The organism is Methylobacterium sp. CM6257, from assembly GCF_054611515.1.
Genome location: NZ_CM137735.1, coordinates 7,194,950 through 7,306,752, shown reverse-complemented (window position 1 = coordinate 7,306,752; position 111,803 = coordinate 7,194,950). Strand labels below are relative to the sequence as shown.

Sequence of the window (111,803 nt, the reverse complement as noted above, 5' to 3'; positions counted from 1 at the left end):
GCCACACGCCGCAGGGGGACGGACGTCCGGAGGTGCGCCGCTTCCGCACCAACCTCGACACCGCCGCCGTTTACGGCGGTGCTCTGACCGCGGGCGTCTTCTCCGACGCGCGTGGGCCCGCGCTGGAGTTCCTGCAGGTTCGGGCAGTGCGTTAGGCCGCGCGCCGCGCCGGGACGAGGGCGCACAGGAGACCGAGGAGCCACCCGCCCATCAGGGCAAAGCCGCCGGTGGGCGCGGCCATCGGGAAGAGCGGGTGCTGAAGCCACGTGCGCACCGAGAGGTCGCCGCAGAACAGCACCAGCCCGAGGACCAGCAGGCCCGAAGCAGCACGGGCGAGACCGAGCCGGGCGAGACCTGCGGCCCCGAAGCCGACCAGAGCCAGGATGGCGGGGGCGTGGAACAGCAGGAACTGCGCCGCCGTCTTCAGCGCGTCCGCCCCGGGGATGTGCGCGGCGGCGGCGCTGAGCGCGACGCCGAGCAGCCCGGCGAGGCAGGCGAGCGCCACGAGCGCGCGATCGACGCCCGAGAACCTCACGCGCCCCGCTCCACGAGGAGCTTGGCGATCGCCGCGCGCAGGTCCGGCACACCGGAATCGTCCCGGCTCGACGTGAGGATCACCTGCGGGTAGGCGGCCGGGCGCTTGGCGAGCCCCGCCTCAATTCCGGCGATGCGGCCCGCGACCTCGCTCTTCTTCAGGGAATCGCCCTTGGTCAGGACCACTTGGTAGCTCACCGCGGCCTTGTCGAGCCCGTCGAGCACGTCGGTGTCGATCGACTTGAAGCCGTGCCGGGCGTCGATCAGCATGAACACCCGGGCGAGATTGGTGCGACCCTTCAGGTAGGAATGGATCAGCCGGGTCCAGGCCTCGACCTTGGCCTTCTCCACGGCGGCGTAGCCGTAGCCCGGCATATCGACCAGCGACAGGCGCTCCCCGATCCGGAAGAAGTTCAGCTGCTGCGTCCGGCCCGGCGTGTGCGAGGTCCGCGCGAGGGTGTTGCGGCCGGTGAGCGCGTTGATCAGGCTCGACTTGCCGACATTTGACCGGCCCGCGAAAGCGATCTCGACGCCCTCCATGGGCGGCAGGCGGTCGAGCGTCTGGGCAGCCGCGTAGAAATCGGCGGCGCCGGCAAAAAGGAGGCGGCCGGCCTCCAGGAGGCCGGCCGCATCGTCGTTGGTCTCGGTCACGAAAGCTTGCCCGTCAGCTCTTGGTGGCCGCCGCCTTGGTGCCGGCGCCGCGCCGGAACGTGCTGCGGAGATTGTCCCACAATTCCACCTTCACGCCGTTACGCCGCATGATGATGTACTGCTGGATCACCGACAGGGTGTTGTTCCAGGCCCAGTAGATCACGAGGCCGGCGGGAAACGAGCCCAGCATGAAGGTGAACACGATCGGCATGAAGGTGAAGATCTGCGCCTGGACCGGGTCCGGCGGCGCGGGGTTCATCTTCATCTGCACGAACATCGTGATGCCCATGATGAGCGGCCAGACACCGAGGTGCACGAAGTCGGGCGCCGGGAAGGGCAGCAGGCCGAACAGGTTCACGATGCTCGTCGGATCCGGAGCCGCGAGGTCGTGGATCCAGCCGAAGAACGGCGCGTGGCGCATCTCGATGGTGATGAACAGCACCTTGTAGAGCGCGAAGAAGACCGGGATCTGGATCAGCACCGGCCAGCAGCCGGCGACCGGGTTGATCTTCTCCTTCTTGTACAGCTCCATCGTCGCCTGCTGCGCCTTCAGGCGGTCGTCCTTGTAGCGCTCGCGGATGGCGGCCATCTCGGGCTGCACGGCCTTCATCTTGGCCATGGACACGTAGGACCGGTTCGCGATCGGCAGGAACAGCAGCTTCAAGCAGAAGGTCACCACCAAGATCGAGACGCCGAAATTGCCGAACAGGTGGTAGAAGAAGTCCAGCGCCCGGAACATCGGCTTGGTGATGAAGAAGAACCAGCCCCAGTCGATCATCAGATCGAAGTGCTTGATGCCCAGGTCCTTCTCGTAGTTGTTGATCAGGTTGACTTCCTTGGCGCCGGCGAAGAGCCGCTGCGTCGCGGTGGCCGAGGCGCCCGCCGCGAGGTTCACGGCGTCGCCGCGCACGCTCGCCTGATAGACGTTGGTGGTGCCGTCGGTGCGGTCGGTGAAGGCGCCGGTATAGGGCGTATCCTGGTCGGGGATCGCGGCCGCCGCCCAGTACTTGTCGGTGATGCCCACGAAGCCGCCGGTCACGCCGCTCCAGGCCTTGCCCTTCGTGTTGGCACCGCCGTAGGCGCCTTCCTTGGCGAGCTTGTCGTAGGTGAATTCCTGCAGACCGTCGTTGCCGAGGTAGCCGATCATGCCCTCGTGCAGGACGTAGTAGCCCTGGGTGTGCGGCTTACCCCAGCGGGAGACGAGGCTGTACGGGTAGAGCGTCACGGCAGCCGAGCCCTTGTTCTCGACCTCGTCGCGGACCGTGAACATGAACTTGTCGTCGACCGCGATGATCCGCTTGAAGACGAGGCCAGCGCCGTTGTCCCAGGTCAGGGTCACGGGCATGCCCGGCGAGAGCGTCTTGCCGTCGCTGGTCCAGAGGGTATCGTTGCCGGGCAGCGGTCCGGCATTGGCGCCGACCCAGCCGAACTCGGCATAGTACGGCGTCTCGCTCCCGCTGGGCGAGAACAGCACGATCTCCGGGCTCCTGGGGTCTACGGTCTCGTGGTAATTCTTGAGCGACACGTCGTCGACGCGGCCGCCCTTCAGGGCGATCGAACCGGTAAGCGCCGGGGTCTCGATGCGGATCCGCGGCGAGCGGGCGAGCGCCGCCTCGCGGGAGACCGGGCTGCCCTGCCCCGCAGGCAGCGTGCCGGGCGCGGGGGCGGCCGGTCCGCCTTCCTTTGGCGACGGCGAGGGCACGCCGTCCGGGGTCACGCCCGGCGGTTGCTGTTGCTGCTGTGCGGCCTTGTTCTGCGCCTCGATCAGCCGCTGCTGCTCCACGCGCGGGCCGGCCACGAAGTACTGCCAGCCGAGCAGCACCAGCAGCGACAGGCCGATGGCCACGAACATGTTCGTCTTGTCATTGCCCATCAGGGACACCGCCGCACGCGTTCGGAGTGGCATCAGGACCGGCGCCGGCCTCGAAGGACCTGCGCGCGCCTGTGATTCGGGGATCTCTGTCGCACCCCTGCGACGGGCCGATGTCGGCTTCGCCGGACGGCGCGGGCTGCGCGGAGGCTCGGCCCGCTTCGTGCTGGAGAGATGTTGTCTGAGATGTGGTCTTGGACCGCCGGCCGCCAGACCGGCCGGAGGACCGATCGCCGCGGGGGCTACCGGGCGGCCGCGGCGCGGCCGGACGTGTCACCGCGGGGATCGCGCGGCGCAGATCCTCCGCCAAAGTCTCGAAGGCGGCATCCAGCGCCGGACGACGGGCGATCAGCACGATGTCGGCCGGCAGACCCGCGAGCGCGTCCGGAAGGTCGGACGCGACCAGACCGATAGCGGCGCGCAGGCGGCGCCGGATGCGGTTGCGTTCCGTAGCGTGGCCGACGCGCTTGGTGACGGTGAAACCGAGCCGCAGGCCGGGGACGCCATTCGGGTCCCGCAGGCGACCCTGCGCGGTCATGCGGTCGGTGTGGAAGCGGCGTCCCTCGGCCGCCGCAAGGAAATCGGGGCGCCTCTTGAGCCGCTCGATCGTCGCCATCGATGGTTCGATCCCGGCCAATCCCATGCCCAGCGACGCGGCGGCCTCTGGCGCCGCGCCGGCGAGGGTTCGTCCGGCCTTAGGCCGACAGACGCTTGCGGCCGTGGGCGCGACGACGCGCGATCACCTTGCGGCCACCCGCGGTGGCCATGCGCGCACGGAACCCGTGGCGGCGCTTACGGACGAGCTTGCTCGGCTGGTAGGTTCTCTTCATGGCTCAGAGCCTTCAAAGGTCGAGGCGCGCTCGCGGGCAGCTGATGCTGCACCCGACCTCCACGCGTCCTGGTTGTCTGCAAACACGAAGGGCGCCCATGCGGGGCGCCACGTCGCGAGTGGCGGGCTTATGGCGGATGGGTCCCGCGAAGTCAACGTTTGGCGGGTCTCAATGGCCCTCGAACTGCATGAGTGTGCGCACCTCGACACCCATGTCGCGCAGGCGCTGCGCCCCGCCGATCTCGGGCAGGTCGATGACGAAGCAGGCGGCCACGATCTCGGCGCCGATCTTCTGGAGCAGGTTCACAGCCGCGCTCGCGGTACCGCCCGTGGCGATCAGGTCGTCGACCAGCAGCACCTTGTCGCCGGGCTTCACGGCATCGACGTGAATTTCAATCTCGTCGGTGCCGTACTCGAGGGCGTAGGCCATCGAGACCGTCTTGTGGGGCAGCTTGCCCTTCTTGCGAATCGGCACGAAGCCGCAGGACAGCTGGTGGGCGATGGCACCGCCCAGGATGAAGCCCCGGGCTTCGATGCCGGCCACTTGGTGGATCTGCCCGCCGGCGTAAGGATGCACCAGCGCGTCCACCGCCCGCCGGAAGGCGCGCGGGTCGCTGAGCAACGTGGTGATGTCGCGGAAGATGATGCCGGGCTTCGGGTAGTCGGGAATCGAGCGGACCGATTCCTTCAGCGCGACGTGGCGGCGGGCTTCCATGCGTACGGCCTTCCGTGGGGGACGCGGGCTTAAAGCAGAAGCTCGGCGTCCTGACCAGTTTCCGGCGGCTCAGGCCGCCTGCACCTTCCTGAGGATGGCGACGAGTTCCCGGTGCAACTCCTCGTTGCCGCAGGCCACCGAACGCGGCGACAGCGGCTCGGCCGCGCCGTCCGCCGAGGTGACAAAGCCGCCCGCCTCGCGCACCAGAATCACGCCGGCGGCGAAATCGTAGGTCTGGAGGTCGCGCTCCCAGTAGGCGTCGAGGCGCCCGCAGGCGACATAGGCCATGTCGAGAGCCGCCGAGCCCATCCGGCGGGTGCCGCCGGCAACCGCCATGACGGCGCCGATCTCGCGCAGCAGGCGCGGATGGCTGCCACGGCCGAGATAGGGCGTGCCGTAACCCACCAGCGCGTCAGCCATGTCCTGGCGGCCGGAGACGCGCAGGCGCCGGTTGTTGAGGTAGGCGCCCTTGCCACGCTCGGCGACGAACAGCTCGTCCTTGATCGGGTCGAAGACCACGCCGGCCACGATCTGGCCCTCGCGCTCGAGTCCGACCGAGACCGCAAAATGCGGCACGCCGTGCAGGAAGTTCGAGGTGCCGTCGAGGGGATCGATGTGCCAGGTGTGGCTCTTGTCGGTACCCTCGATGATCCCGTTCTCCTCCAGCACGAGGCTGTAGCCCGGCCGCGCCTTCATCAGGGCGTCGCGCAGCACCTCCTCGGCCTTGCGGTCGGCGGCCGAGACGAAGTCGCCGGGACCTTTCCGCGAGACCTGGAGATTTTCGACCTCGCCGAAGTCGCGGCGCAGGCCACGGGCTGCCTTGCGCACGGCATCGACCATGACGGTCATGAGCGGGGAGGAAATCATGGTCGAACTTTTCGCGGGTGAGGATTGGCGCCGTCGTTACAGGCGGGCGCCGAAAAAGACGAGATGGACGCGGGACATGGGAGCGGTGTGGGGGCTTGCGACGATGCGCCCGGTTCCGAACCGTCCTGTCCCTCACCCCAACCCTCTCCCGGCCGGGAGAGGGGCCGGTCGCGGCCTATCGAGAGCGCTGCGGCATAAACCTGCGAACCCGCGGCGGGAGAGGCGCCGAAACCTTACTCCGCCGCCTCGACGAACACTGTTCCGGCCCGCGGCAGGTCGAGAGTCTCCCAGGTCTCCGAAAGAGCCGTGGCGAGGCGCGCGATGTGCTCGGCATCGTGGAAGGGCGAGGGCGTGATCCGCAGCCGCTCGGTGCCGCGCGGCACGGTCGGGTAGTTGATCGGCTGGATGTAGATGCCGTGCCGCTCCAGCAGGTGGTCGGCCGCCGCCTTGCACAGCTCGGCATCGCCGACCATCACCGGGACGATGTGGGTCTCGGTCTCGAGCACGGGCAGGCCCGCCTCTGTCAGCGCAGCCTTGGTGGCCGCCGCCTGGCGCTGGTGCGCCTCGCGCTCGGCACTCGAGCGCTTGAGGTAGCGTACCGAGGCCCGGGCGGCGGCCGCCACCGCGGGCGGCAGGGCGGTGGTGAAGATGAAACCCGGGGCGAAGCTGCGCACCGCGTCGCAGATCGCCGCCGAAGCGGTGATGTAGCCGCCGACGCAGCCGAAGCCCTTCGCCAGCGTCCCCTCGATCACGTCCACCCGATCCATCACGCCGTCACGCTCGGCGATGCCGCCGCCGCGCGGGCCGTACAGACCCACGGCGTGAACCTCGTCCAGGTAGGTCATCGCCCCGTAGGCATCGGCGAGGTCGCAGATCTTGCCGATCGGCGCGACATCGCCGTCCATCGAATAGACCGACTCGAAGACGATCAGCTTCGGGCGGTCGCCGGCCGCGCGCAGCAGCTCCTCCAGATGCTGGAGGTCGTTGTGGCGGAAGACCTTCTTCTCGCAGCCCGAGTGGCGCACCCCCTCGATCATCGAGTTGTGGTTGAACGCGTCGGACAGGATCAGGCAGTTCGGGATCAGCTTGGCGATCGTCGAGATGCCGGCCTGGTTCGAGACGTAGCCCGAGGTGAAGACGAGGCCGGCTTCCTTGCCGTGCAGGTCGGCCAGTTCGCGCTCGAGATCCACGAGGGGCGAGTTGTTGCCGGCGATATTGCGGGTGCCGCCGGCCCCGACGCCGCAGCGGGCGGCCGTCTCGGTCATGGCGGCCACCACCTCCTTGTGCTGGCCCATGCCGAGGTAGTCGTTGGAGCACCAGACCGTGATCTCGGCGGTCTTGCCGTCCGGCTTACGCCACTTGGCCGTGGGAAAACGCCCGGAAATGCGCTCGATATCGGCAAAGACGCGGTAGCGCCGCTCGTCGTGCAGCTGATCCAGGGCGCCCTGGAAATAGCGGTCGTAGCCAGAGCCGGCGCGCGTCGATCCCGCGGGGGCGAGCATCGTGCTTGGCATCCGGGTGACGGTCATCGAGCGTCCTTCGCGTGTTCGGCCGCGCGGGGGGCACCAAGGGTGGCGCCGGGATCCCGCGATCGAGGTCCGGCCTCGGTCCAGTCCTTCGCGTGAGGGCCGCAAGATACGCGCGGATCTGGAACGGGTTCAAGGTAAGGTTCCAGCATCGCAGCGTTGCATCCGTTGAGAGGGCGCCGCAAAGCCGTTAACCTCGGCCCGATCTCAGCCCGCCGAAAACCGATCCCGATCCTTGCGCGCGCCCTCCCCGTCCATCCGAACAGGCGTCTCGGCCGTCGCCGGCTCGGCCTTGATCCTGCGGCGGCGATGGGTCGCGCGATGACGGATGCGAAGGACGGGCGGGCTGAGCGGCTGAAGGCGGCGCTGCGCGAAAATCTCCGGCGCCGCAAGGCTCAGGGGCGCGGGCGCGCCGAGCCGAAGCCACCGCAGAGCGACGGGGAGCCCGGAAAATCCGAGGCCGATCAAAGCGGTCCTGATTCCGACAAAACCGGTCTATAGGGCACGGCTAAGCCTGGACGCCTCGGCGTCCGCGACCAATTCGGCCGGCCGCGCGCCTTTGAGGCGCGCCGCCTGAGGACAAACGATGGACCGCATCCACATCACCGGCGGCGCGCCACTCAACGGCGTGATCCCAATCTCGGGCGCCAAGAACGCGGCGCTGCCGCTGATGATCGCGAGCCTGCTCACCGGCGAGACGCTGGAGCTCATCAACGTGCCGCGACTGGCCGATATCGCCGCACTGACGCGGATCCTGGGCAATCACGGGGTCGACCACATGGTGGTCGGCAAGCGCCCCGGGCAGACCGCCGAGACCGGGCAGACCATCCGCCTCACGGCCTCCAACGTCATCGACACCACCGCACCCTACGAGCTGGTCTCGACCATGCGGGCGAGCTTCTGGGTGATCGCCCCGCTGCTGGCCCGGTTCGGCGAGGCCAAGGTCTCGCTGCCCGGCGGCTGCGCCATCGGCACCCGGCCGGTCGACCTGCTCATCGTGGCCCTGGAGAAGCTCGGAGCCGAGATCGAGATCGATGCCGGCTACGTGGTCGCCAAGACGAAGAAGGGTCTGCGCGGGGCCGAGATCGCCTTCCCCAAGGTGACGGTGGGCGGCACGCACGTGGCGCTGATGGCGGCCGCGCTCGCCTACGGGACAACCGTGATCGAGAACGCCGCCCGCGAGCCCGAGGTGGTCGACCTCGCCGAATGCCTGAACAAGATGGGCGCCAGGATCCGTGGTGCGGGCACGCCCCGAATCGAGATCGAAGGGGTGGCCCGGTTGAACGGGACCCGCCACGAGGTGCTGCCCGACCGGATCGAGACCGGTACCTACGCCATGGCGGTGGCGATGACCGGCGGGGACGTGATCCTCAAGGACACCCGGGCCGAGCTGCTGCACTCGGCGCTCGATGTCCTGTCGACCACCGGCGCCGAGATCAGCCAGGTCGAAGGGGGAATCCGCGTGCGCCGCAACGGTGCCGGCATCGCGGCCGTCGACGTGACCACGGACCCGTTCCCGGGCTTCCCCACCGACCTGCAGGCGCAGTTCATGGCCCTGATGACCCTGGCCAAGGGTCAGTCGCACATCCGCGAGACCATCTTCGAGAACCGGTTCATGCACGTCCAGGAGCTCGCGCGCCTCGGGGCGAAGATCCGACTCGAGGGCGACCTCGCCATCGTCGAGGGCGTGGAGCGGCTGAAGGGCGCACCCGTGATGGCCACGGATCTGCGCGCCTCCGTGTCCCTGGTCATCGCGGGGCTCGCCGCCGAGGGCGAGACACAGATCAACCGGGTCTACCACCTCGACCGCGGCTTCGAGGCGCTCGAAGCGAAGCTCGGCCGCTGCGGCGCGCAGATCGAGCGCATCCGGGCGTAACGGGCCATGCGCCGCCCGGGGCCGCCGGCCTCGGGCGCGCTCAGTCGCCGATCTGCCCGCGCTTGTAGCCGAGACCCGGCATCTCGCAGCCGCAGGGGGCGTTGGGCGGCCCCGGAGGCGTCAGACACGTGCCGCGGGCCGTGATACAGACGCTGTCGCTCCGCCAGGGCCGCTCGTACCGGTCGCGGTCCGAATAGCGAGGCCGGTCGTCATCGTCGTCCGGCGGGGGACGCCGGGGCCGGTCGTCATCGTAATCGTAGCGATCCGGACCGGGCCGGCCGAGGATGTAGACATCCGCATTCGGCCCGACCTGCGCCCCCGCGGGTCCGGCGGCCGCCATGCCCAGCGTCAGCGCGGCCAGCACCGCGCGGGTGATGCCCTTCCCCATCCGGATCCTGCCCCGACTCGCCGTGCCGACGATCCTACCCGACGGTGCTGGCGCGAGCCTGGACAACGGTCGGGATCGCGCGCGGCGCCCGACCGTTGCCCGAACGGGGCCATGCCGCTACCTACGCCCTGCCGCGGGCCCGCTGCCCTCTCAATCGGCTCGCGCAAGAGTTTCCCGGGGATCCCTTCATGGAGCTGCTCAGGCTCGCTGCCCTCGACGCCGAGGATCTGACCGTGATCTCCGCGCATCTTCAGGACGCGATCCTGCGGCCGGAGGATCTGACCTATATCCCCGGCGAGGACCGTTTCCTGATGGCCGTGCGGCGCTTCGACTGGACGCCCGGTGCACCACCCCGGCGGCGGCTCGCAGGCGTGCATGTCGAGCGCGTCCTCGGCGTGAAGACGCGCGGGCTCAAGCCGGGCGACACCATGCCCATGAGCCTGCTCGCCCTCACCTTCGAGCCGACCGACGCGCCCTCGGGACATATCGATCTCGTCTTCTCCGGCGGCGCGGCGGTTCGGCTGGAGGTCGAGTGCATCGAGGTCCGGATGAAGGATCTCGGCCCGGTCTGGGAAGCGGCCGCCCGCCCCGGGCACGACATCGACACGACCGACACGGCCCCCGGCACGGCGGCCTGACGAGAGACAGAGGCTTCCGATGGTCCGGCTCGACAGCAGCGACCCGAACTTTGACGCCGATTTCGCGCGCCTGCTCACGGTGAAGCGCGAGATCGCCGAGGATGTGGACGACGCGGTCCGCGGCATCATCGCCGACGTGGTGGCCCGGGGCGATGATGCCCTGGTCGAGTTCACGCGCCGGTTCGACCGGCTCGATGCGGGGTTTTCGGCCGAGAACCTCCGGGTCACCGACGCGGAGATCGCGGCGGCGGTCGAGGCCTGCCCGCCCGAGTCCCTGGAGGCGCTGCGCCTCGCCGCGGAGCGAATCGAGAGCTTCCACCGGGCCCAGCGGCCGACGGACCACCGCGCCACCGACGCGCTGGGCGTGACCGCCGGCTGGCGCTGGACGGCGCTGGAATCGGTGGGTCTGTACGTTCCTGGCGGGACGGCCAGCTATCCCTCCTCGGTGCTGATGAATGCCCTGCCAGCCCGGGTCGCCGGAGTGCCGCGCCTGGTTATGGTTGTGCCGACGCCCGACGGCCAGATGAACCCGCTGGTTCTGGCCGCCGCACAGCTTGCCGGCGTGCACGAGGTCTACCGGGTCGGGGGCGCCCAGGCCGTGGCGGCTCTGGCCTACGGCACCGCGACCATCGCGCCCGTGGCCAAGATCGTCGGGCCCGGCAACGCCTGGGTGGCGGCGGCCAAGCGCCGGGTCTTCGGGCAGGTCGGCATCGACATGATTGCCGGCCCATCCGAGGTGCTGATCCTGGCAGACGGCCACGCCAATCCCGACTGGATCGCCGCCGACCTCCTGGCCCAGGCCGAGCACGACGTAGCCGCGCAGGCGATCCTGATCACCGACAGCGCCGAGCTCGCGGGCGCGGTGGCGGGCGCGGTGGAGCGTGCCCTCACCACCCTGCCCCGCCGGGAGATCGCGCAGGCGAGCTGGCGCGATTACGGTGCCGTCATCCGGGTGCGCGACTTCGACGAGGCGGTGCCGCTCGTCGACCGCCTCGCCCCCGAGCATCTGGAGATCGAGACGCAGGACGCGGAGGCGCTCGCCGCTAAGGTCCGCAATGCCGGGGCGATCTTCCTCGGTTCGCACACACCGGAGGCGATCGGCGACTACGTGGGCGGCCCTAACCACGTCCTGCCCACCGCCCGCTCGGCCCGGTTCTCTTCGGGGCTCGGAGTGCTCGACTTCATGAAGCGGACCACGATCCTGGCCTGCACCCCGGAGAGCTTGCGGGCGCTCGGCCCGGCGGCGATAAACCTTGGCCGGTCGGAGGGCCTTGAGGGGCATGCCCGCTCCGTCGCGATCCGGCTGAACCTGTGAGGTTTTGGGGATGGCGGAGAAGCAGCGCGGGCCGAACCGTCTCGCGAAGGTGAGCCTGGACGAAGCGTCCATCGCCCGGGGCAATCCGGATCAGGAGCACGAGCGGGCCATCGCGCTGTTCGACATCCTGGAGGACAATTCCTTCGCCATCCCCGGGCGGGAGGGCCCCTACGCGCTGACACTGGGCCTCGTCGAGAACAAGCTGTCCTTCGCGATCAGCACGGTGGACGGCGAGCCGGTGATGACGCACCTCCTGTCGCTGACACCCTTCCGGCGGGTGATCCGCGACTACGAGATGATCTGCGAGAGCTACTACAACGCGATCCGCACGGCCTCCCCGTCCCAGATCGAGGCGATCGACATGGGCCGGCGCGGCCTGCACAACGAGGCGTCCGAGACCTTGAAGCAGCGCCTCGACGGCAAGGTCGACCTCGACCACGACACGGCGCGCCGCCTGTTCACCCTGATCTTCGCCCTGCACTGGAAGGGCTAGGGCGCCTTCCGCCCCGACCGGCGATGGCTGTGCCCCCTCCCGAGACCACCCCGAAGAAGCGGCGGGTGCAATCCGTCCTGTTCATGTGCAACTACAACGCCGTGCGCTCGGTAGCGGCCGAGGCGATCGCGCGCGCCTATTTCGGCAAGTCGACCTACGTCCAGTCCGCCGGCGTGCGCTCCGGCGAGCCCACCGACCCCTTCATGATCGCGGCGCTCGACGAGATCGGTATCGACGCGAGCCGGCACCGCCCCCGGACCATCGAGGAGTTGGAGGACTGGGAGGGCCTGAACTTCGATCTGATCATCACCCTTGCGCCGGAGGCGCACCACCGCGCCCTCGCCCTGACGGACACGCTCGCGGCCGACGTGGAATACTGGCCGACCCCGGACCCGACGCTGCTGCAGGACGCCTCCCGCGAGCAGCGTCTCGATGCCTATCGTGATGTCCGCGACGGGCTGACCCGACGGATCAAGGCGCGGCTGAAGACGTAACGGCCGCCGCCCTGACGCCTCCCCGCCGTGAAAGGCGATCCACAAGCTCGCGGAAGCACCGGACGATCCGAACGACGTCAGGCCGTTGATCGCGCACTGAGGGATCGACGGGACCGAGGACCTCACCTTCGGCGCACCCGAGCAGAGGATCCCGAATGTCCGGAGTCGCTGCGCCCGCAGCGTCCAGCGTGCGACAAGCCGCGAGCGGCTCACCACAGGGCCTGATTGGAGACCGGCGCGGTGGACCGGATCGGGGATGCGCGCCACCGATCGAGCCTGTCGGGCTATCCGCGGTTGCCGACCAGCCAGGCCCGGATGCGGCCGGCAAGCAGCGGCCGGGCGCGGGCCACGTCCTCGTCGTCGAGGAGCGGGGAGCCGGCCAGGGCGGCGAGATAGGCCTCCTCGGGGCCCTGGCACGCCTGGAAGGCGGCGTCAGCGGCCAGATCCTGCTCGGTCAGCGCCGCCTGGATCCGGAAGTTTCGGCTGAGGCAGTCGCGCCAGATATCATGCCGCACCTCGGCATCACTCGCGGCGTTCACCGGACAGGAGGCACCGGCGAACAGAACCACCGCGAGGAACAGGAGCGGCAACACGTGGCGGACTGGCGGCATGGATCAGACACTCCGTCCCGCGACAGAGTGAAGCCGATAAGGTTAGCATCCAGTTAAGGGCCGACCGGATCTGCGACCGTCAGCGTGACACGGGGTGCCCGATTGCGGCGCTCAGCGGTTTGCGGTTGTGACCGGGGAGGTGACGCCGCCCAGCGAGACCCAGGCGACCGCGTCCTGGCTCTCGCGCTTGATGAACACGTAGCCGGTCTTGTGCCAGGGCAGGATCGCGCTGGTCTTGTTGTCGAGGACCAGATCGCCCCGGTCGGTGAGCAGGGTCAGCACCGCGTGGCCCTCGCCCTTCTCGTCGATCACCACGGTCATGCGCATCGCCCGCCGCGGCAGGCCCGCCTCGGCCAGCAGGTGGCGCTTGAGCAGCTGGAAGTCCTCGCAATCGCCGATGCCGTCCTCGGCCAGGTCCCAGCGATCGGCCACGTGCAGGTGATCCTGGTCGGTCATCGGCTCGACCGCCTTGTTCACCCGCCGGTTCACCGACACGATCGCCGCCCAGGTGGCCGGCGTCAGGCTGATCCGCGCCGGCTCGGACCGGTCCAGCGCGCATTCGGCCGCGTAGCTCTGGCAGAACGTCACCCAGGCGGCGATCGGGCGGGCATCGCCCTGCACCTTCGCGCCCGCCTCGGTCGGAAGGCTCGCCAGCGTCTGAGCCTGCGCGGTGGGACCGGAGAAGCTCAGGACCGCCAGGGCAAAGCCGAAAGCCGCGCGGGAGAGCCGACGCGATGCAGAGCCGGAAACCAGTCCCTGCACCATGGAAACCGCGAACCGCATCGCCGTGACCCAACCGTTAAGCTCTCGTTAACGAAAGCTCTCACGCCGGCGGGCCGGCGGCAATCCGCCGATTAACAAAAGGTTAATGCTGTGCGCAACGCGGATAAAGGACATCCGCTGCCCCGTCCTGCCCGGGCTGCTCATGGCTGCTCGCGGCTGCGCGAAAACGTGAATGATCGCCGACGCATTCGCAGCAGGAGAGCCCCGTTATCCTCGTGCCGCGCCACGGGGAACATGCCTGTGGGCGGCGGGAGGAACGCTCATGTGGTGCGCGGCAACCAGGCTCGCCGGGATCGCCCTGGCCGGACTCGCAGCAGGACTCTTCGGAACGGGCTCGGTATCCGCCGCGCCTCCCAACCCTCAGCCATCCGGGCCGTCATCCCCGGTCGATCTGAAGAGCGACGGCCCGACGCAGCCGGCCAAGGTCCAGGACGGCCAGTACACCGACAAGAACGGCGATCCGACCTACCACGTGACGGATGGCGGCAAGAAAGTCGACTGGTACACGATGTCCGGCTACCTGCGGTACAATGCCAACTGCATCGTCTGCCACGGTCCGGACGGGATGGGTTCGACCTACGCGCCCTCGCTGGTCGACGCCTTGAAGGGCATGGACTACGCGCAGTTCGCCGGCATCGTGGTCGGCGGCAAGAAGGACGTGAACGCCTCGCAGGAGCTGGTCATGCCGGCCTTCGGGGATAACCGGAACGTCATGTGCTACATGCCGGACATCTACACCTATCTGCGCGCCCGCTCGGACGGCGCGCTGGGCCGCAACCGTCCACCGGAGCATGAGCCCAAACCCGCAGCCTTCGAGAAGGCCGAGGACGCCTGCATGAAGTGAAGCCCGAGCGCCCGGACGCACGGACCCGAGCGGCGGGCCGCCCCGTTGCACCGCTCGGTTGCGCACGACATACTCGCCCCAAGACACTGAAGAGTGGGCAGCAAGCCCACCGGGGCGCCGCCCAGGGGGTGAGACGTGGCTCAGGGAACGGGGGTTCGACGCCATCTGTGCGGTATCTGGACGGCCTGGACGGAGGCGGACACGGCCGCCGACGCGGCCGCAGACGTGGCCCGGGCCGTGGGTGAATCCGCCCTGTCACAGATCGTTGTGTTCTTCTCCGTGGATTACGATGCCGAGATCCTGGCTCGCGAGCTGGGGACCCGGTTCCCCGGCGTGCCGGTGGCCGGCTGCTCGATGTCGGGCGGCATCGCTCCGGCCGGCGGACTCGACCGCGGCCTCGTGGCCATCGCGTTTCCGGCCGAGCGGTTTCGCATCGTCTCGACGGTGCTCGATGCCATCGACCATCTCGACGTGGAGCGGACCGCCTCCGCGGTGCGGGCACTGCGCCGGACTCTCGATCCTCTGGAGCGGTGCCGGGAGGGCGATGCGGCCGCCGCTGGGCGACGCTTCGCGCTATCGCTGATCGACGGACTCACGAACGCCGAAGAGACCGTGGTCTCGGCTATCGCCTGGGCGCTCGACGGGATCCCGATCGTCGGCGGCTCGGCCGGTGACGACCTGCGCTTCCGGGACGCGGTGCTGCTCCATGGCGGCCGGATTCACCGCAAGGCGGCGGTTCTCATCCTCGTCGAGACCGAGTTTTCGGTGGAGATCTTCAAGAGCGACAATTTCGAACCGACGCAGACCAAGTTCGTGGTCACCGCCTCGGACGGCGAGCGGCGCAAAGTGCACGAGTTGAACGCCGAGCCGGCGGCGCGGGAATACGCGATGGCGATCGGCCTCGACCCGGAGGGGCTTTCGCCGATGAGCTTCGCCGCCTACCCGCTCGCCGTGAAGGTCGGGGGCGAGTATTTCTGCCGGTCGATCCGGCGCATGAACGAGGACGGATCGCTCAGCTTCTTCTGCGCGGTCGACGAGGGCGTGGTGCTGACGCTGGCCGAACCGCGCGACATCGTCACCTCGACCCGGGCAGAGCTATCCCGCCTCGACGCGGTGCTCGGCGGCGTCGACCTGATCATCGGCTTCGAATGCGTGCTGCGCCGCCTCGATGCCGAGAGCCGGCAGGTGCGCCACGGCATCGCCGATCTCTACCGCCGCTACAACGTCGTCGGTTTCGAGACCTTCGGCGAGCAGTACCGGGCGATGCACCTGAACCAGACCTTCACGGGCATCGCCATCGGGAAGCGCTTGGCAAACGGGGAGCCGGGCGACGGAGCCGCCCCGGTGGCGTCGTGACCATGCATCCGAACGGGCTCGAGACCGACGCGTCCTTGCGCCGACGGATCGAGAAGCTGGAGCGCATCAACGCCGCGCTGATGTCCCATGTCGAGCGCACCATGGACCAGCGGGGCAGCGCCTATTCGCTGTTTCAAACCGCGATCATGCTGGAGGGCCGGGTCCGCACCCGCACAGAGGAGCTGACCGGGCTGATGCATCGCCTGGAGCGCTCCAACGAGGCGCTGGCGGCGGCGAAAGAAGAGGCGGAGACCGCCAACCGCTCCAAGACCCGCTTTCTGGCGGCGGCGGGCCACGACCTGCTGCAGCCCGTCAATGCCGCCCGCCTGTCGATCTCGGCCCTGGCCGACCTCGACGTGCCGCCGGAGGCCCGCACCATCGCGGGCCAAGTGGAGCGGGGCCTGCAGACCATCGAGGATCTGATCAAGACGCTGCTGGACATCTCCAAGCTCGATGCCGGCATCGTCCGGCCGCAGCTCCAGCCGGTGTTCCTGCCCGATCTGCTGGCGGAGCTGGCGGCGAGCTTCAAACCGTTCGCGGAGCGCAAGGGTCTCAGGCTCTCGGTGCGCTGCCCCGATCTGACCGTCACCAGCGACGTGGTGCTCCTGCAGCGCATCCTCCAGAACCTCGTCTCGAACGCGGTCCGGTACACCAGCAGGGGCGGCCTCGTCCTCGGCGCGCGGCGGCGGGCCGGCGGCGTGCGGGTGGAGGTGGTGGATACGGGCTGCGGCATCGCCGCGGAGGAACGCGACCTCGTCTTCGATGAGTTCTTCCGCGGGGGCACGCGAACCGCCATCGGGGAGGAGCCGGGCCTCGGTCTCGGCCTGTCGATCGTCCGGCGCATGGCCCAGGCGCTGGACCACTCGCTGACCCTCACTTCGCGGCCCGGCCACGGCACACGGGTCACGCTGGCTCTGCCCATGAGCGCCGTCCCGGCCGCCACAGCGCCGCCCGCCCCGGTGGCGACCCGGCTCTCGGGGGCGCATGTGCTGGTCGTCGAGAACGACGCCTCGACGGCCGATGCCCTGGCGCGCCTCCTCCAGAACTGGGACGCCCGGGTCTCGACCTTCCGGGATTTCACCGACGTGCGGGCGGCCGTGGAGGCCGGCGCCGCGCCTCCGGACATCTTGGTGCTCGACTACCATCTGGACGACGGCGCCTGCGGTCTCGACGTGGCCGCCTATTTCCAGGCGGGACGGGCCGAGCCGCTCCCGGTCATCGTCACGACCGCCGACCATACCGCCGCGGTCGAGGAGCGGGTGACGGCGGCCGGCGCCGAACTCTTGCGCAAGCCGATCAAGCCGGCGCAGCTCCGCTCGCTGCTCACCTACATGCTGGCTTGAGCGGCGTATCGCGCTGAAGAAGTCCGGGGAGCCGTCTCCCTGGCGCAATCATCGCGCCGCGACGCGAACGAAGCTGCCCGCGCCGTGACATAGGACACACCGCTCCCCTCGACGGCCCGCCTCGGCTGCGCGACAGGACATGGCATCCCCGGCGCGTCCGGCGCCCGGATTTCCCAAGCCATCGACGTCACGGCCCTCCGGGACGCCGCAGGAGCGCGCGAGCATGGCGCAGGTTCCGCCCGGTACAGGCGCCGTCGCGCAGGGTAGCCCGCATGACGGCCTGCCGCCGCGCGAGCGCGTGCTCGCCATGGCGGCGATCGGCCTCGCCATGACCATGGCGGTCTTGGACGGCGCGATCGTCAACGTGGCGCTGCCGGTGATGGCCAAGGACCTCGCGGTGAAGCCGGCCGACGCGATCTTCGTGGTGAACGCCTATCAGGTGGCCGTGACCGCGAGTCTCCTGCCCTTCGCGGCGCTCGGCGACATCTTCGGCTTCCGGAAGGTCTACCTGCCCGGACTGGCGATTTTCGTCGCCGCCTCCCTCGCCTGCGCGGTGGCGCCGAACCTGCCGCTGCTGATCGCGGCGCGCATCGTCCAGGGTCTCGGCGGCGCCGCGATCATGAGCGTCAACATCGGCTTCGTGCGCTTCATCTACCCGCACCGGATGATCGGCCAGGGGGTGGCGAACGTCGCGCTGGTGGTGGCCGTGGCCTCGGCCGCCGGCCCGACGGTCGCGGCCGCGATCCTCTCGGTGGCGACGTGGCCCTGGCTGTTCCTGGTCAACATCCCGGTGGGCCTGCTGGCGCTGGCGGTGGCGTCCCGCACCCTGCCGGCGACACCGGCGAGCGGCCGGCCCTTCGATCTCGTGAGCGCCGTGCTCAACGCCCTGACCTTCGGGCTGCTGATCATCGGCATCGACGGGCTCGGGGATCCCGAGGGCCAGCGGGTTGCCGCTGCCGAACTCTTCGGTGCCCTTGTGATCGGCGCGGTGTTCGTGCGGCGCCAGATCCGGCTTGCCGTCCCCCTCCTCCCCGTCGACCTGCTGCGGATCCCGGCCTTCGCCCTGTCGATGGCGACCTCCGTCGCGTCGTTCTGCGCCCAGATGGTGTCGTATGTGGCGCTGCCCTTCTACTTCCAGGACGTGCTGCACCTCTCCAGCACGCAGACCGGGTTCCTGCTCACCCCCTGGCCGATCGCCGTGGCGGCGGTGGCGCCGGTCTCGGGGCGCCTGGCCGACCGCTACCCGCCCGGCATCCTGGGTGGAATCGGGCTCGCGATGATGGCCACCGGCCTCGTCTGCGTGAGCCTCCTGCCCGCCGCGCCCACGACCCTCGACATCGTCTGGCGCCTCACCCTGTGCGGCCTCGGCTTCGGCCTGTTCCAGTCGCCCAACAACAAGGTGATCGTCACCTCGGCACCGCGCGAGCGGGCCGGCGGGGCGAGCGGGATGCAATCGACGGCCCGGCTCACCGGTCAGTCGCTCGGTGCGGCCCTCGTGGCGGTGATTTTCGGCCTGACGCACGGGCTCGGGCCCGAGCGGGCCGTGATCCTGTCGCTCACCTGCGCAGTGGCGCTGTCCGGCATCGGCGGCTGTGCCAGCGTCCTGCGGCGGTCCCGGAGCGGCTAGACGGCCGCGGCATGCCACCGGCCGGGCAGGCACGCGTTGACGCCACGTTTCGGACGCTGCGTTTCACGCGCTGGAGAGCCCCATGGACCTCAATCTCACCGGCCGGAAGGCCCTCGTCACCGGCTCGACCGCCGGCATCGGCTACGCCATCGCCAGGGAACTCTGCGACCTCGGCGCCGAGGTCGGCATCAACGGCCGCACCTCCGAGCGGGTCGAGGCGGCGCTGACCAAGCTGCAGGGCGAGGCGCCATCCGGCCGCGCCTTCGGGGCGGTGGGCGACGTCGCCACCGCGGAAGGCGTCTCCGCCTTGGTGCGCGCCCTGCCGGCGGTAGACATCTTGGTCAACAACACCGGGATTTTTGAGCCGAAGCCGTTCTTCGACATTCCCGACGCTGACTGGCAGCGCTTCTTCGACGTCAACGTGATGAGCGGCGTGCGCCTGTCACGCGCCTACGCGCCCGGCATGGCGGAGCGCGGCTGGGGCCGGGTGATTTTCATCTCCAGCGAGTCCGGCATCAACACGCCGACCGAGATGGTCCATTACGGGATGACCAAGACCGCACAGCTCGCGATCTCCCGTGGCCTCGCTCAGACGGTGGCCGGCAGCGGCGTCACCGTGAACAGCGTGCTACCCGGCCCGACGCTCTCGGAGGGTGTGGCGGAGTTCATGAAACAGATGGCCAGGGGCCAAGCCGATGCGGATCTCGACGCCATGGGCCGCAGGTTCGTGGCAGAGCACCGCCCCTCCTCCCTCATCAAGCGGCTGGCGCATGTGGAGGAAGTAGCCAATCTCGTCGCCTACCTGTGCAGCCCGGCAGCGAGCGCCACGACGGGCGCCGCGCTGCGGGTGGATGGCGGCGTCCTGCAGGGCCTCGCCTAGGCAGACTCCGCCGAGGCGATCGCGAGGATCGCGCCGGGAGGAGCCCTGAGCAACCTAGAGCCTCCGGTCCGATCGAGGGGCCGGGTGCGGCTCTAGGTGGCGATCAGGCCTTCAGATGCGCCGCGAGATGCTTGTTCATCTCGAACATCGAGCACTTGTCCTTGCCGAAGACCTTCTTGAGCTTGTCGTCGGCCACGATCTCGCGCTTGTTCTCGGGGTTCTGAAGATTGTTCTTCTTGATATAATCCCAAACCTTGCTGACCACCTCACCGCGCGGCAGCGGGCTGGTGCCGACGATCGCGCCGAGCTCGGCGGACGGCTTCAACGGCTGCTGCAGGGCATTCGGCTTCGTGCCGGCCGACTTAGTGGCGGCGGGCTTCGCTGCCTTGGCGGGCGCGGCCTTGGTGGCCTTCGGCTCCGCCGCCTTGGTGGTCTTGGCCGCCTTCGGCGCAGCCTTCTCGGTCTTTGTGGCCATAAACTTCCTCCGGTTCTCGGGCCGCAGGCCGGGGCACGAGCGCCCCACGGCCGAGCCAGCATACCAGCAACTAAGCGGTGTCGCCGCCGTTCCAAGGGGAAATCGCCTTCGCAGCCCCCTCATCCACAAGGCAGGCGCGGGAATCCACACCGGAAGCGGCCAATCGGCACCGTCGGCAAGTTCATTCGCCGGAAACGGGCACGCGAAACCTGCTCTTAACAATCTTGCGCGTGATGTACAGCCATGTTCGCCCCGGTCCTCACACTCGCACTGCTGCTCGCCACCGGACTGGTCATTGGCCTGGGCGTCGGCATCCGTGCCGAACTCGCCACGCCCGGACTGGAGCCGGGCCGCGGCCTGATCTGAGAACGCCGGGATTGCCGCGCCCCTGCGGCTGGTGGATCAGCCGCCCGGCATGACAGCCTCGATCACACTCACAGCCCTGGAAAACACCGCCCACGTGGTCCAGGTGGCGCTCAGCCCCGTCTTCCTTCTGTCCGGCATCGCGACCCTGTTGAACGTCTTCGGCGCCCGGCTCGCCCGGGTGGCGGACCAGGCCGACCGCGTCTCGGGCATGCTCGCCGGCGCCGGGGATGCGGAGCGTCTTCTCCTCGGCAGGCGCCTCGACCGCCTGCACCGGCGCTCGCTCGCCCTCGACGCGGCCGTTTTCCTGGCTGCGCTCGGCGGCGTCGCGACCTGCGGCTCGGTTCTGACGCTGTTCGTCGGGGCGCTGCGCGACAGCACGGTGGCGACTCTGCTGTTCGGCCTGTTCGGCGCGGCGATCCTGTGCACGCTGTGCGCCCTCGTCGCCTTCGGCTTCGAGATGCTTCTGGCCAGCCGCTCCGTCCGCGACCGGATCAACCAGAGGCGGGCCAGTGCCGGTCTACCGGCCGATCTCTGAGGCCCCACCGCGCTCCCGGGTGGCGCACAGCGCGCGGAACCCGCCTCCGCCGGCACGCTTAGTCAGCAGGAACAACGGGATGCGGGCCCAGCCCCGTCCTCCGACCGGGAGAGACCATGCCGACGGATTTGCCCAACGAACGCGCCGTGAGAAAACCCGGAAGCCTGGAACTCGACCCCACGGGCGAGGGCATCGCCATCGACGAGACGAGCCGCCTGATCGCCTCCAACAAGGTCGAGGGCACAGCCGTGTACGACCGCACCGGGCGGCATCTCGGAATGGTCCACAATTTCATGGTGGATAAGGTCAGCGGCCAAGTGGCCTACGCGGTGCTGGCCTTCGGCGGCTTCCTGGGGCTCGGCGAGAGTCATCATCCGCTGCCCTGGAGGGCGCTGACCTACAGCACGGAACTCGGGGGCTACGTGGTCGATATCGACCCCGGCGTCCTCGCGGGTGCCCCGAGCCACGGGCCGGGCGAAGACGGCTTCGCGGACCCGACCTATCGCGGGCGGATCGAGGAGTATTACGGCGTGCGTGCGCCGACCGCGTGAGTCAGCGTCGCACCGCGGCCGCGTGAAAGGGGCGGCCGCAGCGCGGTGGTCGGCCGGTCAGAACTTTCCGCCGAGACCGACGCTGCCGCCCGGCGACAGCATCGGCGCCATCGATCCGCTCGAACTGCCGCCGCCGACTGCGGCGTTGCCGCCGTCGAGATCCTCGCGCCGGATCCGGCGCTCACCGCTGTCTGCGGTCCGGGTCGAGCCCCCGGCGCTCTTGGGAATCGCGAGCTGCCTCGTGGGTGTGGTCTGAAGCGGCTGCCCGTCCGCGTCGACCGCCGCATTGCGCGGCTCGCGGTTGGGCAGGGAGCCGCGAAGCGAGGGCGGCAGCCCGACTTCCGTCGCCGGCATCACGCCACCCCCACCTCCGAGCGCCTGGCAGCCGGCCATCAGGCCGGCCAGGACGGCGCCGAGCGCGAGGCCGCGCGCAGCGGCGCATCTCGACGAGGTGGAAGTCGACATCGTGTGGTCCTCGCAAGGGGCTGCGGTGCTGCCCGCAACTCGCATCGGCTTATGAGCCGCTGTCTACGCTGGGGATGCGGCGAAAACCAGACAGTGACCGCGCAGAGACTGCGCGCGCCAGCACGAGAATGCCGGCCCAAACCTTGCGGCCGGTCCGGGAGGGTCCATAACTTCGCCCAGGTCCTGCGAGACGAAGCACCCGCAGGCGGGGTCCTGCCGGCGGCGGACCCGGAACCGGCCGACACGGTCGCGGTCGCGCCGGCGTGCCGGAGCGGCCCGGCCCTTCCTCAGAGGACGAAGCGTGTTCAGAATCCACCGGATGATCGCGGCCGTGACGCTCGCCCTTTGGGCGTCGGGAACCGCGGCGCAGGCCCAGACCAGCGGGAGCGAGAGTGCGCCCGGCCAGGCCGCGCCGCAGGCTCCCGCGGCGACGCCGGCCCCGAATCCGCCTGCCTCTCCGCCTCCCGCCGGGCCAGCGCCCTCGCCCGCACCGCAGGCGCAGCAGCAGCAGCAGCAGCAGCAGCAGGGTACCCCGGCTACCGTCCTCGACACCCAGGATTACGAGAGCCTGCTCGGCCGCAGCGTGCGCAGCGCCGGCGGCGACGAACTGGGACGCGTCATCGACATCATCATCGACAAGGAAGGACATCCGCGCGCCGCGATCATCGATTTCGGCGGCTTCCTCGGCGTCGGGACCCGCAAGATCGCCGTGGACTGGCGCGCCCTGCGCTTCAGCCCCGACGGCAACAAGGAGCGCAAGCTCTCCGTCGCGCTGACCCGCAACCAGGTTCGCGTGTCGCCCGAGTACAAGGCCGGCGAGCCGATCGTCGTTCTCGGCCCCGCGAGCCCGGCTGCTCCCGCGTCCGAGGGCGACCAGGCCGCCACGCCGCCCGCGCCGGCATCCACCGCGCCGGCCAATCCGACGACCGCGCCCGCCGCACCGCAGCCGGCCCCCGCGGCTCCGGCACCGGCTTCGACGGCGCCGGCCTCGTCCGCGCCCACCGCGCCCGCCACCCCTCCGGAGAAGGCGCCGGATAAATGACGGTGGCCCGATTGAAGGTAAGACCCGCCGCCTCCCCCCGCGAGCGCGAAGTGTCCCGGCATGATCTCCGATCCCGCCCCGTACGTCTGAAGGATCAGGCGGCCGAGCTTCCAAGCGAGCCAGCGCATGGGGTTGGATCCGTGACTGCCGGCAGCGCGATCTCCGCAGCGAGCCGCCACGGCCTGGACGCCTTCGCGTTCTTCGTCGCCAACCTGCAGACGGGCTTCGGGCCGTTCCTGGCCGTCTACTTCTCGCAGGCCAAGTGGACCCAGTCCGATATCGGCTTCGCGCTCACCGTGGGCAGCCTCGTCGCCCTGCTCGGGCAGGTGCCGGGCGGTGCCTTCGTCGACGTCGTGCGCTCGAAGCGCTTCGCCGCCGCCGTCGCGGTGATCGGCATCGCGGGTAGCGCCTTCGCTCTGGCCGTATGGCCGAGCTTCCTGGTTGTGCTTCTGGCCATGGCGGCCCATTCGGCGGCGAGCTGCGTGCTGACGCCGGCGATCGCGGCGATCAGCATCGGCCTGGTCGGGCGCGTCCATGCGGGAGAGCGTCTCGGCCGCAATGCGAGCTTCGCGGCTCTGGGCAACGCCCTCGGCGCTGCCGGCATGGGGGCGATCGGCTATTACCTGTCGAACGGCGCCGTGTTCTACCTCACGGCGGCGCTCGGGATTCCCACGATCATCGCGCTGTCACGCATCCGCGCCCGGGACATCGATTCCAGCGTCTTCCAGGAACCGTCCGCCTCCCAGGCGCAGCGACCCTCCGGGCAGGATGGGATCCTCCGCGCACTGCTCACCAACCGCGGGCTCCTGTGTTTCTCGGCCTGCATGGTGCTGTTCTTCCTCGCCAACGCCGCGATGCTGCCGCTCCTGGGCAGCGTGCTGACCCTGCGGGCGAGCGAGACCGCGACGGCCCTCGTCGCCGCCTGCATCATGATCCCGCAGGCGGTCCTGGCGATCAGCGCCCCGGCCGTCGGCCGCGCGGCCGAGCGCTTTGGCCGCTACCCAGTGCTGCTCCTCGGCTTCGGCGCGCTGCCGGTCCGCGGCCTGCTCCTCGCCTACACGACCAACCCCTACGGCCTCGTCGCCATCCAGGTCCTCGACGGGATCTCGGCGTCGGTCCTCGGCGTGATGGTGCCGCTCGTCGTCTCGGATCTCACCCGCGGGACGGGGCGCTTCAACCTCGCGCTCGGCGCGGTGGGGACCGCCATGGGCATCGGCGCCGCCCTCTCCACTTCGCTCGCCGGGATCATGGCCGATCATCTGGGCAGCCACAGCGCCTTCCTGGGCCTCGCCTGCATGGGTTTCGCGGCCTTCATGCTGGTGGCGCTGATCATGCCCGAGACGCGCCAACCGGACGAAGAGAGCTGACGCGCGCGGCATCAGATTCGCTTGCGTATGTCGGCGCCGCTCAAGCGGCGTTCAGGTTTGACGGATAAAAGCGCTGGGAAGGCGCGGGCCGGTGCAACAATGGCAACGCTCTCGCGTTGCCGCTGCGGGTCAGTTTGCGCCCGCGCTGCACTCCGCCTTAACCCGCAAGCCCAAGCCGCGCGAATACGGAATGGTCACCGCGATGGAAGAGCTGCACCGATACGCCGACAGGCCCTTCGCCTTCGTCGGACGGTATCTCCGCCGCCGCTGGCTGCCGCACCTGGTCATCTTGATCTCCGTGCTCGGCGCCGTCGGCTTCTCGGTCTCCACCGATTACGCCCTCAAGGGCGTGGTGGACGCGCTGACGAAGGGGCCGGGCCCGGGTAACACCGTGGTCTGGAGCGCGCTCGCCGTGCTCATCGGCTTCATCGCCGCCGACAACATGCTCTGGCGCGTGGCGGCGCTGACCGGCGCCTTCACCTTCGTGGGCATCACCGGTGATATCCGGCGGGACCTGTTCCGGCACATGACCGGCCATTCCCCGACCTTCTTCTCCGACCGCCAGCCGGGCACTCTGGCCTCGCGGATCACGGCGACCTCGAACGCGATCTTCACGGTCGAGAACATGTTCGTGTTCAACGTGATGCCGCCCACGGTCGCGGCCTTCGGGTCGATCGCCTACATCGCCACCGTCAACCTCACCATGGCGGGGATCCTGGCCGGCGTGTTCGCCGCGGTCGTGGTGCTGATGTTCAAGATGGCCTCGGCCGGCAAGCCGCTGCACCACGACTTCGCCGCCAAGGCGGCCTCCGTGGACGGCGAGATGGTCGACCTCGTGGGCAACATGTCCCTCGTGCGCGCCTTCTCGGCGTTCAAGCGTGAGGGCCAGCGCTTCGAGGGCACCATCGCCACCGAGATGCGGGCGCGCCGCTCGTCGCTGCTCTACCTCGAGAAGCTGCGTATCGTGCACGCCATCCTCACCGTGCTCGCGGTGTTCGGCCTGCTCTACTGGGCGATCCAGATGTGGGAGGCGGGTCAGGCGACGAACGGCCAGGTCGTCCTGGTCTGCACGCTCGGCATCCGCATCCTCGCCGCCACCCGCGACCTCGCGGTGGCGCTGGTCGACGCGACCCAGCACACCGCCCGCCTCTCCGAGGCGCTGCACACCCTGCTCCAGCCCCACGACCTCGTGGACCATCCGGAGGCCAAGCCGCTCACCGGCCAGGGCGCCAAGATCGAGTTCGAGCACGTCGCCTTCAGCTACCCGGACGGGCGCGCCGTCTTCACGGATTTCGACCTCGTCATCGAGCCCGGCCAGCGCGTCGGCCTCGTGGGCAAGTCGGGCGGCGGCAAGTCGACCCTGTTCTCGCTGATCCAGCGCTTCTACGACGTGCAGAGCGGCGCGATCCGCATCAACGGCCAGAATATCGATCGGGTGACGCAGGAATCGCTGCGCGAGGCCATCACGGTGGTCCCGCAGGACGTGTCGATGTTCCACCGGTCCCTGCGCGAGAACATCCGCTACGGCCGCCCCGAAGCCACCGACGAGGAGGTCTGGCAGGCCGCCGAGGCGGCCCACTGCACCGACTTCATCAAGGCCCTGCCGGAAGGCTTCGACACGATCGTGGGCGACCGCGGCGTGAAGCTGTCGGGCGGCCAGCGCCAGCGCATCGCCATCGCCCGGGCCATCCTGAAGAACTCGCCGATCCTGCTGCTCGACGAGGCCACCTCGGCGCTGGACGCCGAATCCGAGCAGGCGATCCGCCACGCGCTCGCCAACCTGATGAAGGGTCGGACCGTGATCGCGATCGCGCACCGTCTCTCGACGCTCCAGGATTTCGATCGGATCGTCGTGCTGGAGGGCGGCCGCATCGCCCAGGACGGCTCACCCGACAAGCTGACCCATCTCGACGGCTTCTTCCGGGAGCTGATGAAGAAGGAATCCATGGCGATGGCGCTCGCCGCCGCCTGACACGATCCACCGCTCACAATTCATCGGCCGGGCCCGCACGGGTCCGGCCGTTTCTGTTTCCGGCCTCGGTCGCGGCTGCTTGACGATTCCGCGCGACGGGGGCACCCCGGACCTGAACTTGCATCGCCCGAGACGTCGCGAACCGACCCGGTTCCGCCGCAGCCGACGGACCTGGACGCCCGAGCCTGACCGTGCCCGACCTTGCCCTCGTCATCCGGGACATCTCCGAGGAGATGGCCCAGCGCACCGACCGAGGCGCTGTGGCGGACTACATCCCCGAACTCGCCCGCGTGGACCCGAACCAGTTCGGCATGGCGGTGATCGACGCCGACGGACGCGTCGTCACGGGCGGCGACAGCGAGACACCGTTCTCCATCCAGAGCGTGTCGAAGGTCTTCACCCTCACCCTGGCGCTCGGCATGGTCGGCGACCGGCTGTGGAAGCGGGTCGGCCGCGAGCCCTCCGGCAACCCGTTCAACTCCATCGTCCAGCTGGAGCGGGAGCGCGGAGTGCCGCGCAACCCGTTCATCAATGCGGGGGCGATCGCCGTGACCGACGTGATCCTCTCGGGTCACGAGCCGCGCGAGGCTCTGGGCGAGATCCTGCGTTTCATGCAGTTCCTGGCGCAGGACTCGACCATCGCGATCGACGAGCGGGTGGCGGCCTCGGAGAAGCGCACGGGCTTCCGCAACACCGCGCTCGCCAACTACATGAAGTCCTTCGGCGTCATCGACAATCCGGTGGACTACACGCTCGGCGTCTACTTCCACCACTGCGCCATCGCGATGAACTGCCGCCAGCTCGCGATGGCGGGGCGGTTCCTGGCCCATAACGGCCTCAATCCGTCGACCGGCCACACGGTGGTCTCGGCGGAGCGGGCGCGCCGCATCAACGCGATCATGCTGACCTGCGGCCACTACGACGGGTCGGGAGAGTTCGCCTACCGGGTCGGCCTGCCGGGCAAGAGCGGCGTCGGCGGCAGCATCCTGGCGGTGGCGCCCGGCAAGGCCTCGATCGCGGTCTGGTCGCCAGGTCTCGACGCGGCAGGCAATTCCCACCTCGGCCGCATCGCCCTGGAACGCCTGACGCAGCGCATGGGCTGGTCGGTCTTCGGGGCGTGAACGGCCCCCCTTGCGCACCGGCCGCTTCCGCGGCACTGCGCCGCCAGGGCGCGGCGGCGCTGCGATAGGACCCAGCATCATGGCGACGAGTACGGCGGTCCGGGCTGCCGATGAGGTCCTGGATTCCGGCGCCATCCTGGCCCGCCTCGACCGCCTGCCCGCCACGCGCACGATCTGGCGCCTCGTCGCGCTGCTCGGCCTCGGGTTCTTCTTCGAGCTCTACGACCTCCTGTTCACCGGCTACGTGGCGCCGGGCCTCGTCAAAGCCGGGATCCTCACGCCGACGACGCCGGGTCTGTTCGGCGCGAGCGGTGTCGCGAGCTTCGTGGCCGCCCTCTTCACCGGCCTGTTCGTCGGCACCCTGCTCTGCGGCTGGCTCGCCGATCGCTTCGGCCGCCGGTCGATCTTCACGTGGTCGCTCCTGTCCTACACCGCGGCAAACGTGGTGATGGCCTGCCAGACCGACGCCTTCGGGCTCAATCTCTGGCGGCTCATCGCCGGAATCGGGCTCGGGCTCGAGATGGTGACGATCGGCAGCTACCTCTCGGAACTGGTGCCGAAGGCGTTCCGCGGCCGCGCCTTCGCCCTGTGCCAGGGGATCGGCTTCACCGCCGTCCCGGTGGTGGCGTTCCTGTCCTACATGCTGATCCCGGTCGCCCCCTTCGGAATCGATGGCTGGCGCTGGGTCGTGCTGATCGGCGCCTCGGCGGCGATCCTGGTCTGGTGGATGCGCGCAGGTCTGCCGGAGAGCCCGCGCTGGCTCGTGGAGCACGGGCGTCTCGCGGAGGCGGAGACTGTCCTGCGGCGGCTCGAAACGCGGGTCGCGGCCGAGCATGGTCGTCCGCTGCCCCCGCCCGCCGCACCGGATCTGGTGCAACCGCGCGGCGCCTTCCGCGATCTGTGGGTCCCGCCCTACCGGCGCCGGGCGCTGATGATGGCGGGGTTCAACGTGTTCCAGACGGTGGGCTTCTACGGCTTCGCCAACTGGGTGCCGACCCTGCTGGTGGCTCAGGGCATCACGGTGACGTCGAGCCTCGCCTATACGGCGCTGATCGCGCTGGCCGCCCCGGTCGGACCGCTGGTCGGCCTCGCCATCGCCGACCGGTTCGAGCGCAAGCACGTCATCGTGGCCGCCGCGCTCGTCTATATCGCCTGCGGGTTGGCCTTCGCGCAGACGCGGGATGTCCCCCTCATCGTGGCGCTCGGGATCGGCCTGACGCTCGCCTCCAACGTGATGTCCTACAGCTTCCACGCCTATCAGGCCGAGCTGTTCCCTACGGGCATCCGCGCCCGGGCGGTGGGCTTCGTCTATTCTTGGAGCCGCTTCTCGGCGATCTTCACGGGATTCGTCATCGCCTTTGTCCTGCGCGAGACCGGGACGCCGGGCGTCTTCCTGTTCATCTCGGCGGCGATGCTGGCGGCGGGCCTGCTCGTCGGGCTCCTCGGCCCCCGCACCCGCGATGTCGCCCTGGAGACGATCGCAGGGTGAGGATCCTGATACGTTCCAGCGCTGATCCCCTCAGCGAGAGCATCGTCTCAAGCCGTCCCTATCGGCACAGTGCTGGCTTGCGCGCGAAGCGTGCTGGCACGCTCGATCTCACCCCGCCCGGCCTGACCCTGCCGGCGTCCGAACTGTTCGCCGATCTTCCACCCGCCGCTGCCGACGAAGCTTGATCCGATTCGAGGCGGATGCCACAGCGGCGCGGACTCGAATCAGGACGCCCGGATGACCGCACCCCTCGATCTCCTCGTGCTCGGCAACGCCATCGTCGACGTGATCGCCCGCACCGACGACGCCTTCCTGTCCGCGCAGGGCGTCACCAAGGGGGCAATGCAGCTGATCGACGAGGCACGGGCCGAAGCGCTGTTCCAGGCGATGGGACCGGCCACGATCGTCTCGGGTGGCTCGGGCGCCAACACAGCGGTCGGGGCGGCGCTGCTCGGGGCCAAGACCGGCTTCATCGGCAAGGTTCGGGACGACGAACTCGGTGGCCTGTTCAGCCACGACCTCAAGGCGACCGGTGTCGGCTTCGCCGTCCCGGCAGCGGCCGACGGGCCGGCCACGGCCCGCTGCTTCGTGCTGGTGACGCCGGACGGCGAGCGGACGATGAACACCTACCTGGGTGCCTGCCAGGGATTGTCGCCCGAGGACGTCGACAAGGCTCGCGTCAGTTCCGCCCGGGTCGTCTACCTCGAAGGCTATCTCTGGGATCCGCCGGCCGCCAAGGACGCGTTCCGGAAGGCCGCCCAGATCGCCCACCAGTCCGGCAATGCCGTGGCGCTGACCCTATCGGACGCGTTCTGCGTCGGCCGCTACCGGGACGAGTTCCTGGGCTTGGTGCGCGACGGCAGCATCGACATCCTGTTCGCCAATATCGGTGAGCTCCAGAGCCTCTACCAGACCGACGACCCCGAGGCCGCCGTGGCCGCGCTGCGCGACGAGCGCAATGCCCGCGGCCGGCATCTGCTCGGCCTCGTCACCCGCTCGGCGGATGGCGCCCTGGTGGTTCAGGGCGGCGAGGTGCGCGCCGTCGACGCGAGCCCGGTTCACGAGGTTGTGGACACGACCGGAGCCGGCGACCTGTTCGCGGCCGGCTTCCTGGCCGGACACGCCCGCGGCCTGGACCACGTCACCAGCGCCCGCCTCGGCGCGCTCGCGGCCGCCGAGGTGATCCAGCACATCGGCGCCCGGCCCCAGGCCGATCTGGTCGGCTTGGCGAAGGCGCGCGGGCTGCTCTGAGCCGGCGCGCCGGGCGCGCGGTCGAGGGTGCGTCCGCGCCGATCCCGCGCGCTCAGGCCGCGCGGACGGTCGCGAGGAAGCGCGTCACCTCGTCCCTGAGATGCCCGGACCGGAGCGACAGCTCCGAGGCTGCCGTGAGAACCTGATCGGCCGCCGCTCCGGTCCCCTTCGCCGCGTCGGCGACGCCCGTGATGGTGCTGGTCACGTCAGCCGCCCCCTGGGCGGCCTGGGAGACGTTGCGGACGATCTCCTGTGTCGCGGCGCCCTGCTGCTCCACGGCGCTGGCGATCCGCGTCGCCACCGCGCGGAGTTCCTGGACCCGACCGCCGATGCGCCCGATCGCCGAGACGGCGTCGCCGGTGGAAGCCTGGATCCGGGCGACGTGGCCGCCGATCTCGTCGGTCGCCCGCGCGGTCTGACCGGCCAGCTCCTTCACCTCTGCGGCCACGACGGCGAAGCCGCGGCCCGCCGCGCCGGCACGCGCCGCCTCGATCGTGGCGTTCAGCGCCAGGAGGTTCGTCTGCTCGGCGATGGTCGAGATCAGGGTCACGACATGACCGATCTGGACCGCCGCCCCGTTCAGATCCTGAACCAAGTGAGCGGTCTCTTCCGCGTCCGCGACCGCCGACTGGGTCAGCGCCGTTGAACCCGAGACCTGGCGGCTAATCTCCTGAACGGAGGCGCCGAGCTGCTCGGCCGCCGCCGCCGCGACGTTGACGTTGCTGGCGGCGAGTTCGGCCGCGCTCGCCACCCGGCTGGAGCGATCGGCGGTGTCGGCGGCCGCCCCATTCATGGCCGAGGCCGTGTCCTGCAGCGCGGCGGCGGCGGTCGAGACCGTGCCGATGATGCCGCCGACCGTCCCCTCGAAGGCGTCGGCGATCTGGTGCATGCCGCTCCGCCGCTGCGCCTCGGTCGTGGCGCGGGCCTGTGCGGCTTCGTGCTCGAGCGTGCGCGCCCGGATCAGGCCATCCTTGAAGACCTGGAGGGACGCCGCCATGACGCCGATCTCGTCCTTTCGCTCGGAGCCGCCGACGGCCACGTCGAGGTCGTTGGCCGCGAGCCGGCCCATGATTTCAGCGAAGGACCGGATCGGGCGTGCGACCCGGTGCCAGACCCACCAGACCGCCGCGCCGGTCATGACCAATCCGATGACCGAGAGCACGATGGTAACGGACCACGCCATCCGGAACGCGTCCTCGGAGCGCTGGACCGAGATGTTCGTGCCCTTGGCGGTCACCTGGGCCAGATCCGCCAGGGCCTCGAAGGCGGCCACCAGTGGCGGGCGGGCCGGCGCAATGGCGTCGCGGGCCGCGTTCCGGTCGCCGCGTCTGAGCGGGGCGAGGATCGCCTCCTGCGCGACGCGATAGACCTTCCACCGGCTCTCGAACGCGTCCCAGAGCGCGCGCTCCCGGGGCGTCATCGCGCGCGCCCGATAGCTCTGGAAGGCCTCGGGGATGGTCCGATCCATCTCGACGAACTCGGCATCGAGGTCCCGGTTCTCGCCGTCGTCGGTGGCGACCACCTTGCGGATCGTCGTCGTGTGGTACCGCAGTATCAGGAATTGAATCGCGTGGAGATCGCCGTCCTTGCGCACCCAGACGTCGCGAGTCTCCACGGCGGCGGCGTTGATGGCCTGTATCTGAATCAAGCCGACGGTCGAGCTTGCCAGAAAAAGCAAAAAACCGATTATCGAGGGTAATATCAGGCTTGAGACTACACTTCTTCGGAATTTCATCTCGGGCACCACAGGGGACGCGACCACCGCATCGAGGTGTATGAAGATGAAGGATGGGCTCTTCCGCAACATCTTCTTCGGAACAGGTCTGCGCCGCAGATCAGCGCGGAGCGCATGACTCGTCGCCCGGCAATGCCGTGCTGCAGATCGGGCCCCAATTCAAACCAAGGCGGGCGGCCGCAGCCGATCAGGGCCGCAGGAGCACCTTCCCCATCGCCGCGCGGCGGGTCAGGAGGCCGAACGCCTCCGGGTATTCCGCCAGCGGGTAGACGCCGTGAACCTGCGCGGTGAGCTTGCCCTCGGCCACCCAGCCGAGGAGCCGGCGCTGGTCGGCCTGATGCGCCTCTGGCTCGCGGTCCAGGAAGGCGCCCCAGTGGACGCCCTGCACGTCGAGCTCCTTCAGGAGCATCAGGTTCAGCGGCAGCCGCGGGATCGCGCCGGCGGCGAAGCCGATGACGAGGTAGCGCCCGCGCCACCCAAGCGCCCGCAGGGCCGGCTCGGCGTAGGCGTCGCCGACCGCATCGTACACCACGTCGACGCCACCGCCGGAGATCCGGCGCAGCTCGTCCTTGAGGGTCGCGGGGTCGTAAACCAGCGTCGCCTCGGCCCCGTGAGCGCGGGCGACCGCGAGCTTCTCCTCCGAGGAGGCGCAGGCGATCACCCGGGCGCCCATCAGCCGGCCGAGCTCCACCGCCGCGAGACCGACACCCCCTGAAGCGCCGAGGACGGCGAGCCACTCGCCGGGCTGGAGACGCGCCCGGTTGGCGAGGGCATGGAGCGACGTGCCGTAGGTGATGGTGAGCCCGGCTGCCTGCTCGTCCGGTACCCCGTCCGGCACCGGGGTGAGCTTGGAGGCCGCGACGGCGATCAATTCGGCGCAGCAGCCATGTCCGGCATGGACGATGACCCGGTCGCCCACCGCGAGACCCTGGGCGCCCTCCCCAAGCGCCTCGACGACGCCGACACCCTCGCCCCCCGGAGAGAACGGCAGCGGCGGCTTCACCTGGTAGCGGCCGGCCACGATCAGCGTGTCGAAGAAGTTGAGCGCCGCCAGCCGGATCCGCACCAAAGCCTGTCCGGGCCCCGGCACCGGATCGGGCCGCTCCACGATCTCCAGTTGCTCCGGCCCGTCGAGCCTCGTGCACAGCAGCGCCCGCATGGCGTTTCGTCCTCCCGATCCGTTGCGTCCTGTTCAGGCCCGGACCGGACGCGCGGTCAAGCCGTCCCGATCATCTCGCGGATGCGGGCCCCCAGCACCTCCACCACGAACGGCTTGGTGATCACCTGCATGCCGGGATCGAGCGCACCGTTCCCGAGCACCGCATTCTCCGCGTAGCCGGTGATGAACAGGACCTTGAGCCCCGGACGCGTGACTCGGCCGGCTTCGGCCATCTGGCGCCCGTTCATGCCGCCGGGCAGCCCGACATCGGTCACCAGCAGGTCGATGCGCACGTCGGATTGCAGCACCCTGAGGCCGGCGCCGCTGTCGGCGGCCTCGATGGCCGTGTAGCCGAGATCCTCCAGCACCTCGGTGACCAGCATGCGCACGGTCGGCTCGTCGTCGACCACCAGCACGGTCTCGCCGGGCGCGGCCCGCGGGGGTGCTCCGATGGCGCCGTGGGGATCCTCCTCGGCGAGGGCGCCGCGATGGCGGGGCAGGTAGAGGCAAACCGTGGTGCCCTTCCCGACCTCCGAATAGATCCGCACCTGGCCGCCCGATTGCTGCGCGAAACCGTAGATCATCGAGAGACCGAGACCGGTCCCCTGCCCCAGCGGCTTCGTGGTGAAGAACGGCTCGAACACCTTGCCGACGATCTCCGGCGGCATGCCGGTGCCGGTATCGGTGACGCAGAGCGAGAGATACTGCCCCGGCGGCATGTCGTGGCGCCGGGCGGCGCGCTCGTCGAGCCAGGCATTGGCGGTCTCGATGGTGATCGTCCCGCCGCCCTCCGGCATCGCGTCCCGGGCGTTGATGCACAGGTTGAGCAGCGCATTCTCGAGCTGGGGCGGGTCGACCAGGGCCGGCCACAGGCCCGCGGCGGCGACCACATCCACGCTCACGGACGGACCCACAGTGCGCCGGATCAGCTCCTCCATGCCGGCCACCAGCCGGTTCACATCGGTGGGCTTCGGATCGAGGGTCTGTCGGCGCGAGAAGGCGAGCAGTCGGTGCGTCAGGGCGGCGGCCCGCTTGGCCGCCCCCTGCGCGGCGTTGATGTAGCGGTCCACGTCCATCATGCGGCCCTGGCTCAGCCGGGTCTGCATGAGTTCCAGCGAGCCCGAGATGCCGGCCAGCAGGTTGTTGAAGTCGTGCGCGATGCCGCCGGTGAGCTGGCCAACGGCCTCCATCTTCTGGGACTGACGCAGGGCCTCCTCGGCCGCCGCCAGGGCGTCGGCTCGCTCGCGCTCGGCGGTGAAGTCGCGTCCGACGGCGTTGATGACCCCGTCGCCCGGTCGCGCGGCCCAGCTGATCCAGCGGTAGCTGCCGTCTTGGTGGCGATAGCGGTTGTCAAAGCGTGCGAGGCTGCCGCCTTCGGCGAGTTGCCGCGCGCCCTCCATGGTCCGGGCCAGATCGTCCGGATGGACGAAATCCATCAGGCTCCTGCCGACGAGCTCGTCCGCACGCCAGCCCAGCACCTCCGTCCAGGCCGGGTTCACCGCCGTGATCGCGCCGTCGAACAGGCTGCGCAGCATCATGTCGGACGAGAGCGTCCAGAGGGCGTTGCGGTCCGCGGTGCGCTCCTCGACCTGCCGGGCCAGGGACGCGTTGAGGTCGTGCAGCTCAGCGAGCGCCGTCTCGAGCCGGGCCTGGCTCTCCTTGAGGGCGGCATCGGCCAGCACCCGGCCGGTGGTTTCGTTGGTGATGATAAACAGCCCGGCGACCCGGCCCGCGGCATCGAGGACCCGCGAATACGAGAAGGTCCACCACGTCTCCCGGGCACCCCGGTCGGTGTCGAGCTGCCAGGGCAGGTCGACGAAGCGCTCCGCCCGGCCCTCCAGGGCGGCGTCGATGATCGGCTTGGCCTGGGCCCAGGCATCGGCCCAGACCTCATCGAACCGCGCCCCGATGGCCCAGGGCAGCCGCGGCCCGAGCAGCGGGAAGTAGGTGTCGTTGAAGAAGAAATGGAGATCCGGGCCCCAGGCGAGGATCATCGATTCCGGCGAGTTCAGGACGAGCGAGAGCGCCGCCCGGAACTCCGCCGGCCAGGTTTCCGGGGAACCGAGCGGGTGGCCGGACCAGTCGCGGGCGCGGATCATCCGCGCGGCCTCGCCACCGCCGGCGAGGAAGGAAAGGGGATCGGTCACGAGGAGAGAATGATTCGTGTCATGGTCACTGCCGCGTATGACCGGCGCGGGTTAAGCCTCGAAGACGGAGGGCCTGATATGCGGTGTAAGGTCGCCACAGGGCGTGTCCGCCTGTCCGGCCGTAGCCACAGACCGGCTCTGAAGCCCCATCAGGAGCAGACCATAACCAAATACGGCACCGGGGAAGGCGCCTTCATCACGTCTGTGCTGAGTTCTTGCGGGCTGCTCACGCTTGACGACGGCGTGATGGCCATCGCTTCACCGTCACACACCAGCATACACCGGTCAGGCGTTTGGGTTCCGCCGTACTCGACCGCATCCTGAGGGGCTTGCGTGCAGCGCAAGGCTCGAAGGAGCCCTCCGGCAGTCTCGGCGATCCCTGGAACTCATTTCGAGGCCCGCTGACGCGGACGCCTCAGGATGGAAAAACAGCTGGGGAGCCGAGACTGCCGAGCCCCACTCCGCCGAGGCGGCAATCTCAAGCGGCCCCTCGATGGTCAGAGAATGCGCGGTTCCGTCAGCGCGTCTCAGTGCGCCTCCTGCCAGTTCCCCGCCGCCTTGGCCTCCACCACCAGCGGCACCCGGAGCGTCAAGGCCGGCGCCGGCGCCTCTTCCATCACACCGCGGATGATCGGGATCGCCTTCTCAACCTCGTCCTCGGCGGTCTCGAAGACAAGCTCGTCGTGCACCTGCAGCAGCATGCGCACATCGAGTTTCCTGGCCGCGAGCGCCGCCTCCATCCGGGTCATGGCCCGGCGGATGATGTCGGCGGCCGAGCCCTGGATCGGCGCGTTGATCGCCTGCCGCTCGACGCTGGCGCGCTCGGACGGGTTGTTGGAGCGGATCTGCGGATAGTGACAGACGCGGCCGAACAGGGTCGTCACGAAGCCCTTGTCGCGGCAGCTCTTCTTGGTAGTCTCGATGTAGTCGCGGATCCCCGGGAACTGTTCGAAATACTGTTTGATGAAGGCCGAAGCCTCCTCGCGGCCGATGCCGAGCCGGTCGGCGAGCCCGAAGGCCGAGATGCCGTAGATGATGCCGAAATTGATGGTCTTCGCCCGGCGCCGCAGGTCGGGGGTCATCTCTTTCAGCGGCACGCCGAACATCGCGCTGGCCGTGGCCGCATGGATGTCGATCCCGTCCTCGAAGGCCTTCCGCAGCTCCGGGATGTCGGCCATGTGGGCCAGCAGCCGCAGCTCGATCTGCGAATAGTCCGCCGAGATCAGCCGGTTGCCGGGCGCGGCCACGAAGGCGCGGCGGATGCGCCGCCCCTCTTCGGTGCGGATCGGGATGTTCTGCAGGTTCGGCTCGGAGGAGGACAGCCGCCCCGTGGTGGTGGCCGCCAGCGAGAATGAGGTGTGGACCCGCGCGGTGTCGCGGTCGGCATGGGCCTGGAGCGCGTCCGTGTAGGTGGATTTCAGCTTCGAGAGCTGCCGCCACTCCAGGATCTTCTTCGGGAGTTCGTGCCCGGCCTGCGCCAGTTCCTCCAAGAGCGTGGCGGGCGTCGCCCACTGGCCGGAGGGCGTCTTCTTGGCCCCCGGCAGTCCCATCTTGCCGAACAGGATGTCGCCGATCTGCTTCGGCGAGCCCACCGAGAACTTCTCCCCGGCATCCTCCTGGATCTCCTCCTCCAAGCGGACGAGGATCTGCGAGAAGTCCCCAGACAGCCGGCTCAGCATGTCCCGGTCGACCCGGATGCCGCGCTGCTCCATCCGGGCGATCACCGGCAGCAGGGGCCGCTCCAGGGTCTCGTAGACGGCGACCCGTCGCTCGGCCACGAGGCGCGGCTTCATCATCCGCCACAGGCGCAAGGTCACGTCCGCGTCCTCGGCCGCGTAGGCGGTCGCCCTGTCGATGGCGACGCGGTCGAAGGTCACCTTGTTGCGGCCGCTGCCGGCCACGTCCGCGAAGGTGATCGGCTGGTGGCCGAGATGGCGGCGGGCCAGCTCGTCCATGCCGTGCCCGCCCTTGCCGGCATCGAGCACGTAGGAGATCAGCATCGTGTCGTCGAACGGCGCCACCTCGATGCCGTAGCGGGCGAGCACGACCCAATCGTATTTCAGGTTCTGGCCGACCTTCAGGACCCCCGGGTTCTCCAGGAGCGGCTTCAGTCGGGCGATGGCGGCGTCGAGGGGAATCTGACCCGGCACCGGCTCGACCACGTCGGAGGGCGCGGCGCCCTCGCCGAACAGGTCGGTGGCATCGGCCTGCACCTTCGCGGCCTGCACGTGGGCCAGCGGGATATAGCAGGCGCGGCCCGTGGCGACCGCCAGCGAGACGCCGACCAGCCCGGCCTTGTGCGCGTCGAGGGCGTCGGTCTCCGTATCGACCGCCACCACCCCGGCTTCCTCGGCCTCGGCGATCCAGGCGTCGAGCTGCTCCAGGGACGCGACGGTCTCGTAGGCGGCCGTGTCGAACGGGGCCACCGCCTCGGCGGCGCGGGCCGCGACCACGTTGCCGGGGGTCGCCTCCACGGACGCGCGGGGCTTGGCCGGCGCGTCGGGCAGGTCGAGATCGGCGAACGGGTCGACTTCGCCGGTCCCGGGCGGGGCATCGCCGGGCGGGCGCTCGGCGCCGGCCGCCGCGGTCTCCGGGTCCGGCGGCACGGAATCGCCGAAGAACGGCACCGCGTCGCTGCCGCCCGCGCCGTTGCTGTAGCCGTGGGGGCGGGCACCGGGCAGCAGCGCCGGATCGGGCTTCACGGCTTCCGGATCAACGTGCAGCATCTGGGCGATGCGGCGCGTCAGCGTGTTGAACTCCATCGCCTTGAGGAAGCCGACCAGCTTCTCCGGGTCGGGCTTAGGCACGCCGAGCTCGTCGAGCGGCACCGGGACCGGCACGTCCTCCATGAGCGCGACGAGTTTTCGCGAGAGCTTGGCCTGCTCGATGTTGGCGAGCAGGGTCTCGCGGCGCTTGGGCTGCTTGATCTCGCCCGCCCGTTCCAGCAGGGCCTCGAGGCTGCCGAATTCCTTGATGAGGGCGGCCGCGGTCTTGAGCCCGATGCCCGGCACGCCCGGCACGTTGTCGGAGGTGTCGCCGATCAGCGCGAGCGCGTCGCCGATTTGGTTCGGCTGCAGGCCCTCCCACTTGGCGATGATCGCCTCGACGTCGAGGTTGCGCTCGGGCCGGTAGCCCGCCTTGCCCTTGGCGCCGGATTCGAAATCGTAGAACCGAACCTGCGGCCCGACGAGCTGCATCAGGTCCTTGTCGGAGGAGACGATGATGACGCCCGCACCGCGCGCCTCCGCCTGCCGCGTGTAGGTGGCGATGAGGTCGTCGGCCTCGTAGCGTTCCAGCTCCACGGCGTGCAGGCCGAAGGCCCGGACCGCGTCGCGCATCAGCGGCATCTGCCGCTTGAGGTCGTCGGGAGCGTCGGGACGGTGGCCCTTGTAGTCCGGGAACATCTCCTTGCGGAACGAGCCCTCGGACTTGTCGAAGACGATGCCGAGATGGGTCGGCTTGGTGCCGGCGGCCCCGTCCTGAAGAAACTGCGCGATCTTGGTGCAGAACAGCCGCACGGCGCCGGTGGGCAGCCCGTCGGAGGGGCGCGAATTGTACTTCTGGTCCTGGTTGATCGACTGGAAATAGGCGCGGAAGATGAAGGACGAGCCGTCGACCAGGATCACCTGATCGCCGGGGCCGACGGGCTTGGTCTCGGAGCTCGACGCGGTCTCAGGCTTCATGGGGCGCAGGCGTCTCGGGGGATCAGGGGTCGGGCATGCGGGCGAGCCCGGCGCGGCGGGCCGCGACGAGCATAGGTAACTCGTCGTGGACGGTGAGCCGGACGATGTCCAGCGTCACGCGGCAATCGCCGGTCGGGCAGTCGCTCCCGGCCGCCCGGGAAAGAGCCGGGCGCGCAGGCCTCGGCGTCATCGAGCAGGCGGCGGGTTCGGGTTCACGCAGCGAGTTCGCGCCCCAGCGCCTCCACCCGCCGCAGGTCGTCCACGAAGGCTGCGTAGGCCTCCGCCTTCGCTTCCTCCGGGAGACGCAGCAGGTAGGACGGGTGGACTGTGATGAAACCCTGGAAGCGGTTGTCGAGCCGGTCGAAGCGGAACGGCCCGCGGGCGCGGGTGATCGGGATCGCCTTGCCGGTCAACGCCAGCACGGCGGTCGCGCCGAGCGCCACCACGAGCTTGGGACCCACGAATTCCAGCTCCCGATCGAGCCACCAGCGATAATGGCTGACCTCACCGGCCGTCGGCTTCTGGTGGATGCGGCGCTTGCCGCGCTCCTCGAACTTGAAGTGCTTGACCGCATTCGTGAGGTAACTCGCCCTGCGGTCGATCCCCGCCTCCGCCATGGCCCGGGAGAGCAGTTGCCCCGCCGGTCCGACGAAGGGCCGGCCCTGACGATCCTCTTGGTCGCCCGGCTGCTCGCCCACGAAGGCGATCGTGGCGCCGACCGGCCCTTCGCCGAGCACGGCCTGGGTGGCGCCCGGCACCAGCGGCTCGGTGCGCCGGATGATCGCGTTCAGTTCATCGAGGGACTTCGGATCCTGGTCGGCCATCGCGGCGACGGCGCGGGCGGGTTCGCGGCGTTTCGGCATGGTCGGCTCCCTCTCGATCATCGCTTCGGTGCGCCCGGCCGCCGCCCGGACCAGGGCGGGGATTGCGGCGGTCTCGGGCATGTTCCGCCAGTACTTCTTGGGCATCTCGGCCCGCATCGCCCGCAGATTGGTGCGGGCGGGGTTGAACGTGCTCTCGTAATAGGTCTGCCAACCGGCCTCGAACCCGTCGCCCTCGGGCAGTTGCGCGCGGTCGCCGGGCGGCCCGTAGGTCAGGGCTTGCGTATCCCAATGCGCCGACCCGTCGGGCGTCAGGATCGACCAGCGCATGCCGCGGAATCGCGCGACGAAGAACGGTGCGGCCGCCTCCAGGATGTGATGATCGGGCTCGAACCACGCCACATAGCGCTCGCCCTCCCGGTCCTCGGCCCGGCGGAAGCGCAGGAAGGCGTGCATCTTGTGAAGGTCGCGCCCGATCGCCTTCGCCATCCGGTGCAGGCGGTGGACCAGCGGATCGCTGCCCACCTCCATCAGGTGCCGCTCGCCGTGGCACACGCGCCAGATTAGCGCGTAGAGCAGGCCGTAGCGCTCCGGGTCGCGGTGTGGAATGACCTGGGGGATCAGCGCGGCGACCGCCCTGGGCAGCGCGAGCGGTGCGCCTGTGGCGTGATCCGCCTCGGCGCCGAACAGGCCGGGCGCGTTCGCCACGGACCATGACACCGCCTCGGGCGGGACACCCTGCGCCACCAGGCTTCGGACGGCGCCGCGGAAGCCGTCGAGATCGGCGCCCGGGCGCAGGAGGACATCGCGCGACCGGGGCTGATCCTCGCCCTTCTCCGCGGGGTCGAGGAGCGGACGTGCCACCTCTCCGGCCGGCATCAGAACAGACTCAGCTGCGTGGCGGGCTCGACCAGCCGCGTCCGCAGATCGAGCCGGTCCGTGAGCCCGACCGGGCGGTGGTCGGCGGCGATCAGGAATGGTCGCGCCCGCTTCAGCCCGGAGGTCAGCCGGGCGACGTCGTCGAGGCGCAGGGTCGCGTGGCGACGCGCCTTGATGATCTTGTCGACCGCCCGCGCCCCGAGCCCCGGCACGCGCAGCAGCCATTCCCGGTCGGCGCGGTTCACGTCCACGGGGAATTTGTCGCGATGCTTCAGCGCCCAGGCGAGCTTCGGGTCGATGTCGAGGGCGAGCATGCCCCCCTCCGAGGCGTCGGCGACCTCATCGGGGGTGAATTCGTAGTACCGGAGCAACCAGTCGGCTTGATACAGCCGGTGCTCGCGCTGGAGCGGTGGCGGCTTCGGCGGCAGGATCGCCGAGCCGTCCGGGATCGGACTGAAGGCCGAGTAGTAGACCCGCTTCAGGCCGACGCTCCCGTAGAGATGCGCGCTCTTGCGGATCAAGGCCTCGTCGGTGGTGGCGTCCGCGCCCACGATCACCTGCGTCGAGTGGCCGGCCGGCGAGAAGCGGCGGCGCTCGGCCTTCGCCTCGACGATGCGCTCGCCGATCTGCGCCATCGCGCCCTGGATCGCGGCCCCGTCCTTCTCGGGCGCGAGCCGCTCGAGGCTGGCCTCCGTGGGCAGCTCCACATTGATCGACAGCCGGTCGGCGTAGAGACCGGCCTCCTCGATCAGCCAGGGGCTCGCCTCGGGAATCGACTTGAGGTGGATGTAGCCGGCGAAGCCGTGGTCGCGCCGGAGCGATTTCGCCACCCGGGTGAGCAGCTCCATCGTGTGGTCCGGCGACTTGATGATGCCCGACGAGAGGAACAGCCCCTCGATGTAGTTGCGCCGGTAGAAGTTCAGAGTGAGATTCACGACCTCCTCGACGGTGAACTTCGCCCGCCGTACGTTCGAGGACCGGCGGTTGATGCAGTAGGCGCAGTCGAACAGGCACCAGTTGGTCAACAGAATCTTGAGCAGCGAAACGCAGCGCCCGTCCGGCGTGTAGGCGTGGCAGATACCGGCGCCGGTTGTGGAGCCGAGCCCGTCCTTGCCGGCCGCGCGTCTCGGCGCCGCCGAGGAGGCACAGGACGCATCGTATTTCGCGGCATCCGCCAGGATCCGCAGCTTCTTGGCCAGGGCTTCGTCCATCGAACAGACAATGAACAAGCCGTCCGAAGGTGCAAGGCCGGGCGGCGCGTCACCCCGGTCCGCATTGCCGCACCCCGGTCACGTCTCCGCGTCCAGTTCGGCATCCACGACCCGCCGGGCGAGGTCGTAGGAGAAGCCGGCCCGGGCCAGGGCGGCGAGGTCGCGGTCGCGATGGGCCGCCCGCTGGTCCGGCCGACGGTGCGCCCCGAGGCGTCGCCGCTTGGCGTAGGCCCATGCTGCCTGCTCTTCGACCGCCTCGGCCTCACCGTCCGCAAGGGCGTCGCACTCGGCCTGCATCGCCGCCTCGACCACGTCGCGGGGGACACCCTTGGCGGCGAGCTTGGCGGAGACGCCCCGGCTCGACGTGCCGCGCCGGCGCAGCGTGGCGAGGCGGGTATCGGCGAAGCGGGTATCGTCCACGAGGCCCGCCGAGATCGCCCGCGCCACGGTCGCGGCGATCATCTCGGCGAAGGCAGCCGGGTCCTCGCCGCGCAGCCGCGCCCGCTTCTCGACGCGCCGCGCCAGAGTCCGCCGCAGCATCTCGGTCGAGGCGCTATACCGCTCGAGGTAGTGCAGCGCCGACTGCTCGAGCCACGTCGGACTGATCGGCTTCGGAGGCGGTGCCTCGGTGGTGCGGCGTCCTGGCGCAGATTCTGCAACGATTGTTCGTTTCACCGGTTCTTCACGATCTCGACAGGTTTGCGTTTCATGACTTGGGGATGGAACGCGCGCAACGCGACAGGCTCGGCCATGCCCCGAACCCCCGTCCTTCGCCCGACCGCACCCGAGGTCCGTGGCGAAGGCGCCTGCACGTCCTGGCGGCGTCTCTGATGCGCCGCGAGTGGCTCCTGGTCCTGGTGGCCTTGGGGCTGGCCGCGGTCGCGGCCGCGATCGTCTATCTCTCGCGCCCGAACACCCTCACGGTGGCGGTCGGCCCGCAGGACGGCCCCGAAGCCGCGCTGATCGAGGCCTACGCCAATGCCCTGGACCGGGCGCGCGAGGATGTGCGCCTCCGGGTCGTCCGCTACGGCGACGTGCGCGACAGCGCCATGGCCCTCCAGCGGAACAAGGCCGACCTCGCGGTGGTGCGGCCGGACGTCTTCCTGCCCGAGAACGGCCTGACGCTGGCAATCCTGCACGACGAGGCCCTCGTCATCGCCGCCCCCGAGGCGGCCGATATCGACGACGTTCCCGCCCTCGCCCGCAAGCGTCTCGGCATCGTCGTGCGCCACAGCGCCGACCTGCCCTTCCTGACCAATCTGCTCTCCTTCTACGATCTGGTGCCGGAGAACCTGAGCGAGGATGGCTCCGAGAGCAGCCACGCGGCCGGCGAGGCGGAGACCGCCACCGGTCACGTCGTGGTGGTCCCCCTCAAGGCCGGCGAGGTTACGGCCGCGCTTGCCGAGAAGCGTATCGACGCCGTCGCGGTGATCGCGAGCCCCGCCTCGAAGGCGGCGGCGGCCGTCGTGCACGCGGTCGAACTCGGCTCGCCGGAGCGCAAGGTCGGCTTCGTCTCGATCCCGGACGGGGACGCGATCCTGCAGCGCTTCCCGGAGCTGCAATCCGTCACGATCCCGGCCGGGACCTTCGGCGGCCGCCCGAAGCGCCCGGACGAGGAAGTCCGGACTGTCGGGGCCTCCTACCGCCTGATGGCGCGGGGCACGGTGAGCCGCGTCGCGGTCGCCTCCGCCACGCAGCACCTGTTCGAGTGGCGCTCGCGCCTCGCCTCCGCGGCTCCGGTGGCGAAGCTGATGAAGGCCCCGGACTTCGACACGACCGTGGCGGCGACCTCCGCGCGGCTGCCCAATCACCCCGGCGCGGTCGATTACTTCGAGCGGGAGCAGCAGACCTTCCTCGACCGCTACGAGGATTACATCTACCTGTTCGCCTTCTTCGGCGGCACGATCGGCTCCGGCTTCGCGTGGCTCGGGCAGCGCCTCGCCCGCAAGCGCCGGGAGCGCGTCGACTTCGTCCTCGACCGCCTGCTCGACATTATGCGCGAGGTGCGCGCGGCCACGAGCAAAGCCGAGCTCGACGCCATCGCCATCGAGACGGACGGGCTGGTGGCCGACGTGGTCTGCTACGCCCGGGAGCGCAGCATCGACGCCCGCACGGTGAGCGCCCTGATCCTGGCGGTGGACGGGGTCCATGCGGCCATCGCCGATGCGCGGCGCCAAGCCGACGAGGCCGAGCCGCGGGCGGCTACCCGCACCCGGACGGCGCGGCTGCTCGCCCTGGACCTGCCGGCCGCGGAGTAGTGGCCTGCCACGCCGATCGAAGGTCCGCCTCTCCCTCGGCACGGGCCGTGGATGCGGGGCGGATCGCCGCATGGCTGGCGGCGTAGGCATATCATGCTAACGGGAAGCATGTTCGATCCCGTCGCCGCCCTCGACACGGTCCTCGACCAGCTCGACCGCGAGGCCCGCGAGCCCACCAAGCTCCGGGCCGCGCTCGTGCCCGAGCTGCGCCGGGTGATCGATGAGGGCCACCGCGCCGCCGAGGCGCAGCTCCTCGAGGACCGCAACGGGCTTCGCTGTGCGCAGACGCTCTCGAGGCTCACCGACGCCGTGGTGCGGGCGATCCACGACGCCGTGGTCTGGCGGCTCTATCCCAACGACAACCCGTCGACCGGCGAGCAGCTCGCAATCGTCGCCACCGGCGGCTACGGCCGGGGCACGATGGCGCCGGGCTCGGACATCGATCTGCTGTTCCTGCTGCCCTACAAGCAGACCGCGTGGTCGGAGAGCGTCGTCGAGGCGATGCTCTACGTGCTGTGGGACCTCAAGCTGAAGGTCGGCCACGCCACCCGGTCGGTCGAGGAATGCCTGCGCGAGGCGCGGGCCGACATGACGATCCGCACGGCCCTCCTGGAGGCGCGGTTCCTGTTCGGCTCACGAACCCTATTCGAGGAGCTGGTGACGCGCTTCGATGCCGAGCTGGTGGTCGGCTCGGCCGCCGAGTTCGTGGAGGCGAAGCTGCGCGAGCGCGACATGCGCGTCTCGAAGGTCGGCTCCTCGCGCTATCTCGTGGAGCCCAACGTCAAGGACGGCAAGGGGGGCCTGCGCGACCTGAACACGCTGTTCTGGATCGCCAAGTACACCTATCGGGTGCGCGACCAGATCGAGCTCGTGAGCGCCGGCCTGTTCACCCCGGAAGAATACGCGCTGTTCGAGCGTTGCGAGGAGTTCCTGTGGCGGGTGCGGTGCCACATGCACTTTGCGACGAAGCGGGCGGAGGAGCGCCTGTCCTTCGGCCTGCAGCCCCGGATCGCCGAGCGCTTCGGCTACGAGCCCCGCGGCGGCCTCTCCGGCGTCGAGCGCTTCATGAAGGCCTATTTCCGCATCGCCAAGGACGTGGGCGACCTCACCGCCATCGTGTGCGCCGAGCTTGAGGCGCGCCACGCCAAGCGCACCCCGGTGCTCGATCGCTGGATCGGCCGGTTCCGGGACCGGTTCCGGGCCACCGCCATGGAGGCGGAGGATTTCTGGATCGACCACGGGCGGGTGAACCTGCGCGCCGAGGACGCCTTCGAGCGCGATCCCGTGAACCTGATCCGCCTGTTCTGGCTGGCGGACCGGCACAACCTCGCGATCCACCCCGACGCCAAGCGGCTGGCCAGCCGTTCCTTGCGCCTCGTCAACCCGTCGCTGCGCGGAGACGCCGAGGCCAACCGCCTGTTCCTCGACATCCTGACCTCCCGCAATGCCCCCGAGGAGGCGCTGCGCGAGATGAACGAGGCGGGCGTGCTCGGCCGCTTCATCCCGGATTTCGGCCGCATCGTCGCGATGATGCAGTTCAACATGTACCACCACTTCACGGTGGACGAGCACCTGCTGCGCACGGTCGGCGTGCTGGCCGACATCGAATCGGGCCGCTCACAGGAGATCTACCCGCTGGTCTCGCGCCTGGTGCACACGATCCACAACCGCACGGCGCTCTACGTGGCGATCCTGCTGCACGATATCGCCAAGGGCCGGCCGGAGGACCACTCGGTCGCCGGCGCGGCGATCGCCGAGAAGCTCTGCCCCCGCTTCGGCCTGAACCAGGCCGAGACCGAGACCGTGCGCTGGCTGGTCGAGCACCACCTGCTCATGTCGATGACCGCGCAGAGCCGCGATCTCTCGGATGCCAAGACGATCGAGCGCTTCGCCGCGAGCGTGCAGAGCCTGGAGCGGCTGAAGCTCCTGACCATCCTGACCGTAGCCGACATCACGGCCGTGGGACCCGGCGTGTGGACGGCCTGGAAGGGCACCCTGATCCGCACCCTGTACGACGAGACCGAGGTGTACCTGTCGGGCGGCCATTCCGAGATCGCCCGCACCGACCGGGTTCGCCTCGTCCAGATGGCCCTGCGCGAGCAGCTGCCCGGCTGGGAGTCGGAAGAGTTCGACGCCTACGCGGCCCGGCACGGCCAGGCCTACTGGCTCAAGGTCGACAGCACGCGCCAGCTCAAGAACGCGATCTTCCTCCGCGACGCCCTCCGCGAGAGCCGGACCAGCGCGACCGACGTGGCCCTCGACCCCGTGCGAGGCGTCACCGAGATCACGATCTACTCGCCGGACCACCCGCGCCTGCTCGCCATCATCACCGGAGCCTGCGCGGCGGCCGGCAGCAACATCGTCGACGCGCAGATCTTCACCACCACGGACGGTTTCGCCCTCGACACGATCTTCATCTCCCGAGCCTTCGAGCGGGACGAGGACGAGCTGCGCCGGACCAAGCGCATCACGGCGGCGATCGAGCGGGCGCTGAAGGGCGAGATCCGCATCGCCGACCTCGTCGCCGACAAGCATCCGCCGACGAGCACCCGCGCCAAGACCTTCCCGGTCCCACCGGATGTCACTCTCGACAACGCATTGTCGAGCCGGGAGACCGTCGTGGAGGTCACGGGCCTCGACCGGCCGGGCCTGCTCTACGAGCTGACCACGGCCTTCGGCCGACTGTCGCTGAACATCACCTCGGCACACGTGGCGACCTTCGGCGAGCGGGCCGTGGACGTCTTCTACGTCACCGACCTCACCGGCACGCGGGTGACCCAGCCCGACCGGCAGGCGGCGATCCGGAGCGCCGTCATGGAAGTCTTCGCCGGCGACGTCGCCGCCCTCAAGGCCGAAGGGCTGGAGGCGCTCGTCGCGTCCCCGCCGCCGCGCGAGGCGTGAGCGCCGGGTTGATTTCACGCGGCGCCGGCCAGATATCTGCGCCGGTTCCGAATGCCCCCGAACCACCCTGCCCCGACGACTGAAACGCGATGACGAGCAACGACATGCCCCAGGATGACCAGCGCCAGACCACGGTCGAAGCCGGTGCCGGCGCGGCCCAGGATACCGCGCCCGCAGGCCAGGGTGGCGAGGCATCCGTCGATCCCGTCGCTGAGGCACTGGCCCTGCTCACAGCCGAGCGCGACGAGCTGAAGGACCGGATGCTGCGCACGCTCGCCGAGATGGAGAACCTGCGCCGCCGGACCGAGCGGGAGGTCGCGGATGCGCGCGCCTACGCGGTCACCAACTTCGCCCGCGACGTGCTCAACGTCGCCGACAATATCCGCCGCGCCCTCGACAGCGTCCCGGCCGACGCGAAGGCCACCGCCGACGGCGCGCTGAAGGGCCTGATCGACGGAATCGAGCTGACCGAGCGCGACCTCGCCAAGACGCTGGAGCGCCACGGGGTCAAGATCGTCGAGCCGCAGGGCCAGAAGTTCGACCCGAACCGGCACCAGGCCATGTTCGAGGTGCCGAATCCGGAGGTTCCCGCCGGCACCGTCGTGCAGGTCGTGCAGGCGGGCTACGTCATCGGCGAGCGCGTGCTGCGCCCCGCCCTGGTGGGCGTGGCCAAGGGCGGCCCGAAGGCGGCCGCCAATCCCGCCGACGCCGCCTGATCGCTCCGGTGGCGCGGCCTACTGGCAGGGCAGCGCCGCCGCGAAGTCGGAGATGAACTGGGCCGTCTCGCGAGTATGGGCCGGCGCGCGCGGATCGCGGGCGACGAGCCCGGCCTCGACCTGGAGGCGCCGGTTACAGGCACAGGCCGGCAGCGCCTGCCCCGAAACCGGATTGGGCCAGCAGGCGTCGTGGCGCGCGCAGGCGCGATCAAGCGCGTCGATCGGCCGATAACCGGGGCCGCGATTCCCGGGACCGCAGAAGTTCCCGTAGATCAGGAGGGCCCCCTGTCCGGTCGGTCCGGGCGGTATCAGTTCCTGTGCCCGCGCCGCCACGGCACCGGCTGCGAGTCCGAGGGCGAGCAAAGCCGTCGCGATGGGGTTCGGGCTGAGAGCGTTCACGGCCGATCCTGGGTGACGTCCGATTCCGCGCGGGGATACCCGCGCGGCATCCGGCACCGCGACGCCGACGAGAAGGACAGTTCCGACCGGCCGACGGATTCGCAAAGCCGAACGCCGTACATAGCGACTCGGTGCCGCCGAATCGTCAAGATCGTTCGTGATCAATATTGATTAGAATCGGTAATTTACACCGGCCCTGACCAGGGAAAAACCGACATCCTGTTTGCCGGCACCATAATATGCTGAAACGCCGGCGTTGTAATATGTCGTTCCGGCGAAACCGCGGTCGAGATGGATGTAGAGCGCGTCCACCTTGGCGGAGAGCTTCTCGGTGAAGGCGTATTCGAGGCCGCCGCCCGCGGCGTAGCCGGTCCGGTCGCTCCCGGACAGGGGATCGGAATAGGACGCGGCGTAGGTCGAGCGTGAGCCGCCGCCATAGGCGAGACCGCCGGTACCGTAGACGAGCACGCGGCCGAAGGCGTAGCCGAGGCGGCCGCGGACGGTACCGAGATAGTCCAGGCTCGGTCGGACGCTGTAATATGGGGTCGTGCCGAGATAAGCGGCGTCCGCCTTGGCGAAGGATGTGCCCTGGATATCAGTCTCGAAGCCGAGCACGACGCCGGAACCGGGTGCGAATTGGTAATTGTACCCAATCTGACCACCATCGGCGAAGCCGCCGGAGCGTTTGCCACCCGTCACGGTTCCGTAAGTCGGGTCCGCGAAGCCGCCGCTGCCGGTGTGAAAGGCGTAGCCCGCATTCAGGCCGGCATAGAAACCTGTCCTGGTGAAGACCGGCGGCGATGGAGGGAGGGGCGGGGGCGGTGCGCGACGGGGCAGATCCGCCGCCTCGGCGCCGAGCGCGATGCAGCCGGCCGCTGCGCCGAGGAGCGCGGCATGGGACGATCTGGTCATCGGGTCCTCGTCAGTGGAGCGGCCATGCCGCAGGGTCAGAGGGCCAGGAGGAGCAGGCCGATGACGGTCACGGAGAGGATGAGACAGAGCGCGAGGTCGAGGACGGGCGCTCCGCCACAGGAGGGCGCCGGCCGGACGCGGTCTTGACCGGAGTCGGACACGGCGATCACGACCGCACCTCGCGGCGCCTCGCTTGGTGCGCGGCGGTCTTCACGGCACTGAGGGGTGCCGCCGCCCCGCCTGAGGGGGTGACGGGAGCGGCGGCCTGCGACGCCCTCGGTCCGCCGGCACGGTGGACCGTATCCGCGACAGCGATACCGAGGGCGGGCAGTGCGAGGGCGGCAACGACGCAGACGATACGCCGAAGCCGCGGCAGGGGATCGGTCCGACGCACGCGACGCGCGGAGGGCGACAGATGCGTGAGAGGCGGCGACGCATCAGCAACGAGGATCCGCGCTTCGACCGTCATTCCCGGACCTCCATGAGTTCGTGGGAAATTTGACCACAAAACAGTCTTGCGTGTGCAAAAATCCCACGTCAACTCGGATTGCTCCGGATCGTGTGCGCCCGCGCACATTGTGGGATTGTCTCCCACGTCACATGCGCTATCGATGCGGTCATGTCCGAGACTGCCGAAACACCGCGTGAGGGCGCCAGCCTGCACGCGCCACTGGCGCGGCTCCTGCGGCCGCTGGTGCGCCTCCTTGTGGCGCGCGGCATCACCTTCCCAGCCCTCACCGATCTGCTGCGCGAGCTCTACGTGAACGTGGCGGAATACGACTTCGCCCTGGCCGGCAAGGAGCAGACGGACAGCCGTGTCTCCCTGCTCACGGGTATCCACCGCAAGGAGGTGCGGCGCCTCCGCGGCGCCGGCGCGCCGGTCAGTGCCGTGCCGGCCGTGGTCTCGCGCACGAGCCGGATCATCGCCCGCTGGATCGCCGATCCGGCCTTCACCGACCCGCAGGGCCAGCCCTTGCCTCTGCCGCGGACCGCCGAAGGGAGCGCCCCCTCGTTCGAGGTCCTTGTCTCCGGCGTGACCCGCGACCTGCGGCCCCGCGCGGTGCTCGACGAGTGGCTGGACCGGGGGCTGGCCTTCATGGACGCACAGGACCGGATCGTGCTGGCGGAAGCCGCCTACGTGCCCCGCGGCGACGGCGCGGAGGGGCCGCAGCTCTACTATTTCGGCCGCAACCTTCACGACCATATCGCGGCGAGCGTGGCCAACATCGTCGGAGAGACGCCGCGCTTCCTGGAGCGGGCCGCCCATTACGACGGGCTCTCCAAGGAGCTCGCGACCAAGCTCGAGGCCCGGGCGCGCGAGATCGCCATGGAGGCCCTGCAACAGGCCAATCGCGAGGCGCACGCCGCCTGCCAGACCGATCCCGGCGGCGACCACCGCTGGAATTTCGGCCTCTACGTCTACACGGAAGCCGCGCCGCCGGCCCGACCCACGGACCACCGCTGAGAGGCCGGCCGTGCGATCCTCGCCAAACCGCCGGCTCGTCCTGCGCCTGCTCGCGGGCGCCGCAACCCTGTTCCCGGGCGCCGTCCGGCCGCAGGAGGCTCCGCGCGACCAGGGTATCGGCGGCACCGGCATGATGCGGACGGACGAGCCGCGGAACGGCCCTGTCGGCGAGGGTGACCGCGGCATCGGCGGCACCGGCGTGATCGGGACGATCCGCCGGTTCGGCTCGATCATCGTCAACGACCTGCGCATCGCCTACCCGCCGGAGGTGGAGGTGCGGATCGACGGCGAGGCCGCGACGGCGGCGGATCTGAAGATCGGGCAGGTCGTCCACGTGGTCGCGCGGCCTGAATCCGGCGGCCTCGCCACGCGCCGCATCGACGTGACCAGCGAGGTGGTCGGCCCGGTGGAATCCGTCGCGCCGGGTCGGCTGATCGTGCTGGGCCAGCGCGTCTCGACGGCCGGGCTGCGCGGCGACTGGACGCCGGGCGCGCGCGTCGCCGTCAGCGGTCTGCGCCGGCCGGACGGAGTGATCGTGGCGAGCCTGATCGAGGCGCGGGCGGCCGGCCCGGACCGCGTGGCTGGCCCCGTGCGCCGCGATGCCGGTGGCGCTCTGACCATCGGCGGCCTGCGGCTGAAAGGAGCGGATGCCCTGCCGCCGGGCAAGCGCGCGCGGGTGACCGGCTCGGCCGAGGGCGGCGTGCTCAGCGTCACCAACGCCGCGGAGGCCGGGCTGCCGTTCCCGCCGGGCCTCAGGCAGGTGTCGATGGAGGCCTATATCGGCCGGGCCGGCACCGGGCTTGACCTCGGCTCCGGCTACGCCGTCGCGGGTCGGCCAGGCGCCGAGATTCCGCGTCAGGGGAGCGTGCGCGCCGTGCTCACCGCCGGCATCGCGCGGGACGGCAACCTCACGGTGGAGCGCCTGCGAATCGAGAACCGCCTCGCCCCGGAGCCTGCGCAGCCCGAAGCCCCTCGGTTCGAACGGGAGCGCGACCGCCTGGACCTGCGCAACCTGCCCGATGAAGTGCCGGGGCGCTTCGGCGCCGAGCCTGGCGGAAAACCGGGCAGCTTCGGAGGGAGCGGCGAGCCCCGCGGGCCCGCGATCGATACGCGACCCGGCACGGGCAACCTCCCAAGAGTGGACGGTCCGGCCGGTTTCGGCCCGTCCCGGGGCGGCTTCGGCGGCGCACCACCAAGCGGTCCTGGGGGCTTCCCGGGCGGCCCGGGAAGCTTCGGAGGGCCGGGCGGACCGGGGGCTGGTCCGGGGGGCTTCGGCGGCCCGCCTGGCGGCCGGCGCTAGGAGCGCGCCGGGCCGCCCTCTGTCTTGGCCTCCCGTTCCAGAAGGTCACGCTTGCGGGCGACGCCCCAGCGGTAGCCGGACAGGGCACCGTCCGAGCGGACCACGCGGTGGCAGGGAATCGCGACCGCGAGGGCATTCGCGCCGCAGGCCTGGGCGACGGCGCGTGTCGCGGTCGGGGCACCGATGGCACGCGCGATCTCCGCATAGGTCGCCGTCGAGCCGATCGGAATCTGCTGGAGCGCCTCCCAGACCCGCTGCTGGAACGCCGTGCCGCGGATATCGAGGGGCAGGTCGAGCCCGCGCGCCGGCGCCTCGACGAGGCCAATGACCTGCGCCATCCACGCCTCGAAAGCCGGATCGCCCCCCTCGATCTCTGCCTGCGGGAATCGATCCTGCAGGTCGCGCACCAGGGTCTCCGGGTCGTCGCCGAGCAGGATCGCGCAGACGCCCTTCCCGGTTGCGGCGACGAGGATCGCGCCCAGCGAGCAGGCGCCGACGCCGAAGCGGATACGGATCCCGGCGGCACCCTTGCGGTAGGCATCGGGCGCCATGCCGAGGCGCACGGCGCCCCCTTCGTAGAAGCGGCTCGCGGCATTGTAGCCCGCGCCGTAGAGCGCCTCGGTCACCGAGGGGGCCCCGGGCAGTCCGGCAGCCAGGGCCGCGGCGCGCCGGGACGCAGCGTAGGCCTTCGGCGTCACGCCGGTGACGGCCTTGAAGACGCGGTGGAAATGGTAGGCGCTCATCGCGGCCTCGCGGGCGAGTTCGGCGAGCGAAGGCATCGCCTCGGAGGTCTCGATTCGGCGGCAGGCGCGGGCGACGGCCTCGGCCCGGCGCCCGGTCAGCCCGGGCTCGTTCGGGCGGCACCGCCGACAAGGGCGGAAACCGGCCGCCTCGGCGGCGGCGCAGGTCGGATAGAAGGCGACATTCTCGGGCCGGGCCGCCCGCGAGGGGCAGCTCGGGCGGCAATACACTCCCGTGGTGCGGACCGCGTACACGAAGGCGCCGTCCGACCGCGCGTCGCGTGCCGCCAGGGCAGCCCATCGCGCGGCCTCAGCGGAATCAGGACTCGAACGGACGCTCATGGCCGCGGGACTATGCGGCCTTGCGACGGCATTGGGGAGGGACATGACGGAGCCTGCCGGATGACGGTATCGCTTCTCCCCATACTGTCCGTCCGCGGCGGATCCGGCATCCCGCTCCTTGCTGCCGAATCCACCCTTCGAGCCTCCGGCGGACGATCATTCCCACGAGGCCCCATGGCGTCGAGCAACACCGACCACATCCATGTCGGCAAGGACGGGTGGCTGTTCCTGAAGACCGGGACGAACGACGTCCTCGGCCAGTACGAACGCCCCGAGGAGACCACCAAACTCATCTGGCAATGGCGGAGCCTCGTCACGACGCGCGAGCGGCGCCTGCGCGCCATGGGTATCCTGTACCGCCACGTCGTCGCCCCCGAGAAGCTGATGATCTACGATCATCGGCTCGACGGGCTCGACATCGTGCCGACGGCCTCGCCTGCCTACCGGCTGCTCCACAGCGAGCCGTCCCTGGGCAACCGCCCGAGGCGCGGCCTCAGAGGCCTCTACGCGGGCTGGCGGCGGCGGAGGCGATGGCGGGAGACCTGCATCGACCTGGTCACGCCGATGCGGGCGGGGCGCGACGCGGCCGAGCTCTACTGCCGGACCGACACCCACTGGTCCTTCGACGGCTGCTATCTGGCGTATGCGGAGATCTGCAGGGCCCTGCGGGCCGAACCCCGGGTGGAACTCAGAAACCGACCGTCCTTCGAGACCGACCACGACGGCGATCTGGGGAGCGCGTTCGATCCGCCGCGCCGGGCGCGGTCGCGGACGGTCCTGATGCAGCAGGACGCCGTGCGAACCTATGCCAGCCCGATCGTCGAGGCCCGGGAGAAGGCCGGCCTGCTGCACACGCTGCATGTCGGCGCGCACGTGGTCTACGGCAATGAAAACGCCACCGACCCGCGCCGCCTGGTGCTGTTCGGCGATTCCTTCTCGCACGTCATGCCGTACATGCTGACGATCATGCTGGCGGAGACGTTCCGGGAGGTGCACTTCGTCTGGAGCACGTCCCTCGACTGCTCGTACGTCGAGCGCGTCCGGCCGGACATCGTCCTCACCGAGGTGGCGGAGCGCTTCATGGTCCAGTTGCCCGACGACAGCTTCTCGCTGGACGATTACGTGCAGGAACGGTTCGGCGCTGAACTCGCGGCCGCCCGCGCCTGAGCGGCGCCGGGCAGCCGCCGAGGTTCAGGCCTGCAGCTTGGCCATCAGAGCCTCGGACAGGGCGAAGTTCACGTAGACGTTCTGCACGTCGTCCTGATCCTCGATCACCTCGACGAGGCGGACGAGCTTCTCGCCGGTCTCGTCGTCGACCGTGATGGTGTTCTGTGCCTTCCAGATCAGGCCGGTGCGGCTCGGATCGCCGAAGCGGGTCTCGAGCGCCTTGGCAACCTCGCCGTAGGAATCCTGGGCGCAGATGATCTCGTGGCCCTCCTCGCTGGAGCTCACGTCGTCCGCCCCGGCCTCGATCGCGGCTTCCAGCATCGTGTCGGCATCGGCCACCGAGGCCGGATAGGCGATCACCCCGACGCGGTCGAACATGAACGCCACGGCGCCGGTCTCGGCCAGGCTGCCGCCGGACTTGGTGAAGGCCGATCGTACGTCGGAGGCGGTGCGGTTGCGGTTGTCGGTCTGTGCCTCGACGATCAGCGCGGCGCCGCCGGGGCCGTAGCCCTCGTAGCGGATGTCCTCGTAGTTCTCGCCATCCGCCCCGGCCGCCTTCTTGATGGCGCGCTCGATGTTGTCCTTGGGCATGTTCTCGGCGCGGGCCGCGAGGACCGCCGCCCGCAGGCGCGGGTTCATCGCCGGGTCGGGCGTGCCGAGCTTGGCCGCCACGGTGATCTCGCGGGCGAGCTTGCCGAACACCTTCGAGCGGACCGCGTCCACCCGGCCCTTCCGGTGCATGATGTTCTTGAACTGCGAATGGCCTGCCATGTTGCGTGAGACTTTTGTTCGGTGGCGAGGGCGGGCGTTCGGGACCCCGCCGTCGCGGCTGTGAGGTCGCCGCGTTATAGGCCGCCGCCTTCCGACGAAGCAACGCGGGCGGCAGTTCGGACCGCCGCCACTGCGGGTCGCCGCACACGATCTTCGCGCAGCCGTGAGCCCGGAAAGATCGCGCGCGGCAGACGTTGGTTTTGGCGATCTACAGCTGGAGGCCCGATGCCGAGCCGAAATGAACGTCGCAGGACCGTGATGATAACGGGCGCCAGCGCCGGCGTCGGGCGCGCGGTGGCGCACGAGTTTGCCCGGCATGGCTGGAACGTCGGGCTGATCGCCCGGGGCGAGGCCGGCCTCGAGGGCACGGTCCGCGACGTGGAGCGGGCCGGCGGGCGGGCGCTCGCCTTCGCGGCCGACGTGGCCGACGCGGATGCCGTCGCCCGGGCCGCGGACGCACTGGCCGACGCGTTCGGCGGCATCGACGTGTGGGTCAACAACGCGATGGTGACGATCTACGCGCCCGTGCAGGAGACGAGCCCGGAGGAGTTCCGGCGCACCACCGAGGTGACCTATCTCGGGCAGGTGCACGGCACGCTGGCGGCACTCAAGCACATGGTGCCGCGCGACCGGGGCACGATCGTCCATATCGGCTCGGCCCTGGCCTACCGCTCGATCCCGCTCCAGGCGAGTTACTGCGCCGCCAAAGCCGCGGTGCGCGGTTTCGTCGATTCCCTGCGCAGCGAACTGCTCCACGACGGCAGCCGGGTGCGGCTGACGATGGTGCAGCTGCCGGCGGTGAACACGCCCCAGTTCGACTGGGCGCGCTCGCGGCTGCCGCGCGAACTCGAACCTGTGCCGCCGATCTATCAGCCGGAGGCCATCGCCCGGCACGTCTTCCGGGCGGCGCACGCGGCGCCGCGGGAATTGTGGATCGGCGCCTCGGCCTGGAAGGCGATCATCGGAAACATGCTGATCCCGGGCTGGATCGACGGCTACCTCGCCCGGAACGGCTATCGCGGGGAGATGACCAGCGTGCAGGCTCAGAAGAACCGCCCCGACAACCTCTACGACCCGGTCGATGCCGATCCGGGGGCGCACGGACGCTTCGATGCCCGTTCGGCCTCGCACGTGACCGCGGCCGACCCGCGCTGGCTCAAGCTCGGGATCGCGGCGGCGCTCGGCGTGGTCGCCGGCACGATGCTGTTCGCCACGGAGGCGCAGGGGCGGCATGAGGGCCGGCAGGAGGGACGCGCGGACCGGCGCCTCGGGCGTCGCCGAGCGTAGTTCTCCGAGGCCCCACGCGGCATCGTGAACCCGGCGCCCTTGCCGGGAGCGCCGCGATGCGCCCCATTCGGGTCGAGATCTGCCCGAGGAGGAGCCTATGCCGGCAACGAGTCGACGCGACATCGTGCGGGGCGTGCTCGCCGGCGGCGTCGCCCTGGGCCTCGGCAAGCCGGTGCGTGCCGCCGCCCCCCTCGGAGGGCCACAGGCCGCCGGCTTCTACCGGATGCGGCTCGGTGCCTACGAGATCACGATCCTCAATGACGGTGCCCGGACCTTTCCGATGCCGGACCGCTTCGTGCGGAATGTCCCCCGCGACGAGGCGCTCGGGGCCGCGCAGGCCGCCTATATGCCCTCCGGCCAAGTGACGGTCCCGTTCAATCCGACGCTGATTAACAGCGGCGCGAAGTTGATCCTGATCGATACCGGCAACGGATCGGTGCCGGGGGCGCCGGTCGGACGCTTGGTGACGAATCTCAAGGCCGCCGGGATCAGACCCGAGGATGTCGACCTCGTGCTGCTCTCGCACCTCCATCCCGATCACACGAACGGATTGAAGACGGCGGGCGGCAACCTGACCTTCCCGAACGCCGAGATCCGGGCGGCCGCCCCCGACTGGTCGTTCTGGATGAGCGACGCCAACATGGCCCGGGTCGCCGACCCGGTGACGCAAGCCTATTTCGCCAACACGCGGAGGGTGCTGGGCAATCTGGAGGAGCGGATCGGCACCTTCGCCTGGGATGAGGAGGTCGCACCCGGAATCACGGCGCTGGCCGCCCCCGGGCACACGCCCGGCCACACGGCCTTCGCGATCGCCTCAGGGTCGGATCGCCTCCTGGTCCAGTCCGACGTGACCAACATCCCGGCCTTCTTCCTGCAGCATCCGGACTGGCACGTCATGTACGACTACGATGCCGATCAGGCCCAGGCGACGCGCCACCGCTTCTACGACATGGCCGCGGCCGAGAAGGCCCTCGTGGTGGGCTACCACTTCCCGTTCCCGTCGCTCGGCCATGTCGAGCGTGCCGGTCCAGGCTACCGGCTGGTGCCGATCGCCTGGACCGGCACGCTCTGACCGTCCAGGGAGGCGTGCCACCGCATCAGCGCGGGCAGGTCCACGACGCCGCCCGGCCATTCAAGCCCCGCGATGTGCCGGTGGGGACGGCCCGGCTCGCCGAGATCCGACACCGCCGAGAAGGCGCCGTCGAGGCGGTGGGTGTCGGTGTAGCGGCTCCGGGTCGCCAGGACCGGCAGGCCGGCGGCGCGGGCCGAGCTGATCCCGGCTGTGGAATCCTCGAAGGCGACGGCCTCGGAGGCCGGGACGCCAAGGCCGGCGAGCGCCAGGAGGAACACGTCGGGCGCGGGCTTCTTGCGGTCCGCCTCGTCACCGGCCGCGATCACGTCGAAGGGCACGAAATCCGGTGGGAAGTTCGCGGTCAGCAACCGGTCGACGTTGGGCCGGCTGGTGGTGGTAGCCACCGCCAGCCGCATCCCGGCCGCCCGGGCCTCGGCGATGAGTCGGGCGATCCCGGGGCGCAGCGGCAGCCCGGTTTCCGCCACGAGTTCGCCATAGGCCCGCGTCTTGCGCGCGTGGATCTCCGGCGCCCGCGCATGAAGCGCCGCGGCCTCGTCCGGATGGTACGTGTCGATGTAGTGGGCGAGCCGCTCCTTGCCACCCATCACGGTGAGCAGGTCGGCGTAGAGCGCCGCGTCCCAGTGCCAGGGCAGTCCCATCTCCGCAAAGGCGCGGTTGAACGCCTGCCGGTGCAGGTCCTCGGTCTCGGCGAGGGTCCCGTCCACGTCGAAGATCAGGGCCCTCAGCACGAGAGGTCGCGACCGGAGGCGCCCTCCGCGCCCGCGCGGATCGCCGCGATGCGCTCTGCATAAGCGCCCGGACCGCCGCCGAAGACCGCGTTGCCGGCCACGAAAGTGTCGGCGCCTGCGCGGCTCGCGGCCTTCACGGTCTCGGGATCGATGCCGCCGTCGACCTGGATGCGGATGTCGCGGCCCGCCACCATCGCGCGCACCCGCGCCACCGACTCCATGCAGCTCTTCAGGAAGATCTGGCCGCCGAAGCCGGGATTGACGGTCATCACCAGCACGAGGTCGACCAGATCGAGCACCGGCTCGACCATGGCGGCCGGGGTGCCGGGGTTGATCGCCACGCCGGCCCGCTTGCCGAGGTCGCGGATGGTCTGGAGCGAGCGGTGGATGTGCGGACCGGCCTCGGCATGAACCGTGATCCCGTCGGCACCGGCCTGCGCGAAGGCTGCGAGGTACGGATCGGCCGGCGCGATCATCAGGTGCACGTCGAAGTACTTTTTCGTGTGCGGCCGAAGCGCTTTCACGACCGGCGGCCCGAAGGTGATGTTGGGCACGAAATGGCCGTCCATCACGTCGAGGTGGATCCAGTCGGCCCCGGCGGCGTCCACGGCGCGGGTCTCCTCGGCGAGCTTCGAGAAGTCGGCCGAGAGGATCGAAGGGGCGATGACGGGTGGGAGCATGGGGAACTTTCGGGATTGGCTCAGGCCAAGCGGCGACGGCGCTCGACGAGCTGCATGATCATGGGCGTCAGGATCAGCTGCATGGCGAGGTCGAGCTTGCCGCCCGGGATCACGATGGAATTGGCGCGGCTCATGAAGCTGTCGTGGATCATGGAGACGAGATACGAGAAGTCGATCCCCTTCGGATCCTTGAAGCGGATCACCACCATCGACTCGTCGGCGGTGGGGATCCAGCGGGCGATGAACGGGTTCGAGGTATCGACCGTCGGCACCCGCTGGAAGTTGATGTCGGTGAACGAGAATTGCGGGCAGATGGTCTGCACGTAGTCGGGCATCCGGCGCAGGATCACGTCGGTGACGGCCTCGGTGGAATAGCCGCGGAACGAGCGGTCCCGGTGCAGCTTCTGAATCCATTCGAGGTTGATCACCGGCACGACGCCGATTTTCAGGTCGGCGTAGCGGGCGATGTCGACATCCTGATCGACCACGCAGCCGTGCAGGCCCTCGTAGAACAGCAGGTCGGAATCCGGCGGGAACTCCTCCCAGGGCGAGAAGCTGCCCTCGGGGATGCCGTAGGCCCGGGCGTCGTGCGGATCGTGTGCGTAGTGGCGGGTCCGGCCAGTCCCGGATTCCGAATAGCTGCGGAACACGGCCTCCAGTTCCGGCAGGAGATTGGCCCGCGGAGCGAAATGGGACAGCGTCGGCTCCCGCGCCATCATGGCCCGCATCGTGTCCCGGTCGAAGGCGTGGAAGCCGTCGCCCTCGATGAACACCGCCCGGACATCCTCCCGGCGGAAGATCTGCTCGAAGGTGTTGCGCACCGAGGTGGTGCCGGCCCCGGAGGAGCCGGTCACCGAGATGATGGGGTGTCGTGCCGACATCGTCCGGGAGCCGGGCTTGCGCCTATGAGCGCATCAGGCCGCGCTGGCCGAAGAGCGGCGAACGGCCGGCATCGGGCTTGCCGCCCGCGTAGTAGGCGGCCACGCAGTCCACCTCCTCGGTCGAGCCGCAGACCAGAGGCGCGCGCTCGTGGATTCCGGTGGCCACGATGTCGAGGATGCGCTTCTGCCCATCGGTGGCGCGGCCGCCCGCCTGCTCGACCAGCATCGCCACGGGCGCGACCTCGTAGAGCAGCCGCAGGCGACCGCGGGCGTAGTTCTTCCGGGCGTCGCCGGGATAGAGGAACACGCCGCCGCGGGTCAGCACGCGCTGGATGTCGGCCACCAGGGAGGCCAGCCAGCGCATGTTGTAGTCCTTGTCCCGGGGCCCTTCGGTGCCACGCTGGCAATCCTCGATGTAGGCCTTCACGGGAGCGTCCCAGTGGCGGACGTTCGAGGCGTTGATGGCGAACTCCTTGGTCGAGGCCGGCACCGACATGGCCGGGCTCGTCAGCCGGAATACGCCGTCGGCGCGGTCTAGGACGTAGGATTGCGTGCCCTGGCCTAGCGTCAGGATCAGCGCGGTGGCCGGCCCGTAGGTCACGAAGCCCGCGGCGATCTGGGCCGAGCCGGGGGTCGTGAACGAGGCGATCGGGTTCGCCGGATCCTTGATCGACGGCCGGATGCCGAAGATCATCCCCACCGCCATGTTGACGCCGATGTTGGAGGAACCGTCGAGCGGGTCGATGGCGACCGCCAGCGGCGCGTCCGGGTTCAGACGCATCACCTCCTCGGCCTCCTCGGAGGCCACTTCGGCGACCGGGGCGCTCCGCAGGGCCGCGGTGACGCTCTCGTGGGCGATCACGTCGAGGGCCTTCTGCACGTCGCCGTCGCTGTTGTGCTCGCCCGCCGCCGCGAGATCGCCGCCGAGCGCGCCGCGCCCGATCCGCTCGCTGATCTCGACCGCCGAGCGCGTGATCGCCGCGATGACGGCGGCGGCGTCCTTCAGGGCCGGGTTGGCGACCACGGCCTGCGCCAAACAGGCCTCGAGAGGCGTCCCGATCGCCGCTGAAATTGCCATCGGCTTGTCCTTCCTGCTCGGATCCCGCCTGTCGGGATCGCGCCGTCCGCGCCGGCTCTGTAGCGGCCGCTTCGTTGCCAAGATAGCGGTCTCGGCCCCCGGATCGATAGGAACCGCCGGCACGGGCGTTCAAGATTTCTGTGCGATCTTGTGCCAAAGGGCAAAAAATACGAGACCTCCGCCATGCGCAACCTCTCCCTCAAGCAGCTCCAGGCGGTCGCTGCGGTGGCCCGTCTCGGCACCATGACCCGAGCGGCGCAGGAGCTGAACGTGACCTCGGCCGCGCTCTACGCGCGCATCCGTCAGCTGGAAGAGGAAGCCGGGCTGCTGCTGTTCGACCGGACGCCCGGCGGCCTCAAGCCGACGGATGCCGGGCGCGAGATGCTCTGGGCCATCGACAGCATCAACACCGTGCTGGAGACCTGCACCGACCGGTTGCGCACCCTGCGGGGCGCCGAGGGCGGGCGCGTGGCGCTCGGCGTCGTCTCGACCGCCAAGTACTTCGCCCCCCAGGTGATCGCCGGCTTCGTCAAGAAGCATCCCGGCGTCGAGATCAGCCTGTCAGTCCGCAACCGCGGCCAGACCGTGGAGGCGCTCCGCGGCTACGAGATCGACTTCGCCTTGATGGGGCGGCCGCCCCGGGACTTTCCGATCGAGGCCGCCACCTTCGGGCCGCACCCCATCGTGCTGATCGCGCCCCCGGGCCATCCCCTGGCGGGCAAGACCGGCCTGAACCGAGAAGATCTCGCCGACCAGCCCTTCTTCCTGCGCGAGGAGGGCTCGGGCACCCGCATGGTGTTCGAGGAATTCATGAGCGGCGTGCTGGTCAAGCGGGCGCCGCTCGATATCGACACGGGCTCGAACGAGACGATCAAGCAGGCGGTGATGGCCGGCCTGGGCATCGCCCTGCTCTCGGTGCACTCGGTGGCGGCCGAGCTGGAGAGCGGCCGGCTCGTGCTCCTCGACGTGAAGGGGCTGCCGATCCGGCGCGACTGGTACGCGGTCCGGCGCGCCGACAAGGTTCTGGGACCCGCGGCTTCCGCGGTGTGGTCCTATCTGATGTCCGAGGGCGCGCGCAGCCTGCCGGGTGTCGCGCAGAGCGGCCTCGCCCTGACGGGAGCAAGGGCGTGAGCGGAGCCGGGATCGTCGTCGCCGGCGCGGGACAAGCCGGCTTCCAGCTCGCCGCCTCCCTGCGCGAGGGCGGTTTCCGGGATCCGATCACACTGGTGGGTGACGAGACCGCCCTGCCCTACCAGCGTCCGCCCCTGTCGAAGGCCTATCTCGCCGGCAAGACCGACGAGCAGGGCCTGTTCCTGCGCCAGCCCGGCTTCTTCGCCGAGCACGCCATCACCCATCGGCCAGGGCTCCGCGCCACCGCGATCGACCGGAGCGGCCGCCGCCTGCACCTCTCGGAGGGTCAGAGCCTCGGCTACGACCACCTCGTGCTCGCCACCGGCGCGCGCAACCGGACGCTGCCGGTGCCGGGCGCCGAGCTCGACGGCGTGCGCCAGCTGCGCGGCCTCGCCGATGCGGACGCCCTCAAATCGGCGATCGCATCCGCTCGCAACATCGTGGTGGTGGGCGCCGGCTTCATTGGACTCGAATTCGCGGCCGTGGCCGCCGCGCGGGGCCTGTCGGTGACGGTGATCGAGGCGGCCGATCGGCCGATGGCCCGGGCGGTCTCGCCGGAGATCGGGGAGTTCTTCCGGGGTGCCCATGAGGCGATGGGCGTGCGGTTTGCCTTCGGGGCCGGCGTGACGGCGATCCTCGGGCGCGGAGGCCGCGCGGCCGCGGTCGCGCTGGCGGATGGCGGGGAACTGGCCGCGGACCTCGTCCTCGTCGGCATCGGGGTGGTGCCGAACCGGGAGCTCGCCTTGGAGGCAGGGCTCCCGGCCGAAGACGGCGTGCGCGTCGACGCCTTCCTGGCCACGCCGGATCCGGCGATCTCGGCCATCGGCGACTGCGCCCGTTTCCCGAGCCCCTTCGCCCGCGGGCTCACGCCCGACGGCACCGTGCGGATCGAGTCCGTGCAGAACGCCATCGACCAGGGGCGCTGTCTCGCCGCCCGGCTCATCGGAAAGCCCGCCCCCTACGGGGCGCTGCCGTGGTTCTGGAGCGACCAGGGTCCGCACAAGCTGCAGATCGCGGGGCTTGCGGGCCCCGGCGACGCCAGCGTGGTCCGCGGGTCCGGCGCGGCGTTCTCGGTGTTCCGCTTCCGCGACGGCGCCCTGAGCGCGGTGGAATCCGTCGACCGGGCGGCGGATCACATGATCGCCCGCCGCCTCCTCGCGGCCGGCACGACGCTGAACCCGGAACAGGCGGCCGATCCGGCCTTCGACCTCAAGGCGCTGGCGATGGGGCGCCCCTGAGAGCCGCCGGGCCTTCGGTCAGCCCGGGAAGGTGACCGGCGTCGGCTTCTGCCGCAGGGCGAGGGCCGTGCCGATCCCGAGCGCCAGGATCGTGACGGCGCAGGCGGCCAGCGCGCCGAACTGGCCGAGATGCATCAGGGCCTGACCTAGCACCGCGACCCCGAGCGCCTGCCCGCAGAAGAACGAGAAGGCGTGCAGCGCCACCGCGGAGGCCCGGGCCTTCGGTGCCACCTCCGTGACCTGGGTCTGATAGGTGTTGTGCAGCATGTAGAAGCCGAGGCCCATAGCGGTCAGCGCGGCGCAGTCGACCTGCCACGTGCCGGCAAGCCCGACCACGGTGAGCGAAACGGCGCAGATCAGGCCGCCACCGACGAGCATCCGGGGCAGGCCGAGCAGACGCACCAGCAGGCCGACCAGGGCCGAGTAGAGCAGGCCGCCCACCGCGAAGCCCGCCAAGACGAGACCGGCCTCGCGCGGACCGCCTTCCCCGCGGGCCTCGATCAGCGGAGCGAGGTGGGGGAAGACGCCGAAGACCGCGATCGCCTCGATGAAGACCGCGGAGAACAACACCCGGGCCCGCGGATTGGCCAGGATCGCCCGGTAGCGCTTTACCGCCTCTCCGAAAGCCGGGCGGCGCGCGGGAGCGCGACCGGTGCGGTCGAAGCCGAACAGGGTCGCGGCGCAGGCGAAGGCCGCCACCGCCGCAGTGACCGCGAAGACGCCGCGCCAGCCGATCGCGGCCTCGATGAGTCCCGCGAAGGTCGAGCCGGAGAGCTGGCCGAGGATCACCGCCACCAGGAAACGTCCGATCGCCACCTGCCGCCGGTCCATCGGCACGCGGTCGCCCAGCAACGCCAGCGAGAGCGGAATGCAGCCGCCCGCGGCCGCGCCCGCCAGCATCCGAAGGCCGAACAGGCTGCCGATGTCGGGGGCGATGCTGCACAGGGTCAGGGCGGCGGCGAGCACCGCGAGGCAGGTGCTCATGACCCGCTCCTTTCCCAGTGCGTCGCCGATCGGCCCCAGCACCGGCTGGATGAACGCGTAGGGCAGTGCGAATGCGGTGGAGAGGAGCGCCACCGTGTGGGCGTCGCTTGAAAGATCGCGGGCGAGCACGCCGACGAGGGGCTCCACGGAGCGCAGCGCGAAGGTGCTGCCGAACCCGGCACAGGCCAGGACCACGATCAGGCGCGGGATCGAGGTGGTCGGCGGCTCGGCGAGGGTCGCTGTGTGCGTGAGAGCCGGCTCTTGGCTGTCGGTCATGGGGACGCTTCGCGACGCGGGCGGGATCCGCTTCGCCGCATCGCATCTCCTTGGCCGGAGCGGAACCCCAGGCACCCTGACGAACGCCTGTTGTCGTCAGGATGGGCGGTGCGGTGCAGACTTTCCCTCGGCTTCCACAGAGCGAAGGACCGTCAGGCTCCGCAGGATCTCGGCTGCGTAGTCGAGGAAGGCATTCACCCGCGCCGGCCGGAAGCCCTGGCTCGGAGTCACGAGCTGAACCGGCACCGGTGGCGGTTCGTGGGCACCGAGCAGGCGCACGAGGCGGCCGGCGGCGATGTCTTCGGCAGCTTGGTAGGACAGGACCCGGGCGATGCCGCCCCCCGCTCGGGCGGCGATCAGCGCGGCCTCGACCTCGTTGACGATGAGACGCGGCGCGAGGCGCACGCGGCTCGTTCCGAAGCGCCATTCCCGGACGCCCGAGCGCACGACGCCCAGGATGGTGTCGTGGTCGCTGAGGTCGGCGGGCGAACGTGGCGTGCCTCGGGCGGCGAGGTAATCCGGGCTCGCCACCACGATCTGGCTCACATGCCCCACCCGGCGGGCGACGAGCCGCGACTCCGCGAGGGGCCCGATCCGCAGGGCTACGTCGATGCCCTCCTCCACGAGATCGAGATTGCGATCGGCCAGGACGAGCTCGACCTGCGTCTCTGCGTAGGCATCAAGGAAGCCCGACACGACCGGCGCCATGTGCTTGCGCCCGAACAGGACGGGCGCCGTGACGCGCACGAGGCCTCGCACCGCGTCGTTCGAAGCCCCCGAAACGGCCGCCTCGTAGCCCGTGAGGAGATTGCGCGCCCGCTCGGCGAGTTCGAGGCCGGCCGGCGTCGGCGCGAGGCGACGGGTCGTGCGCTCCACGAGACGGCTGCCGGCCCGCGCCTCCAAGCTGGCGAGCGCCCGGGTCGCCGCGGCAGCGGAGCGGCGCAGGCGGCGCGCAGCCCCGGCGAGGCTCCCGGCATCGATGATCGCGACGAAGATGGCGAGCTCGTCCAGCCGATCCATCGATTGCTGCGTGAATTGAAATTCTGATTGTCAGAGTCTCGGGATTTTCGTCGAAGAGCGCAAGGCTGACATTCGGTGCGCAACTGGAGACTCAGACGATGACCGAACCGGACCTGACCCTCTACGGCCTGCGCCTCTCGGGCCACTCCCACCGTGCCGAGCTGTTCCTATCCCTGTTGGGTCTGCCCTACCGATTCGTCGAGGTCGCGGGCTCCGCACAACGCGAAGCGCCGGATTTCCGGCGCCTCAACCCGCTCGGCCAGATCCCGGTGCTGACCGACGGCCCGGCAGTGATCCCGGACAGCAACGCCATCCTGATCTACCTCGCCCGGCGCTACGCGCCGGACGGGGATTGGATGCCCGGCGACCCGCTCGGCGCCGCGCAGGTCCAGCGCTGGCTCTCGATCGCGGCCGGCGACGTGCGGTACGGGCCGGCCCTGGCCCGGCTGATGGTGGTGTTCGGCGCGCCCGGCGACCGCGAGACCGTCCACGCCGCGGCGGCGCGGATCCTCGCCTTCATGGACGGGCACCTGACGGATCGCCCGTATCTCGCCGCCGACCGGCCGACGCTCGCCGACATCGCCTGCTATTCCTACGTCGCCCACGCACCGGAGGGCGGTGTCTCGCTCGCGCCCTACCCGGCCGTGCGGGCGTGGATCGCCCGGGTGGAAGCCCTGCCGGGCTTCATCCCGATGCCGGCCTCTCCCATTCCCGAACCCGCGTGAGGTGCGCCATGGCCAGTTTTCATGCCGACGAGCACGCGGCCCAGGCGAGGGCCGGCTACGTCCTCGGCGAGACCCCGGCGATCCGCCCGTTCATGCCCGAGCAGCACCGCACCTTCTTCGCGGGCCTGTCCTACCTCTTCATCGGTACCGTGGACGCCGCCGGTGCGCCCGTCGCCACGATGCTCGCCGGGCAGCCCGGCTTCGTGCAGTCTCCCGACGCGACGCATCTCGAGATCGCAGGCGTCCTCGATCCCGCCGATCCGGCGGTCCGCGCTCTGGTGCCCGGCGCCGAAGCCGGAATCCTCGGCATCGACCTCGCGACGCGGCGGCGCAATCGGGCCAATGGGTCCGTGATGCGCCGCGACCGGGACGGCCTGACCGTGGCGATCACTCAGAGCTTCGGCAACTGTCCCCAATACATCCAGAGGCGCACGGCCGAGCCGATCCAGCGCAGGGCTGGGCCCGTCGAAGCCCTCGCCGGCCTCGACCCGGACGCGGCGGCGCTGATCCAGGGCGCGGACACGCTGTTCGTGGCGTCCCGCGCCCGGGACGGCCTCCGCGATGGCGGCGCCGATATCTCGCACCGGGGCGGCCGGCCGGGCTTCGTCCGGCTCGAGGGCAACGTGCTGACGGTGCCGGACTTCTCCGGCAACCGCTACTTCAACACGCTGGGCAACCTGATCGGCGAACCGCGGGCGGCGCTGCTGTTCGTCGACTTCGATCGCGGCGATCTCCTGGTCCTGCAGGGCCGCACCGCGATCGACTGGAGCGGCGCGGCCAGCCTGATCGGCGCACAGCGCTCCTGGACGTTCACCGTCGAGAGCGGCTGGCGGCGCCGGGGGGCGGTTCCCCTGCGCTGGAGCGCTGCGGAACCGGCACCGCAGCTCGCGCGCACCGGCATCTGGGAGGAGGTCGCCTGACCGCCGCTCAGGCCGCGCCGGCCTGGGCCGCCGCAGCGGCGGCGTGCTCCTCCGCCAGTTGCGCGTCCGCGGCCGCGACCTTCTGGGAAACCGGGCGGGATCGGATGCGCTCCACATAGGCGGTCAGCACCGGATCCGGCGCGACGAGGCCGAAGCCCATCGTCCAGCCGAGCGCCCCGCCCCACAGGACGTCCGCGGCGCTGAAGCGCGCGCCGAGCAGGTACGGGCCGGGCGTCAGTGCCTCGATGACCCGGGCGACGACGGTGTCGTAATCGGCATAGGCCGACATGGCACGCGGGCCCGGCTCCCGCTTCAGGGAGCGGTCGATCACGGCCGGCTCGAAGCAGGATCCGTAGAACACCATCCAGCGCAGATAGGCCGCCCGCGCCGGATCGGTGACAGCCGGGGCGAGGCCGGCTTCGGGGAACAGGTCGGCGAGGTAGAGGTAGATGGCCGCCTGCTCGGTCACCAGAGCCTCACCGTGGCGGATGGCCGGCACCTTCGCCATCGGGTTGATGGCGCGGTAGGCATCTTGGAGATGCTCGCCCGCGCGCATGTTGAGGGCGTGCAGCCGGTATGGGACGCCCAGCTCCTCCAGGAGCACGCGCACCCCGGTCGAGCGGGTATTGGGCGAATGATAGAACTCGATATCAGACAGATCCGCCATTCTGTTTCCTGCCCAGCATTGTTGATTCGCGCGGCCGCACGCTCATACCGGCTGCCGGCCGGGTCAACCGCCACAATAGCGGTCTCTTCTCCAGGGACCGGAATCGCGGCATGGACGTTGGGCGTTTGTGCGTTGCCGCGCGTTGGGGTGGCGGCCGGCGCGACGCGACCCGGGGGGTTCGAGTTCTGATGGCGAAAATACTGCTGGTCGAGGACCACGAAGAGATCTGGGACTTCCTGTCCCGCCGCCTCAAGCGGCGCGGCTACGAAGTGCTCCTGGCGCATGACGGCGAGGCCGGCGTTCACCAAGCCCGGTCGGGCCAGCCCGACGTCATTCTCCTCGACATGAACCTGCCGATCCTCGACGGCTGGTCGGTGGCCCGCACGCTGAAATCCGGCTCCGACACCCGCGCGATCCCGATCATCGCGCTGACCGCCCACGCGATGTCCGGGGACCGGGACAAGGCGATCCAGGCGGGCTGCGACGACTACCACCCGAAGCCTGTCGATTTCTCGAAGCTGCTCAGCCAGATCAGCACCGCGCTCGGCGAGACCGCGCAAGCCGGCTGACACGGGTCAGGTCTCGCGAGCCGTCTTGCCCGAACGCCCCCGCGCGCGATCGCCCTTGAGACCCAAGTAGAGTGGAGCGTGCCCGTGAGCGAGGATCCCGTCACCGCCCAGCGCCTGCGACAGGGCCTGCCGGTCTTCGTCGCGCTGGCCTCGATCCTCCTCGTGGTCGCCACGATGGCGGCCCTGTATCTCGGGCGCGAGATCCTCGTGCCGGTGACGCTCGCGATCCTCCTGAGCTTCGTCCTGGTGCCGGCGGTCCGGATGCTCCGGCGGCTGCGCGTGCCGCGGGTTCCCGCGGTGATCCTGGTCGTGGTGATCGTCTTCGGCGCCCTGTTCGGCATCGGCAGCCTGATCGCCAGCGAGGCGTCGCAGCTCGCCTCCGACCTGCCGCGCTACACGCAGGTGATGCGCACCAAGATCAAGGACCTGCGGGGGGCGACCGCCGGGGCCGGCACGCTCTCGCGGATCGTCGACATGGTCCAGGACCTCAGCGCCACCCTGCAGCCGCCCCCGGCCGCGGAGCTGCGGGGAGAGCCGGGCTCGCGCACGCATCCGCTCACCGTGGAGATCAGCCCCGCCCGCGCCAGCGTCGTCGACACGCTCCAGACCTTCGCGGGGCCCATCCTGCACCCGCTGGCCACGACGGGCCTGATCCTGATCTTCACGATCTTCATCCTGCTCCAGCGCGAGGACCTGCGGAACCGGGCGATCAAACTCGCCGGCGGCTCGGGGGACCTGCGCCGCACCACGGCGGCGATCGACGACGCCACGAGCCGGCTCAGCCGCTTCTTCCTGGCCCAGCTCGCCCTCAACAGCGCCTTCGGTGTGGTGATCGGCCTCGGGCTCTGGATCATCGGGGTGCCGAGCCCGACGCTGTTCGGCGTGCTCGCCGCGATCCTGCGCTTCGTGCCCTATATCGGCGCCGCGATCAGCGCGCTTCTGCCGCTGATCCTGGCCGCCGCGGTCGATCCGGGCTGGGGCATGGTGATCGCCACCGCGGCCCTGTTCCTCGTGGTCGAGCCAATCTGCGGCCACGTGATCGAGCCGCTGCTCTACGGCCACTCGACCGGCCTCTCGCCGATCGCCGTGATCCTGGCAGCGACGATCTGGACGTTCCTGTGGGGGCCGATCGGCCTCGTGCTGGCCACGCCGCTGACCGTCTGCCTCGTGGTGCTCGGCCGGCACGTGGAGCGGCTGTGGTATCTCGACGTGCTGCTGGGCGATCAGCCGGCCCTGTCGCCGCCCGAGATCTTCTACCAGCGCATGCTCGCCGGCGACCCCGTCGAGGCGATCGACCAGGGCTGGCAGTTCCTGAAGGAGCGCGCCCTCGTCACCTACTACGACGAGGTCGCCCTGGCGGGCCTGCTGCTGGCCCAGGAGGATCTCTCGCGCGGCACCCTGGACCGCGCGCGCCAGGAAGAAGTCGGCGCGGCAATCCGCACGGTGGTGGATCGGCTCGGGACCGCACCGGTCGCGCGGCGGACGCGGCGAGGCACAGCCCGGACCCCCGATATCGAGACTGCGGCGGCCCTCGCGGCCATTGGTCCAGACCGGCAGGTGGCGGGCATCGTCCTCGCCCGCGAGGATCTCGCGCCCAACTGGCGGAGCGAGACGCCGGTCCTGTGCGTGTCGAGCCGCGGCCCGTTCGACGAGGCGGCGACACTGATGCTAAGCCAGATCCTCGCCCGGCACGGGCTGGCCTCGCAGATCCTGTCGATGGCGGCGATCCGCGCCGGCGAGCGGCCCGAGAAGCCGGAAGGCCTCGCGCTGATCTGCTTCTCCTACCTGGAGCCGGTGAGCCTGTCGCAGATCCGCTTCACCGTCCGGCAGGCCCGGGCCGCGGTGCCGGGGGTGCGCATCCTCGTCGGATTCTGGCGCGAGCGCGATCCGGCGACCCTGGATCGGCTCCGCCGGGCGACGTCCGCGGATTTCCTGGTGACGTCGCTCAACGAGGCGCTCTCGGCCGTCCTCGGGGCCTGCCGCGAGCCGACCCCCGTGCGGGTCGCTCCTGCGCCATCGGGCGCGATTGCCGGGCCGGCCCAGCCGGCGCCCGCGTGAGGCGCCGAAATTCCCCTGGACACGTCCGCAGCGCGACACCACCGATGGAGCCGCGCGGTCGACATCGTAGATCAGACCACTAGAGTCGCTCGCGTACGTCGTGATCAGCCCCGCGTAAACTGTTTCCACGGGCTGGAGGGTGAAGACCGCTTCGCATGTCTGAGTCTCCGGAAACCCCGCCGACCGGGCCAGGTCCGCACGTCAGGGACAGCGCGCCGAGCGACGTCACGGACCGCAAGAGCGACATCTTCTTCGCCGCCGTCGAGACGACTCGGATGCCGATGATCGTCACCGATCCGCGCCAGCCGGACAATCCAATCATCTTCGCCAACCGAGCCTTCCTGGCGATGACCGGCTACACGCCGGAGGAACTCGTCGGGCGCAATTGCCGCTTCCTGCAAGGGCCCGACACGGACCGCGAGGCCGTCGCCCAGGTCCGCAAGGCGATCGCGGAGAAGCGCGAATTCGCCACCGAGATCCTAAACTACCGCAAGAACGGCTCCACCTTCTGGAACGCGCTGTTCGTCTCGCCGGTCTACAACGCCGACGGCGAACTCGTGTACTTCTTCGGCTCGCAGCTCGACGTCTCGCGCCGCCGCGACGCCGAGGAGGCGCTGGGCCAAGCGCAGAAGATGGAGGCGCTGGGCCAGCTCACCGGCGGCATCGCCCACGATTTCAACAACCTGCTACAGGTGATCGTTGGCTACGTGGACATCCTGGCGGCGGGGCTGGAAAAGCCCGACGCCGACCGTGCCCGGCTCGGGCGCGCCACCGAAAATATTCGCCAGGCGGCCGACCGGGCGACGACGCTGACGCAGCAGCTCCTGGCCTTCGCCCGGAAGCAGCGCCTCGACGGCCGCGCGGTCAATCTCAACACCCTGGTCGAGGGAATGGGCGAGATGGTGGCCCGCTCGGTGGGCGAGGCCGTGAAGGTTGAACTCGATCTCGCCGAGGATCTCTGGAACTGCCGGGTCGACCCGACCCAGGCCGAGGTCGCGATCCTGAACGTGCTCATCAATGCCCGCGACGCGATGCCGGAGGGCGGCACCGTGCGGATCTCCACCGAGAACAGCGAGGTCGTCTCCAGCGGCCGGGAGATCGGCGCGCTGCGCGACGGCCGCTATGTCAGTATCGCCATCCGGGATACCGGCACCGGCATCCCGCCGGCCGTGCTGGCCCGGGTGATGGACCCGTTCTTCACCACCAAGGAGGAGGGGAAGGGAACCGGGCTCGGCCTGTCGATGGTCTACGGCTTCGCCAAGCAATCCGGCGGTGCGGCGCAGATCGAGTCGACCGTCGGCGTGGGCACGACGGTGCGCCTCTCGTTTCCGGCAACCGACGGCGCCGTCAATGCACCCTCCAAGGTCTCGCTGCGGGCCGTCGACCGGCAGGGAACCGAGACCATCCTCATCGTGGACGACCGCGAGGACGTGGCCGAACTCGCCCGCACCATCCTGCGGGACTTCGGCTACACGACCCTGACGGCCAGCAATGCCCGCGAGGCCCTGGAGATCCTGGATTCCAGCGAGCGCGTCGACCTGCTGTTCACCGACCTGATCATGCCTGGCGGCATGAACGGCGTGCTGCTGGCCCGGGAGGCGCGGCGGCGTCAGCCCAAGCTCAAGGTCCTGCTCGCCACCGGCTACGCGGAAGCGAGCCTGGAGCGAACCGATATCGGCGGCTCGGAGTTTGATCTCCTCAACAAGCCCTACCGGCGCACGGAGCTGGTCCGCCGCGTGCGGGCCATCCTCGACGGTCCGACCGGCGTGGGCTGAGCTTCGGGAGACGCGCCATGTCCCAGGGCGACAAGTCGAAATACACCGACAAGCAGAAGCGCAAGGCCGAGCACATCGCGGAATCCTACGAGGCCCGCGGCGTACCGGAGAAGGAGGCGGAGGCCCGCGCCTGGGCCACCGTCGACAAGGATGACGGCGGGGGAAAGAAGCCGGGCGGCTCAGGCCGCGGGAAGTCGACAGGCCATCCGGCGGCCCACAAGGGCGGGGAAGCCGGCGGCAAGGCGTCCGCTGGGCGGACCGCGGCGGAGCGCTCCGCCTCCGCCAAGAAGGCCGCAGCGACCCGGAAGGCCAACGCCGCGGCGCAGGCCTGACGTCAGGCGCGCTGCTCGGCGAGCTTGACCAGCGTGTGCAGCATTCGGTTCGCCGGCGTCGGGATGCCGAGCGCGGCGCCTTTGCGCACGATATAGCCGTTGAGGTGGTCGATCTCACTCGGCCGACCCCGGGCGAGATCCTGGGCCGTGGAGGAGCGCTGGCCGGCCATGGTGACGCTGAGATCCAGCACCGTCTTGAGGATGTCGGCCGGCACGGCCACGCCCGCGGCACCGGCCACGGCGACGCATTCATTCACGACGTCGGTGATGGCTGCGACCACGCCATCCCCCTGGACCAGGCGGCCGTAGGGAAGCTGCGTCAGGGCCGAGAGGGCGTTGTAGGCGCAGTTGGTAACCAGCTTGCCCCAGAGCGCGTCCAGGGCACGCTCCGAGACGGTGGTCGGGATGCCGGCCGCCGTGAAGGCAGCGGCGATCCGTTCGCTCGCCGCCGAGGCGCCGAGGATCAGGTCGCCCCGGCCGTTGTGCCGGACGCGGCCCGGCCCGACCATCTCGGTGGCGACGTAGACCACCACCGGCAGGACGGTCCTGTCCAGGACGCCCGCGAGGCGTTCCGCGTTGTCGACACCGTTCTGGAGGCTCAGGATCGTGGCGGACGGGGCGAGATGCGGGGCGATCTGCGCGCCGGCCGTTTCCGTATCACCGGATTTCACGCAGACCAGCACGAGGTCGGCGCCGGCGACGCCGCTCCCATCCGTGGTCGTCGCGACGGCAACGGCGGCTGACCCCGCCGCGCGCTCCAAGATGAGACCGGCCGACCGCACGGCCTCGACCAGGGCGGGACGGCCGATCAGCGTCACCGCATGGCCGGCTTGCGCCAGCAGGAACCCGTAGTAGCAGCCGACCGCCCCGGCCCCGACGACAGCGACGTTCATGGCCGCACCGCTCATCGCGCCGCGGCCGCGGCGCGCTCGGGATGGAACGGGGCCGCGCCCGCGGCGCTCGCCCGGACATGGTCGAGGAGCGCCTGGGCCGGGTGGCGCAGCCGCACGCCGTCGACGAGCTTGGCCTGGGACCGGCAGGAATAGCCGTCCGCCAGCAGGGTGCAGCCGGGCGCCTCGGCCACGTGGCGCGCCCAGCTCAAGGCATAGATCGCCTCGGAGGTGGCGCGGTGGCGCGCCTCGTGGCCATAGGTCCCCGCCATGCCGCAGCAGCCGGCAGCCGGCACTTCAAGCCGAAGCCCGAGATGGGCGAACACGGCCTGCCAGTCCCGAACCGCGCCCGGAGCGTTGGTGCGCTCGGTGCAGTGGGGCAGCAGGCGCATCGTCCCGCCGCCCTGTCGCGGCGCGATCCGGCCGAGCTGCGTGGCCAGCCACTCCTGGAGCAGGTGGACCTTCGGCAGGTCACCGCCGAGCGCCTGCGCATATTCCGAGCGATAGGTCAGCGTCATCGACGGATCGATTCCGACGAGCGGGATGCCGTGCTGGGCGAGGTCTCGCAACATCCCGGCATTGGACCGGGCGACGGCAGCGAACCGCGCCAGGAATCCGTGCACATGCAGCGGCTTGCCGTTCGACCGGTAGGGGACGAGCCAGGGCTCGAAGCCGAGGGCGATCAGGAGCGCGCAGCTATCGAGGACGAGGGGCGCGTCGAAATGGCTGGTGAAGGCGTCCTGCACTACCAGAACCGCTTTCTCCCGCGCCGCCGGATCGAGTTGGGCCAAAGCCTCCCGCGTCGCGACGGCGACGCCGAGATCCGCCAGGGCCGCCTTCAGGTCGATGGCCGACAGGGTCGGGATCTTCACCAAGCCGGCTCTGGCGAGCAGTAGACGGGTCATCGGATTGGCCAGGAGCGCATTGCTCAGGCGTGGCGCCCGGGCCGCCAGCGGCAACAGCGGCTCCAGGGCCGCCACGAGGTGATCCTTCAGGGGCCGCGCGTAGCGCGTGTGGTAGAGCGCCAGGAACTTCGCCCGGAAGGTCGGCACATCGACCTTGATCGGGCAGGAGCCCGTGCAGGACTTGCAGGCGAGGCAGCCGTCCATCGCCTCCTTGACCGCGTGCGAGAAGTCCTCTGCGGCGGGCCGGGGCCGGAGAGCGCTCCGCAGGGTGGCGGTCACGTCGCGCAGCCATCTGGCGCGCTGCTGCGTCAGCTCGGCGGCCGGGTCGACGCCTTCCGCCGCCGCGCGGCGCAGCCACTCGCGCATCAGCGAGGCCCGGCCCTTGGGCGAGTGGCGCCGCTCCCGGGTCGCCTTCCAGGACGGGCACATGGCCTCGTCCGCGTCGTAGCTGAAACAGGCGCCGTTGCCGTTGCAGTGGAGCGCCTCGTCGAAATCCTGGCGGACCGGCGCCGGGATGGTGCGGTCCCGCTCGCCCCGGCGCGGCACGCCGTCGATCCGCGTGAGGCCCTGCCCCCTGGCCGAGGCGATCTTGCCCGGATTCATCCGGTCGCCCGGGTCGAAGGCGCGCTTGACCGCCTCCAGCGCTGGCATCAGCGGGCCGAAGGTCGCGGGCACGAATTCCGAGCGGAAGCCCTTGCCGTGCTCGCCCCAGAGCAGGCCGCCATACTTGGCAGTGAGCGCCACGACGCCCTCTGTGACCTCGCGGATCAGGCCGTTCTGGTTCGGGTCCTTCAGGTCGATCGCCGGGCGCACGTGCAGGACGCCGGCATCGACGTGGCCGAACATCCCGTAGCGCAGCCCCTTGCCGTCGAGGAGCGCCCGGAACTCGGCGATGAAGTCGGCGAGCCGCTCCGGCGGCACGGCCGTATCCTCCACGAAGGGGATAGGCCGGGCGTCGCCCTTGGCGGCGCCGAGGAGGCCGACGGCCTTCTTGCGCATCGTCCAGAGCCGCTCGATCGCCGCCCCGCGCGCCACCGTGAAGCCGAGGCGCTTCGTGTCGCTGCCGCGCTCGGCCTCCAGCATCCCGGTGAGCCGACCGAGGGCGGCCTCAACGCTGGCTTCGTCGTCGCCGACGAATTCCACCAGGTTGATCCCGTCCACCGGCCGGCCGGCCGGATCGTCGGGGAAGAAGGCCCGCACCTCGGCCCAGATCGGGTCCTTGCGGGCCAGCGCCAGCACGGTGGAGTCGATGGTCTCCACCGAGGCGGCGCCGAACGGCAGCAGCGCCTGCGCGTCGCGGAGCGCGGCGTCGAAATTGACATAGGAGAGCGCCACCAGGACCGCGGCCTTCGGGATCGGCAGAACGTTGAGCCGCGCCTCGGCGATCAGCGCCAGCGTCCCCTCCGAGCCGCAGATCACGCTCTTGAGGTCGAACCGGCCCGCCGCGTCGCGCAGATGGGCGAGGTCGTAGCCGGTGAGGCAGCGGTTGAGCTTGGGGAAGCGCTCGGCGATCAGCGCCGCGTTGTCAGTGACGACGGTGTCGATGGCGCGGTGGATCGCCCCGATCCGGCCACCGCGGTCCTTGGCGGCGGCGAGGCCGGCCGCGTCCAGCGGCTCGGCGGTCCAGACCGTGCCGTCGGTGAGCACGCAGGTCAGCGCCAGGACGTGGTCCCGAGTCTTGCCGTAGAGGCACGAGCCCTGCCCGCAGGCATCGGTGGAGATCATGCCGCCGATGGTGGCACGGTTCGAGGTCGAGAGTTCGGGCGCGAAGAACAGGCCGTGCTTGGCCAGTTCCCGGTTGAGCTGGTCCTTCACCACCCCCGGCTCGACCCGGACGGTGCGGTTGGCGACGTCGATCTCTAGGATGCGGTTCATGTGCCGCGAGGTGTCGACCACGAGGCCGTGGCCCAGTGACTGGCCGTTGGTTCCGGTCCCCCCACCCCGCGGGCGGATCACGATCTCGGCGAAGCGCGGATCGTCGAGGAGCTTGGCGATCCGGACGAGGTCGTCGCGGGTCCGCGGGAAGGCCACGGCTCCCGGCTCGACCTGATAGATCGAGTTGTCGGTCGAGAAGACCGTGCGGTCGGCATCCGATAGCGACAGGTCGCCCTCGAAGCCGCGCAGGCGCAGCTCGGTGCAGGCCGCGGCGTAGAACGGCACAGCCTCGGTATGACGCGTCAGGACCGGGATCATGCGTGCCTTCTACACCCGGCGGTTCGCGATGGAAGATCGATGGTTCTGTGACGCGGCCGCAGCGCATGCTGGCATCCGGTTTGCCACGGGCTCAGGGTCTCTCGGAACGGATGCCCATGAACGCGAGCGTGGAACGGGTCAGGGATGCCCTGGCCGAGCTGATCAAGGCAGCCCTGATCTCGGATGACGGCGTGAGCCGCGCCTGCTGCGAGGCCGGCCGTAGCAAGCTCGCCGCGCTCGCCGCCGACCCACCCGACGCGTCGAGTCTGCGCATGGACGGCGCATGGACGCTCGCCGTCCACGACGCGGAGACGCCGGAGCTGGCGCCGCGGGAGGGGCAGGTGAACCTCACCCTTCCGTGCGCCTGCCCCTTCACCCTCGACGAGATCCTCGCCCCCGGCTTCGATGTGGATCAGGCGGTCGACCAGATTCGGAAGATCGCTCCCACGGGCTGATCGCGCCTGTTGAGGAATGGCCGCGCGGCGTTGCCGCGGGCTCGCCGGACACCCATCTTATGATCACAGGATCGAACCCGCGGTCCGAGGCCCGCGCGGGCCGTGTCTCCCGAAAATTGTCCGGCACTCACCTTTTGGCACGACGCATTACCGCCCCGGCGGCCGAACCCGCTGCTCCTCCGCCCTTCCCCACCCGTGAGCAGATCCTCGCCTTCGTCGCCGAGTCGAAGGAGCGCGTCGGCAAGCGGGAGATCGCCAAGGCCTTCGGCATCAAGGGCGCCGCCAAGATCGACCTGAAGCGGGTCCTCAAGGAGATCGAGGAGGACGGCGCCCTCGATCGCGGCCGCGGCGGTCTCGCCCCGGCGGGCCACCTGCCGCCGGTCGTGCTGGCCGACATCCGCTCCCGCGACCGCCATGGCGAATTCCTGGCGGTTCCGGCGGAGTGGACCGGCACCGGCAAGCCGCCGGCCATCGTGCTGACGCAGCCCCGCGGCCCCCGTAAGGGCAACCGTCCGGCGCCGGGGATCGGCGACCGCGCCCTGATCCGGGTCGAGCGCGACGCCGAGGGTGGCTATACCGGCCGGGTCATCAAGGTCATCGGCAAGAACAAGGCCGAGATCATCGGCGTCTACCGGGCCGGCGCGCAGGGCGGCCGGATCGTGCCGGTGGAGAAGCGCTCGCAGGGCCGCGAGATCCTGATCCCGCCCGGCGAGGAGGGCCAGGCCCGCGACGGCGATCTCGTCAGCGTCTCACTGGAACGCGAGACCCGCTTCGGCCTGCCGCGGGGCCGCGTCCGGGAGCGGCTTGGCTCCCTCGGCTCCGAGAAGGCCGTGAGCCTGATCGCGCTGCACCTGCATAACATCCCGCACGTCTTCGCCGACGCGACCCTGGCGGAAGCCGACGCCGCCAAGCCCGCCACGATGAAGGGCCGTGAGGACTGGCGTGACCGCCCGCTGCTCACCATCGACCCGCCGGACGCCAAGGACCACGACGACGCCGTCATGGCCGAGGCCGATCCCGACCCGGCCAATCCGGGCGGCTTCATTCTCACCGTCGCCATCGCCGACGTGGCTGCCTATGTGCGGCCGGGTTCGAGCCTCGACCGCGAGGCCTTGGAGCGTGGCAATTCGGTCTATTTCCCCGACCGGGTCGTGCCGATGCTGCCGGAGCGGATCTCGAACGACCTCTGCTCGCTCCGCGAGGGCGAGGACCGGCCGGCCCTGGCCGTGCGCATGATCATCGCCGCCGACGGCGTGAAGCGCCACCACAGCTTCCACCGGGTGATGATGCGCTCCCGCGCCAAGCTCGCCTACGCGCAGGCGCAGGCTGCCATCGACGGGCAGCCGGATGACACGACCGGACCGCTGTTGGACACGGCGCTTCACCCGCTCTGGGCAGCCTACGCGGCCCTGCGCGAGGCCCGGGATCGCCGCGGGCCGCTCGCCCTCGACCTGCCCGAACGCAAGGTTCTGCTCTCTCCCGAGGGGGCGGTCGACCGGGTGATCGTGCCGGAACGCCTCGACGCCCACCGGCTCATCGAGGAGTTCATGATCCAGGCGAACGTCGCGGCCGCCGAGACTCTCGAGCACGCCCGCCAGCCCCTGATCTACCGCATCCACGACGAACCCGCCCTGGAGAAGATGCGGGCGCTCGGCGAGGTGCTGGCCTCGGTAGGCATCAAGCTGCCCAAGGAGGGGGCGCTGCGGCCCGCCCTGTTCAACCGGATCCTCGCCATGGCGGCCGAGACCGAGCATGGTGTCTTCCTCAACGAGGTGATCCTGCGCAGCCAGGCCCAGGCGGTCTACGCCGCCGAGAACCTCGGCCATTTCGGCCTGAACCTGCGCCGCTACGCGCACTTCACCTCGCCGATCCGGCGCTATGCCGACCTGATCGTGCACCGGGCGCTGATCACCGCCTGTGGTCTTGGCACGGACGGTCTCGCGAGCGACATCTCGGTGGGCGAGCTGGCGCAGATCGGCGAGCAGATCTCGGCGGCCGAACGCCGCGCCATGGCGGCCGAGCGCGAGACCATCGATCGACTGATCGCGCACCATCTCGCCGACCAGGTCGGGGCGACCTTCGAAGGCCAGATCGCAGGCGTGACCCGGGCCGGCCTGTTCATCAAGCTCGACGAGACCGGGGCGGACGGGTTCGTGCCGGTCTCGCAGCTCGGCGCCGACTATTTCCGCCACGAGGAGGGCCGCCACGCCCTGGTGGGCGAGCGGACCGGCGAGACGTTCCGCCTCGGCGACCGGGTCGAGGTCCGCCTCGTCGAGGCCGCGCCGGTGGCGGGCGCGCTCCGCTTCGAGCTCCTCAGCGAGGGTCGGACCCGCTCCGGCGCCCGCAAGCCCGGCCCGGGCAAGAAGCCCGGCGGGCGACCCTTCAAGGCTGCGCCACCGGGTCGCCCCGCCGGCATCCGCAACACCGGTACGCGCCACCGCGGGTCGCGCCGGTGACGCAGCCAGTGTACAGCCGGATCATGACAGCCGACGCGATCCCCGTCCGCACCGGCCTGATCCGCGCGATGGCCCGCGGGTTCATCGGCCGCTGCCCGCATTGCGGTCAGGGACGGCTTTTCGGGCGCTTCCTGAAGGTGCGGCCGGACTGCGACGCCTGCGGCCTGGAGCTGCACCACCAGCGGGCCGACGATCTGCCGCCCTACGTGGTGATCTTCATCGTCGCCCACATCGTCGGCTACCTGATCTTGGAGACAGAGAGCGCTTACGAAGTTCCGCTCTGGATCGAGATCGGCTTCTGGCCGGCCTTCACGCTCCTGTTCGCGCTGGCCCTGCTCCAGCCGGTCAAGGGCGCCGTCGTCGGGCTGCAATATGCCCTTGGCATGCACGGCTTCGCCACGTTACCGCGGAGCCGCCCTGCCCCGGGGCTTGAGGAGACGCGTCTTGCCGCAGCCGGTGTCCGAGGAGGCCCAGACAGCGCGGGGATCCGAGATCGCGACTGCCCCTGAGCGGAAGCCGGCCGCTCCGCGCCTGCGCCCACGCGATGCCGCGACCATGATCGTGCTCGACCGGCGTGGGCGGGGCGGTCCGAAGGTCCTGCTGGGCCGTCGGAACCCGAACCTCGCCTTCATGCCGGGCAAGTTCGTTTTCCCAGGCGGCCGGATCGAGCTCGGCGACCGCCACATGCCGGTGGCCGGGGCGCTCCCCGACTACGCGGAGGCAGCGCTGACCCGTCAGGTCTCGCGGCCGCCGCACCATCTCGGACGCGCCCTTGCCTTGGCGGCCATCCGCGAGACTTACGAGGAGACCGGACTTCTGCTCGGCACCACCGAGCACGGCGCCCCCGAGGACGCGCCCGCGGGTTGGGAGGGATTCGTCCGGCACGGCGTCCTGCCGGATCTCGAGGCGCTCCACCTCGTGGCCCGGGCCATCACGCCGCCGAAGCGCGTGCGCCGGTTCGACACGCGGTTCTTCGCGGTCGACCGGAGCGTCGTGGCAGCCGAGGAGCCGGGCCGGGTGACGGCGGATGCCGAGCTCACCGAGCTCGCCTGGGTCCGGCTCGACGCCGCGCGCAAGCTCGACCTGCCCTACATAACCCGCGCCATCCTGGACGATCTGGAGGCGCAGATCGCCGCCGACTTCGCCCCCCACCGGATGATCCCTTTCCATTACGAGCGCTACGGGCGCCGCGAGCGGGTTGCCTTGTGAGCCGTCCGAAGGAGCTGGAACACGAGGGGCGGCGCGGAATCAGGTCGGAGGATGTGGCGGCGATCTCCGCCGCGATCACCTGCGTCACCGTGGTCGGGATCGGCCTCAGCCTGTCGATCCCGCTCCTGTCGATCGAGCTGGAGCGGCGTGGTGCGTCGAGCACGCTGATCGGGCTCAACACCGCGGTGGCCGGCATCGCCAGCATCTGCACGGTGCCGTTCGTGCCGCGCCTCGCCGCGCGGGTCGGCGTCGCCCCGCTGCTCGGGCTGGCGCTCCTCGTCGGGGCTATCAGCCTCGCGCTGTTCCCGCTGCTGCCGGGCATCGCCCTGTGGTTCCCCCTGCGCTTCGCCTTCTCGGCGACGCTCGGAGCGCTGTTTGTCCTCTCGGAATATTGGATCAATGCCGCCGCCCCGCCGGAGCGGCGTGGGCTCGTGATGGGCATCTACGCCACCGTCCTCGCGGCGGGTTTCTCGGTCGGCCCGCTCCTGCTGGCGCTCGTCGGCACCGAGGGACTGGCGCCCTACGCCACGGGCGCCGTGCTCATGCTGGCAGGTGGGCTGCCCATCGTGTTGGCCCGGGGATTGTCGCCAACGATCGAGGCCGGCTCCGGCCTGAGCATCCTCGGCTACCTGCGGCTCGCCCCCGGCGCGCTGGCGGCCTCCCTCGCCTACGGGGCCGTGGAGACCGGCATTTTCGCGATCCTGCCTCTCTATGGCCTGCGCCTCGGCTACGACGCGCAGGGTGCGGCCGGGCTCGTCAGTCTGATCGCCCTCGGCAACGTGCTGTTCCAGATCCCGTTCGGCTGGCTCGCCGACCGGCTCGATCGCGGGGCGGTGCTGCTCGGTGCGAGCCTCGCGGGCGCCGCGGGTTCGGCCCTGATCCCGCTGGCGGCCGGCAGCCCCGTGGCGTTCGGCCTGCTGCTCTTGGTCTGGGGCGGCATCGCCGGCACCCTCTACACGGTCGGCCTGGCGATGCTGGGCGACCGTACGCCGCCGAGCGATCTCGCGGGCGCCAACGCGGCCTTCGTGGTGCTCTACAATGTCGGCCTGATGCTCGGACCGCCGGTGATCGGCGGCGGGCTCGACCTCGTCCCGCCGCATGGGTTCGCGCTGGCGCTGCTCGCCCTGTTCCTGGCCTTCGCCGGCTGGCTCGCCGCAACGGAACGAACGCGCGACCGCTCTTGACCTGCCCGGCCCGATCGGGCATTCACCCGCCCGTATTCGGCCGGGCTCTCCCGGCCATTTGCGTTTCGCTCACGCGGAATGCCGCACCCTGCAGGAGCGCCGCGCCATGGCCAAGGCCGTCACTGTCAAGATCAAGCTCGTCTCGACCGCCGACACGGGCTATTTCTACGTTACCAAGAAGAACTCCCGCACGCAGACCGAGAAGCTGACGATGCGGAAGTACGATCCGGTCGCGCGCAAGCACGTCGAGTTCAAGGAAGCCAAGATCAAGTAAGTCGCTGGGCCGCATCCCGGCCCCGCTGTGACGAAGCCGCTCCTGTGACGGGGCGGCTTTTTTCGTGTCTGCTCTCCCCCAGCCAACCGATCCGGGCGACAACAGCCCGGCCCCAGCACCATTCCTTAACGATAGCCGCATTCCAGACGCTGCTCGACTCCGCACAGGGATTCGCCTCTCGGTCTCGATCAGCCCAATTCCTGGAGGGCGGGTTCGGTGCTCAGAATCCTGCTGGCGATCCTCATCACCGTTGCGGTTCTCGCGGTCTGGTTCGTCCTGACGCTGCCGTTGCACGCGTATCGCACCGTCCACCGCCTGCTCCGGGGCCGCCCGGCACCGGCCTGACGGCCGGTCTCGGTGCAGTCAGGCAGGTGCGGATTCCGATAGTTCCGGATCCAGGGTCCGCGCCAGCGATCGAGCGATGGTGACGAGGGCAGTCACCATCGGGGTGGAGGGTTCGCGGCGCGGGGCAACAAGGCCGATCGTGTGCTCCAGATCGGGGGCGGTGATCGGGATGGAGCGCACCCCATCCATGGGCCCCAGGGCATCGATCAGGATCTCCGGCATGATCGACGCCCAGCGCAGAGTGCGGACATGGGTCAGCAGCACGATCATCGAGTTCGACTCGAGGGTGGCGGCGGGATCCGCGCCCGCCTCCCGGATCTGCTGATCGATGATGCGCCGGTTCTGCATGTTCGGGGTGAGCAGGCAGAGAGGCAGGCTGCCGGTCTCGGCCCAGGTGACGCTGGCGCGGCCCTCGAAGGGGCCGCCGATCGCCGTCACGAGGCGGTAGCGCTCCCGGTAGAGGGGCACGGAGATCACCCGCCCGAGCGGTTCGTTGTCGAGATAGGTCAGCCCCGCATCGGCCTCGAGGTTCTCGATCAGCGAGAAGATGTCGGTCGAGGTGGCGGATTCGACCGTGAGCCGCACATCCGGATGGCGCTCCCGGTACGGGGTGGTCAGGTTCACGATCATCGGCAGGGCCGTGGGGATCGCGGCGATGCGCAGATGTCCGGTCAGCCCGCGGCGCAGGCCGGTGACCTCCTCGTGCATGGCCCGGGCATCGGCCACGATGCGCCGCGCCCATTCCAACACCCGCTCACCCTCCGGGGTGAAGCCCTGAAAGCGCGAGCCGCGCAGCACGAGCTGCACGCCGAAGCGGTTCTCCAGCTGCTTCACGCCGGCCGAGAGGGTCTGCTGCGTCACCCCGCAGGCCTCGGCCGCGTGTCCGAAATGCTGCTCCCGGGCGAGCGCGAGCAGGAAGTCCAGCTTGTCGATCACGGAGGCATTCCGAACGGCGCATGCCGGCACGGCGACGCCTGCCGGAGCCTAGCGACCCGCCGGCCCGGCCACAACCGGCGGCGGGTCCCCGAGACTCAGCGGAACAGGATGAACGCCTTCGACAGAGTGATGCCGATGCCCCAGACGATCGGGATGCCGACCACGGCCCAGGCCAGGGCAGCGCCCAGGCTGAAGCCGCCGCGTCCGATGCCGAAGGAGCCGGCTGGCCCCGAGACCGTGGCACCCGTGCGGACATCGAGCGCGGCGCGCTCGGAATCGGACATGAACCAGCGCTGGGCCAGCGGACGAACCAGCAAGTTGCAGATGAACCCGATCGCCAGGAAGCTCGCGAGCACGTACATGGTCCGACCGTAGAGATCCGCACCCTGCACGCCCGCGGCGACCTGCGCCTCGCGGATCTTGGTGATGACGAAGGGCCCGACGATGCCCGCCATCGACCACGCGGTGAGAAGGCGCCCGTGGATGGCACCCACGAACTGCGTGCCGAACACGTCAGCGAGATAGGCCGGGACCGTCGAGAAGCCGCCGCCATACATGGACAGGATCACGCAGAAGAAGGCGACGAATAGCGCCTGCGAGCCGATGCCGGCCGCCCAGGGTGCGGCCGCGTAGAGCACGCCGCCGAGCGCGAAGAAGGTGGCGTAGGTCAGCTTGCGGCCGATCCGGTCCGACATCGAGGCCCAGAAGAAGCGGCCCAGGATGTTGAACAGCGACAGCAGGCCGACGAAGCCGGCCGCGATCGCCGCGACCTGCGCCTTCTGGCCGGCGTCGAGGGCGGAGAAGCCGGTACCCGGCAAGCCGATCAGCTCACCGCCGAAGATCTCCTGGAGCATCGGCGAAGCGAGAGCCAGCACGCCGATGCCGGCGGACACGTTCAGGAAGAGGACGAGCCAGATCATCCAGAACTGGAAGGTCCTGTGCGCGTCCCGGAGATGGACATGCCCCGAGGCGATCATGGCGTTCCTGGCTGCGGGCGCGGTCCACCCGTCCGGGCGCCAGCCGGCCGGCGGCACCCGATAGCCGAAGGCACCGCCGAGCATGAAGATCAGGTAGCCGATGCCCATGACGGCGAGCGTCTGCCAGACGCCGACGGAATCGGCGCTCCGGAACGTCTTGATCAGGCTGTCGGCCAGCGGCGAGCCGATCATCGCGCCACCGCCGAAGCCCATGATCGCCATGCCGGTGGCCATGCCGCGGCGGTCCGGGAACCACTTGATCAGCGTCGAGACCGGCGAGATGTAGCCGAGGCCCAGCCCGATGCCGCCGATCAGGCCCATGCCGAGCCAGACCAGCCAGAGCTGGTGAATGTAGACGCCGAACGCGCCGATGAGGAAGCCACCGCCCCAGCACAGGGCGGCCACGATGCCGGCCTTGCGCGGGCCCGCGCGCTCCAGCCAGCCGCCGAACAGGGCGGCCGAGAGGCCGAGCACGACGATACCGATCGAGAAGACCGTGACGAGGTCGCTGACGCGCCAATCGCAGGTGGTGGTGAACAGGGCCGTCATCACCCCCATGTCGGGGCAGGCGGCGGGAGCGGGCTTGCCGACGGAGAGCGCCCGCGTCAGCGGCAGCCAGAACACCGACAGACCATAGGCCATACCGATGCAGAGATGGATCGCGAGAGCCGCTGGCGGGGCCAGCCACCGGTTGAAGCCTGGCTTGGCAACGATACGCTCGCGCGACAACAGACCCGGCGCAACGTCAGGCGCGACCGCACCTGTAATTCCAACACCCATGACGCCATCCTCCACAGCAGCCACTTTCGCGGGCAGCTCGGCCGTGGAAGATGCGCGATCTGTGTGCAGGGTGCCAGTGTACAATACGCCCAGTCGACAGATTTAATCCCGACTGCGACACTGTGCATGCGTGAACTGTGACGACTGCGGGCACTGGCGGGACCCGGAGTCGACGATTGTTCGGCTCAGCCGGCGTCGCTGGCACCGGCCCCGGCGAGCTGCGGGTCCCGGGTCGCCGGGCGGACCGGGCTGTCGGCCTCCGGCTCGGCACCGTGCAGCGCCCGCCGCACGAGGCCGTCCACCCGCTCGCCCTGCTCCGGCAGGGCGGCTTCGAGGTAAGCAATCATCCGGGGCGTCCAGAACGCCTTGATGTGCTTCTGGATGCCGGCCACCGCCTCCTCCTCCGGGTAGGACCGGAAGAAGGAGGCGATCTGGTTGGCCATGCGGACGAGCTTGTCCGCCTGCGTCACGGCACTCATCGGATACTCTTACTCTGCCGCGTCGAGCGTCTGGGCGATTCGGGTCAGGGAGAAGTCCTCCTCGTAGAACTTCGCCTGCCAGTCGGACGGCCGGTTGGTCCGCCGGACCTGCACCGCCGTCACCTTGTACTCGGGGCAGTTGGTTGCCCAGTCCGAGTAGTCGGTGGTGATAACGTTGGCGCCGGTCTTGGCGTGGTGGAAGGTCGTGTAGACCACACCCGGCTGCATGCGCTCGGAGATCTTGGCCTTCAGCGCGATGTCGCCCGAGCGGCTCTCCAGGGCGACAAGGTCGCCGTCGACGATGCCGCGCAGCTCCGCGTCGAAGGGGTGGATCTCCAGCACGTCCTCCTCGTGCCAGCGCGAATTGTGGGTGCGCCGGGTCTGCGCGCCGACATTGTACTGGGAGAGGATCCGGCCCGTGGTGAGGATCAGCGGGAACTTCGCCCCCGTGCGCTCCTCGGTGGGCACGAACTCGGTGATCATGAACCGGCCCTTGCCGCGGACGAACCGGTCCACGTGCATCATCGGCGTGCCCAGCGGCGCCTTCTCGTTGCAGGGCCACTGCACCGAGCCGAGCTCGTCAAGCTTGGCGTAGGAGACACCCGTGAAGCTCGGGGTGAGCCGGGCGATCTCGTCCATGATCTCGGACGGGTGGCTGTAGGTCATCGGGTAGCCGAGCGCGTTGGAGAGCAGCACCGTGCCCTCCCAATCACCGTAGCCGCCCATCGGGGCCATGACCTTGCGGACCCGCGAGATGCGGCGCTCGGCGTTGGTGAAGGTCCCGTCCTTTTCGAGGAACGAGGCGCCCGGCAGGAAGACGTGGGCGTATTTGGCGGTCTCGTTCAGGAACAGGTCCTGGACGACGATGCACTCCATCGCCTTCAGGCCCGAGGTGACGTGATGCGTGTCGGGGTCGGACTGCGCGATGTCCTCGCCCTGGATGTACATGCCCTTGAACGTGCCCTCGACGGCCTCGTCCAGCATGTTGGTGATGCGCAGGCCCGGCGCGTTGTCGAGCTTGGCGCCCCAGAGGGCCTCGAAGCTTTCGCGGGTCGCATCGTCCGACACGTGGCGGTAGCCGGTGAGCTCGTGCGGGAACGAGCCCATGTCGCAGGAGCCCTGCACGTTGTTCTGGCCGCGCAGCGGATTCACGCCGGCGCCGAGCTTGCCGATGTTGCCGGTGGCCATGGCGATGTTGGCCATGCCCATGACCATGGTCGAGCCCTGGCTGTGCTCGGTGACGCCGAGGCCATAGTAGATGCCGGCCGCGCCGCCCTTGGCGTAGAGCCGGGCCGCCCCGCGGACTTCCACCGGGTCGAGGCCGGTGAACTGCTGCTGGTTCTCCGGTGAGTGGCGCTCGTCGGCGATGAACCGCGCCCAGGACTCGAACTCGGCGAGGTCGCAGCGCTCGCGGACATAGGCCTCGTCGACCAGCCCCTCGGTGACGATCACGTGCGCCAGCGAGTTGATGAAGGCGACGTTGGAGCCGGGCTTGAGCGGCAGGTGATAGTCGGCCTTGATGTGGGGCGACTTCACGAGGTCGATCTTGCGCGGATCGGCGACGATCAGCTTGGCGCCCTCGCGCAGCCGCTTCTTCATCCGCGAGCCGAAGACCGGGTGGCCGTCCGTGGGATTCGCGCCGATCACCAGGATCACATCGGAATACTCGACCGACTTGAAGTCCTGGGTGCCGGCCGAGGTGCCCAGCGTCGACATCAGGCCGTAGCCGGTGGGCGAGTGGCAGACGCGAGCGCAGGTATCGACGTTGTTGTTGCCGAAGGCGGCGCGCACGAGCTTCTGGACGAGGTAGGCTTCCTCGTTCGTGCAGCGCGACGAGGTGATGCCGCCGACCGAATCCTTGCCGTACTTGGCCTGGATCCGCTTGAACTCGGAGGCCGCGTGGTTGATCGCCTCCTCCCAGGACACCTCGCGCCACGGATCCGTGATCTTCTCGCGGATCATCGGCTTGGTGATGCGGTCCTTGTGGGTGGCGTAGCCGTAGGCGAAGCGGCCCTTCACGCAGCTATGGCCCTCGTTGGCCTTGCCGCCCTTGTAGGGAACCATGCGCACGACGCGCTCGCCCTGCATCTCGGCCTTGAACGAGCAGCCGACGCCGCAATACGCGCAGGTCGTGACCTCGGCGTGCTCGGGCTGGCCGAACTCGTGGATCGACTTCTCCTGGAGGGTCGCGGTCGGGCAGGCCTGCACGCAGGCGCCGCAGGAGACGCACTCGGACTCGAAGAAGTTGGTCGGGCCGGCCGCCACGCGGCTGTCGAAGCCGCGGCCCGCGATGGTCAGCGCGAAGGTGCCCTGCACCTCCTCGCAGGCGCGCACGCAGCGGTTGCAGACGATGCACTTCGACGGGTCGTAGGTGAAGTACGGGTTCGACTCGTCTTTCGGCAGGTACTTCTCGGAGCTCGGCCGGACGTGGTTGTCGCCCTCGTAGCCGTAGCGCACGTCGCGCAGGCCGACGACGCCCGCCTGGGTCTGCAGCTCGCAATCGCCGTTCGCCGCGCAGGTCAGGCAGTCGAGGGGGTGGTCGGAGATGTAGAGCTCCATCACGCCCTTGCGGAGCTTGGCGAGCTTCTCGTTCTGCGTGTGCACCACCATGCCGTTCTCGGCCGGCGTCGTGCAGGAGGCCGGCGTGCCGCGCCGCCCCTCGATCTCCACGAGGCAGAGGCGGCAGGAGCCAAACGGCTCCAGCGAGTCGGTGGCGCAGAGCTTCGGGATCTGCGTCCCGGCATGCATCGCCGCCGCCATCACCGAGGTGCCGGCCGGCACCGTCACCGACATGCCGTCGATCGTCAGCGTCACCGTCTGCTCGCTGACGCGGATCGGCGTGCCGTAGTCGATCTCCTTGATCAGGCCCATCGACATCTCCTCACTCGGCCGCAGCCGGCAGATCGCCGGCGCGCCTGAAATCTTCCGGGAAATGGGTGATCGCGCTCATCACGGGCATCGGCGTGAGCCCACCCATGGCGCAGAGCGACCCGTCGGTCATGACCTCGCAGAGATCCTCGACCAGCTTCAGGTTCGCGTCCGGCCGGATGCCGGCGATGACCTTGTCCATGGTCTCGACGCCGCGGGTCGCGCCGATGCGGCAGGGGGTGCACTTGCCGCACGCCTCGGTGGCGCAGAACTCGAAGGCGAAGCGGGCCTGGCTCGCCATGTCGACCGTGTCGTCGAACACCACGATGCCGCCGTGGCCGACGAGGCCCTTCTGGGCCGCCATCGCCTCGTAATCGAGGGGCGTATCGAGGAGATGGTCGGGGAAGTAGGCCCCAAGCGGCCCGCCGACCTGTACGGCCCGGACCGGCCGGCCCGAACGGGTGCCGCCGCCGAAATCCTCGATGACCTGCCGGATGGTGATGCCGAAGGCCACCTCGATCAGGCCGCCATGCTTGATGTTGCCGGCGAGCTGGATCGGCAGGGTGCCGAGCGAGCGGCCCATGCCGTAATCGGCGTAGGCCCTGGCGCCGTTCTCCAGGATCCACGGCACAGCCGTGAAGGTCATGACGTTGTTGACGAGCGTCGGCTTGCCGAGGAAGCCCTTCAGGGCCGGGATCGGCGGCTTGGCGCGAACGATGCCGCGCTTGCCCTCGAGGCTCTCCAGCAGCGAGGTCTCCTCGCCGCAGATATAGGCGCCAGCGCCGAGGCGCACTTCCAGGTGGAAGCTCTTGCCCGAGCCCAGGATGTTCTCGCCCAGCACGCCGGCCTTCACACCGTTGGCGATCGCCTCCTTCAGCGTCGCGAAGGCCTGCGGGTACTCGGAGCGCAGGTAGATGTAGCCGCGCGTGGCCCCGGTCGCGACGCCCGCGATGGTCATGCCCTCGATGAGATTGAAGGGGTCGCCCTCCATCATCATCCGGTCGGCGAAGGTGCCGGAATCGCCCTCGTCGGCATTGCAGACCACGTATTTCTGGTCCGCTCGGGCGAGCATCACGGTGTTCCACTTGATGCCCGCCGGGAAGCCGGCACCGCCGCGCCCGCGCAGGCCAGAATCGCGCACCGCTGCGACGATGCCCTCGGCATCGAGCTTCAGCGCGGCCTCAAGGCCGCGATAGCCGCCATGGGCCCGGTAATCCTCGACGGAGACCGGGTCGACCACGCCGCAGCGATGGAAGGTCAGGCGCTGCTGCCGGGCGAGGTAGGGGATCTCTTCCGGATCGCCGAGGCGCAGGGCGTGGTCGCCGCCCGTGGTGAGGCCGGCATCCAGAAGGGCGTCGACGTCGGCGAGCTTCACCGGGCCGTAGGCCACGCGCCCCTCGGGCGTGCCGACCTCGACCATCGGCTCCAGCCAGAACAGGCCGCGGGAGCCGGTGCGGACGATGGTGACGTCGAGGCCGCGGCGCTCGGCACCGGCGAACAGGGCGCGGGCGACCTTGTTGGCGCCGAGGCCCAGGGCGACGGCGTCGCGCGGAACGTAGATCGTGACGCTCACTGGCGCACCTCCGTCAGGGCGGCCTCGAGGGCGTCGGCGGTCAGGTGGGCGACGGGCTCGCCATCCACGAGAGCGGCGGGACCGTAGGCGCAGAGACCGAGGCAGTAGACCGGCTCGATCGTGGCACTGCCATCGGCGGTGGTCTCGTGCCAGCCGCAGCCGAGGCGTCCGAGGATCTCACGGTGCAGCTTGTCCGAGCCCATCGCCTGGCAGGCCTCGGCCCGGCAGAGCTTCACCTCGTGACGGCCGGCGGGATGCGCGCGGAAATCATGGTAGAAGGTGATGCAGCCGTGAACCTCGGCGCGCGACAGGTTCAGCGCGTCCGCGATCAGCGGCACCGCTCCTGCGTCCACATAGCCGAACGTCTCCTGCAGCGCGTGCAGGATCGGCAGCGTGGCCCCTTCGAGGTGGGTATGTTCGGCGATGATCCCGGACGCGCGCTCGGCGCTCCAGGGCTCGTGACGCGCCATGGTTTCCAGCCCAGTCTGTTCCTGTTCTAATGCGAAGAGGAACAGAAATGCCGGTTGGCTTCAATCGCGCAGTCCGGTCGCTCGACAAAGGACGTTTGTCGATCTGTCACTCGACCACCAGAGCGGCCCGCGGGGCCCGATAATGATTTGTAAGGACTTATCTTTTCCGATTACCGCGCCGCCTAGAATTTCTTGTGTGCGCCGCAACACGAATTTGTGCCCTGCAAGAAATTGCATCTCCCCCACGCTGGCCGTTCAGAACTCCATCTCGAGCTCCTCGATCTCGTCCGGTTCGTCGGCGGCGGCCTCCGCCCACTCGATCATCAGCGGCCAGTGCAGGATCGTGTCGCGATAGGCCGTGGCGCGGGGCGGCAGGGCGACGTCGTAGGTGCGGAAGCGGGTGCAGACCGGGGCGTACATGGCATCGGCCAGGCAGGGCCGGGCTCCGAACAGGTACGGCCCCTCGTAGCGGTCGAGGCAATCGTCGAAGATCGTGACGATGCGCTCGATGTCGGCCTTCGCGCCGTTGAACACCCGGAAATCGGGGTGAAAGGCGCGCAGGTTCATCGGCAGGGCAGAGCGCAGGTTGACGAAGCCCGAATGCATCTCGCCGGCGATCGACCGGCAATGGGCGCGTTTCGCGACTTCGCCCGGCAGGAAGCCGGCATCCGGGAAGGTCTCGGCGAGATACTCGGCGATGGCGAGCGTGTCCCACACGACCACGTCGCCATGGCGCAGGCGCGGCACGAGGAAGGACGGGGACAGGTGGAGCAACTCCGCCCGGCTATTGGCATCGGCGCCGGACAGGACCTCGGTTTCAAAGTCGAGACCCGCCATCCGGCAGATCAGCCAGCCGCGCAGGGACCACGAGGAGTAGTTGCGGCTCGAGATGGTGAGTGTAGCGGCCGTCATCGTCCTGCCCCGGGCGCGTCGCCGACCATGCGGTCTGCGACGCCCGATCCAAAACTCGTGCCGCGTGCGACGGGCAAATCACGACGGCGCCCGACTCTACTCCCGTCTCAGCAGCGCCGCGACCTCGGCTTCCTCGGCCGGGGACAGGGTCCGGGCCGGCGCGGCCGGCCGGCGGCGCGCGAGGCGCCAGATGCCGAAGCCGCCGAGCAGAACAGCGAGCACCGGGGTCAGCCACAGCAGCAGGGTGTGCAGGGCGAAGACCGGGCGCAGCAACACGAACTCGCCGTAGCGGTCGACGACGTAGTCGCGCACCGCCTTGTCGCTGTCACCCTTCTCCAGCCGCTCGCGCACGATCAGGCGCAGATCCTTGGCCAGCGGCGCATCGGAATCGTCGATCGACTGGTTCTGGCAAACGAGGCAGCGCAGGCCCGCGGAGATCTCCCGGGCGCGGTGCTCCAGGACAGGGTCCTTCAGCACCTCGTCGGGCTGGACGGCGCGGGCGGGGAGCGACGCGAGCAGGGCGATCGCCACGAGGGCCGGGCGGAGCGAGCGATACGCCATCACTCGGCCGGCACCGCGGCCGGGAGCGGCCGCGCCTTCGCCTTGGCGGGAACGCCCACGCGCATCCGGCGGTCCGTGAGCGAGAGCGCGCCACCCGCCGCCATGACCACCGCCCCGAGCCAGATCAGCAGCACCAGGGGCTTGTAGTAGAGCCGCAGGCCGACGCCGCCGTCCTGGCTCATCTCGCCGAGGCTGGCATAGACTTGGCTCACGCCCACGGTCAGCAGACCCGATTCCGTCACCGCCATCTTGCGGCTTGGATAGAAGCGCTTGCCGGTCTCCACTAGACCGACCTCGTCACCGGAGCGGGTCCGGATCGTCAGGGTGGCGGCGGCCTCCTCGTAGTTCGGGCCCTGGCGGGGGCCGACGCGCTCCAGAGTCGCCACGTAGGGTCCTGTCGCCAGGGTCTGGCCGGGCTTCAACGTCGCCAGGCCCTCGGTGGCCCACCCTTGCGCGGCGATGCCCAGCACCACGACGCCGATGCCCGCATGGGCGAGCGCGGTGCCCCAGGCCGAGCGCGGCAGACCGACGGCGCGGCGCCCGATCTGGCCCACGGACCGCGCCCGGCTCGCGCCGTAGCCGCGGGCACGCGAGACGATCTCCATGGCGGAGCCGATCAGCAGGTAGGCACCGAGGCCGATCCCCACGGGCGCCATCACGGGACCGCCCCAGGTGAGGGCCAGCATCGCGAAGCCGGCCGCCAGGGCCACCGCCAGCGCGGCGAACAGGCGCTGGGCGGCGGCGAGCACGTCGCCGCGCTTCCAGGCCAGCGCCTGCCCGACGGGCACGATCAGCAGGAGCGGGATCGCCAGCGGCACGAAGGTGGAATTGAAGAAGGGCGGACCGACCGTGATCTTCTCGCCGGTCAGCATCTCGAGGAGCAGCGGGTACAGGGTGCCCACCAGCACGGTGGCGCAGCCCGCGACGAGGAACAGGTTGTTGAGGACGAGCGAGCCCTCGCGGGAGATCGGTGCGAACAGGCCGCCCTGCCGCAGCAGCGGAGCCCGCCACGCGAACAGCGTCAGCGAGCCGCCGATGAACAGGATCAGGATCGCCAGGATGAAGATGCCGCGGGTCGGGTCCGTGGCGAAGGAATGCACCGAGGTGATCACACCCGAGCGGACCAGGAAGGTGCCGATCAGCGAGAGCGAGAAAGTCAGGATCGCGAGCAGCACCGTCCAGACCTTCAGGGCGTCGCGCTTCTCCATCACCACGGTGGAGTGAAGGAGCGCGGTGCCGGCGATCCACGGCATCAGGGAGGCGTTCTCCACCGGGTCCCAGAACCACCAGCCGCCCCAGCCGAGCTCGTAATAGGCCCAGTAGGAGCCCATCGCGATCCCGAGCGTCAGGAAGCACCAGGCGGTCAGTGTCCAGGGCCGGACCGCTCGGGCCCAGACAGCGTCGATCCGCCCGTCGATCAGCGCCGCCACCGCGAAGGCGAAGCTGATCGAGAAGCCGACATAGCCGACGTAGAGGAGCGGCGGGTGGACCGCGAGGCCCGGATCCTGCAGCAGCGGGTTGAGGTCGTTGCCCTCGACCGGCGCCGGGATCACGCGGGTGAACGGGTTCGACGTCGTGATGATGAACAGCACGAACACGAAGGTGATCAGGCCCTGGACGCCCAGCGTGCTGGCCCGCAGCCGCGGCGGGACGGAGTTCTTCGCCACCGCCACGCAGGCACCGAACAGGGTTAGGATCAGGACCCAGAGGAGCATCGAGCCCTCGTGGTTCCCCCAGACGCCGGAGAGCTTGTAGATCAGCGGCTTCTGCGTGTGCGAGTTCTCGACGACGTTCTGGACCGAGAAGTCGGAGGTGGCGTGCGCCCAGGTGAGTGCCGCGAAGGCGAAGAGCACGCAGGCGAAGGCGCCGAGCGCCGCCTGGGAGGCGGTCTGGCGCAGCGCCGGATCACCCGAGCGTGCAGCCCAGACGGGCATCACCATCTGCACCAGGGAAATCGCGAGCGCGAGCGCGAGCGCGAAATGGCCGGTCTCGACAATCATGCGGCTACCCTCACCGCTCGCTGCGGGGGCCGAGGGTCCCGTCCGCCGCCGCGGTCGCGGGCTTCGGCCCGGCGCCGCCCTTGTTCGAGCCGCCCTCCTGCCAGCGCCCCTGCGCCTTCAGAGCGTCGGCCACCTCGCGGGGCATGTACGATTCGTCGTGCTTGGCGAGCACGGTATCGGCCCGGAACAGCCCGCCCGGCTCCAGGACGCCCTCGGCGACCACGCCCTGCCCCTCGCGGAACAGGTCCGGCAACAGGCCCTTGTAGTGGACCTCGACAGTGGCGTTCGTGTCGGTGACGGCGAAATCGACCGTCTGGTCCGGTCCGCGCTTGAGCGAGCCGTCCTTCACGAGGCCGCCAAGGCGCAGGCGGGTGCCGGGGGTGATGCCCTGCTGAGCGATGTCGGAGGGTGAGCGGAAGAACACGATCGAGCCGCTCATAGCGAACAGGATCAGCCCCACGGCCAGCGCGAGCACGCCTCCGCAGGCGGCGATCAGGATCAGGCGGCGGCTCTTACGCGTCACGATACTTCCACCCCGAGATCCGGCGGGCGGGTGTCCGCCTGGAGCCGAACCATTCTCATTCCAGCCACCTCAGGGTGTCGGCTCCGCGAGGGCGCCGGTCAAGGGTGGGCGTCGGGACCGATTGTCGTACGGGCCGCCGAGGGGCCCGGCCCTCGCGGCTTTGTGGGGATCAGGGGTTGGACTTGGCGGGCAGGTCCAGTTCCCGGGCGAGGCCGTCGAGTCTGGTGACCGCCTCGCTGTTGGCGGCCAGCGCCATGCGGGCCCGGTCGAGGGCCTTGATGGCCTGATCGCGTTCGCCCAGGACACTGTAGGCGCGCACGAGGCGCAGCCACTCGTCCGGTGTGCCGCCGCGGGACGCGAGGCGGCGGTCGAGCCCTTCGACCATGCCGCGGATTGCAGCGTCGCGCTCGGCCGGCGGCATGGCGCGTACGGCCGCCATCGCCGCCCCCGTTTCGGCCTGGGCGGCCGGTCCGGACGCCGCGGGCTGCCCCGGCGAGGCGCCGGGCTCCAGCCCGAGGGCGCGGGCGCCCTGCTCCACCTGAGCGAGTCCCTGCGGATCATTGGCGAGCGCGGCGCGGGCCCGCTCCAGGGCGGCCACGGCCTGATCGTGCTCGCCCAGCACGGCCCGGGACCGGACCAGCCGCAGCCACTCGTCGGGGGTGCCGCCGCCGACCTTCAGCCGGGCATCGAGCCCGTCGACCATGCCGCGGATCGCCGCCTGCTGCTCGGCCGGGATCTTCGGAGGTCCCTGGGGCGCCGGGGCGGGCGGGGGCGGCTCGCCCTTGAGGCGGGCCAGCGTCTGGCGGACCACCCCGAGCCACGGGGCGTCCGGCGGGCTCGCGGCTTCGAGCGTCGTGAGCTGGCGGATCGCCTCACCGGTATCGCCGGACTGCTCGGCGGCCCGGGCGAGATAGAAGCGGGGCTTCGGGGCGTTCGGATCCTTGGCCTGCGCCTTCTCGAACAGCGCCTTGGCCTCGGGCGAGACGGTGCCGTCGCCGGCCGCCGTGAGGGCCTCGGCCTGATCGGCGAGAATGTCGGCGCTCTCGCCCTTCAGCCGCGCGATGTTCGCGTAAGCGCGGGCGGCATCGTCGAAGCGGCCGGTGCGCATGTAGACCGGGGCGAGCACCGCCCAGCCGCGCGCGTCGTTGGGATCGCGGGCCAGACGCGCCTCGATCTGCCCGACCGCCTTCATCAGCTCGTCGGTGCCGCCGCGGGCCGCCGCGCGGTCGGCGGCGGTCTGGGCGGGCAATTCCGGCGAGCCGTACAGTCCGTAGGCGATCAGTGCCACGAGGGGGATGGTGGAGACCGCGAAGGCCGAGGCCGCCCGGCGCCGGCGCAGCCGCGGCTCGGCCGGGCGTGCCGCCTCGGCGGCCCCAGCATCCTCGGCCTCAAGCTGCGCCTCGCGGCTCGCGCGGAGCAGGCGGCGCGCCGCCTCGGCCTTGGCCGCCTCGGCCTCCTCGGGTGCGATCAGGCCGCGCTCCAGATCGCGCGCGATCTCGGCGATCTGATCCTCGTAGAACGCGGTCTCGGTGGCGATGGCGCTCCCGCCCGCCTCCCCGGTGGGCACGGAGGCGCGCCGCGACATCGGCCAGAGCAGGCCGAGGACAGCCGCCGCGGTCATGGCCGCCAGGATGAACCAGATCGCCGTCATCGAACCTTCGCCAGCGGGCCGAACCGGCCCACGCCTCTCCACGCCATGTGGAGCCGGCGGCGTGACGCCACGACACCTCCCGGCGGCGGCACGGTGTCACGCAACTCCCTCGCGATGACAAGGGCCTAGCAGCGGTCACGTGGCCGCGTCCCGTCGGGGCGCCGGCGTCGAAGGCCGCGCCGCCTCAGTGCGTCGCGGCCCCGACCGGGGCATCACCCGGGACCTCCAGCACCGCCCGCAAGCCCCCGAGCGCCGCCTGTTCGAGGGTGAAGCGCCCGCGATACAGGGCGGCGAGATCGGCCACGATGGACAGGCCGAGGCCGGAGCCGGGCTTCGATTCGTCGAGGCGCCGCCCCCGGCCGAGCACGGCCTGCCGGGCCTCCGGCGGCAGGCCGGGGCCGTCATCCTCGATGGCCACGACGAGGTGCGGATAATCGTCCTTGGCCACGGCCTCGGCCCGGATCGCCACCCGGCCGTGGGCCCATTTCGAGGCGTTGTCGACGAGGTTGCCGACCATCTCCTCGAAATCCTGGCGCTCGCCGCGGAAGCGCAGGCCCGGGGGAACGTGGACGTCGTAGGCGATATCCTTGTCCCGGTAGATCTTCCCGAAGGTGCGCACGAGGCCCGCCAGCGCCGGCTCGACCTCCGTGGAGGTGCCGAGCGTGCCGGCGAGTGCCGCGGCCCGGGCCCGGTCGAGGTGGTAATTCACCTGGTCGCGCATCACCGCGGCCTGCTCGCGGATCTTCTGTGCGAGTTCCTCCGGAGCGTCCGAAGCGCCGACCTCGTTGACGATGATCGAGAGCGGCGTCTTGAGCGCGTGGGCGAGGTTGCCGACCTGCGTGCGGGCGCGCTCCAGGATCTCGCGGTTGGTCTCGATCAGGAGGTTCACCTCGCCGGTGAGCGGGGCGATGTCGCGGGGATAGGTACCGGTGATGCGGTCGGCCTCGCCGCGCCGCACGGCGCCCAGCGCGGCGCGCATCTTCTTCAGGGGTGCGAGGCCGAACCGGATCTGCAGCAGGGTGGTGATCGCCAGCGACAGGCCGAGCAGGCCGAAGGTGATGGTCAGCGAGTTGCGAAACCGGTCGACGTCGTTGACGATCTCGTCCGCCGGCCCGGCGACCCGGACCGTGTAGCGGCCCTCCTCGCCCAGATCGACGTCGCGCTCCATGATCCGCAGCAGGCGCCCGTCCTGCGCCTTGCCGTAGCCCTGGCGAATCTGCCCGACCCCGACCTTGCCTTCCGAATCCGTGGCGGGTGGCAGCGGTACGCCGACGAGGGACCGGGACGTGCGCACGTCCCGAGGCTTCGAATCGGGCTTGCCGACCTGCCAGTACCAGCCGGAGAGGGGCAGGTCGAAGCGCGGATCGCCGAGCGAGAAGGTCCGGCTCTCGGGATCGTTGGGCGAGACGAGATCCGTGGCGAGGTTGTTGGCGAAGACGAGGAGCCGGCTGTCGAAGCCCCGCTCGGTGTTCTCGCGATAGAGGGTGGTCAGGATCCAGGCGGCGATCAGCAGGATCGCGGAGCTCGACAGGAAGGCTGAGACGGCAAGCCGCACCGCGATGGAGCGGCGGCGCAGGGAGAAGAGGCCCAGGAAGTCGGTCATCGCAGCAGCGCCTACGCGCGATCGGGCGCCAGCGCATCATAGAAGACTTCGCCGCGCATCAGCGGGCGCGCCGTGCGGAAGAATGAGCCGCGCTCGGCCCGCCAGCCGTCGCCGTCCCGGACCACGGACGCATCGGCCGTGAGGATCCCGGAGGGCATGCCCACCCGCAGGGCCGCATCGGTGGGGCGTGCGGCCTCGTTGACGAGGCTGCCCGCGATTCGAGCGGCGACGGCGAGGCCCAGGGTCGCGGTGAGGGGCAGGGCTTGGTGCGGCACGCCGTTGGAGATCACCCGGGCCGTCAGGTCGACATCACCGGAGCGGAGCGCCTCGCCGGAGAGGGTGCCGGAATCCTGCGGCGGCGCGACGAGGCCCACGAAGGGCACATGGACGATGCGTGCGGCCGCCTCAAGGTCCGGCGCGATGCCCATGGCTACGGAGGCGGCCCGGCGGATCTGCGCGAGCCGGTCGAGGAGACCGGGCACCGCTTCCAGGGCGACGGGCAGCTCGGTGCCGGAAAGCCCGAGATCGGCGGCGCGGACGAACACGCAGGCATTGGCCGCATCCACCAGCGAGGCCTCGATCCGGCCGAGCCCCGGCACGTCCAGATCCTGGCGGACGGCCCCCGTTGGCAGGAGCCGCCCGGTCGTGGCGCCGCCCGGATCCACGAAATCGAGGCGGATCGGCGCGCCGGTGCCGGTGACACCGGGAATGGCGAGGTCGCCCCGGTAGATGGCGCGGCCCTCCCGCACGTCGAAGCTCGCCTCGATCAGCTTCCGCGTGTTGGTGTTGTAGATCCGCAGTCGCACCGGGCCGTCACCGGCCTGAACGAGGCCCTCGTCCACCGCGAACGGTCCCACGGCCGAGAGCATGTTGCCGCAATTGCCCGAGAGGTCGATGCGCCCGTCGCGGACCACCACCTGCACGAAGGTATAGTCGATATCGGCGTCCGGCCGCGCCGAGCGCTCGACGACGCAGATCTTCGAGACCGACGAGACGCCCCCGCCCATGCCGTTGAGCTGCCGCCCGAACGGGTCGGGGCTGTCTATGGCGGAGAGGAAGACCGGCTCCCAGGCGGCGAGGTCGCCCGGCACGTCGCGCCGGTGCAGCATCAGCGCCTTGCTGGTGCCGCCGCGCATGAACACGGCCGGCAGCGCGCCGGACCCTGCCACGGCCGTCACATCCGCGCCGGCTGCTGGTTGGGATCCACGAGATAGCCGAGGCCACGCACGGTCTGGATCAGATCGACCGCCAGCTTCTTGCGCAGGCGCCCGACGAACACCTCGATCGTGTTCGAATCCCGGTCGAAATCCTGGTCGTAGAGGTGCTCTGTGAGCTCGGCCCGGGAGACGACCCGGCCGGTATGGTGCATCAGGTAGGAGAGCAACCGGTATTCGTGGCTCGTGAGCTTTACCTGGGCGCCGTCCACGAAGACCTTGCCGGAGCGCGTGTCGAGGGTCACGGGCCCGCAGGAAATCTGGCTGGAGGCGTGGCCGGCGGCGCGGCGCAGCAGCGCGCGGACGCGCGCCATCAGCTCCTCCATGTGGAAGGGCTTGGTGACGTAGTCGTCCGCGCCGGCATCGAAGCCGTCGACCTTGTCGGACCAGCGGTCCCGGGCGGTGAGGATGATCACCGGCGTCTTCACGCCGGCCCGGCGCCACTTCTGGAGCACCGTGACCCCGTCGGCCTTGGGCAGGCCCATGTCGAGGATGATGGCGTCGTAAGGCTCGCTCTCGCCGAGATAGCCGCCCTCCTCGCCGTCATAGGCCTTGTCGGCGACGTAGCCCGCCTCCTCAAGGGCGGCGACCACCTGCCGGTTGATGTCCTTGTCATCCTCCACGACGAGCAGACGCACGGCTCACTCCATTCCAAGACGGGTTGGGCGCCCGCTCAATATTGTCCCGCGACAGTGCCGGTGCGCGCATCGACAATGACGTGCACGAAGTGCCCGTCCCGGCGCAAGGCGGTGAGCATGTATACGAGGTTGTCTTCGTAACGGCATAGGCTCGCCCGCTGGATCTCCGCCCGGGGGATCACCGACCGGGCTGCGCGGATCGCCGCCACGGGCGGGATCACCCGCCGCTCGCCGACCTCCTCGCGCATGTCCGCGGGCGACAGGCAGTTCTCGATCCGCAGCGGCGCCTGGCTGGAAACGGTGCCCGTCTGCGGGGCCGGCCCGTCATCGGCCATGGAGCCGAGGCCGCCCGCGGCGAGGGCCGCGGCGGTCAGGCTGATGGCGACGAGGGCGATGGCGTAGCGCATTGGCAGGAGATGTGGTCCGAGGGCACTGAATGCGCCCTGAATATGGAGCCGCGTCCGTCATGCGGCGGAAACGCGGACTTCGCTCCGAGGCGGGTTCGTGGGCGATCGGATGCGAACGACGCCGTGCCGGCCTTACGGTCCAGGCGTCGGCCGGTTCCACGGCGCGCGCAGGTTCGGACAGCGCTCCGGACCGGGTCACCGAGGCGGAGGCGCGACGGCGCGACGGCACCCCTGTCCGGGCCCATCCGAACGGATGACCGCCGCCGGCGCGGCCCCCCGTGCGACCACGACGGCGGCGCCGGCTCCGGAAATCCAGCTCCGGAAGCCGAGCTGCGCACCCAGATGGAGCGACGCCGCTACGACCGCGGCCCCCGACAGGGCCAGCCAGAGACGGTCGAGGATCGGATCCCAGCGCAGGCACATCTCACTCTCCCACGACAAGCTTCCAGAACGCCCGCAGGGCCGGGATGCGCGCGACAAGCCAGGCGATCTGGTCCGAGAACCAGTGCGCCGTCGCCGCGGCGGCGAGGAAGGACAACACCGCCGCGTGCTTGAGCCGCCGAAGGTAGCGGCGCAGCGCCCGCCGCTCGACATGCGCGTCGACCAGCTCGTCGAGGGCGGCGAGGCGCGGCTCGGTCTGGCGGGCGAACCACGTGTGCCAGAAGGGCGGGAAGCGGATCGTCCGCGCCCGACCGCCGAGGGCGACGTCGGGGCCGCTCTCGTCATCGGGCGGCTCGGCCACGCGCCCGGCCGGCCTGCGCGGGTTGTGAAGGGAATCCATGGCCTTCCACTCCGATCCCACGAGGCTCCGGGCGCGCGGCGTCAACCCCGGCGCGGTGCGCCCGGCCCGTGACCGTTCGGCTCCCGCAGCTCCGTCAGCGCCGGTGCGAGGACGTTCGCTACGCTCGCTTGCGGATCGAGAGGTAGGGCCCGGAAGATCCGCGCGGCGACGCCTTCGATGCCCCCGGCCGTCCGGACGACGTGGGCGGGCGCGGTGGCGAGCACGTGCCGGGCCCCCGCGGTGACCACCGCGGAGCCGAGATCGACGCTGACGGTCCGGCCCTGGGCGGCGCCGGCCACGGCGTTCTGGCCGAACGCGGCGCCGGCCCGGATCGCGGCCTCGACCCGGTCCCGGGTGAGCACGGAGGCGGCCCAGGGCGCGACCCGGGCGATGCCGGCGGTCACCGACGCGGCGGCGAGCGGCACGAGGACCGCCGAGACCGGCTGCAGCAAGGCGACCAGCCAATCACCCCACGGCACCGTCACGCCCGTCGTGGGCTGGGCGGCGAGCGCCGGGGACACGAGGACAGCGAACGGGAGCGTGGCGCAGACGCGGGTCAGCCTCGCGCGGATGCGGTGTGTCATGGTCGATCTCCTTCGGTGATCGCGCGGCGGACCCGGCCGGCTCGGGATCGGGTTCGGCGGGCGCGGCTCAGGGCTGCCTCGCCCTCCGGGACGGCGGAGCGGACCCGGCGGAGTCAGTTCGGAGAGCGGCCAGGGCGCGGCGCGCCCAGATAAGCCGGCTCGCGAGGGCGGCGATGCCGGGCCGCTCGAAGTGCCGGCACACCGCCTCGGTGGCGGCTTCGAGGGTCAGGGCCTGCTTCAGGGCGGCGAGCGCCGGCGCCTCGGTGGTGCGCAACTCGACGCAGAGATAGCCATAGCCGGCTTCCGGCGAGGCCGGGTCGAGGCCGTGCGCCCGGCACCAGGCTTCCATCGCCGCCCGCCGAGGACCGGTCCACTGGGCGAGTCCCCACCCGCCTCGGGAGCCCGGCACGGCGGGCGCGATCTCCTGGAGCTGGCGGAACCCACCACTCTCGTGGCCGAGATTGCCCAGGAGCCCGGCGGCCTGGACCTCGGTCAGGCCGAGGTCGCACATCAGGCGTGGGCCGAGGCGGCGGCATTCGGTCGGGAAGACTTCGCCCGTTGCCCGGGCCGGTCGGACACTCTGCATGGGCCTGCTCCGGTCGGTGGCGTGCGGGACGCCGGCGGGCTACGGGGGCCGGCGCGGTGGGGACGGGGGACAGCGTGGGAAGTCGTCAGGACCGGCCGCTGGTATTCATCGGCGATTCGATCACCGCAGCCTGGGGGCTCCAGCGGGCCGAGACCTTCGCGCGGCACGGCTTCGTGGCCCGGGGCGTCCCGGGCCAGACGAGCGGGCAGATCCGGGCGCGGTTCCTCCGGGATGCGGCGGGCGCGCGCGGAATCCACCTGCTCTGCGGGATCAACGACATCGCGGCGATCGGCGGTCCGGTCTCCGACCTGGAGATCCGGGAGAACATCCTCGCCATGGGCCGGCTGGCCTACGAGGCCGGCCTGCCGCTCTGGATCGGGACCGTGATGCCGAGCGACTTCTGGGGCTGGCGCCCCGAGCTGCGGCCGGTAGCGCGCATCCGCGCCCTGAATGCGTGGATCGAGACCTATTGCCGGGCGAGCGCGGCCGCCCTGATCGACTATCACACCCCGCTCGCCACGGCCTCGGGGGCGCTCCGCCGGGAGTTGACCGACGACGGGATCCACCTCAACGCGGCGGGCTATGCGGCGGTCGAGCCAGCGATGCTGGCGGCCCTCGCCCCGGGCTGATGGCTCAGGAGCCCAGCGCCAGCCAGAAGGTCGGAACGTTTCCCGCGCCTTTGACCGACCCGGCGGTGGCGCAGCGGTTCCGGATCGCGAAATGCGCCGTCGTGAGATCGCTCACCTGCGTCGCGTAGAGCGCGGATGCGTCCTGGGCGACCGGCTGCGTCCAGACGCCCCAGCACGCATTCGGGAAGGCGAGGTTGAATGGCACCGAGAAATCCGGATCGGCGCTGGTCGCGAGCCCCCATTGCAGGATCAGCCCACCCGGCAGCCTCGCCGACCCGTTGGGGCCGAGCGCCTGCGCGCCGATCGCGAGCGGCGTCCCGTCGGCGCGCTGGTAGTGGCGCACGCGCCAGCGTCCCGCTGCGTCCGAGGTGGCGATACAGGTGTCGTCGGCCGCCGTCACGATGTCGGAACGGGTCGGGAGCGCCAGCTTGTCCCCGTCGTGAACCAGCCGCGCGGCTCCCGCGAAGCGCACGAACCGCTCCCGGTCGGGAGTGTCACCGAAGCTCGTGATCGTCGCCGTGCCGGTGACGAGGACCCGCCGCGTGCCGGCGCCGCCGAGATCGGCTGTGGCCGCCGAGGCCAGCACCGTCTCGGCCGAGGCGAAGTCGACTCCTCCGGTCCGCGCGGAGGCGGTGAGCGCCGTGGCGAAGGCGGCCCCGTCGGGGGAGACCTTGAGCGTGAAGTCGTCGCTTCCCAGCGTTCCCAGGAGGACCCGGGCCGAATACCCGGTCTCGAGGACCAGCCCGGCCTCGCGGCTCGGGTCCTTCTTGTTGAGGAACACCCGCATGTCGCCGGAGCCGGGCGAGACGTCGTCCCAGGTCAGGAGCGCGGCGTCCGCCTTGACGGCGAGGCGGTTGGTGGAATCGGCCCCCGTGTTGATCCCAAGCCGGCTCACGCTCTGGATCGCCGTCAGCGTCCGGCGGAAGCTCGTCCAGGCGGCGCCGTCGAACACGTAGAGGTCGGCCTCGTCGATCAGGTAGGCGAGCCAGCCTGCCCGCGGCACCGCGCCGGTCCAGACGCCGTCGGCATAGCGCACCACCTGGCCCGCGAGCCCCGTCCAGGCACCCCCGGGGTCGGACGCGACGACGAGGTAGCGGTCGCCCTCGGCGGGGCTCGGTGGCGGCGCGGCCATGTCCTTGTCCAGGCAGGCGAGCTGGACCAGCGCGTCGAGGAGGCCGAGCGCCTCGTTGTGGGTGACGTGCTTCTGGGCCTGGCTCGCGGCGATCAGCGGCAGGCCGAGATGGGGCGTGGCGTCGGACATGGAGCGGCTCCCAAACGTTCAGGCCGAGCGGACGGGGATGCGGGCGCGGCAGGCGGGTCCCGGGCCCGCCACGACGCCGAGCTGGGCCACGGCCACGTCGAGGCTCGCCTGGACCCCGCCGAAATCGGCGGCCTCGTCGGCGTACAGGATCTGCTGGGCCTCGGCCCTGAGGGTGCGCAGAACCGTGCCCGCCCGTGAGAGAATCGTGACCGCGTAGACTTCCGGCTCGTCCAGCGGGATCTCGGCGGGCTCCCAGGCATCGCCGTCACGGCGTGCCCGGCGGATCCAGGAGAGCCGCACGCCCTGCGGCTCGCGGCGCGCCCGCAGGTGGACCGGCCGGAGCGGCCGCAAGGCCGCGAGGCCAGCCATGGCCGTGATTTCCGTGAAGGCCGGATCGCCCGGATCGCGGCCCGCCGGCCCGACCCGGTAGCGGAAGACGCGGCCGGCCTCGTCGAGCCGGTCCACCAGGGACGCGACTGCACCGTCGTCGAGGCGGACGATCAGGCTGCCCGCCGGGGCGATCCGGCCGGCGGCCTCCTCGCTGCCCGCGACCCCGCGCAGGAGCCCCGACAACCGGTAAGTGTCGGGGCCGGTAAGGATCGCCTCAGCGGCGCCGAGCAGTTCGACGGTGCCGCCCGGCCCGATCAGCGCGAACAAGTTGCCGCCCGCCAGCATCGCGGCCACGCCGATGGAGGCGAGCGCACCGCCCCGGCGCAGGGTGACGTCGAGCGCCGCGCCGCGCTGGAGCCGCCAGAGCGGCCCGGACGGTAGCGCCGAGAGGGTCCGACCCAGGCAGGCCGGGTAGTCCACGAGGTCGTGGAGCGCGAAGGCGCCCGCGCCCTCGGCGCGCCAGATCGCGGCCTGGCCGGGCCAGGGCTCCGCCGCCACTGCGCAATATTGCAGAACCGTCGGGCTGCCGCGGTCCACCGGCAGATCGAGGGCGAGCGCCAGGGGCGGCCCGGAGAAGGCGGGCGGCGGCGGCGCCGGCAAGGCCTGGCTTCGGGGTACGCCGCGCCCCGGTCCGGACCGGGGCGGCACCCCGCTGGCCTCGATGCGGCGGCCGGTCGGCCCGTCGTCAATGCGGTCGATCTTGCGCAGGACCGTGCCGCCCGGCACGTCCGTCGGGACGGCCAGGAGATCGCCGGGCTCCAGCTCGACCCGGCGCGGGCTCAGGGTGAACACCGCGCTGTCGTGGGCCGCGATGATGCGGTCCAGGATCGCTTCGGCCAAGCCGTCGCCGGTCTCGCGGCGGGTGACGATGGCCGCCTCCAACCGGGTCTCGCGTCGGCGCAGGCCGGCGGGCCGCACGGCCGCGGCCGAGGCGCGGCGGTAATCGGGGCTCTCGGATTCGGTGATGCCGAGCTCGATGGAGCGCGGCAGGGCGCTCTCTTCGGTCCGGACCTGCCGGAGCACGGGCTTGTCCTCGGAGAGCCGGACGAGATCGGCCTCCGTCAGCACCACCGGGCGGTCCCGGCGGGGCCCGCGCAGGCGCAGGGTGCCGGCCACCGCCGAGACGTCGAGGCCGTAGACCTGCGCCAAGGTCTCCAGAGCGCCCCGAGCCGAGAGCGGCCGGTCGATGACGTAGCCGTCAAGATAGGCGGCAGCCTGGACGGAGACCGGCGCATCGAAGCCGAAATCCGCGAGGATGCGCCGGACCAAGAGGTCGAGGTCGCAGCCCTCGATCCGTCCCGTGATCCAGTGGCCGATGCGCCAGTTGGCGGTGTCGGCCCAGACGGATTGCACGGTGGGGAAGGCCGGGAACGGCCGCGCATCCCAGGCCCAGACGAAGATCCCGGCCGGCTCGACCATCCGGCCGCCATAGACCGGGGAAACCGGATTGTCGGCCTCCGAGAAGCCCGGCACCGCGGGATCGAACCGCGCGATCACCGCCTCCAGCCCGCGCAGCTGGATCAGCTCGTCGCGCAAGCCCCGGGATTCCGGTGGATAGGCGTTCTCGGACGATTTCGGGTCGGGGAAGACGTTGGGACCGTTGGTTCCCTTGTCCACCGCCGGCACGCCGATTTCGGTGAGCCAGATCGGCTTGGCCATCGGTACCCAGGCGGTGGCGCGGGTCTCGACGCCGCCGTCGCGCTCCACATGCGGGTTCGACCACCACGCCACGAGGTCCTTGGCGCGGTAGACCCACGGCTTGCCGTAGGCGCCGTCCCGGATCGGGAGGCGCTCCTGCGCGGCGCGCCCGGCGGCATCGGCATAGGACCAATCGAACGCCTCGCCGGAGGCACCACGGCTCTTGAGGTAAGCGCGGTCGTCGATGGCGTCCGCGACCGCGAAGTCGGCGTGATCCGGGTTGTCGCGCCAGTCGGAAACGGGCGGATACCAGTCGATCCCGACCGCGCCGATGTTGGGATCCGCGAACAGGTCATCGAGGGGAAAGCGGATCGTGGCGCCCCCGTCGTGGACATGGGCGCCGTACTCGGTCCAGTCCGCACCATAGACAAGGGTTACGCCCGGGCCGAGGCGACCGCGCACCTCCGCGGCCAGCGCACGGAGCGCCTGTACGGCCGGGTAGCCCGAGGCTCCGCGCACCCGGGTGAGACCGACGAACTCGCTGCCGATCACGAAGCCGGCGATCCGCGCGCCGGAGGCCGCCCATGCGGCCGCCAGATCGGCGTAATGCAGCACCTCGGCGCGGTAGCCGGCCGAGAAGAAGGCCGCGACCTGCGCGTCGGCCGCGCCGGTCCCGTCGGGGCTGCCCGGGAGCCCGGGTGCCGGATCGCAGGTGATGCGGCCGCGCCAGGGGTAGGGCGGCTGGGTCGCGCCGGGCGCGTGGGGGTCGGGCAGCGCAGTGCCGGCCGGCACGTCCATCATGACGAACGGGTAGAGCGTCACCTCGATCCCGCGGCGCACGAGGTCGGCCGCGAGCCGGGTCAGACCGTCATCCGACGGCGTCCCGCCATAGGCCGGATTCCCGTCTGCCAGGACCGTGACCACCTCGGCCTCGGCGCGGGTGATCCCGGCGACGCTCCAATCAGCCGGCAATGCACGCTTCCGGCGCGCCTCGACCTTCGGCGCCACCCGGCAGGATCCGGCCCGCAGGTCGGTGCCGAACCACGTCGCCACCACGGCGACCCGGCGCAGGTTCGGGCAGAGCGCCTGGAGGGCATCCAGGGATGCCGTGACGTCGGTAGCCCGCTGAAGCTGGTGGCGGTTGGCGGCCTCGGTCCGGCCGAGCCCGAGATCCACGGTGACGCGGTCCGGATCGAGGCCGAACTCGCTGGCACCGGGGATCAGGTCGACGGCGCGGACCCGGCCGAACAGGCCGTTCACCGGGCGGATCACCTCGAAGGCGAATTGCGGGATGCGGTTGCCGAAATCGGCAAGCGGCAGGTTCTCGAACACCACGTAGGCGAGGCCCCGATAGGCCGGCGCGTTCCCCGCCCCTTCCTTGGCGACGATCAGCGGATCGGGGGCCTGATCGGGGCCGCCGGCATGGACCCGCAGGGTGACGCCGACCTGGTCGATCTCCTTGCCGTCCGCCCAGATCCGGCGGACGCAGGCGATCTCCCCCTCGCACAGGCCGACCGCAAGGTTGGCGTAGTAGGCATACCGGGTGGTCACGGTCTTCTGGCTGCCCATGCTCTTCGCGGGCGAAGCGGCGCGCGTCGCCGCGGTATTGGCGACCTCCAGCGGGCGCGTCGCCCAGATCAGGCTGCCGCCGATGCGGGCCCGGCCGTAGACGCGGGCGATGGGATCGCCCTCCGAGGAGGTGAGCCCGGCCACGTCGGCGAGCCGCGGTCCCTCGACGAAGCGCGTGTGTCGCCCGGAGCCGAACAGCGCCCCCTGAAGCCCGGCCCCTGCCGCCGCGCCGAGCGCCCGCCCGACCACGGCCCCGATCGGGCCGCCGAGCGCCGTGCCGACGGCCGAGCCGACCGAAGACAGGATCAGAGTCGCCATGACGGGCTCCAGCCTCAGCGCAGCGGCTGCGCGACGGTGCGGTGTCTGCATCGGCTACGGACCGTGGCTCGACGCGTTGGGGACGGGATCGCGACGGCGCCGCCCGGAGGGCTGGCCTGCCGGTGGAGGGAGCTTGACGATCAGCGCACTGCTTTCCGGGCTGCGCGGAACACCGACGGCTGAACCGCACCGGGAGGGCCGCGCGACCTTCGGACAACCCGGCTTGCAGGTTTGCCCCCGGTGCCGGCCCACTTGGCCAAGCCCTGAAGCCTGCGCGTTCTCCACGGTGCCGATCGACGCGGATCGACGCGCTACGTCGTGGCCTCTCCCGGATGGGAGCGCTGGCGATCGGCGGCCTGCTCTTCCGTTACGAGGAAGGCCGCCAGTCGAATCACGTCTTGCCGCGCACTCCGTGAAGGGTCTTCGCCGAATCGACAACCCAGGTTTAGCTCAAACTGCAACATGACGTGTGCTTTAAAATCCGCCCGAGAATCTGAAGACGCCGGCAGATGCGCGCCAAATTCGGAATCAAGCCCTCGCTCGACGCATGTTCCAGCTCGCCGTTTCACAAGAGATTTCCGAAACTTGTAGATCTTCAAGCTGCGCGCTTGCGAAGTATGATTTTTCTGTCTGCCGGATAATTTTTAGCTTAAAAATTTCCTCAATATCGAGTTCAATGCAATTGTGCCGATATTTAGACTCATTTTCGTCTGATCACGCGTCACGGCTACTGCTGCAGCGTTCCATCTCCGCAACTTAATCGAATTTCATGGAGAGAGCATTCCAAATAAAATACTTATGCGTATTTCCGGATACTTGCAACCGATGCGCGGATATGCATCAATATCGGAACTTTTGTCGGGCGGCACAACAGAGTCATGTCCAGCCAAGTAATCGACGAAGCACGCATCGGCCTGCTGACATCCTTCATCCGAAGGCGCCCTCGGCTGAAGCAGGCCATCCGGCCGATCCTGGAACGATGCGGGTACGGTACGACGGACTGGGTCCGGGAGGTCATGTATGCCGAATGCTTCGATTTCATATCGAAACTCGGCGCCCAGAACCTCGATGCCCTGGAAATCTCCGCAGGCAATCAGTGGAACGACAAATTTCGATTCAAATCTTTCACGGGCACCGAATATCCCGAATTCGACATCTGCACCGATACCCTCGACGAGAAGTTCGACCTCATCATTGCGGATCAGGTGTTCGAACACATTCCGTTCCCGCTGAGGGCCACGAAAAACGTCTACAGCATGTTGAGACCGGGCGGGCATTTCATCATCGCCACACCGTTCCTTCTGAGGGTTCACAACATACCGATCGATTGCTCCCGCTGGACGGAAACAGGATTGTCCTATCTCCTGCAGGAAGGCGGCTTCAGCAAAGACGACATCCAGACGCATTCCTGGGGCAATCGGGCCTGCGTCGTTGCGAATTTCACGGGATGGAAGAAGCGCGGATTCTTCGGATCCATGCGTAACGAGCCCAATTTCCCCGTGATGGTGTGGGCCTATGCACAGCGGACGTCGTGAAGACGATGGGCCGGCGATCACGGCGCTCCTCCCGATGACCGGCGCGTGACCTCGCAACAGCGACTAAATGTTCGGCCCATGGAGTCGGCCTCCGGAATCCGGAACATCCCCGTCAGATGTCGCCGCCACCATGCGGTGAGCGCCACCTCGGTGACCACAGCGCGGTCATGGGCGTGAATCATGGCACCGTCGCCCGTGGCGATGGCGCAGTGGCGGGCCGGGAGATGGCCGCGGAAGGCGAAGAGCAGCACGTCGCCGGCGCGCGGCGCACGCGCCGCCAGGGGATCGGCCACAGGCACGAGGTGGCGTAAGGCCGCCTCGGTGAGCGGGTCGCGGCCGGGCGGGGCGGATTCCGCCCAGGTGGCGGTGTAGGGCGGCGGCGTCTCCGGTTCGGCGCCGTAGAGCCCGCGCCAGACCCCGCGCAGCAGCCCGAGGCAGTCGCAGCCGACCCCGCGCAGCGAGGCCTGGTGCCGGTAGGGCGTCCCGAGCCACAGGCGCGCCTCGCCGAGCGCCGCCGCGCCGATGTCCCGCCGCATCGCGCTCATCGGAACAGGCTCCCGCCGTCGAGGACGTGATCAGAGCCCGATACCGTGCGCAGGACCGTGTCGTTGCCGGGCATGTGCGGGAAGCCCTGGAAGTTGACCGCGTTGGCGAAGCGGTCGCGACAGGTGGCAAGGCGCTTGTCGCAGCCGGCCGTGACGGTGAACCGGTCGCCAGGAGTCACTGGCCGCGGCGGGACGGTCCAGAGTTCGAGCAGCGTGCCGAGCTGGAGGCGCACATCCGCCGTGAGCCCGGCATTGGCGCCCCAGGTCCAGGCGAGGCGGCCGCCGGTGAACAGGCCCGCCGCGAAGGAGCCCGCTAGGGACACCGCGAGCGTGGCGGGTTCCGGGATGTCCGTCACCCGGCCTGTGGTCTGCCAAGCGGTGAGGTCCACCCGGCAGCGCGGATCGCCGAGATCGGCGCCACAGGTGGCGCGGAAGGTGCGGCCGCGCTCGGCGTCGAGGCGGTGCGTGAGGCCGCGCAGCTCCGCCACGAAGGCGTCGCCCTCCCGGCGCACCTCGCCGATGGTGGCCACGTCGAGGAGCAGACGCGTCTCGGGGTTGGTCCAGTCCACCAGCCAGGTCTCCACCGCGGCGCCGTCGTACAGGCCGCCGGCGATGTCGGCCTCGGTGAGGCCGAGGCTGCTCAGCGCCCCCGCGACGTCACCGCCGGAGACCGCGAAGCCCAGCTCCGCGCTGGCCTCCGCGGCCTCCAGCCCGGTCCGGGCGGCGTGGACGAGGCCCGCCACGGTCAGGTCGCGGTCGTGATCGGTGAAGCCGAGGGCGCGCCCGTCCCGCCGCCGGAGCGACCAGCAGCGGCACAGGGTCGTCACGCCCCCCGCGAGATGGGCCGCGAAGGCCTCCGGGATGTCGCGCATGGTGTCGCCTCTCAGGGCACGATCTCGACGAGCGGCACCTTGGGGATCTCCCCGGCCGTGAAGGCCGCGAGGTCGACGGTGAGGTCGTCGGTGTCGAAGCGGACGGGTACGTCGAAAGCGAAGCCCGCCGTCACGGCGGCGCCCTGGGCCGGGACGTGGCTCGCCGCGAAGGTGACGAGCCCGGTGGTCGGGTCGCACACGAAGGCGTCGGAACCCAGCTCCTGTCCCGACACTGCCACCCGGACGCTGCCCGCCACCGGCTTGGCGATCCGGCGGCGGTAGGGCGCGAAGCCGCTGCCGTAAGTCTTGGCGAGTGGGAAGGCCGCCATGGCGCCGTCACCGGTGCCGAGAGGCTGGTCGAGGGGGCCGATCGCCCGGCCGGGCGGTCCGGACCGGCAATCGACCCGGTCGCGGTAGCGGAAGCCGTAGAGGCGTCCGCGGCGCTCCTCGAAGAAGGCCAGCACGGCGTGCAGCGCGTCGAGGCCGCGCATCCCGAACCCGGCATCGTAGCGACGGCGGGAATCGGCCCAGCGGCCATTTCGGTGCTCCCGGCCCGAGGCCAGGGTCACAATCTCGGTCAGCCGCTGCGGACCGCCGCTGGCGCGCAGCGACACGTCGAGGGGGAACAGCACCTCGTGGAAGTCGTCGGCCATCGGGGTCTCCCTGGTCTCCGCGGGCGCTCAGGTCGCCCGCTGGCCTCGCGCCACCGCCCGGGCGAGACTCGCCGTCACCTGCGCCTCGGATCGGCGGAACGCGCCCGGATCGGGGGTCGCGATGTTGACGGTCACGGAGACCGGCCGGACCGGCGCTCCGCCGGCGGCGACACCGAGGCGGCCATCCGGGCCACGGCCGAGGGGCAGGATCGCCTCCGGGCCGGCCTCGCCCATGAGGCCGGTGCCGCCCGCCATCGGGAAGTAGGTCGGGGCGGCCACGATCCCGCCCGCCGCGAAGGGCTGGACCCGCCCGCCCCGGAACACGCCGCCCCGGGCGAATCCGGCCTCGGAGCCCGCCCCGAGCACGGTGTTGATCAGGCCTGTGAGCCCCGACTGGACCGGCCCGGCCGCCGCCCGGACCGCGGCGCCGGCGAGCTTGGTCCCGATCGTGCCGAGCACGCCGTCGAGGCTGCGCCCCGAGGCGGCGCCTCGGGTCAGCGCCGCGTCCAGGCTGCGGCCGAAATTCTGCGCGAGCCGGTCGAGGGTCTCGAGTTGCTTGACCCGCGCGGCATCCTGCGTGTCGGATTTGGTCTCGGCCATCGGGATGCCTCAGGTCG

At 70.3% G+C, this 111,803-nt stretch carries 105 protein-coding genes and 1 pseudogene (2 of these 106 running past the window's edge); 45 read left to right on the top strand and 61 right to left on the bottom strand.

Annotated features, from left to right (window positions below):
• Positions 1–155, top strand: partial view of a metallophosphoesterase family protein gene (locus tag ACYCO6_RS35850; RefSeq protein WP_459768310.1) — the 3' portion only. It extends 523 nt beyond the left edge of the window; only the last 155 of its 678 coding nucleotides appear in the window; the start codon falls outside the window, past its left edge; the stop codon is at positions 153–155.
• Here ACYCO6_RS35850 and ACYCO6_RS35845 read toward each other — a convergent pair.
• From ACYCO6_RS35845 to hemA, 8 genes are all read right to left on the bottom strand, one after another.
• Positions 152–535 carry a DUF423 domain-containing protein gene (locus tag ACYCO6_RS35845; protein WP_459768309.1) on the bottom strand — a complete coding sequence of 128 codons (384 nt, stop codon included), beginning with the start codon at positions 533–535 and terminating at the stop codon, positions 152–154. The genes ACYCO6_RS35850 and ACYCO6_RS35845 overlap by 4 nt on opposite strands.
• A complete protein-coding gene (gene yihA / locus ACYCO6_RS35840) occupies positions 532–1,185 on the bottom strand; it encodes a ribosome biogenesis GTP-binding protein YihA/YsxC (RefSeq protein ID WP_459768308.1) in 654 nt (217 codons plus the stop codon). Before yihA ends, ACYCO6_RS35845 begins: the two co-directional genes overlap by 4 nt.
• A 13-nt stretch (positions 1,186–1,198) precedes the next feature.
• On the bottom strand, positions 1,199–3,058 hold the full coding sequence (yidC, locus tag ACYCO6_RS35835; RefSeq protein ID WP_459768307.1) for a membrane protein insertase YidC: 1,860 nt from the start codon (positions 3,056–3,058) through the stop codon (positions 1,199–1,201).
• The gene (rnpA, locus tag ACYCO6_RS35830; RefSeq protein WP_459768306.1) at positions 3,048–3,671 is read right to left on the bottom strand and encodes a ribonuclease P protein component; all 624 of its coding nucleotides are present in this window, start codon (positions 3,669–3,671) and stop codon (positions 3,048–3,050) included. Before rnpA ends, yidC begins: the two co-directional genes overlap by 11 nt.
• 79 nt (positions 3,672–3,750) lie before the next feature.
• Positions 3,751–3,885 (bottom strand): 50S ribosomal protein L34, encoded by a 135-nt coding sequence (rpmH, locus tag ACYCO6_RS35825; RefSeq protein ID WP_007558110.1) that lies wholly within the window; start codon positions 3,883–3,885, stop codon positions 3,751–3,753.
• 168 nt (positions 3,886–4,053) lie between these two features.
• Positions 4,054–4,599 (bottom strand): adenine phosphoribosyltransferase, encoded by a 546-nt coding sequence (locus ACYCO6_RS35820; protein WP_459768305.1) that lies wholly within the window; start codon positions 4,597–4,599, stop codon positions 4,054–4,056.
• A 69-nt stretch (positions 4,600–4,668) separates the two neighbouring features.
• On the bottom strand, positions 4,669–5,466 hold the full coding sequence (locus ACYCO6_RS35815; RefSeq protein ID WP_459768304.1) for an inositol monophosphatase family protein: 798 nt from the start codon (positions 5,464–5,466) through the stop codon (positions 4,669–4,671).
• A 233-nt stretch (positions 5,467–5,699) separates the two neighbouring features.
• Positions 5,700–6,968 carry a 5-aminolevulinate synthase gene (hemA, locus tag ACYCO6_RS35810; RefSeq protein WP_459773881.1) on the bottom strand — a complete coding sequence of 423 codons (1,269 nt, stop codon included), beginning with the start codon at positions 6,966–6,968 and terminating at the stop codon, positions 5,700–5,702.
• Positions 6,969–7,578: 610 nt separating this feature from the next.
• Here hemA and murA point away from each other — a divergent pair.
• Entirely contained in the window at positions 7,579–8,868 is a 1,290-nt protein-coding gene (gene murA / locus ACYCO6_RS35805; protein ID WP_459768303.1) for a UDP-N-acetylglucosamine 1-carboxyvinyltransferase, read from the top strand.
• Positions 8,869–8,908: 40 nt separating this feature from the next.
• On the opposite strand, the gene ACYCO6_RS35800 is transcribed toward murA, so the two are convergent.
• Positions 8,909–9,256, bottom strand: coding sequence for a hypothetical protein (locus ACYCO6_RS35800; protein ID WP_459768302.1), 348 nt, complete (start codon positions 9,254–9,256; stop codon positions 8,909–8,911).
• A 188-nt stretch (positions 9,257–9,444) separates the two neighbouring features.
• Between ACYCO6_RS35800 and ACYCO6_RS35795 the strand changes: the two genes are divergently transcribed.
• The 4 genes from ACYCO6_RS35795 to ACYCO6_RS35780 are packed head-to-tail and all read left to right on the top strand — an operon-like array spanning position 9,445 to position 12,196.
• Positions 9,445–9,894 carry a DUF2948 family protein gene (locus ACYCO6_RS35795; protein ID WP_459768301.1) on the top strand — a complete coding sequence of 150 codons (450 nt, stop codon included), beginning with the start codon at positions 9,445–9,447 and terminating at the stop codon, positions 9,892–9,894.
• 19 nt (positions 9,895–9,913) lie between these two features.
• Positions 9,914–11,209 (top strand): histidinol dehydrogenase, encoded by a 1,296-nt coding sequence (gene hisD / locus ACYCO6_RS35790; RefSeq protein ID WP_459768300.1) that lies wholly within the window; start codon positions 9,914–9,916, stop codon positions 11,207–11,209.
• A 10-nt stretch (positions 11,210–11,219) separates the two neighbouring features.
• Entirely contained in the window at positions 11,220–11,702 is a 483-nt protein-coding gene (locus ACYCO6_RS35785) for a UPF0262 family protein (RefSeq protein WP_459768299.1), read from the top strand.
• A gap of 23 nt (positions 11,703–11,725) precedes the next feature.
• Complete coding sequence (locus tag ACYCO6_RS35780; protein WP_459768298.1) at positions 11,726–12,196, top strand: arsenate-mycothiol transferase ArsC; 471 nt, start codon at positions 11,726–11,728, stop codon at positions 12,194–12,196.
• 284 nt (positions 12,197–12,480) lie between these two features.
• Here ACYCO6_RS35780 and ACYCO6_RS35775 read toward each other — a convergent pair whose 3' ends face one another.
• Both ACYCO6_RS35775 and ACYCO6_RS35770 read right to left on the bottom strand, forming a co-directional pair.
• Positions 12,481–12,807: a hypothetical protein gene (locus ACYCO6_RS35775; protein ID WP_459768297.1), complete on the bottom strand. Its 327-nt coding sequence runs from the start codon at positions 12,805–12,807 to the stop codon at positions 12,481–12,483.
• Between the two features lie 111 nt (positions 12,808–12,918).
• Complete coding sequence (locus ACYCO6_RS35770; protein WP_459768296.1) at positions 12,919–13,590, bottom strand: transglutaminase-like cysteine peptidase; 672 nt, start codon at positions 13,588–13,590, stop codon at positions 12,919–12,921.
• A gap of 262 nt (positions 13,591–13,852) precedes the next feature.
• Between ACYCO6_RS35770 and ACYCO6_RS35765 the strand changes: the two genes are divergently transcribed.
• From ACYCO6_RS35765 to ACYCO6_RS35745, 5 genes are all read left to right on the top strand, one after another.
• On the top strand, positions 13,853–14,434 hold the full coding sequence (locus ACYCO6_RS35765; protein ID WP_459768295.1) for a c-type cytochrome, methanol metabolism-related: 582 nt from the start codon (positions 13,853–13,855) through the stop codon (positions 14,432–14,434).
• A gap of 135 nt (positions 14,435–14,569) precedes the next feature.
• The gene (locus tag ACYCO6_RS35760; protein WP_459768294.1) at positions 14,570–15,790 is read left to right on the top strand and encodes an FIST signal transduction protein; all 1,221 of its coding nucleotides are present in this window, start codon (positions 14,570–14,572) and stop codon (positions 15,788–15,790) included.
• A gap of 2 nt (positions 15,791–15,792) precedes the next feature.
• Positions 15,793–17,133: an ATP-binding response regulator gene (locus ACYCO6_RS35755; protein WP_459773879.1), complete on the top strand. Its 1,341-nt coding sequence runs from the start codon at positions 15,793–15,795 to the stop codon at positions 17,131–17,133.
• 223 nt (positions 17,134–17,356) lie between these two features.
• Entirely contained in the window at positions 17,357–18,760 is a 1,404-nt protein-coding gene (locus tag ACYCO6_RS35750) for an MFS transporter (protein WP_459768293.1), read from the top strand.
• A gap of 82 nt (positions 18,761–18,842) precedes the next feature.
• Positions 18,843–19,640, top strand: coding sequence for an SDR family NAD(P)-dependent oxidoreductase (locus ACYCO6_RS35745; RefSeq protein ID WP_459768292.1), 798 nt, complete (start codon positions 18,843–18,845; stop codon positions 19,638–19,640).
• Between the two features lie 103 nt (positions 19,641–19,743).
• Here the strand turns inward: ACYCO6_RS35745 and ACYCO6_RS35740 are convergent, their stop codons facing one another.
• Positions 19,744–20,115 carry an SWIB/MDM2 domain-containing protein gene (locus ACYCO6_RS35740; protein ID WP_459768291.1) on the bottom strand — a complete coding sequence of 124 codons (372 nt, stop codon included), beginning with the start codon at positions 20,113–20,115 and terminating at the stop codon, positions 19,744–19,746.
• A 243-nt stretch (positions 20,116–20,358) separates the two neighbouring features.
• Between ACYCO6_RS35740 and ACYCO6_RS35735 the strand changes: the two genes are divergently transcribed.
• From ACYCO6_RS35735 to ACYCO6_RS35725, 3 genes are all read left to right on the top strand, one after another.
• Entirely contained in the window at positions 20,359–20,481 is a 123-nt protein-coding gene (locus tag ACYCO6_RS35735) for a hypothetical protein (protein WP_459768290.1), read from the top strand.
• 49 nt (positions 20,482–20,530) lie between these two features.
• Positions 20,531–21,016: a DUF2721 domain-containing protein gene (locus tag ACYCO6_RS35730; RefSeq protein WP_459768289.1), complete on the top strand. Its 486-nt coding sequence runs from the start codon at positions 20,531–20,533 to the stop codon at positions 21,014–21,016.
• Positions 21,017–21,132: 116 nt separating this feature from the next.
• Positions 21,133–21,567 carry a PRC-barrel domain-containing protein gene (locus tag ACYCO6_RS35725; protein ID WP_459768288.1) on the top strand — a complete coding sequence of 145 codons (435 nt, stop codon included), beginning with the start codon at positions 21,133–21,135 and terminating at the stop codon, positions 21,565–21,567.
• A gap of 57 nt (positions 21,568–21,624) precedes the next feature.
• On the opposite strand, the gene ACYCO6_RS35720 is transcribed toward ACYCO6_RS35725, so the two are convergent.
• Positions 21,625–22,032, bottom strand: coding sequence for a hypothetical protein (locus ACYCO6_RS35720; RefSeq protein WP_459768287.1), 408 nt, complete (start codon positions 22,030–22,032; stop codon positions 21,625–21,627).
• Between the two features lie 319 nt (positions 22,033–22,351).
• Between ACYCO6_RS35720 and ACYCO6_RS35715 the strand changes: the two genes are divergently transcribed.
• The 6 genes from ACYCO6_RS35715 to ACYCO6_RS35690 all read left to right on the top strand — a co-directional run bounded on the left by ACYCO6_RS35715 (position 22,352) and on the right by ACYCO6_RS35690 (position 30,274).
• Entirely contained in the window at positions 22,352–23,074 is a 723-nt protein-coding gene (locus tag ACYCO6_RS35715; RefSeq protein WP_459773878.1) for a PRC-barrel domain-containing protein, read from the top strand.
• Positions 23,071–24,441 (top strand): MFS transporter, encoded by a 1,371-nt coding sequence (locus ACYCO6_RS35710; RefSeq protein ID WP_459768286.1) that lies wholly within the window; start codon positions 23,071–23,073, stop codon positions 24,439–24,441. Before ACYCO6_RS35715 ends, ACYCO6_RS35710 begins: the two co-directional genes overlap by 4 nt.
• A 202-nt stretch (positions 24,442–24,643) precedes the next feature.
• Complete coding sequence (locus tag ACYCO6_RS35705) at positions 24,644–26,413, top strand: ABC transporter ATP-binding protein (protein ID WP_459768285.1); 1,770 nt, start codon at positions 24,644–24,646, stop codon at positions 26,411–26,413.
• Positions 26,414–26,604: 191 nt separating this feature from the next.
• Positions 26,605–27,534 (top strand): glutaminase, encoded by a 930-nt coding sequence (locus tag ACYCO6_RS35700; protein ID WP_459768284.1) that lies wholly within the window; start codon positions 26,605–26,607, stop codon positions 27,532–27,534.
• A gap of 79 nt (positions 27,535–27,613) precedes the next feature.
• Complete coding sequence (locus ACYCO6_RS35695; RefSeq protein WP_459768283.1) at positions 27,614–29,023, top strand: MFS transporter; 1,410 nt, start codon at positions 27,614–27,616, stop codon at positions 29,021–29,023.
• Between the two features lie 237 nt (positions 29,024–29,260).
• Positions 29,261–30,274: an adenosine kinase gene (locus ACYCO6_RS35690; RefSeq protein ID WP_459768282.1), complete on the top strand. Its 1,014-nt coding sequence runs from the start codon at positions 29,261–29,263 to the stop codon at positions 30,272–30,274.
• Positions 30,275–30,326: 52 nt separating this feature from the next.
• On the opposite strand, the gene ACYCO6_RS35685 is transcribed toward ACYCO6_RS35690, so the two are convergent.
• From ACYCO6_RS35685 to ACYCO6_RS35650, 8 genes are all read right to left on the bottom strand, one after another.
• On the bottom strand, positions 30,327–32,009 hold the full coding sequence (locus ACYCO6_RS35685) for a methyl-accepting chemotaxis protein (protein ID WP_459768281.1): 1,683 nt from the start codon (positions 32,007–32,009) through the stop codon (positions 30,327–30,329).
• A 187-nt stretch (positions 32,010–32,196) separates the two neighbouring features.
• Positions 32,197–33,168 carry an NADPH:quinone oxidoreductase family protein gene (locus ACYCO6_RS35680; protein WP_459768280.1) on the bottom strand — a complete coding sequence of 324 codons (972 nt, stop codon included), beginning with the start codon at positions 33,166–33,168 and terminating at the stop codon, positions 32,197–32,199.
• 56 nt (positions 33,169–33,224) lie between these two features.
• Complete coding sequence (locus ACYCO6_RS35675; protein ID WP_459768279.1) at positions 33,225–35,315, bottom strand: hybrid sensor histidine kinase/response regulator; 2,091 nt, start codon at positions 35,313–35,315, stop codon at positions 33,225–33,227.
• 527 nt (positions 35,316–35,842) lie between these two features.
• On the bottom strand, positions 35,843–38,998 hold the full coding sequence (gene polA, locus ACYCO6_RS35670; RefSeq protein WP_459768278.1) for a DNA polymerase I: 3,156 nt from the start codon (positions 38,996–38,998) through the stop codon (positions 35,843–35,845).
• 22 nt (positions 38,999–39,020) lie between these two features.
• Positions 39,021–39,188 (bottom strand): hypothetical protein, encoded by a 168-nt coding sequence (locus ACYCO6_RS35665; protein WP_459768277.1) that lies wholly within the window; start codon positions 39,186–39,188, stop codon positions 39,021–39,023.
• Between the two features lie 22 nt (positions 39,189–39,210).
• Entirely contained in the window at positions 39,211–40,698 is a 1,488-nt protein-coding gene (locus tag ACYCO6_RS35660) for a UdgX family uracil-DNA binding protein (protein ID WP_459768276.1), read from the bottom strand.
• Complete coding sequence (locus ACYCO6_RS35655; protein ID WP_459768275.1) at positions 40,698–41,909, bottom strand: putative DNA modification/repair radical SAM protein; 1,212 nt, start codon at positions 41,907–41,909, stop codon at positions 40,698–40,700. The genes ACYCO6_RS35660 and ACYCO6_RS35655 overlap by 1 nt, the downstream gene beginning before the upstream one ends.
• Before the next feature lie 78 nt (positions 41,910–41,987).
• A complete protein-coding gene (locus tag ACYCO6_RS35650; protein WP_459773877.1) occupies positions 41,988–42,515 on the bottom strand; it encodes a regulatory protein RecX in 528 nt (175 codons plus the stop codon).
• Between the two features lie 224 nt (positions 42,516–42,739).
• On the opposite strand from ACYCO6_RS35650, the gene ACYCO6_RS35645 reads away from it, so the two are divergent.
• From ACYCO6_RS35645 to grpE, 3 genes are all read left to right on the top strand, one after another.
• Positions 42,740–44,167 carry a TAXI family TRAP transporter solute-binding subunit gene (locus ACYCO6_RS35645; protein ID WP_459773876.1) on the top strand — a complete coding sequence of 476 codons (1,428 nt, stop codon included), beginning with the start codon at positions 42,740–42,742 and terminating at the stop codon, positions 44,165–44,167.
• A gap of 93 nt (positions 44,168–44,260) precedes the next feature.
• Positions 44,261–47,068: a [protein-PII] uridylyltransferase gene (locus tag ACYCO6_RS35640; protein WP_459768274.1), complete on the top strand. Its 2,808-nt coding sequence runs from the start codon at positions 44,261–44,263 to the stop codon at positions 47,066–47,068.
• A gap of 104 nt (positions 47,069–47,172) precedes the next feature.
• Positions 47,173–47,784, top strand: a complete 612-nt coding sequence (gene grpE / locus ACYCO6_RS35635) for a nucleotide exchange factor GrpE (protein WP_459768273.1) — start codon at positions 47,173–47,175, stop codon at positions 47,782–47,784.
• Between the two features lie 18 nt (positions 47,785–47,802).
• On the opposite strand, the gene ACYCO6_RS35630 is transcribed toward grpE, so the two are convergent.
• From ACYCO6_RS35630 to ACYCO6_RS35620, 3 genes are all read right to left on the bottom strand, one after another.
• Entirely contained in the window at positions 47,803–48,183 is a 381-nt protein-coding gene (locus tag ACYCO6_RS35630) for a hypothetical protein (protein ID WP_459768272.1), read from the bottom strand.
• Between the two features lie 171 nt (positions 48,184–48,354).
• A complete protein-coding gene (locus ACYCO6_RS35625; RefSeq protein WP_459768271.1) occupies positions 48,355–49,095 on the bottom strand; it encodes an outer membrane protein in 741 nt (246 codons plus the stop codon).
• Between the two features lie 35 nt (positions 49,096–49,130).
• A complete protein-coding gene (locus ACYCO6_RS35620) occupies positions 49,131–49,265 on the bottom strand; it encodes a hypothetical protein (RefSeq protein ID WP_459768270.1) in 135 nt (44 codons plus the stop codon).
• 449 nt (positions 49,266–49,714) lie between these two features.
• On the opposite strand from ACYCO6_RS35620, the gene ACYCO6_RS35615 reads away from it, so the two are divergent.
• Positions 49,715–50,560: a DUF6502 family protein gene (locus tag ACYCO6_RS35615; RefSeq protein ID WP_459768269.1), complete on the top strand. Its 846-nt coding sequence runs from the start codon at positions 49,715–49,717 to the stop codon at positions 50,558–50,560.
• 10 nt (positions 50,561–50,570) lie between these two features.
• Positions 50,571–51,860 carry a DUF5666 domain-containing protein gene (locus tag ACYCO6_RS35610; RefSeq protein ID WP_459768268.1) on the top strand — a complete coding sequence of 430 codons (1,290 nt, stop codon included), beginning with the start codon at positions 50,571–50,573 and terminating at the stop codon, positions 51,858–51,860.
• Here ACYCO6_RS35610 and ada read toward each other — a convergent pair.
• On the bottom strand, positions 51,857–52,942 hold the full coding sequence (gene ada / locus ACYCO6_RS35605) for a bifunctional DNA-binding transcriptional regulator/O6-methylguanine-DNA methyltransferase Ada (RefSeq protein WP_459768267.1): 1,086 nt from the start codon (positions 52,940–52,942) through the stop codon (positions 51,857–51,859). The genes ACYCO6_RS35610 and ada overlap by 4 nt on opposite strands.
• Positions 52,943–53,116: 174 nt before the next feature.
• Here ada and ACYCO6_RS35600 point away from each other — a divergent pair, with 174 nt between their 5' ends.
• Entirely contained in the window at positions 53,117–54,109 is a 993-nt protein-coding gene (locus ACYCO6_RS35600; RefSeq protein WP_459768266.1) for an alginate O-acetyltransferase AlgX-related protein, read from the top strand.
• A 24-nt stretch (positions 54,110–54,133) separates the two neighbouring features.
• Here the strand turns inward: ACYCO6_RS35600 and ACYCO6_RS35595 are convergent, their stop codons facing one another.
• Complete coding sequence (locus ACYCO6_RS35595) at positions 54,134–54,880, bottom strand: YebC/PmpR family DNA-binding transcriptional regulator (protein ID WP_459768265.1); 747 nt, start codon at positions 54,878–54,880, stop codon at positions 54,134–54,136.
• A 225-nt stretch (positions 54,881–55,105) separates the two neighbouring features.
• Between ACYCO6_RS35595 and ACYCO6_RS35590 the strand changes: the two genes are divergently transcribed.
• Together ACYCO6_RS35590 and ACYCO6_RS35585 are read left to right on the top strand one after the other, a co-directional pair.
• Entirely contained in the window at positions 55,106–56,167 is a 1,062-nt protein-coding gene (locus tag ACYCO6_RS35590; RefSeq protein WP_459768264.1) for an SDR family oxidoreductase, read from the top strand.
• Between the two features lie 97 nt (positions 56,168–56,264).
• Positions 56,265–57,239, top strand: a complete 975-nt coding sequence (locus ACYCO6_RS35585; protein WP_459768263.1) for an MBL fold metallo-hydrolase — start codon at positions 56,265–56,267, stop codon at positions 57,237–57,239.
• On the opposite strand, the gene ACYCO6_RS35580 is transcribed toward ACYCO6_RS35585, so the two are convergent.
• The 4 genes from ACYCO6_RS35580 to ACYCO6_RS35565 are packed head-to-tail and all read right to left on the bottom strand — an operon-like array spanning position 57,200 to position 60,627.
• Entirely contained in the window at positions 57,200–57,988 is a 789-nt protein-coding gene (locus tag ACYCO6_RS35580) for an HAD-IA family hydrolase (protein WP_459768262.1), read from the bottom strand. The two genes, ACYCO6_RS35585 and ACYCO6_RS35580, sit on opposite strands and share 40 nt — an antisense overlap.
• The gene (gene rpe / locus ACYCO6_RS35575; protein ID WP_459768261.1) at positions 57,982–58,668 is read right to left on the bottom strand and encodes a ribulose-phosphate 3-epimerase; all 687 of its coding nucleotides are present in this window, start codon (positions 58,666–58,668) and stop codon (positions 57,982–57,984) included. Before rpe ends, ACYCO6_RS35580 begins: the two co-directional genes overlap by 7 nt.
• Before the next feature lie 20 nt (positions 58,669–58,688).
• Positions 58,689–59,549: a phosphoribulokinase gene (locus ACYCO6_RS35570; protein WP_459768260.1), complete on the bottom strand. Its 861-nt coding sequence runs from the start codon at positions 59,547–59,549 to the stop codon at positions 58,689–58,691.
• 22 nt (positions 59,550–59,571) lie between these two features.
• Positions 59,572–60,627, bottom strand: coding sequence for a class 1 fructose-bisphosphatase (locus ACYCO6_RS35565; RefSeq protein WP_459768259.1), 1,056 nt, complete (start codon positions 60,625–60,627; stop codon positions 59,572–59,574).
• A gap of 183 nt (positions 60,628–60,810) precedes the next feature.
• Between ACYCO6_RS35565 and ACYCO6_RS35560 the strand changes: the two genes are divergently transcribed.
• Entirely contained in the window at positions 60,811–61,758 is a 948-nt protein-coding gene (locus tag ACYCO6_RS35560) for a LysR family transcriptional regulator (RefSeq protein WP_459768258.1), read from the top strand.
• Entirely contained in the window at positions 61,755–62,996 is a 1,242-nt protein-coding gene (locus tag ACYCO6_RS35555; protein ID WP_459768257.1) for an NAD(P)/FAD-dependent oxidoreductase, read from the top strand. Before ACYCO6_RS35560 ends, ACYCO6_RS35555 begins: the two co-directional genes overlap by 4 nt.
• Before the next feature lie 18 nt (positions 62,997–63,014).
• Here ACYCO6_RS35555 and ACYCO6_RS35550 read toward each other — a convergent pair whose 3' ends face one another.
• Positions 63,015–64,256, bottom strand: a complete 1,242-nt coding sequence (locus tag ACYCO6_RS35550) for an MFS transporter (RefSeq protein ID WP_459768256.1) — start codon at positions 64,254–64,256, stop codon at positions 63,015–63,017.
• A 96-nt stretch (positions 64,257–64,352) separates the two neighbouring features.
• Positions 64,353–65,276, bottom strand: coding sequence for a LysR substrate-binding domain-containing protein (locus tag ACYCO6_RS35545; RefSeq protein ID WP_459768255.1), 924 nt, complete (start codon positions 65,274–65,276; stop codon positions 64,353–64,355).
• A gap of 98 nt (positions 65,277–65,374) precedes the next feature.
• Between ACYCO6_RS35545 and ACYCO6_RS35540 the strand changes: the two genes are divergently transcribed.
• Positions 65,375–66,001: a glutathione S-transferase family protein gene (locus ACYCO6_RS35540; protein WP_459768254.1), complete on the top strand. Its 627-nt coding sequence runs from the start codon at positions 65,375–65,377 to the stop codon at positions 65,999–66,001.
• Between the two features lie 8 nt (positions 66,002–66,009).
• Positions 66,010–66,921, top strand: coding sequence for a pyridoxamine 5'-phosphate oxidase family protein (locus ACYCO6_RS35535; RefSeq protein WP_459768253.1), 912 nt, complete (start codon positions 66,010–66,012; stop codon positions 66,919–66,921).
• 7 nt (positions 66,922–66,928) lie between these two features.
• On the opposite strand, the gene ACYCO6_RS35530 is transcribed toward ACYCO6_RS35535, so the two are convergent.
• Positions 66,929–67,588: a glutathione S-transferase family protein gene (locus ACYCO6_RS35530; RefSeq protein WP_459768252.1), complete on the bottom strand. Its 660-nt coding sequence runs from the start codon at positions 67,586–67,588 to the stop codon at positions 66,929–66,931.
• 188 nt (positions 67,589–67,776) lie between these two features.
• Between ACYCO6_RS35530 and ACYCO6_RS35525 the strand changes: the two genes are divergently transcribed.
• The 4 genes from ACYCO6_RS35525 (at position 67,777) to ACYCO6_RS35510 (ending at position 72,322) form a co-directional block, all read left to right on the top strand.
• Positions 67,777–68,157 (top strand): response regulator, encoded by a 381-nt coding sequence (locus ACYCO6_RS35525; protein WP_459768251.1) that lies wholly within the window; start codon positions 67,777–67,779, stop codon positions 68,155–68,157.
• Positions 68,158–68,241: 84 nt separating this feature from the next.
• Complete coding sequence (locus tag ACYCO6_RS35520; protein WP_459768250.1) at positions 68,242–70,215, top strand: AI-2E family transporter; 1,974 nt, start codon at positions 68,242–68,244, stop codon at positions 70,213–70,215.
• Positions 70,216–70,370: 155 nt separating this feature from the next.
• Positions 70,371–71,990, top strand: a complete 1,620-nt coding sequence (locus tag ACYCO6_RS35515; RefSeq protein ID WP_459768249.1) for a hybrid sensor histidine kinase/response regulator — start codon at positions 70,371–70,373, stop codon at positions 71,988–71,990.
• 17 nt (positions 71,991–72,007) lie between these two features.
• A complete protein-coding gene (locus ACYCO6_RS35510; RefSeq protein ID WP_459768248.1) occupies positions 72,008–72,322 on the top strand; it encodes a plasmid stabilization protein in 315 nt (104 codons plus the stop codon).
• 2 nt (positions 72,323–72,324) lie between these two features.
• Here ACYCO6_RS35510 and ACYCO6_RS35505 read toward each other — a convergent pair whose 3' ends face one another.
• A complete protein-coding gene (locus tag ACYCO6_RS35505; RefSeq protein WP_459768247.1) occupies positions 72,325–73,215 on the bottom strand; it encodes a ketopantoate reductase family protein in 891 nt (296 codons plus the stop codon).
• Positions 73,216–73,226: 11 nt separating this feature from the next.
• Positions 73,227–76,310 (bottom strand): D-2-hydroxyglutarate dehydrogenase YdiJ, encoded by a 3,084-nt coding sequence (ydiJ, locus tag ACYCO6_RS35500; protein ID WP_459768246.1) that lies wholly within the window; start codon positions 76,308–76,310, stop codon positions 73,227–73,229.
• Between the two features lie 116 nt (positions 76,311–76,426).
• On the opposite strand from ydiJ, the gene ACYCO6_RS35495 reads away from it, so the two are divergent.
• The 7 genes from ACYCO6_RS35495 to ACYCO6_RS35465 all read left to right on the top strand — a co-directional run bounded on the left by ACYCO6_RS35495 (position 76,427) and on the right by ACYCO6_RS35465 (position 82,233).
• Complete coding sequence (locus tag ACYCO6_RS35495) at positions 76,427–76,765, top strand: hypothetical protein (protein WP_459768245.1); 339 nt, start codon at positions 76,427–76,429, stop codon at positions 76,763–76,765.
• Positions 76,766–76,899: 134 nt separating this feature from the next.
• Positions 76,900–79,221, top strand: a complete 2,322-nt coding sequence (gene rnr / locus ACYCO6_RS35490; protein WP_459768244.1) for a ribonuclease R — start codon at positions 76,900–76,902, stop codon at positions 79,219–79,221.
• 23 nt (positions 79,222–79,244) lie between these two features.
• Positions 79,245–79,730 carry a DUF983 domain-containing protein gene (locus tag ACYCO6_RS35485; RefSeq protein WP_459773874.1) on the top strand — a complete coding sequence of 162 codons (486 nt, stop codon included), beginning with the start codon at positions 79,245–79,247 and terminating at the stop codon, positions 79,728–79,730.
• The gene (locus ACYCO6_RS35480; protein WP_459768243.1) at positions 79,666–80,430 is read left to right on the top strand and encodes an NUDIX hydrolase; all 765 of its coding nucleotides are present in this window, start codon (positions 79,666–79,668) and stop codon (positions 80,428–80,430) included. Before ACYCO6_RS35485 ends, ACYCO6_RS35480 begins: the two co-directional genes overlap by 65 nt.
• Positions 80,427–81,614 (top strand): MFS transporter, encoded by a 1,188-nt coding sequence (locus ACYCO6_RS35475; RefSeq protein ID WP_459768242.1) that lies wholly within the window; start codon positions 80,427–80,429, stop codon positions 81,612–81,614. Before ACYCO6_RS35480 ends, ACYCO6_RS35475 begins: the two co-directional genes overlap by 4 nt.
• 106 nt (positions 81,615–81,720) lie before the next feature.
• Positions 81,721–81,888, top strand: coding sequence for a 50S ribosomal protein L33 (rpmG, locus tag ACYCO6_RS35470; protein ID WP_238300501.1), 168 nt, complete (start codon positions 81,721–81,723; stop codon positions 81,886–81,888).
• A gap of 216 nt (positions 81,889–82,104) precedes the next feature.
• A complete protein-coding gene (locus ACYCO6_RS35465) occupies positions 82,105–82,233 on the top strand; it encodes a hypothetical protein (protein ID WP_459768241.1) in 129 nt (42 codons plus the stop codon).
• Positions 82,234–82,251: 18 nt separating this feature from the next.
• On the opposite strand, the gene ACYCO6_RS35460 is transcribed toward ACYCO6_RS35465, so the two are convergent.
• The 19 genes from ACYCO6_RS35460 to ACYCO6_RS35370 all read right to left on the bottom strand — a co-directional run bounded on the left by ACYCO6_RS35460 (position 82,252) and on the right by ACYCO6_RS35370 (position 101,776).
• Positions 82,252–83,169 (bottom strand): LysR family transcriptional regulator, encoded by a 918-nt coding sequence (locus ACYCO6_RS35460; RefSeq protein ID WP_459768240.1) that lies wholly within the window; start codon positions 83,167–83,169, stop codon positions 82,252–82,254.
• A gap of 95 nt (positions 83,170–83,264) precedes the next feature.
• Positions 83,265–84,926, bottom strand: coding sequence for an OFA family MFS transporter (locus ACYCO6_RS35455; RefSeq protein ID WP_459768239.1), 1,662 nt, complete (start codon positions 84,924–84,926; stop codon positions 83,265–83,267).
• Positions 84,927–85,111: 185 nt separating this feature from the next.
• Complete coding sequence (locus tag ACYCO6_RS35450; protein WP_459768238.1) at positions 85,112–85,405, bottom strand: formate dehydrogenase subunit delta; 294 nt, start codon at positions 85,403–85,405, stop codon at positions 85,112–85,114.
• 9 nt (positions 85,406–85,414) lie between these two features.
• On the bottom strand, positions 85,415–88,276 hold the full coding sequence (fdhF, locus tag ACYCO6_RS35445) for a formate dehydrogenase subunit alpha (RefSeq protein ID WP_459768237.1): 2,862 nt from the start codon (positions 88,274–88,276) through the stop codon (positions 85,415–85,417).
• Between the two features lie 10 nt (positions 88,277–88,286).
• Positions 88,287–89,846, bottom strand: a complete 1,560-nt coding sequence (locus tag ACYCO6_RS35440) for a formate dehydrogenase beta subunit (protein WP_459768236.1) — start codon at positions 89,844–89,846, stop codon at positions 88,287–88,289.
• Positions 89,843–90,316, bottom strand: a complete 474-nt coding sequence (locus tag ACYCO6_RS35435; protein ID WP_459768235.1) for a formate dehydrogenase subunit gamma — start codon at positions 90,314–90,316, stop codon at positions 89,843–89,845. The genes ACYCO6_RS35440 and ACYCO6_RS35435 overlap by 4 nt, the downstream gene beginning before the upstream one ends.
• 255 nt (positions 90,317–90,571) lie before the next feature.
• Positions 90,572–91,228, bottom strand: coding sequence for a glutathione S-transferase family protein (locus ACYCO6_RS35430; protein WP_459768234.1), 657 nt, complete (start codon positions 91,226–91,228; stop codon positions 90,572–90,574).
• A gap of 96 nt (positions 91,229–91,324) precedes the next feature.
• Complete coding sequence (locus tag ACYCO6_RS35425) at positions 91,325–91,789, bottom strand: cytochrome c-type biogenesis protein (protein ID WP_459768233.1); 465 nt, start codon at positions 91,787–91,789, stop codon at positions 91,325–91,327.
• Positions 91,789–93,789, bottom strand: coding sequence for a heme lyase CcmF/NrfE family subunit (locus ACYCO6_RS35420; protein WP_459768232.1), 2,001 nt, complete (start codon positions 93,787–93,789; stop codon positions 91,789–91,791). The genes ACYCO6_RS35425 and ACYCO6_RS35420 overlap by 1 nt, the downstream gene beginning before the upstream one ends.
• 10 nt (positions 93,790–93,799) lie before the next feature.
• Complete coding sequence (gene ccmE, locus ACYCO6_RS35415; RefSeq protein ID WP_459768231.1) at positions 93,800–94,312, bottom strand: cytochrome c maturation protein CcmE; 513 nt, start codon at positions 94,310–94,312, stop codon at positions 93,800–93,802.
• 169 nt (positions 94,313–94,481) lie between these two features.
• Positions 94,482–95,963, bottom strand: coding sequence for a c-type cytochrome biogenesis protein CcmI (gene ccmI / locus ACYCO6_RS35410; RefSeq protein ID WP_459768230.1), 1,482 nt, complete (start codon positions 95,961–95,963; stop codon positions 94,482–94,484).
• A gap of 184 nt (positions 95,964–96,147) precedes the next feature.
• Positions 96,148–97,566 (bottom strand): sensor histidine kinase, encoded by a 1,419-nt coding sequence (locus ACYCO6_RS35405; RefSeq protein ID WP_459768229.1) that lies wholly within the window; start codon positions 97,564–97,566, stop codon positions 96,148–96,150.
• Positions 97,567–97,577: 11 nt separating this feature from the next.
• The gene (locus tag ACYCO6_RS35400) at positions 97,578–98,735 is read right to left on the bottom strand and encodes a PrpF domain-containing protein (RefSeq protein WP_459768228.1); all 1,158 of its coding nucleotides are present in this window, start codon (positions 98,733–98,735) and stop codon (positions 97,578–97,580) included.
• Positions 98,736–98,740: 5 nt separating this feature from the next.
• On the bottom strand, positions 98,741–99,418 hold the full coding sequence (locus ACYCO6_RS35395; protein ID WP_459768227.1) for a response regulator transcription factor: 678 nt from the start codon (positions 99,416–99,418) through the stop codon (positions 98,741–98,743).
• A 35-nt stretch (positions 99,419–99,453) separates the two neighbouring features.
• Positions 99,454–99,825 (bottom strand): PepSY domain-containing protein, encoded by a 372-nt coding sequence (locus ACYCO6_RS35390; RefSeq protein ID WP_459768226.1) that lies wholly within the window; start codon positions 99,823–99,825, stop codon positions 99,454–99,456.
• A gap of 195 nt (positions 99,826–100,020) precedes the next feature.
• On the bottom strand, positions 100,021–100,248 hold the full coding sequence (locus ACYCO6_RS35385) for a hypothetical protein (protein WP_459768225.1): 228 nt from the start codon (positions 100,246–100,248) through the stop codon (positions 100,021–100,023).
• Position 100,249: 1 nt separating this feature from the next.
• The gene (locus ACYCO6_RS35380) at positions 100,250–100,606 is read right to left on the bottom strand and encodes a hypothetical protein (protein ID WP_459768224.1); all 357 of its coding nucleotides are present in this window, start codon (positions 100,604–100,606) and stop codon (positions 100,250–100,252) included.
• Between the two features lie 41 nt (positions 100,607–100,647).
• Positions 100,648–101,190, bottom strand: coding sequence for a hypothetical protein (locus ACYCO6_RS35375; RefSeq protein WP_459768223.1), 543 nt, complete (start codon positions 101,188–101,190; stop codon positions 100,648–100,650).
• A 67-nt stretch (positions 101,191–101,257) separates the two neighbouring features.
• Positions 101,258–101,776, bottom strand: coding sequence for a phage tail tip lysozyme (locus tag ACYCO6_RS35370; RefSeq protein WP_459768222.1), 519 nt, complete (start codon positions 101,774–101,776; stop codon positions 101,258–101,260).
• 74 nt (positions 101,777–101,850) lie between these two features.
• On the opposite strand from ACYCO6_RS35370, the gene ACYCO6_RS35365 reads away from it, so the two are divergent.
• Positions 101,851–102,405: a GDSL-type esterase/lipase family protein gene (locus ACYCO6_RS35365; protein ID WP_459768221.1), complete on the top strand. Its 555-nt coding sequence runs from the start codon at positions 101,851–101,853 to the stop codon at positions 102,403–102,405.
• Between the two features lie 4 nt (positions 102,406–102,409).
• Here the strand turns inward: ACYCO6_RS35365 and ACYCO6_RS35360 are convergent, their stop codons facing one another.
• Together ACYCO6_RS35360 and ACYCO6_RS35355 are read right to left on the bottom strand one after the other, a co-directional pair.
• Positions 102,410–103,666: a DUF2793 domain-containing protein gene (locus ACYCO6_RS35360; protein WP_459768219.1), complete on the bottom strand. Its 1,257-nt coding sequence runs from the start codon at positions 103,664–103,666 to the stop codon at positions 102,410–102,412.
• A gap of 18 nt (positions 103,667–103,684) precedes the next feature.
• Positions 103,685–107,581 (bottom strand): baseplate multidomain protein megatron, encoded by a 3,897-nt coding sequence (locus ACYCO6_RS35355; RefSeq protein WP_459768217.1) that lies wholly within the window; start codon positions 107,579–107,581, stop codon positions 103,685–103,687.
• An 878-nt stretch (positions 107,582–108,459) separates the two neighbouring features.
• Here ACYCO6_RS35355 and ACYCO6_RS35350 point away from each other — a divergent pair.
• A complete protein-coding gene (locus ACYCO6_RS35350) occupies positions 108,460–109,116 on the top strand; it encodes a methyltransferase domain-containing protein (protein ID WP_459768215.1) in 657 nt (218 codons plus the stop codon).
• A gap of 17 nt (positions 109,117–109,133) precedes the next feature.
• Here ACYCO6_RS35350 and ACYCO6_RS35345 read toward each other — a convergent pair whose 3' ends face one another.
• From ACYCO6_RS35345 to ACYCO6_RS35325, 5 genes and pseudogenes are all read right to left on the bottom strand, one after another.
• A complete protein-coding gene (locus ACYCO6_RS35345) occupies positions 109,134–109,661 on the bottom strand; it encodes an NlpC/P60 family protein (RefSeq protein ID WP_459768213.1) in 528 nt (175 codons plus the stop codon).
• Positions 109,658–110,533, bottom strand: coding sequence for a DUF2163 domain-containing protein (locus ACYCO6_RS35340; protein ID WP_459768211.1), 876 nt, complete (start codon positions 110,531–110,533; stop codon positions 109,658–109,660). Before ACYCO6_RS35340 ends, ACYCO6_RS35345 begins: the two co-directional genes overlap by 4 nt.
• Positions 110,534–110,544: 11 nt before the next feature.
• The gene (locus ACYCO6_RS35335; RefSeq protein WP_459768209.1) at positions 110,545–111,186 is read right to left on the bottom strand and encodes a phage distal tail protein, Rcc01695 family; all 642 of its coding nucleotides are present in this window, start codon (positions 111,184–111,186) and stop codon (positions 110,545–110,547) included.
• Positions 111,187–111,213: 27 nt separating this feature from the next.
• Complete coding sequence (locus tag ACYCO6_RS35330) at positions 111,214–111,786, bottom strand: phage tail tape measure protein (RefSeq protein WP_459768207.1); 573 nt, start codon at positions 111,784–111,786, stop codon at positions 111,214–111,216.
• Positions 111,787–111,795: 9 nt separating this feature from the next.
• Positions 111,796–111,803, bottom strand: a pseudogene (locus ACYCO6_RS35325) (rcc01693 family protein) (its annotated part continues 160 nt past the right edge of the window); the annotation flags it as partial.

Coding starts and splice junctions, on each gene's coding strand:
- yidC (WP_459768307.1), bottom strand. CDS start 3,058: ATGGGCAATGACAAGACGAACATGTTCGTGGCCATCGGCCTGTCGCTG.
- rnpA (WP_459768306.1), bottom strand. CDS start 3,671: ATGGCGACGATCGAGCGGCTCAAGAGGCGCCCCGATTTCCTTGCGGCG.
- rpmH (WP_007558110.1), bottom strand. CDS start 3,885: ATGAAGAGAACCTACCAGCCGAGCAAGCTCGTCCGTAAGCGCCGCCAC.
- ACYCO6_RS35820 (WP_459768305.1), bottom strand. CDS start 4,599: ATGGAAGCCCGCCGCCACGTCGCGCTGAAGGAATCGGTCCGCTCGATT.
- ACYCO6_RS35815 (WP_459768304.1), bottom strand. CDS start 5,466: ATGATTTCCTCCCCGCTCATGACCGTCATGGTCGATGCCGTGCGCAAG.
- hemA (WP_459773881.1), bottom strand. CDS start 6,968: ATGCTCGCCCCCGCGGGATCGACGCGCGCCGGCTCTGGCTACGACCGC.
- murA (WP_459768303.1), top strand. CDS start 7,579: ATGGACCGCATCCACATCACCGGCGGCGCGCCACTCAACGGCGTGATC.
- ACYCO6_RS35800 (WP_459768302.1), bottom strand. CDS start 9,256: ATGGGGAAGGGCATCACCCGCGCGGTGCTGGCCGCGCTGACGCTGGGC.
- ACYCO6_RS35795 (WP_459768301.1), top strand. CDS start 9,445: ATGGAGCTGCTCAGGCTCGCTGCCCTCGACGCCGAGGATCTGACCGTG.
- hisD (WP_459768300.1), top strand. CDS start 9,914: ATGGTCCGGCTCGACAGCAGCGACCCGAACTTTGACGCCGATTTCGCG.
- ACYCO6_RS35785 (WP_459768299.1), top strand. CDS start 11,220: ATGGCGGAGAAGCAGCGCGGGCCGAACCGTCTCGCGAAGGTGAGCCTG.
- ACYCO6_RS35780 (WP_459768298.1), top strand. CDS start 11,726: ATGGCTGTGCCCCCTCCCGAGACCACCCCGAAGAAGCGGCGGGTGCAA.
- ACYCO6_RS35775 (WP_459768297.1), bottom strand. CDS start 12,807: ATGCCGCCAGTCCGCCACGTGTTGCCGCTCCTGTTCCTCGCGGTGGTT.
- ACYCO6_RS35770 (WP_459768296.1), bottom strand. CDS start 13,590: ATGCGGTTCGCGGTTTCCATGGTGCAGGGACTGGTTTCCGGCTCTGCA.
- ACYCO6_RS35765 (WP_459768295.1), top strand. CDS start 13,853: ATGTGGTGCGCGGCAACCAGGCTCGCCGGGATCGCCCTGGCCGGACTC.
- ACYCO6_RS35755 (WP_459773879.1), top strand. CDS start 15,793: ATGCATCCGAACGGGCTCGAGACCGACGCGTCCTTGCGCCGACGGATC.
- ACYCO6_RS35750 (WP_459768293.1), top strand. CDS start 17,357: ATGGCGCAGGTTCCGCCCGGTACAGGCGCCGTCGCGCAGGGTAGCCCG.
- ACYCO6_RS35745 (WP_459768292.1), top strand. CDS start 18,843: ATGGACCTCAATCTCACCGGCCGGAAGGCCCTCGTCACCGGCTCGACC.
- ACYCO6_RS35740 (WP_459768291.1), bottom strand. CDS start 20,115: ATGGCCACAAAGACCGAGAAGGCTGCGCCGAAGGCGGCCAAGACCACC.
- ACYCO6_RS35735 (WP_459768290.1), top strand. CDS start 20,359: ATGTTCGCCCCGGTCCTCACACTCGCACTGCTGCTCGCCACCGGACTG.
- ACYCO6_RS35730 (WP_459768289.1), top strand. CDS start 20,531: ATGACAGCCTCGATCACACTCACAGCCCTGGAAAACACCGCCCACGTG.
- ACYCO6_RS35725 (WP_459768288.1), top strand. CDS start 21,133: ATGCCGACGGATTTGCCCAACGAACGCGCCGTGAGAAAACCCGGAAGC.
- ACYCO6_RS35720 (WP_459768287.1), bottom strand. CDS start 22,032: ATGTCGACTTCCACCTCGTCGAGATGCGCCGCTGCGCGCGGCCTCGCG.
- ACYCO6_RS35715 (WP_459773878.1), top strand. CDS start 22,352: ATGATCGCGGCCGTGACGCTCGCCCTTTGGGCGTCGGGAACCGCGGCG.
- ACYCO6_RS35710 (WP_459768286.1), top strand. CDS start 23,071: ATGACGGTGGCCCGATTGAAGGTAAGACCCGCCGCCTCCCCCCGCGAG.
- ACYCO6_RS35705 (WP_459768285.1), top strand. CDS start 24,644: ATGGAAGAGCTGCACCGATACGCCGACAGGCCCTTCGCCTTCGTCGGA.
- ACYCO6_RS35695 (WP_459768283.1), top strand. CDS start 27,614: ATGGCGACGAGTACGGCGGTCCGGGCTGCCGATGAGGTCCTGGATTCC.
- ACYCO6_RS35690 (WP_459768282.1), top strand. CDS start 29,261: ATGACCGCACCCCTCGATCTCCTCGTGCTCGGCAACGCCATCGTCGAC.
- ACYCO6_RS35685 (WP_459768281.1), bottom strand. CDS start 32,009: ATGAAATTCCGAAGAAGTGTAGTCTCAAGCCTGATATTACCCTCGATA.
- ACYCO6_RS35680 (WP_459768280.1), bottom strand. CDS start 33,168: ATGCGGGCGCTGCTGTGCACGAGGCTCGACGGGCCGGAGCAACTGGAG.
- polA (WP_459768278.1), bottom strand. CDS start 38,998: ATGAAGCCTGAGACCGCGTCGAGCTCCGAGACCAAGCCCGTCGGCCCC.
- ACYCO6_RS35665 (WP_459768277.1), bottom strand. CDS start 39,188: ATGACGCCGAGGCCTGCGCGCCCGGCTCTTTCCCGGGCGGCCGGGAGC.
- ACYCO6_RS35660 (WP_459768276.1), bottom strand. CDS start 40,698: ATGCCGGCCGGAGAGGTGGCACGTCCGCTCCTCGACCCCGCGGAGAAG.
- ACYCO6_RS35655 (WP_459768275.1), bottom strand. CDS start 41,909: ATGGACGAAGCCCTGGCCAAGAAGCTGCGGATCCTGGCGGATGCCGCG.
- ACYCO6_RS35645 (WP_459773876.1), top strand. CDS start 42,740: ATGCGCCGCGAGTGGCTCCTGGTCCTGGTGGCCTTGGGGCTGGCCGCG.
- ACYCO6_RS35640 (WP_459768274.1), top strand. CDS start 44,261: ATGCTAACGGGAAGCATGTTCGATCCCGTCGCCGCCCTCGACACGGTC.
- grpE (WP_459768273.1), top strand. CDS start 47,173: ATGCCCCAGGATGACCAGCGCCAGACCACGGTCGAAGCCGGTGCCGGC.
- ACYCO6_RS35625 (WP_459768271.1), bottom strand. CDS start 49,095: ATGACCAGATCGTCCCATGCCGCGCTCCTCGGCGCAGCGGCCGGCTGC.
- ACYCO6_RS35615 (WP_459768269.1), top strand. CDS start 49,715: ATGTCCGAGACTGCCGAAACACCGCGTGAGGGCGCCAGCCTGCACGCG.
- ada (WP_459768267.1), bottom strand. CDS start 52,942: ATGAGCGTCCGTTCGAGTCCTGATTCCGCTGAGGCCGCGCGATGGGCT.
- ACYCO6_RS35600 (WP_459768266.1), top strand. CDS start 53,117: ATGGCGTCGAGCAACACCGACCACATCCATGTCGGCAAGGACGGGTGG.
- ACYCO6_RS35595 (WP_459768265.1), bottom strand. CDS start 54,880: ATGGCAGGCCATTCGCAGTTCAAGAACATCATGCACCGGAAGGGCCGG.
- ACYCO6_RS35590 (WP_459768264.1), top strand. CDS start 55,106: ATGCCGAGCCGAAATGAACGTCGCAGGACCGTGATGATAACGGGCGCC.
- ACYCO6_RS35585 (WP_459768263.1), top strand. CDS start 56,265: ATGCCGGCAACGAGTCGACGCGACATCGTGCGGGGCGTGCTCGCCGGC.
- rpe (WP_459768261.1), bottom strand. CDS start 58,668: ATGCTCCCACCCGTCATCGCCCCTTCGATCCTCTCGGCCGACTTCTCG.
- ACYCO6_RS35570 (WP_459768260.1), bottom strand. CDS start 59,549: ATGTCGGCACGACACCCCATCATCTCGGTGACCGGCTCCTCCGGGGCC.
- ACYCO6_RS35565 (WP_459768259.1), bottom strand. CDS start 60,627: ATGGCAATTTCAGCGGCGATCGGGACGCCTCTCGAGGCCTGTTTGGCG.
- ACYCO6_RS35560 (WP_459768258.1), top strand. CDS start 60,811: ATGCGCAACCTCTCCCTCAAGCAGCTCCAGGCGGTCGCTGCGGTGGCC.
- ACYCO6_RS35550 (WP_459768256.1), bottom strand. CDS start 64,256: ATGACCGACAGCCAAGAGCCGGCTCTCACGCACACAGCGACCCTCGCC.
- ACYCO6_RS35545 (WP_459768255.1), bottom strand. CDS start 65,276: ATGGATCGGCTGGACGAGCTCGCCATCTTCGTCGCGATCATCGATGCC.
- ACYCO6_RS35540 (WP_459768254.1), top strand. CDS start 65,375: ATGACCGAACCGGACCTGACCCTCTACGGCCTGCGCCTCTCGGGCCAC.
- ACYCO6_RS35535 (WP_459768253.1), top strand. CDS start 66,010: ATGGCCAGTTTTCATGCCGACGAGCACGCGGCCCAGGCGAGGGCCGGC.
- ACYCO6_RS35530 (WP_459768252.1), bottom strand. CDS start 67,588: ATGGCGGATCTGTCTGATATCGAGTTCTATCATTCGCCCAATACCCGC.
- ACYCO6_RS35525 (WP_459768251.1), top strand. CDS start 67,777: ATGGCGAAAATACTGCTGGTCGAGGACCACGAAGAGATCTGGGACTTC.
- ACYCO6_RS35515 (WP_459768249.1), top strand. CDS start 70,371: ATGTCTGAGTCTCCGGAAACCCCGCCGACCGGGCCAGGTCCGCACGTC.
- ACYCO6_RS35510 (WP_459768248.1), top strand. CDS start 72,008: ATGTCCCAGGGCGACAAGTCGAAATACACCGACAAGCAGAAGCGCAAG.
- ACYCO6_RS35505 (WP_459768247.1), bottom strand. CDS start 73,215: ATGAACGTCGCTGTCGTCGGGGCCGGGGCGGTCGGCTGCTACTACGGG.
- ydiJ (WP_459768246.1), bottom strand. CDS start 76,310: ATGATCCCGGTCCTGACGCGTCATACCGAGGCTGTGCCGTTCTACGCC.
- ACYCO6_RS35495 (WP_459768245.1), top strand. CDS start 76,427: ATGAACGCGAGCGTGGAACGGGTCAGGGATGCCCTGGCCGAGCTGATC.
- ACYCO6_RS35485 (WP_459773874.1), top strand. CDS start 79,245: ATGACAGCCGACGCGATCCCCGTCCGCACCGGCCTGATCCGCGCGATG.
- rpmG (WP_238300501.1), top strand. CDS start 81,721: ATGGCCAAGGCCGTCACTGTCAAGATCAAGCTCGTCTCGACCGCCGAC.
- ACYCO6_RS35455 (WP_459768239.1), bottom strand. CDS start 84,926: ATGGGTGTTGGAATTACAGGTGCGGTCGCGCCTGACGTTGCGCCGGGT.
- ACYCO6_RS35450 (WP_459768238.1), bottom strand. CDS start 85,405: ATGAGTGCCGTGACGCAGGCGGACAAGCTCGTCCGCATGGCCAACCAG.
- fdhF (WP_459768237.1), bottom strand. CDS start 88,276: ATGGGCCTGATCAAGGAGATCGACTACGGCACGCCGATCCGCGTCAGC.
- ACYCO6_RS35435 (WP_459768235.1), bottom strand. CDS start 90,316: ATGGCGCGTCACGAGCCCTGGAGCGCCGAGCGCGCGTCCGGGATCATC.
- ACYCO6_RS35430 (WP_459768234.1), bottom strand. CDS start 91,228: ATGACGGCCGCTACACTCACCATCTCGAGCCGCAACTACTCCTCGTGG.
- ACYCO6_RS35425 (WP_459768233.1), bottom strand. CDS start 91,789: ATGGCGTATCGCTCGCTCCGCCCGGCCCTCGTGGCGATCGCCCTGCTC.
- ACYCO6_RS35420 (WP_459768232.1), bottom strand. CDS start 93,789: ATGATTGTCGAGACCGGCCATTTCGCGCTCGCGCTCGCGCTCGCGATT.
- ccmI (WP_459768230.1), bottom strand. CDS start 95,963: ATGACGGCGATCTGGTTCATCCTGGCGGCCATGACCGCGGCGGCTGTC.
- ACYCO6_RS35405 (WP_459768229.1), bottom strand. CDS start 97,566: ATGACCGACTTCCTGGGCCTCTTCTCCCTGCGCCGCCGCTCCATCGCG.
- ACYCO6_RS35390 (WP_459768226.1), bottom strand. CDS start 99,825: ATGCGCTACGCCATCGCCCTCGTCGCCATCAGCCTGACCGCCGCGGCC.
- ACYCO6_RS35385 (WP_459768225.1), bottom strand. CDS start 100,248: ATGTGCCTGCGCTGGGATCCGATCCTCGACCGTCTCTGGCTGGCCCTG.
- ACYCO6_RS35380 (WP_459768224.1), bottom strand. CDS start 100,606: ATGGATTCCCTTCACAACCCGCGCAGGCCGGCCGGGCGCGTGGCCGAG.
- ACYCO6_RS35375 (WP_459768223.1), bottom strand. CDS start 101,190: ATGACACACCGCATCCGCGCGAGGCTGACCCGCGTCTGCGCCACGCTC.
- ACYCO6_RS35370 (WP_459768222.1), bottom strand. CDS start 101,776: ATGCAGAGTGTCCGACCGGCCCGGGCAACGGGCGAAGTCTTCCCGACC.
- ACYCO6_RS35360 (WP_459768219.1), bottom strand. CDS start 103,666: ATGTCCGACGCCACGCCCCATCTCGGCCTGCCGCTGATCGCCGCGAGC.
- ACYCO6_RS35355 (WP_459768217.1), bottom strand. CDS start 107,581: ATGGCGACTCTGATCCTGTCTTCGGTCGGCTCGGCCGTCGGCACGGCG.
- ACYCO6_RS35350 (WP_459768215.1), top strand. CDS start 108,460: ATGTCCAGCCAAGTAATCGACGAAGCACGCATCGGCCTGCTGACATCC.
- ACYCO6_RS35345 (WP_459768213.1), bottom strand. CDS start 109,661: ATGAGCGCGATGCGGCGGGACATCGGCGCGGCGGCGCTCGGCGAGGCG.
- ACYCO6_RS35340 (WP_459768211.1), bottom strand. CDS start 110,533: ATGCGCGACATCCCGGAGGCCTTCGCGGCCCATCTCGCGGGGGGCGTG.
- ACYCO6_RS35335 (WP_459768209.1), bottom strand. CDS start 111,186: ATGGCCGACGACTTCCACGAGGTGCTGTTCCCCCTCGACGTGTCGCTG.
- ACYCO6_RS35330 (WP_459768207.1), bottom strand. CDS start 111,786: ATGGCCGAGACCAAATCCGACACGCAGGATGCCGCGCGGGTCAAGCAA.